86 protein-coding genes, 1 tRNA gene and 3 pseudogenes (1 of these 90 running past the window's edge) are annotated in these 115,343 nt (G+C 69.6%); 43 read left to right on the forward strand and 47 right to left on the reverse strand.

Annotated elements, in window-relative coordinates:
* Window positions 1-104 precede the first annotated feature (104 nt).
* The 4 genes and pseudogenes from CYJ26_RS10945 to CYJ26_RS02795 all read right to left on the reverse strand — a co-directional run.
* A pseudogene (locus tag CYJ26_RS10945) lies at window positions 105-1,214 on the reverse strand (glycoside hydrolase domain-containing protein); the annotation flags it as partial.
* A 148-nt stretch (window positions 1,215-1,362) separates the two neighbouring features.
* Window positions 1,363-2,661, reverse strand: a complete 1,299-nt coding sequence (locus CYJ26_RS02785; RefSeq protein WP_101637909.1) for a hypothetical protein — start codon at window positions 2,659-2,661, stop codon at window positions 1,363-1,365.
* 139 nt (window positions 2,662-2,800) lie between these two features.
* Complete coding sequence (locus tag CYJ26_RS02790) at window positions 2,801-4,972, reverse strand: ABC transporter ATP-binding protein (RefSeq protein ID WP_101637910.1); 2,172 nt, start codon at window positions 4,970-4,972, stop codon at window positions 2,801-2,803.
* Complete coding sequence (locus CYJ26_RS02795; protein ID WP_006549193.1) at window positions 4,969-6,702, reverse strand: ABC transporter ATP-binding protein; 1,734 nt, start codon at window positions 6,700-6,702, stop codon at window positions 4,969-4,971. The genes CYJ26_RS02790 and CYJ26_RS02795 overlap by 4 nt, the downstream gene beginning before the upstream one ends.
* 1,344 nt (window positions 6,703-8,046) lie before the next feature.
* Here CYJ26_RS02795 and CYJ26_RS02805 point away from each other — a divergent pair.
* Window positions 8,047-9,408 carry a chloride channel protein gene (locus CYJ26_RS02805; protein WP_391484532.1) on the forward strand — a complete coding sequence of 454 codons (1,362 nt, stop codon included), beginning with the start codon at window positions 8,047-8,049 and terminating at the stop codon, window positions 9,406-9,408.
* A gap of 739 nt (window positions 9,409-10,147) precedes the next feature.
* Here CYJ26_RS02805 and CYJ26_RS02810 read toward each other — a convergent pair.
* From CYJ26_RS02810 to CYJ26_RS02825, 4 genes are read right to left on the reverse strand one after another with little or no spacing between them, the layout of a single operon-like run.
* Window positions 10,148-12,004: an alpha-glucosidase gene (locus CYJ26_RS02810; protein WP_034236532.1), complete on the reverse strand. Its 1,857-nt coding sequence runs from the start codon at window positions 12,002-12,004 to the stop codon at window positions 10,148-10,150.
* Window positions 12,005-12,038: 34 nt separating this feature from the next.
* Window positions 12,039-12,908, reverse strand: coding sequence for a carbohydrate ABC transporter permease (locus CYJ26_RS02815; protein ID WP_101637911.1), 870 nt, complete (start codon window positions 12,906-12,908; stop codon window positions 12,039-12,041).
* A 33-nt stretch (window positions 12,909-12,941) separates the two neighbouring features.
* Window positions 12,942-13,877, reverse strand: coding sequence for a carbohydrate ABC transporter permease (locus CYJ26_RS02820; RefSeq protein WP_024036931.1), 936 nt, complete (start codon window positions 13,875-13,877; stop codon window positions 12,942-12,944).
* Between the two features lie 11 nt (window positions 13,878-13,888).
* Window positions 13,889-15,151 (reverse strand): ABC transporter substrate-binding protein, encoded by a 1,263-nt coding sequence (locus CYJ26_RS02825; protein ID WP_244901996.1) that lies wholly within the window; start codon window positions 15,149-15,151, stop codon window positions 13,889-13,891.
* Between the two features lie 134 nt (window positions 15,152-15,285).
* Between CYJ26_RS02825 and CYJ26_RS02830 the strand changes: the two genes are divergently transcribed.
* Entirely contained in the window at window positions 15,286-16,437 is a 1,152-nt protein-coding gene (locus CYJ26_RS02830; protein ID WP_101637913.1) for an ROK family protein, read from the forward strand.
* Between the two features lie 102 nt (window positions 16,438-16,539).
* Here the strand turns inward: CYJ26_RS02830 and CYJ26_RS02835 are convergent, their stop codons facing one another.
* On the reverse strand, window positions 16,540-17,571 hold the full coding sequence (locus CYJ26_RS02835) for a LacI family DNA-binding transcriptional regulator (protein ID WP_101637914.1): 1,032 nt from the start codon (window positions 17,569-17,571) through the stop codon (window positions 16,540-16,542).
* A gap of 111 nt (window positions 17,572-17,682) precedes the next feature.
* Between CYJ26_RS02835 and CYJ26_RS02840 the strand changes: the two genes are divergently transcribed.
* From CYJ26_RS02840 to CYJ26_RS02860, 5 genes are all read left to right on the forward strand, one after another.
* Window positions 17,683-19,086, forward strand: coding sequence for an ABC transporter substrate-binding protein (locus CYJ26_RS02840; protein WP_101637915.1), 1,404 nt, complete (start codon window positions 17,683-17,685; stop codon window positions 19,084-19,086).
* Window positions 19,087-19,165: 79 nt separating this feature from the next.
* On the forward strand, window positions 19,166-20,092 hold the full coding sequence (locus CYJ26_RS02845) for a carbohydrate ABC transporter permease (RefSeq protein ID WP_180950834.1): 927 nt from the start codon (window positions 19,166-19,168) through the stop codon (window positions 20,090-20,092).
* Window positions 20,089-20,910, forward strand: a complete 822-nt coding sequence (locus tag CYJ26_RS02850) for a carbohydrate ABC transporter permease (RefSeq protein WP_101637916.1) — start codon at window positions 20,089-20,091, stop codon at window positions 20,908-20,910. Before CYJ26_RS02845 ends, CYJ26_RS02850 begins: the two co-directional genes overlap by 4 nt.
* Before the next feature lie 2 nt (window positions 20,911-20,912).
* Entirely contained in the window at window positions 20,913-23,408 is a 2,496-nt protein-coding gene (locus CYJ26_RS02855; RefSeq protein WP_101637917.1) for a TIM-barrel domain-containing protein, read from the forward strand.
* A gap of 9 nt (window positions 23,409-23,417) precedes the next feature.
* Window positions 23,418-24,350: an SDR family oxidoreductase gene (locus tag CYJ26_RS02860; RefSeq protein WP_052039846.1), complete on the forward strand. Its 933-nt coding sequence runs from the start codon at window positions 23,418-23,420 to the stop codon at window positions 24,348-24,350.
* A gap of 6 nt (window positions 24,351-24,356) precedes the next feature.
* On the opposite strand, the gene CYJ26_RS02865 is transcribed toward CYJ26_RS02860, so the two are convergent.
* The 4 genes from CYJ26_RS02865 to CYJ26_RS02880 all read right to left on the reverse strand — a co-directional run bounded on the left by CYJ26_RS02865 (window position 24,357) and on the right by CYJ26_RS02880 (window position 28,867).
* Entirely contained in the window at window positions 24,357-25,367 is a 1,011-nt protein-coding gene (locus CYJ26_RS02865; protein WP_006549178.1) for a LacI family DNA-binding transcriptional regulator, read from the reverse strand.
* A gap of 99 nt (window positions 25,368-25,466) precedes the next feature.
* Entirely contained in the window at window positions 25,467-26,345 is an 879-nt protein-coding gene (locus CYJ26_RS02870) for a carbohydrate ABC transporter permease (RefSeq protein WP_006549177.1), read from the reverse strand.
* Window positions 26,342-27,391: a carbohydrate ABC transporter permease gene (locus CYJ26_RS02875; RefSeq protein WP_006549176.1), complete on the reverse strand. Its 1,050-nt coding sequence runs from the start codon at window positions 27,389-27,391 to the stop codon at window positions 26,342-26,344. Before CYJ26_RS02875 ends, CYJ26_RS02870 begins: the two co-directional genes overlap by 4 nt.
* A gap of 165 nt (window positions 27,392-27,556) precedes the next feature.
* Window positions 27,557-28,867, reverse strand: a complete 1,311-nt coding sequence (locus tag CYJ26_RS02880) for an ABC transporter substrate-binding protein (protein ID WP_006549175.1) — start codon at window positions 28,865-28,867, stop codon at window positions 27,557-27,559.
* A 230-nt stretch (window positions 28,868-29,097) separates the two neighbouring features.
* Between CYJ26_RS02880 and CYJ26_RS02885 the strand changes: the two genes are divergently transcribed.
* The 4 genes from CYJ26_RS02885 (at window position 29,098) to CYJ26_RS02900 (ending at window position 34,617) form a co-directional block, all read left to right on the forward strand.
* Window positions 29,098-30,702, forward strand: a complete 1,605-nt coding sequence (locus CYJ26_RS02885; RefSeq protein ID WP_006549174.1) for an MDR family MFS transporter — start codon at window positions 29,098-29,100, stop codon at window positions 30,700-30,702.
* A gap of 292 nt (window positions 30,703-30,994) precedes the next feature.
* The gene (locus tag CYJ26_RS02890) at window positions 30,995-31,555 is read left to right on the forward strand and encodes a sugar O-acetyltransferase (protein ID WP_006549173.1); all 561 of its coding nucleotides are present in this window, start codon (window positions 30,995-30,997) and stop codon (window positions 31,553-31,555) included.
* 129 nt (window positions 31,556-31,684) lie between these two features.
* A complete protein-coding gene (locus CYJ26_RS02895) occupies window positions 31,685-33,307 on the forward strand; it encodes a beta-N-acetylhexosaminidase (protein ID WP_101637918.1) in 1,623 nt (540 codons plus the stop codon).
* Window positions 33,308-33,345: 38 nt separating this feature from the next.
* Window positions 33,346-34,617 (forward strand): glycoside hydrolase family 125 protein, encoded by a 1,272-nt coding sequence (locus CYJ26_RS02900; RefSeq protein WP_006549171.1) that lies wholly within the window; start codon window positions 33,346-33,348, stop codon window positions 34,615-34,617.
* Between the two features lie 85 nt (window positions 34,618-34,702).
* Here the strand turns inward: CYJ26_RS02900 and CYJ26_RS02905 are convergent, their stop codons facing one another.
* The gene (locus tag CYJ26_RS02905; RefSeq protein ID WP_006549170.1) at window positions 34,703-36,115 is read right to left on the reverse strand and encodes a family 4 glycosyl hydrolase; all 1,413 of its coding nucleotides are present in this window, start codon (window positions 36,113-36,115) and stop codon (window positions 34,703-34,705) included.
* 187 nt (window positions 36,116-36,302) lie between these two features.
* Between CYJ26_RS02905 and CYJ26_RS02910 the strand changes: the two genes are divergently transcribed.
* Complete coding sequence (locus tag CYJ26_RS02910) at window positions 36,303-37,265, forward strand: carbohydrate kinase family protein (RefSeq protein ID WP_006549169.1); 963 nt, start codon at window positions 36,303-36,305, stop codon at window positions 37,263-37,265.
* 22 nt (window positions 37,266-37,287) lie between these two features.
* Here CYJ26_RS02910 and CYJ26_RS02915 read toward each other — a convergent pair whose 3' ends face one another.
* The 14 genes and pseudogenes from CYJ26_RS02915 to CYJ26_RS02985 form a co-directional block, all read right to left on the reverse strand.
* Entirely contained in the window at window positions 37,288-40,206 is a 2,919-nt protein-coding gene (locus CYJ26_RS02915) for a UvrD-helicase domain-containing protein (protein WP_101637919.1), read from the reverse strand.
* A gap of 209 nt (window positions 40,207-40,415) precedes the next feature.
* Entirely contained in the window at window positions 40,416-41,357 is a 942-nt protein-coding gene (locus tag CYJ26_RS02920) for a siderophore-interacting protein (protein ID WP_006549167.1), read from the reverse strand.
* Window positions 41,357-42,304, reverse strand: a complete 948-nt coding sequence (locus tag CYJ26_RS02925) for an ABC transporter ATP-binding protein (protein WP_101637920.1) — start codon at window positions 42,302-42,304, stop codon at window positions 41,357-41,359. The genes CYJ26_RS02920 and CYJ26_RS02925 overlap by 1 nt, the downstream gene beginning before the upstream one ends.
* A complete protein-coding gene (locus CYJ26_RS02930) occupies window positions 42,301-43,365 on the reverse strand; it encodes a FecCD family ABC transporter permease (protein ID WP_101637921.1) in 1,065 nt (354 codons plus the stop codon). The genes CYJ26_RS02925 and CYJ26_RS02930 overlap by 4 nt, the downstream gene beginning before the upstream one ends.
* A complete protein-coding gene (locus CYJ26_RS02935; RefSeq protein WP_231550236.1) occupies window positions 43,362-44,372 on the reverse strand; it encodes a FecCD family ABC transporter permease in 1,011 nt (336 codons plus the stop codon). Before CYJ26_RS02935 ends, CYJ26_RS02930 begins: the two co-directional genes overlap by 4 nt.
* Complete coding sequence (locus CYJ26_RS02940; protein ID WP_006549162.1) at window positions 44,369-45,415, reverse strand: iron-siderophore ABC transporter substrate-binding protein; 1,047 nt, start codon at window positions 45,413-45,415, stop codon at window positions 44,369-44,371. The genes CYJ26_RS02935 and CYJ26_RS02940 overlap by 4 nt, the downstream gene beginning before the upstream one ends.
* A 124-nt stretch (window positions 45,416-45,539) precedes the next feature.
* Window positions 45,540-46,211, reverse strand: a pseudogene (locus CYJ26_RS10950) (substrate-binding domain-containing protein).
* The gene (locus CYJ26_RS02955) at window positions 46,151-47,758 is read right to left on the reverse strand and encodes an ATP-binding cassette domain-containing protein (protein WP_244901997.1); all 1,608 of its coding nucleotides are present in this window, start codon (window positions 47,756-47,758) and stop codon (window positions 46,151-46,153) included. The pseudogene CYJ26_RS10950 and the gene CYJ26_RS02955 overlap by 61 nt, the downstream one beginning before the upstream one ends.
* Before the next feature lie 426 nt (window positions 47,759-48,184).
* A complete protein-coding gene (prmC, locus tag CYJ26_RS02960) occupies window positions 48,185-49,051 on the reverse strand; it encodes a peptide chain release factor N(5)-glutamine methyltransferase (protein ID WP_034236521.1) in 867 nt (288 codons plus the stop codon).
* Window positions 49,048-50,148 (reverse strand): peptide chain release factor 1, encoded by a 1,101-nt coding sequence (gene prfA, locus CYJ26_RS02965; RefSeq protein WP_006549154.1) that lies wholly within the window; start codon window positions 50,146-50,148, stop codon window positions 49,048-49,050. Before prfA ends, prmC begins: the two co-directional genes overlap by 4 nt.
* 93 nt (window positions 50,149-50,241) lie before the next feature.
* A complete protein-coding gene (rpmE, locus tag CYJ26_RS02970; protein ID WP_024034930.1) occupies window positions 50,242-50,454 on the reverse strand; it encodes a 50S ribosomal protein L31 in 213 nt (70 codons plus the stop codon).
* Between the two features lie 154 nt (window positions 50,455-50,608).
* Entirely contained in the window at window positions 50,609-52,576 is a 1,968-nt protein-coding gene (gene rho / locus CYJ26_RS02975; RefSeq protein WP_024034929.1) for a transcription termination factor Rho, read from the reverse strand.
* A 399-nt stretch (window positions 52,577-52,975) separates the two neighbouring features.
* On the reverse strand, window positions 52,976-53,539 hold the full coding sequence (locus CYJ26_RS02980; protein ID WP_420808677.1) for a CE1759 family FMN reductase: 564 nt from the start codon (window positions 53,537-53,539) through the stop codon (window positions 52,976-52,978).
* 41 nt (window positions 53,540-53,580) lie between these two features.
* Window positions 53,581-54,795, reverse strand: a pseudogene (locus CYJ26_RS02985) (CE1758 family FMN-dependent luciferase-like monooxygenase).
* Between the two features lie 230 nt (window positions 54,796-55,025).
* Here CYJ26_RS02985 and CYJ26_RS02990 point away from each other — a divergent pair.
* Complete coding sequence (locus CYJ26_RS02990; RefSeq protein WP_101637924.1) at window positions 55,026-56,390, forward strand: PAS domain-containing protein; 1,365 nt, start codon at window positions 55,026-55,028, stop codon at window positions 56,388-56,390.
* 22 nt (window positions 56,391-56,412) lie between these two features.
* Here the strand turns inward: CYJ26_RS02990 and thrB are convergent, their stop codons facing one another.
* The 5 genes from thrB to argS all read right to left on the reverse strand — a co-directional run bounded on the left by thrB (window position 56,413) and on the right by argS (window position 65,180).
* On the reverse strand, window positions 56,413-57,321 hold the full coding sequence (gene thrB, locus CYJ26_RS02995; RefSeq protein ID WP_006549147.1) for a homoserine kinase: 909 nt from the start codon (window positions 57,319-57,321) through the stop codon (window positions 56,413-56,415).
* Between the two features lies 1 nt (window position 57,322).
* A complete protein-coding gene (locus tag CYJ26_RS03000) occupies window positions 57,323-58,660 on the reverse strand; it encodes a homoserine dehydrogenase (RefSeq protein ID WP_034236519.1) in 1,338 nt (445 codons plus the stop codon).
* Window positions 58,661-58,886: 226 nt separating this feature from the next.
* On the reverse strand, window positions 58,887-61,916 hold the full coding sequence (locus tag CYJ26_RS03005) for a DUF5979 domain-containing protein (protein ID WP_145990753.1): 3,030 nt from the start codon (window positions 61,914-61,916) through the stop codon (window positions 58,887-58,889).
* A gap of 121 nt (window positions 61,917-62,037) precedes the next feature.
* On the reverse strand, window positions 62,038-63,501 hold the full coding sequence (gene lysA, locus CYJ26_RS03010) for a diaminopimelate decarboxylase (protein ID WP_034236515.1): 1,464 nt from the start codon (window positions 63,499-63,501) through the stop codon (window positions 62,038-62,040).
* Window positions 63,498-65,180 carry an arginine--tRNA ligase gene (gene argS, locus CYJ26_RS03015; protein ID WP_034236513.1) on the reverse strand — a complete coding sequence of 561 codons (1,683 nt, stop codon included), beginning with the start codon at window positions 65,178-65,180 and terminating at the stop codon, window positions 63,498-63,500. Before argS ends, lysA begins: the two co-directional genes overlap by 4 nt.
* Window positions 65,181-65,334: 154 nt before the next feature.
* Here argS and CYJ26_RS03020 point away from each other — a divergent pair, with 154 nt between their 5' ends.
* Window positions 65,335-66,618: an Nramp family divalent metal transporter gene (locus tag CYJ26_RS03020; protein ID WP_101637994.1), complete on the forward strand. Its 1,284-nt coding sequence runs from the start codon at window positions 65,335-65,337 to the stop codon at window positions 66,616-66,618.
* 67 nt (window positions 66,619-66,685) lie between these two features.
* Window positions 66,686-66,761 (forward strand) — tRNA-Arg (locus CYJ26_RS03025).
* 268 nt (window positions 66,762-67,029) lie between these two features.
* Here the strand turns inward: CYJ26_RS03025 and CYJ26_RS03030 are convergent.
* The 5 genes from CYJ26_RS03030 to CYJ26_RS03050 form a co-directional block, all read right to left on the reverse strand.
* Window positions 67,030-68,673, reverse strand: coding sequence for a carboxylesterase/lipase family protein (locus tag CYJ26_RS03030; RefSeq protein ID WP_101637926.1), 1,644 nt, complete (start codon window positions 68,671-68,673; stop codon window positions 67,030-67,032).
* 99 nt (window positions 68,674-68,772) lie between these two features.
* Window positions 68,773-69,519: a glycerophosphodiester phosphodiesterase family protein gene (locus CYJ26_RS03035; RefSeq protein WP_180950835.1), complete on the reverse strand. Its 747-nt coding sequence runs from the start codon at window positions 69,517-69,519 to the stop codon at window positions 68,773-68,775.
* A gap of 53 nt (window positions 69,520-69,572) precedes the next feature.
* Window positions 69,573-70,730, reverse strand: a complete 1,158-nt coding sequence (locus CYJ26_RS03040) for a M23 family metallopeptidase (RefSeq protein WP_231550233.1) — start codon at window positions 70,728-70,730, stop codon at window positions 69,573-69,575.
* A 156-nt stretch (window positions 70,731-70,886) separates the two neighbouring features.
* The gene (locus CYJ26_RS03045; protein ID WP_006549134.1) at window positions 70,887-71,960 is read right to left on the reverse strand and encodes a hemolysin family protein; all 1,074 of its coding nucleotides are present in this window, start codon (window positions 71,958-71,960) and stop codon (window positions 70,887-70,889) included.
* Window positions 71,957-73,285: a hemolysin family protein gene (locus CYJ26_RS03050; protein ID WP_024034706.1), complete on the reverse strand. Its 1,329-nt coding sequence runs from the start codon at window positions 73,283-73,285 to the stop codon at window positions 71,957-71,959. Before CYJ26_RS03050 ends, CYJ26_RS03045 begins: the two co-directional genes overlap by 4 nt.
* 368 nt (window positions 73,286-73,653) lie before the next feature.
* On the opposite strand from CYJ26_RS03050, the gene CYJ26_RS03055 reads away from it, so the two are divergent.
* Window positions 73,654-77,493 (forward strand): multifunctional oxoglutarate decarboxylase/oxoglutarate dehydrogenase thiamine pyrophosphate-binding subunit/dihydrolipoyllysine-residue succinyltransferase subunit, encoded by a 3,840-nt coding sequence (locus tag CYJ26_RS03055; RefSeq protein ID WP_229083163.1) that lies wholly within the window; start codon window positions 73,654-73,656, stop codon window positions 77,491-77,493.
* 202 nt (window positions 77,494-77,695) lie between these two features.
* The gene (locus CYJ26_RS03060) at window positions 77,696-78,286 is read left to right on the forward strand and encodes a GDSL-type esterase/lipase family protein (protein ID WP_006549131.1); all 591 of its coding nucleotides are present in this window, start codon (window positions 77,696-77,698) and stop codon (window positions 78,284-78,286) included.
* Window positions 78,287-78,422: 136 nt separating this feature from the next.
* On the opposite strand, the gene CYJ26_RS03065 is transcribed toward CYJ26_RS03060, so the two are convergent.
* Window positions 78,423-78,971: a hypothetical protein gene (locus CYJ26_RS03065; RefSeq protein ID WP_024035246.1), complete on the reverse strand. Its 549-nt coding sequence runs from the start codon at window positions 78,969-78,971 to the stop codon at window positions 78,423-78,425.
* Window positions 78,972-79,210: 239 nt separating this feature from the next.
* Here CYJ26_RS03065 and CYJ26_RS10550 point away from each other — a divergent pair, with 239 nt between their 5' ends.
* The 4 genes from CYJ26_RS10550 (at window position 79,211) to CYJ26_RS11235 (ending at window position 80,763) form a co-directional block, all read left to right on the forward strand.
* On the forward strand, window positions 79,211-79,612 hold the full coding sequence (locus tag CYJ26_RS10550) for an OmpA family protein (protein ID WP_145990754.1): 402 nt from the start codon (window positions 79,211-79,213) through the stop codon (window positions 79,610-79,612).
* Window positions 79,515-79,895 carry a transposase gene (locus CYJ26_RS11225; protein ID WP_101637928.1) on the forward strand — a complete coding sequence of 127 codons (381 nt, stop codon included), beginning with the start codon at window positions 79,515-79,517 and terminating at the stop codon, window positions 79,893-79,895. The genes CYJ26_RS10550 and CYJ26_RS11225 overlap by 98 nt, the downstream gene beginning before the upstream one ends.
* Window positions 79,896-79,967: 72 nt before the next feature.
* Entirely contained in the window at window positions 79,968-80,195 is a 228-nt protein-coding gene (locus tag CYJ26_RS11230; protein WP_101637929.1) for an IS3 family transposase, read from the forward strand.
* Window positions 80,196-80,529: 334 nt separating this feature from the next.
* On the forward strand, window positions 80,530-80,763 hold the full coding sequence (locus CYJ26_RS11235) for an integrase core domain-containing protein (protein ID WP_267472680.1): 234 nt from the start codon (window positions 80,530-80,532) through the stop codon (window positions 80,761-80,763).
* A 431-nt stretch (window positions 80,764-81,194) separates the two neighbouring features.
* Here the strand turns inward: CYJ26_RS11235 and CYJ26_RS11240 are convergent, their stop codons facing one another.
* From CYJ26_RS11240 to CYJ26_RS03095, 3 genes are all read right to left on the reverse strand, one after another.
* Window positions 81,195-81,269 carry a 50S ribosomal protein bL37 gene (locus CYJ26_RS11240; RefSeq protein ID WP_374044920.1) on the reverse strand — a complete coding sequence of 25 codons (75 nt, stop codon included), beginning with the start codon at window positions 81,267-81,269 and terminating at the stop codon, window positions 81,195-81,197.
* A 171-nt stretch (window positions 81,270-81,440) separates the two neighbouring features.
* Window positions 81,441-81,794: a mycothiol system anti-sigma-R factor gene (gene rsrA / locus CYJ26_RS03090; protein ID WP_006549124.1), complete on the reverse strand. Its 354-nt coding sequence runs from the start codon at window positions 81,792-81,794 to the stop codon at window positions 81,441-81,443.
* On the reverse strand, window positions 81,794-82,519 hold the full coding sequence (locus CYJ26_RS03095) for a sigma-70 family RNA polymerase sigma factor (protein WP_101637995.1): 726 nt from the start codon (window positions 82,517-82,519) through the stop codon (window positions 81,794-81,796). Before CYJ26_RS03095 ends, rsrA begins: the two co-directional genes overlap by 1 nt.
* Window positions 82,520-82,550: 31 nt before the next feature.
* Between CYJ26_RS03095 and CYJ26_RS03100 the strand changes: the two genes are divergently transcribed.
* From CYJ26_RS03100 to CYJ26_RS03125, 6 genes are all read left to right on the forward strand, one after another.
* A complete protein-coding gene (locus tag CYJ26_RS03100) occupies window positions 82,551-83,195 on the forward strand; it encodes a DoxX family membrane protein (RefSeq protein WP_006549122.1) in 645 nt (214 codons plus the stop codon).
* 173 nt (window positions 83,196-83,368) lie between these two features.
* The gene (locus tag CYJ26_RS03105) at window positions 83,369-85,600 is read left to right on the forward strand and encodes an NADP-dependent isocitrate dehydrogenase (RefSeq protein ID WP_101637930.1); all 2,232 of its coding nucleotides are present in this window, start codon (window positions 83,369-83,371) and stop codon (window positions 85,598-85,600) included.
* A 478-nt stretch (window positions 85,601-86,078) separates the two neighbouring features.
* Window positions 86,079-87,671: a 3-phosphoshikimate 1-carboxyvinyltransferase gene (locus CYJ26_RS03110; RefSeq protein ID WP_101637931.1), complete on the forward strand. Its 1,593-nt coding sequence runs from the start codon at window positions 86,079-86,081 to the stop codon at window positions 87,669-87,671.
* Window positions 87,671-88,756 carry a ribosome small subunit-dependent GTPase A gene (rsgA, locus tag CYJ26_RS03115; RefSeq protein ID WP_101637932.1) on the forward strand — a complete coding sequence of 362 codons (1,086 nt, stop codon included), beginning with the start codon at window positions 87,671-87,673 and terminating at the stop codon, window positions 88,754-88,756. Before CYJ26_RS03110 ends, rsgA begins: the two co-directional genes overlap by 1 nt.
* A gap of 9 nt (window positions 88,757-88,765) precedes the next feature.
* Complete coding sequence (locus CYJ26_RS03120) at window positions 88,766-89,446, forward strand: GNAT family N-acetyltransferase (RefSeq protein ID WP_006549117.1); 681 nt, start codon at window positions 88,766-88,768, stop codon at window positions 89,444-89,446.
* A 9-nt stretch (window positions 89,447-89,455) separates the two neighbouring features.
* The gene (locus CYJ26_RS03125) at window positions 89,456-90,184 is read left to right on the forward strand and encodes a helix-turn-helix transcriptional regulator (protein WP_040319758.1); all 729 of its coding nucleotides are present in this window, start codon (window positions 89,456-89,458) and stop codon (window positions 90,182-90,184) included.
* An 8-nt stretch (window positions 90,185-90,192) separates the two neighbouring features.
* On the opposite strand, the gene CYJ26_RS10955 is transcribed toward CYJ26_RS03125, so the two are convergent.
* From CYJ26_RS10955 to CYJ26_RS11170, 3 genes are read right to left on the reverse strand one after another with little or no spacing between them, the layout of a single operon-like run.
* The gene (locus CYJ26_RS10955; protein WP_244901998.1) at window positions 90,193-90,870 is read right to left on the reverse strand and encodes a multicopper oxidase domain-containing protein; all 678 of its coding nucleotides are present in this window, start codon (window positions 90,868-90,870) and stop codon (window positions 90,193-90,195) included.
* Window positions 90,867-91,727, reverse strand: a complete 861-nt coding sequence (locus CYJ26_RS10960) for a cupredoxin domain-containing protein (RefSeq protein ID WP_244901999.1) — start codon at window positions 91,725-91,727, stop codon at window positions 90,867-90,869. The genes CYJ26_RS10955 and CYJ26_RS10960 overlap by 4 nt, the downstream gene beginning before the upstream one ends.
* A complete protein-coding gene (locus CYJ26_RS11170; protein ID WP_052039854.1) occupies window positions 91,720-94,215 on the reverse strand; it encodes a hypothetical protein in 2,496 nt (831 codons plus the stop codon). Before CYJ26_RS11170 ends, CYJ26_RS10960 begins: the two co-directional genes overlap by 8 nt.
* A gap of 107 nt (window positions 94,216-94,322) precedes the next feature.
* Here CYJ26_RS11170 and CYJ26_RS03140 point away from each other — a divergent pair, with 107 nt between their 5' ends.
* From CYJ26_RS03140 to CYJ26_RS03150, 3 genes are all read left to right on the forward strand, one after another.
* The gene (locus tag CYJ26_RS03140) at window positions 94,323-94,637 is read left to right on the forward strand and encodes a DUF2249 domain-containing protein (protein WP_006549113.1); all 315 of its coding nucleotides are present in this window, start codon (window positions 94,323-94,325) and stop codon (window positions 94,635-94,637) included.
* A 26-nt stretch (window positions 94,638-94,663) separates the two neighbouring features.
* Entirely contained in the window at window positions 94,664-95,788 is a 1,125-nt protein-coding gene (moaA, locus tag CYJ26_RS03145) for a GTP 3',8-cyclase MoaA (RefSeq protein WP_006549112.1), read from the forward strand.
* 69 nt (window positions 95,789-95,857) lie between these two features.
* A complete protein-coding gene (locus tag CYJ26_RS03150; RefSeq protein ID WP_006549111.1) occupies window positions 95,858-96,133 on the forward strand; it encodes a MoaD/ThiS family protein in 276 nt (91 codons plus the stop codon).
* Between the two features lie 22 nt (window positions 96,134-96,155).
* Here CYJ26_RS03150 and CYJ26_RS03155 read toward each other — a convergent pair whose 3' ends face one another.
* Window positions 96,156-96,629, reverse strand: a complete 474-nt coding sequence (locus CYJ26_RS03155; protein ID WP_006549110.1) for a molybdenum cofactor biosynthesis protein MoaE — start codon at window positions 96,627-96,629, stop codon at window positions 96,156-96,158.
* Window positions 96,630-96,813: 184 nt separating this feature from the next.
* Between CYJ26_RS03155 and CYJ26_RS03160 the strand changes: the two genes are divergently transcribed.
* Genes CYJ26_RS03160 through mobA form a run of 3 tightly spaced genes read left to right on the forward strand, consistent with a single transcriptional unit; the run spans window position 96,814 to window position 99,509 of the window.
* Complete coding sequence (locus CYJ26_RS03160) at window positions 96,814-98,229, forward strand: molybdopterin molybdotransferase MoeA (RefSeq protein WP_048684916.1); 1,416 nt, start codon at window positions 96,814-96,816, stop codon at window positions 98,227-98,229.
* Window positions 98,230-98,277: 48 nt separating this feature from the next.
* Complete coding sequence (gene moaC, locus CYJ26_RS03165) at window positions 98,278-98,787, forward strand: cyclic pyranopterin monophosphate synthase MoaC (RefSeq protein WP_006549954.1); 510 nt, start codon at window positions 98,278-98,280, stop codon at window positions 98,785-98,787.
* A gap of 23 nt (window positions 98,788-98,810) precedes the next feature.
* A complete protein-coding gene (mobA, locus tag CYJ26_RS03170; RefSeq protein ID WP_034236623.1) occupies window positions 98,811-99,509 on the forward strand; it encodes a molybdenum cofactor guanylyltransferase in 699 nt (232 codons plus the stop codon).
* 28 nt (window positions 99,510-99,537) lie between these two features.
* Here the strand turns inward: mobA and CYJ26_RS03175 are convergent, their stop codons facing one another.
* Window positions 99,538-100,146: a MogA/MoaB family molybdenum cofactor biosynthesis protein gene (locus CYJ26_RS03175; RefSeq protein ID WP_034236621.1), complete on the reverse strand. Its 609-nt coding sequence runs from the start codon at window positions 100,144-100,146 to the stop codon at window positions 99,538-99,540.
* A gap of 209 nt (window positions 100,147-100,355) precedes the next feature.
* Here CYJ26_RS03175 and CYJ26_RS03180 point away from each other — a divergent pair, with 209 nt between their 5' ends.
* The 10 genes from CYJ26_RS03180 to CYJ26_RS03225 all read left to right on the forward strand — a co-directional run.
* The gene (locus CYJ26_RS03180) at window positions 100,356-101,738 is read left to right on the forward strand and encodes an MFS transporter (protein ID WP_006549107.1); all 1,383 of its coding nucleotides are present in this window, start codon (window positions 100,356-100,358) and stop codon (window positions 101,736-101,738) included.
* 60 nt (window positions 101,739-101,798) lie between these two features.
* Window positions 101,799-105,575 carry a nitrate reductase subunit alpha gene (locus CYJ26_RS03185; protein ID WP_048684863.1) on the forward strand — a complete coding sequence of 1,259 codons (3,777 nt, stop codon included), beginning with the start codon at window positions 101,799-101,801 and terminating at the stop codon, window positions 105,573-105,575.
* Complete coding sequence (gene narH / locus CYJ26_RS03190) at window positions 105,575-107,200, forward strand: nitrate reductase subunit beta (RefSeq protein WP_006549105.1); 1,626 nt, start codon at window positions 105,575-105,577, stop codon at window positions 107,198-107,200. The genes CYJ26_RS03185 and narH overlap by 1 nt, the downstream gene beginning before the upstream one ends.
* A gap of 44 nt (window positions 107,201-107,244) precedes the next feature.
* Window positions 107,245-107,913, forward strand: coding sequence for a nitrate reductase molybdenum cofactor assembly chaperone (gene narJ / locus CYJ26_RS03195; protein WP_024036647.1), 669 nt, complete (start codon window positions 107,245-107,247; stop codon window positions 107,911-107,913).
* Window positions 107,910-108,704, forward strand: a complete 795-nt coding sequence (gene narI / locus CYJ26_RS03200; protein ID WP_006549103.1) for a respiratory nitrate reductase subunit gamma — start codon at window positions 107,910-107,912, stop codon at window positions 108,702-108,704. Before narJ ends, narI begins: the two co-directional genes overlap by 4 nt.
* Before the next feature lie 156 nt (window positions 108,705-108,860).
* Window positions 108,861-109,679, forward strand: a complete 819-nt coding sequence (gene modA, locus CYJ26_RS03205) for a molybdate ABC transporter substrate-binding protein (protein WP_006549102.1) — start codon at window positions 108,861-108,863, stop codon at window positions 109,677-109,679.
* Window positions 109,676-111,652, forward strand: coding sequence for a molybdate ABC transporter permease subunit (gene modB, locus CYJ26_RS03210; RefSeq protein WP_081944970.1), 1,977 nt, complete (start codon window positions 109,676-109,678; stop codon window positions 111,650-111,652). The genes modA and modB overlap by 4 nt, the downstream gene beginning before the upstream one ends.
* Window positions 111,653-111,799: 147 nt before the next feature.
* A complete protein-coding gene (locus CYJ26_RS03215) occupies window positions 111,800-112,912 on the forward strand; it encodes a zinc-binding dehydrogenase (protein WP_316279363.1) in 1,113 nt (370 codons plus the stop codon).
* 103 nt (window positions 112,913-113,015) lie between these two features.
* Entirely contained in the window at window positions 113,016-114,737 is a 1,722-nt protein-coding gene (locus tag CYJ26_RS11115; RefSeq protein ID WP_101637934.1) for an N-6 DNA methylase, read from the forward strand.
* Window positions 114,734-115,343: the 5' portion of a hypothetical protein gene (locus CYJ26_RS03225; protein WP_006549097.1), read on the forward strand. Its footprint extends 359 nt past the window's final position; only the first 610 of its 969 coding nucleotides appear in the window; its start codon is at window positions 114,734-114,736; its stop codon lies beyond the right edge, outside the window. Before CYJ26_RS11115 ends, CYJ26_RS03225 begins: the two co-directional genes overlap by 4 nt.

The following is a 115,343-nucleotide window of genomic DNA, read 5'->3' on the forward strand; positions in this document are numbered from 1 at the left end:
AAGTAGGGTGGAGCACGTCGAGGTCTTTCGGGATGGCGAGCGTGAAGAACTTCCATCATCCGGGAGACCTCGACCCCTACCCGGCCACCGACGCGCTCAACCGACTACACCCTCGTTCGTGAAGAGCCGTCAAAGAGCCTGTCGACGCACTCGTGGAGGACCTCGCTCGTGCGCTCGGGGCGGTCAGAGAAGAGGTACATGAAGGGCACGTGGTGGGCCGGCTGGTTGGACAGGCCCAGCTGCCCCATACCAATCGCGCGGGCCTCGACCATCTCGTGGATGACCTCCCCGTAGGTCCTACTCAGCTCGGGGGCCGCCTTCTCCGGCTCGGCGAAGTAGCGGTCCAGACACTCGCCCAGGCCACGCGGGCCGCCGTGGACGGCAGCGAGGTAGTCGGCGTCGTGGACCGCGGAGAAGGCCATGCCCCAGGCATTGGTCTCGGTGTAGCTCCCGCCCCACACGCGCGGGTCCAGCTCACCCGGCTCAGCCTCCCAGGTCCCGGCCTCATCCCGTCCCACAAGGAAGCCCGAGGCCTGCTGGAACAGGTTGCGCCACACCAGGGCACGGTTGCGCAGGTAGTAGGCCTCGGCGCGCAGATCGCAGGCGGCCACCGGGACGGCTCAGGTACGGGCGCGCCGCGCCGCCCAGCGGGCCAGGCCGGCGTCATTGATCGCCCCCTCCAGGCACCAGGACAGGCCCTCGGGCACCGAGGTGTCCACCCAGTCGCGGAAGCGGAACCGACCCTGGCCCGCACGCCCCACTACCTCGCTGTCCGGCGGGGTCAGGACATTGCGCAGGCCGGAGCGGTACGCCGTCCCCTCGTCCAGCTCAACCCCGTGGGCGGCAGCGTCGGCGAACATGACGTCCGAGCTCGTGCCCACCATGCAGTTGACGAAGCCCGGCGCGCTCCAGCGCCCCATCCAGCCGCCGTCGCGGTAGAGCTGGAGCAGGCCCTGGAGCATCTGCCCTGAGCTCTCCGGCAGCAGGAGGTTGAAGGCCGGCCAACAGGTGCGGTAGGTGTCCCAGTAGCCGTTGTTGACGTACATGGTCCCCTCACGCACCGCGCAACCAGTCCGGGAGCTGGTGTGCTCGCGCTCCAGCGGCAGGCAGGGGCTGGCGTGGACGATCTGCGGGGCGACGGCGCTGCCCCGGTTCTCGTGGTGCTCGTTGGGATAGCACAGGAGCCGGTACAGGCTCGCGTAGGCGGTGGCACGGCGGGCCGGCGAGGCACCGGGACCTCTAGCCGCGCGAGCTCAGCCTCCCACTGCTCACGCGCAGCCGCCCTCAGCTCCTCAAAGCTCAGGCCCTGGCTCTCCAGCTCCAGGTTGTGCCAGGCCTGCTCGCAGGAGATGAAGGAGGTGGCTAGGCGGATCTCGTGGGTGCCGGCGGGCAGGAGCACGTCGGCGGCCTGGGGCGGGCGCTGCCGTCGGCCTCGCGCGCCGGGAGCCACCCGACGGCGCCCTCAACCTGCCCGACGACGAAGACACGCACCGGCGCCGGCTGGGAGGGCAGTCCTTCGTTGCCGCCGGCCCAGCCCTCGAAGCACAGCACGGACGCGGCGTCACCACTCTGACCGGCCCCAGTGCCGCTACCGGACTCACCACCGCTACCGGACTCAGCACCGCCGACGGCGTCGGTGGCGCTGCTCGGCCGGGCGCCTGCGAGCCCCCTGCTGAGCCGAAGCTCCCCGTGGGCTGGCTGGTCCAGCGTGATCCCGCCGTCAGCAGGCAGGTGGACACGCAGCGCTGCCGTGCGGGAGGTCGGCGTCATCTCCACGCGGATACCGCCGTCCAGGGCGACGGCGTAGTAGTCAGGGTGGGCGACCTCGTCGTCGTGGGAGAAACCCAGGGCGCGCTGCTCCGGGTCCAGCACGGGCTCGCCGGCAAAGGGCATGACCTGCAACGCCCCGCGCTCGCCGATCCAGGGACTCGGCTGGTGGGACAGCGCCACGCCCTGCAGGCGGGGGCGGGGGTCACCGTGCCAGCGATAGAGCCAGCCCAGGGTCCGGGCGTCAGTGAGCGGGGTCAGGAAGCTCATGCCGTGCGGCACGCAGGTGGCCGGGAAGGTGTTGCCGCGCGAGAAGCCGACCCCCGAGTGGCTCCCACGGCGGGTGTCCACCAGGTCCACCAGGCCGGCTGCGCCGTCGTCGCCCTGGGGCAGGAGCCGACGGCGCAGCTGGAGCCAGCCCGTGCCGTGGTCCGCCTGAGAGACCAGCGCCAGGCCGCCCAGGTCGCGGCCGGCCAGGGCCGCCAGGTCCACCCGCCACAGGTTCCACTGCTCGGGCACCAACGCCGTGGCCGCCAGGTGCGCGGCGAGGTCGCGCGCCGGCACGGTGAGGTCGTGCCCCTCCTGATCGAGCAGGACGGTGCCAGGCCGGCCGCGCTCGACCAGCCCCAGGCGGGTGGAGGCACGGTCCGGGACGCCGTCGTCATCCAGCGCCATCTCGGGGTAGACGGCGAGCTCCAGGACCTCACCCGTCTGGGCGGGCTCGAGGTCAAGGCCGAGGACGCCCAGCGCCAGCCCGCCCCGGGCCGACAGCTCATAGCGCCACACCTGCCCCTCAAACAACCCGGTCCTCGGGGTGGAGCTTGGTGGCTGGGTGGGGCCGGCGTCGGGCCGGACACGGATCGCCTGCGTGGCCGGGACGTCCTGTGGGTGCATCGTCGCCTCCTGCTGACTGGGCCCGGGAATCATACGTGCCCCTCCTGTACCTCCCTACCCGCTCATGCTGCGGGCCCCCGGCACCGAGGTACCGGGGGCCCGCAGCACGCGCTGGGCGCGCAGGTCTGAGGAGCGTGCGTCAGGCCGCGGTGCCCTCCGCGGCGCCGGCGAACTGGCTCTGGTAGAGCGCCCAGTAGGCGCCCCGACGCTCCAGCAGCTCCTCGTGGCTGCCCTGCTCCACGATGTCCCCGTGCTCCATGACCAGGATCGTGTCCGCGTCACGGATCGTGGACAGGCGGTGGGCGATGACGAAGCTCGTACGCCCCTGGCGCAGCGCCGCCATCGCGTGCTGGACCAGCAGCTCGGTGCGCGTGTCCACCGAGCTGGTCGCCTCGTCCAGGATGAGGACGGCCGGGTCGGCGATGAAGGCGCGGGCGATCGTGAGCAGCTGGCGCTCACCGGCCGAGACGTTCGCGGCGTCCTCGTCCAGGACCGTGTCATACCCCTCGGGCAGGGCCCGGATGATGTGGTCCACGTAGCAGGCGCGGGCGGCGGCCTCGACCTGCTCGTCGCTGGCGCCCGGGCGCCCGTAGCGGATGTTCTCCCGGATCGTGCCGGCGAACAGCCACGGGTCCTGCAGCACCATGCCCGTGCGCGCACGCACGTCCCGGCGCCGCATGGCGGAGATGTCCACCCCGTCCAGGGTGATCCGACCGCCGTCGATCTCGTAGAAGCGCATGAGCAGGTTGACCAGGGTGGTCTTGCCCGCGCCCGTGGGGCCGACGATCGCCACCGTCTGGCCGGGCTCGACCTTGAGGGACAGGTCCGTGATGAGCTCGGAGTCGGGGTCGTAGGAGAAGCGCACGTGCTCCATCTCGATGACCCCGGCGCCGGCCACACCGGTACCAGCCGCAGCACCGGCCCCGGCGCCGGCCGCGGCCGCACCAGGTCCCACCGGCGCGAGCGCCTCGGCGCCGGCCTCGTCCGCCCGCTCCTCCTCGGCGTCGAGCAGCTCGAAGATCCGCTCGGCGCTGGCCGTCCCGGACTGCACGGCCGTGGCCATGCCACCGAGCTGAGCCAGTGGCTGGGAGAACTGCTGGGAGTACTGGATGAAGGCCTGCACGTCTCCCAGGCGCAGCGAGCCGCCCGAGACCATGAGCCCACCGACCACCGTGATGGCCACGTACCCCAGGTTTCCCACCACCTGCATGATCGGCATCATGATGCCGGACAGGAACTGCGCCCGCAGACCCGCCGCGAAGAGCTCCTCGTTCTCCGCATCAAAGTCAGCGCGCGAGCCCTCGGTCCGCCCGTAGGTACGCACCAGGGCGTGCCCGGAGAAGGACTCCTCCACGCGCGCGTTGAGCCTGCCCGTGCGCGCCCACTGCAGGGTGAAGGCCTTCTGCGAGCGCGGCCCGATGATGCCAAAGAGCACGCCCATGAGCGGCAGGATGATGAGGGCCACCAGCGTCAGCTTCCAGGACACTGACAGCATCATCGCCAGCACGCCGATCACGGTGAGCACCGAGGTCACCGCGCTGGACAGCGACTGCTGGAGGGTGTTGGTGACGTTGTCAATGTCATTGGTGACGCGGCTGAGCAGCTCACCGCGCTGCACCTTGTCAAAGTAGGACAGCGGCAGGCGGTGGATCTTGTCCTCCACCTGCGCGCGCAGACCGAACATGGCCCGCACCATGACGCGGTTGAGGACCCAGCCCTCCAGCCAGCCCGCCAGCGCGGACAGCACGTAGAGGGCCAGGACCGCAAGCAGCACACGGGACAGAGCCTCGAAGTCGATCCCGGCTCCGGGCACGAGGTTCATCGCCTCGACCATCTGGGCCATCTTGTCCTGGCCCGCAGCCACCATGCCGTCCACAACCTGCTGCTTGGTCAGGTTCTCCGGCAGGCGCGAGCTGATCGCGCCCTCGAAGACGAGGTTCGTGGCCCGGCCCAGCACCTTGGGCGCCGCCACGGCCATGACCACCGAGGACACTGAGGCCACCGCGGCGATTGCCAGGTGCCCCTTGTAGGGCAGCAGCAGGCCGATCATGCGCTTGAAGGAGGGCCAGAAGGCGGTGGCCTTGCCCGGGGGCGGGCCAGCGCTCCAGTCGTCGGAGGAGGCTCCGGCCAGGGCCGCAGCCGCCAGGGCCTGGTCCTCCTCGGTGACCTCCAGGGCGGAGGCGGGCTTCGCCGTCGTCGCCTCGGGGGCCGACGACGCAGCCTCGCCTGAGGCTGCCAGCTCGCCGTCCGCCGTCCTCACCTGCGGCTCCTGGGGAACGTCCGCCGCGGACTGAGGGTTCTTCGTACTCATGCTGCGGCCTCGCTTCCAAGCTGGGAGGTAACGATCTCGCAGTAGGTCTCGCTGGAGGCGACGAGCTCGTCGTGGCGGCCGGCGCCCACCAGACGGCCCTCGTCCAGGACGAGGATGAGATCGGCGTCGATCACGGTGGACACGCGCTGGGCGACCACGAGCTTGGTCACCTGCGCGGTGGCCGGGGCGAGCGCCGCGCGCAGGCGGGCGTCGGTGGCCACGTCCAGAGCGGAGAAGGAGTCGTCCAGCAGCAGGAGCGCCGGACGGCGCACGATCGCGCGAGCGATGGACAGGCGCTGGCGCTGTCCGCCCGAGACGTTGGTGCCGCCCTGGGCGATCGGGGCCTGGAGGTGACCGTCCATCTGCCTGACGAAGTCCGCCGCCTGAGCGATCTCCAGAGCCTGCCACAGCTCCTCGTCAGTGGCGTGCTCGCGGCCCAGCCGCAGGTTGGAGGCCACTGTGCCGGCGAAGAGGAAGGGCTTTTGGGGGACCAGGCCGATCTGGGACCACAGGGCCTCGGGCTCGGCCTTCATGACGTCCACGCCGCCCACGAGCACCTGGCCGCGGGTGGGTTCAATGAGACGGGCCACGAGGTTGAGCAGCGTGGTCTTGCCCGAGCCTGTCGAGCCGACCACGGCCACGGTCTGGCCGGGCTCGGCGCTAAAGGTGATGTCCTCCAGCACGGCAGCGTCAGCGCCCGGGAAGGTAAAGGAGACCTCGCGCATCTCCAGGGCGCCGGGGGCCGGGAAGGCGGCGGTGGCGTCGTCGGCAACCTCGATCGAGGGGTCGGTGGCCAGCACCTCGCTGATGCGCTCGGCACACACCGTGGCGCGCGGGATCATGATGGTCATGAAGGAGGCCATGACGATGCCCATGAGGATCTGCATGAGGTAGGTCATGAAGGCCACCAGGGTGCCGACCTCCACCCGGCCGTCGCCGACCTGGTGACCGCCGAACCAGATGACGCCCACCATCGTCGCGTCAAGCACGAGCATGGTGATGGGGAAGAGGAAGACGAAGAGCTGACCGACCTTCTCCCCCACGCGGGTGATGTCCGCGTTGGCGTCACGGAAGCGCTCGGTCTCGGCGTCCTCGCGCACGAAAGCGCGGATGACGCGGATGCCGGTCAGCTGCTCGCGCATGGTGCGGTTGATGGCGTCGAGCTTGTCCTGGTAGACGCGGAAGAGCGGGACCATCTTGGCCACGGTCACGCCCACGATGACCAGCAGCACGGGCACGGCCACGGCGATGAGCCAGGACAGGCTGGGCGCGTGGGAGACCGCCATGACCACGCCGCCCACGGCGTACATCGGGGCGGTCACCAGCATGGTGCAGCCCATGAGGACCAGGGTCTGGACCTGCTGGACGTCGTTGGTGGTGCGGGTGATGAGGGAGCCGGCACCGAAGTGGGAAACCTCCTGCTCGGAGAAGTCACCGACCCGGCGGAAGAGCTGGCTGCGCAGGTCGCGGCCCATGGACATCGCGGCCTTGGCGGCGCACCAGGTGCCGCCGATCGCGCAGGTGCCCTGGATGACGGAGACCAGGAGCATGAAGGCGCCGGTGCGCCAGATGTAGGCGGTGTCGCCCTGGGCGACGCCGGTGTCGATGATGTCGGCGTTGAGGTTGGGCAGGTACAGCGAGGCCATCACCTGGGCGGCCTCCAGGAAGAGGACGCCGAGCAGGAGGGCTCGATACGGGCGCAGATATCTGCGCAACAGTGACAGGAGCATGGGTCCTTCCGTGGATCCAGAACTGACAAACAGAGACAAGACAGACAACGGAAACAACTGAGGCAGCTCAGACGGCTGAGCCCACTCAGACCGCTGAGCCAGCATGGCGCCGCGGTAGTGTGGTGCCGAGGCAGCGTTGAGGCGAGGCAACACCGTGCCGAGGCGGTGACGAGGGAGGAGATCCCAGGACAGGCACGCCGGCAAGCCGGCCACGTGGCGCGCCCCTGGGAGACAACCGGTGTGCGTCACCCACAGCCGTCCCTGGTAAACGGCCAGGTTACCGTGATGACACGTCGTCATGGAATGCACGAGCCGTGCGACATCGGCCACGACGTCACGTGAGGGTGAGGGTGATGCCCACAGGGGCAACAGCGCCTTTCAGCCAGCACACGCCCGGGGCCACGCCCGTCAACCAAGCCGACCGAGCCGACCGAGCCGACCGAGCCGACCGAGCCGACCGAGCCGACCGAGCCGACCGAGCCAGCCTCCGCCGATCACGCATGTTCCATCCGCCCACCTGCGCCACCGCCGACCACCGTTATCCGGCGCGGCCCCGCCCACCCAGGCCACGACCGACCACCTATCTGCCGACCGACCACTTGTTGCTCGCCCGACCACCGTTATCCGGCGCGGCCCCGCCCACCCAGGCCACGACCGACCACTTATGTGCGAGACGACCATTTGTTGCTCACCCGACCACGGCATTCGCGTGAATCTGGTGGTCGGAGGCCAAACACACGGTCGGTCGAGGATCTAGTGGTCGGTGAGCGTTTTCGTGGTCGGCCACGGGCCTCAATTCCGGGTCTTCCCCCGCCTGCACCGACCACCTGCGCCACCGCCAACCGCTCATGCCCCACCGACCACCGTTATTCGGCCAAGTCACGTCCATACCGTTCTCCACCGACCACTTATGTGCGAGACGACCATTTGTTGCTCACCCGACCACGGCATTCGCGTGAATCTGGTGGTCGAAGGAGCAACACGCGGTCGGTCAGCGTTTTGGTGGTCGGTGAGCGTTCTCGTGGTCGGCCACGGGCCTCAATTCCGGGTCTTCCCCCGCCTGCACCGACCACCTGCGCCACCGCCAACCGCTCATGCCCCACCGACCACCGGCGCCACCGCCGACCGCCCGTGGTGCGACCACTCATGCCCCAGCGACGATCTGCGCCAACCACTTGATGGCGCCGCCCGCTATCGTCGTGCGCGATGCCTGCCCCTTCTGCCAACGCCGCCGACCGCCCGTTCCCCGGCCGGGCCTCCTCCGCACACAGACCCCACCCCACTGCCCGCCTGGTCCTGGCGGCAGTGCTCGCCGGCCTGGCCGCGGGTTTCATCGGCATCGCGATGGCGTATCTCCTCGAAGCCTTCGAGTGGCTCTTCTACGGCGTCGCCCACGGCACGCTGCCCGAGCGCGTGGCCGCCGCACCTGCCTGGCGACGCGTCGCCGCCCCCGCCGCCGCAGGCCTGGTGGCCGGAGCCCTGTGGTGGTGGCAGCGAGCAACCGGCGCAGTGGTCAGCGTCGAGGCAGTCGTCGCCGAGGCCGGCGCCCCGCGCCCCGTGGGCCCACCCGCACCCGTCACACCGGCCACGCCCGCGACGCCAGCTGCCTCCACGCACGCCGCCGAGCCCGCGCAGGGGCCCACCTCCACGCCGACCTCGCCCACACCGACCACCCCTGCATCGGCTACGCCCCCGCCAACTTCACCCCCGCAAACCAACCCTGCTCAACCGGCCTCCCAGCGCATCGGCCTCCTGCGCCCCTTCGGCGACGCCGTCGTCCAGGTCCTCACCGTGGGCGGAGGCAACTCCGTGGGCCGTGAGGGCGCTCCGAGACTGGCCGCGGGCGCCGTCGCCGTCCGACTAGCGCGCTGGCTCGGGCTGGAGCCTCAGTGGATGGCGCTGCTTGCTGCCTCGGCCGCCGGCGCTGGGCTGGCCGCGATGTACAACGCGCCGCTCGGCGGGGCCGCCTACGCCGTCGAGATCATGATGCTGGCCGGCACCCGCCGCCGCGGGCTGGCACTGGCCGCGCCAGTCAGCGTCCTAGCCACCTGCGTGTCCTGGCTGCACTCCCACGCCGAGGCCTCGATCGCGATGCCGGCCTCGACTCTGACCTGGCCGACCCTGGCTGCGAGCCTGCTCGTGGTCGTCGCTGCCGGTCTGGCTGGGGTGGCCGCGCGGGCGCTGTGGGCGTGGGCGCGACGTCACCGGCTGCCCGACGGCTGGAGCCTGCCGCTGGCGATCGCCGGGGCCGGGACGCTGACGGGCCTGGCCTCGCTGTGGCTCACGGTCCTGCCGGGTAACGGCAAGGACGCGTTTCAGGCAGCCGTCTCCTCACCCGTGACAACGACGGCGGTGCTCTCCCTGGTCGGGGTGGTCATCCTCAAGCCGGTGCTCACCGCCGCCACGCTCGGGGCAGGCGCGACTGGCGGGCTGCTCGCTCCCTCCTTCAGCCTGGGGGCGAGCGTCGGAGCGGCGGTGGCCCTGGGTCTGATGTTTGCGGGAGTGACCGTGAGCGTGCCGGCGATGGCGCTGGTGGGAGCGGGGGTCACGCTCGCGGTGACGCAGCGTGCTCCGTGGTTTGCTGCCGTGTTCGTCTGGGAGCTGGCGCAGGGGCCGGTGTGGACGCTGGGCGTGCTCGTCGTCGGCTGCCTTGCGGCAGGTGAGGCCGAACGAGCCTGGGCACGACGTCAGACAGCTCGGCGTTGACGCAGGGCTCGGAGCCCGGAGCCCAGCCAACCACTCGGGCGCCAGCTCGGGTGCCGACCAGCCCCCCCTCAGGCGCTGGCCATGAATCTCTCGGCGACCACCTCAAGCACCGTACACGAGTCCCTCGGCCGACCGCCAAAACGCTGACCGACCGCCTGTTGCTGCTCCGACCACCAGGTTCACGCGAATGCCGCGGTCGGGCGAGCAACAAGTGGTCGGTGGGCACATAGGTGGTCAGTCGTGGCCGGGGTGGCCGGGGCTTGGCCGAACACTGGTGGTCGGTCGGCACATAGGCGGTCGGTGGCGGCATGAGTGGGCGTACCACGGGCGGTCGGCGGTGGCACCGGTGGTCGGTCGCAACACGCGTGGTCCGTCGCGGCGCAGGTGGTCAGCACAGGCGGTGGAAGACCGCAATCGGGTCCCGCGGCCGACCACAAAAACGCTCAACCGACCACTCAAGCCTCCACCGACCGTGTGTTTGGCTTCCGACCACCAGATTCACGCGAATGCCGCGGTCGGGCGAGCAACAAGTGGTCGGTCGGCATACAGGTGGTCGGTGGGGGCATGAGTGGTCGGTGGAGGCTCAGGCGGGCGGTCGGAGAGCAGGTTCCGCTGTCACCCGGCCTTGCCGCCCCCCCCAAACGCGAGTGTGCAGGTGCGCGGACGGTAGTGCACCCGCAGGATGCACACTCACCCACACACCTGCACACTCACAGAAGAAGAGGCGGCCTCAGACAGCTCAGCCGCGGCGGCGCAGGATCACCGAGTCCCAGCCCTCCAGGCGCTGCGGCGCACCATGCCCCGAGGCCGCCGCCTGCTCGGCCGGCAGCGACGCCAGGAGAACGCGCTCGGCGTCCTTCCACCCCTCCAGGTCCACGCCCTCACCAGCCAGGCGCTCACGCAACGCCGATCCAGCCCCGAGCTCCAGGCCCTCACGCGCGACGGAGGCCAGAAGCAGCAGCTGCTCACGGGCACCGTCGTCAGCGACGTACTCACGCAGGATGACCCAGCTGTCCGCACTGTCTGCGTCCAGTAGCCGGAAGGTGCCCAGCGCCAGAGTGCGGCAGCGGTGGCGCTCGCCCACCAGGGCGCGGTAGTGCTCGAAAATGCTGCCACTGGCACCTACCTGAGCGGCAGCGTTGATCTCAACGTAGTTCGGGGTGACGTCGATCCACGGCGTGCCGGTGGTGAAGCCGGCGCACTCACCGTCGTCCCACTGGACCGGGGTACGGGCGTTGTCACGCGAGACCGGAGCCAGGCCGGCCAGGACCTTGGCAGCGTCGTCGCCCAGACCGAGGCGCTCGTGGAAGTAATTGATCGACTCCAGGTCCCGGTAGTCCTCGATGCCGCGGAAGACCGTGTTGGTCTGCCCCAGCTCCTCGCCCTGGTAGATGTAGGGCGTGCCGCGGTGCATGTGCAGGATGGAGGCCAGCGTCTTGGCGCTGTTGACGCGGAAGGCCGGGTCGTCGTCACCGAAGCGAGAGACGGCGCGAGGCTGGTCATGGTTGTCCCAGAAGGAAGAGTTCCAGCCGCGCTCGGCGGTGATGACGCCAGCCTCGTCGGTCACAGGAGCCAGGCCCTCCTGCCACCGAGCCAGGTTAGCCTTGAGCGCCGCGACAGGCAGCGGCTGAGGGTCGAACTTGCCACCGGGGCCGGCGTCCAGGCTCACGTGCTCGAACTGGAAGACCATGTCCAGCTCGGGGCTATCGAGATTCGTGTAGCGCTGCGCCTCCTCCAGGGTCACGCCCGCGGTCTCGCCGACGGTGATGATGTGGCGGTGGCGCGGTGCGAAGACCGTCTGATTCATCTCATGAAGGAACTCGTGCACGCGCGGGCCGTTGGCGGTGGCGATGAAGCCGTCACCGTAGGGGGAGCCGGCCGCCTGCGGAGAGTCGGTGAGCGGGTAGGTCTTGGAGATCAGGGAGATGACGTCCATGCGGAAGCCATCCACCCCGCGGTCCAGCCACCAGCTCATCATGTCGTAGACGGCATGACGGACCGCGTCGTTCTCCCAGTTGAGGTCCGGCTGCTTGATGGAGAAGAGGTGGAGGTAGAACTCTTCCGTCTTCTCGTCCCACTGCCAGGCCGGGCCAGAGAAGGCCGACCCCCAGTTGGTAGGCTCGGTGCCAGGCTCGCCCGGCGCCTTGCCCTCAACCTCACGTGCCGGGCGCCAGATGTACCAGTCGCGCTTGGGGCTGTCCTTGGCGCTGCGGGAGGCCTCGAACCACGGGTGCTCGTCACTGGTGTGGTTGACCACGAGGTCCATCACCAGGCGCATGCCTCGCTCGTGGAGCCCGGCGACCAGGGCGTCGAAGTCCTCCAGGGTCCCGAACATCGGATCGATGTCCTGGTAGTCGGAGATGTCGTAGCCGTTGTCATCCTGCGGAGAACGGTAGATGGGGCTGAGCCACACCACGTCCACGCCCAGGGAGTCCAGGTAGTCCAGGCGCGAGATGATGCCCGGGATGTCCCCCAGGCCGTCGCCGTTGGAGTCCTGGAAGGAACGAGGGTAGATCTGGTAGACGACCGCCCGGCGCCACCAGTCGGCATCCTCGCCGACGTGCCGGGAGGTGACGATCAGGTGAGGAAAGGACATGCGTTCTCCTAGTTGAGGAAGGTAGGGATCGTTGCTACTTCTGCGAGCCGCGCATGACGCCGGAGACGACCCAGCGCTGAGCGAAGACATAAACGAGGAACATCGGCGCGATTGCCATGAGGTAGGAAGCGAAGGACACGGGGTAGTTCGTGTTGAACTGCCCCTGGAAGACATACTGGGCTAGGGGCAGTGTTGCCTTAGATTGGTCGGTGAGGATGACCAAGGGAAGCAGAAAGTCATTCCACGCCCACAGGCAGGTGAGGATCCCGACCGTCGCGTTCATCGGCGACAGCAGTGGGAAGATGACCGACCAGAAAATCTTCCAACGTGAGGCCCCGTCAATTGCTGCCGCCTCCTCCAGCTCCTCCGGGATCGACTTGATGAAGGAGGTGTACATGAGGATGTTGAAGGCTAGACCGTAGACCACGTAGAGCAGGATGAGTCCCGCCTCGTTGTCGAGTTGCAGCAATGCGGTCTCCTTGACCACCGGCAGCATGATAATCGGGAAGGGTACAAACAGTGCCGCTACGAAGTAGTAGTAGAGGCACTTGACCCACCGGCGGTGCATATTGCGTCCCAGCGCGTAGGCCACCATGGAATTGGTCAGGATGGTGAAGACGGTGGCACCTACGGTGATAATCGCAGAGGTCAGCAGCCTGCGCGGGTAGGAGGTCATCTCCCAGGCCGTGGAGAAGTTGTCCAGGCTCCACGACCTCGGCAGCCCCCAGCCGCTGGCGGCCAGTTCCTCGGGGGTCTTAAAGGCCGTGACCACGGTGAAGTACAGAGGGACGAGGATAGTCAGGCTCAGCACGATCGCCGCGGCGGTGGTCCACCAGTTAGTCCCACCGAAGGTCTGGCGGCGACGACGCGGCCGCTCGCCCGCGTCCGCATGGGAATCAGGCACGACAACAGAAGTGGCAGTAGTAGTCATCGTCGATCAGACCCTTTCCTGGCTCTGGGTGAACCGGAGCTGAGCGAAGGACAACAGCACCACGATCAGGAAATAGATGATGCCGTTAGCCGTCTGGTAGGCGTACTCCCCGCCCTGGAAACCGTTCTTGAAGATGAGGTAGGAGATGGACTGGGTGGCGGTTCCAGGTCCTCCGGACGTCAGCGCCACAATCTGGTCGAATACCCCAAGGAACCCCTTAAAGGACAGGACCATGTTGATACCGAGGTACGGGATGATCAGCGGCAAGGTCATGGACCACAGGCGCCGCGCCGGACCAGCGCCATCAAGCGCCGAAGCCTCGTAGATCTCCTCCGGAACCGTCTGGAGCCCGGCGAGGTAGATGATCGTGTTGTAGGCAACTGCCTGCCACACGCCCACCACCACGATAGCCAGCCACGCCAGATCCTCATTGGCCAGCAGGGAGGTCGACAGCCACTGCCAGCCTAGAGCCTGACCAATCTGAGGAAGGTTGTTGGTGAACAGGTAGCTGAAGATGTAGGAGACCACCAGCACCGGCAGGACGTAGGGGACAAAGAAGATGCCCCGGAAGAAGCTCCGGGCCTTTAGCCTGGAATTCAGGATGAGCGCCAGGCCTAGAGCGATGACATTGGTCAGCAGGGAGGCAACGATCGCATACTTAAAGGTAAAGAAGTATGAGCCCCAGATAATGTCATCAGCGAAGAGGTTCTTATAGTTCGTCAACCCCACGAAGTGCCAGTCGCCATAGCCCTGGTAGTTGGTGAAGGTGTAAAAGAAACCGGTCAGTAGCGGGATCGTGAGCAGCACCGTGAAGACGACGGCTGCAGGCAGGATCATCCACACGAAGGCGCGATCGATCGGCTTAGGCCGATTGGCTGGCCGGCGGGCGGGGACGGTACTGGCGTCCTGGGACCTGGCCAGGACAGTGGTGCGGGGTGTCATGAGCGGTCTCCTCACGCCGTCTCGTTGATGCGTTTGACGACCTTGTCCCACTGCATGTCCAGGGTCGCGATGAGCTGGTCCAGGTTCCCGTTGAAGAGGTACTGCTGGAGGTAAGCATTGAGTGTGATGGCCGGCGGGAAGTTGTGGTCGGAATAGGTTGCCAGCCGCTCGTTATCGAAGTAGGGCTGTAGTCCTTCGAGCGCCGGATCGTCGGCCTTGAGCGTGGTCAGGGTCGGGTAGGCGGTCTGCTCGGAGCAATAGGCGCTCATGTTCTCCTGGCTCATGAGGTAGTCAAAGAAGCGCATGCACTCGTCCGGGTGGGCTGGATCCTTCCCCATGGTGAGAGCCACGTCGACACCAGACACAACCTTCGTGTCAGCCGCATCGTCTGCCGGGGTAGCGAAGGTACCGAGATTGATATCAGGGTTGTAGGAACGGATGGCCGGGATGGCGTACGTGCCGTGCCAGTACATTGCCCCCTTGCCCTGGGCGAACCCCTGGTTGCCGTCGTTGTAACCCAGCGCCGCCTTGTCCTCGTTGCCGTACTGGTAGACCTGCCACATCTTCTCGAAAACGGGAGTGAGCTCGCGGAAGGAGGTCGTGCCGTCGATCATCCAGCGACGCTGGTACCAGGCCGACACACCATCGGTGAGGAAGGATCCGGACAGCGAGGAGAAAGCAGGAGCCCCAGTCCAGTTGTCCTTGGTCGCCCAGTAGAAAGGATTGATCCCCTGGGCCTTGAGCTCCTCACACACCTCGATCAGCTCAGTCCAGGTCCGTGGAGGCTCGACCCCCGCCCCCTCGAAGATGTCCTTGTTGTAGATAATGCCCGAGCCGTTGTCCGCGAAGGCGACACCGTTGGTCTGCCCATCTCCACCCGTTCCCAGGGTGTTGAGGATGGAGGCCATCGAGGGATTGAGACCGTCGAGAAGGGACGAGGAGGAGAAGTCATAGAAGACGCCCGTCCGAGCTAGAGCACCGTAGCTGTAGTCCCCGTTGATGGTCATCAGATCCGGCACATCACCCTTAACTAGACGCGCACGCAGCGAAGTGATGTTGTCTGCCTGAAAGTTCTGAGTGACAACGATCCCAGGATTCGCCTCATTGAACTCCTGGCAAATCTGAGAGAAAAGGTTGATGGCTTCGCTCTTGAACTGGAAGAGCTCGAGATGGACCGCCCCATCATCACTCGACGAGCATCCGGACAGCGATCCGCCGATCGCAGCAGCCACCCCCGCAGTAGCGAGAAAGGAACGCCTGGACAGGTACGTCATGGCGAGAGCCTCCATGCATCGTTGCTGAGCTTGTGCGCGGACAAGGACACCCGGTGAGATGTCGCCGCCTCTGATTATTTTGCCCCAAAAGAAACATGACCGCAAGACCCCCTGCATTCAGGCATGATGAGGCCATGACCCCACTCACCTCGCCTCAGCAATCCCCCTGGAGCAGCCTGAGTGACACCCAACGAGCCATCACGCTGGCGCTGCTCAGCCACGGGTGCCTGTCCCGCCCTGAACTGATGTCTATCGTTGGCATCTCATCAGGATCAGTCACACGCCTGACCGCTCCTATGGTTGAGGCTGGGCTACTGTCCACCTCCACCGAGCAGGTCGCCGGCACCGGCCGCCCTCAGTCACCCCTGGAGGTCCGCGCCGAGGCGGAATCCCTGGTCGGGGTCACGATCACGGGCGAAGACCTCACTGCCGTCCTCACTGACTTGCGTTTACAGGTCCTGGCTACGACCCGCCGCAGCCTGCCCTCACACAGTCCGAAGATCGTCGTGGCGCATCTGAGCGACGCGGTCAACGAGCTGAGCAGCCAGCATACGGGCGCTCAGCCAACAGCCCTGGCCGTCACTCTCGGTGGCACGAGCCGTGACGGCCGCATCGTCGACCAGGCGGTCTTCCTCGGGTGGCACGGCGTCCACCTTGCCGACATGATCGAGGCTGAGACCGGCCTGCCTACGACCGTGGGCAATGACGTCGCAGCCATGACCCAGCAGGAGGCATGGTTCGGCGCAGGACGCGAGGCCGATCGGTTCACGCTCGTCACAGTCGGCGGCGGCGTGGGACATGGGCTCGCTATCTCCCACGACGCGATCTCCACTGCCGACGCCGACCTCGGCCTCACCGGCCTCATGCCTATCCCGGACGACTCACACCCCCCACTCACCCACCCGGCGATGGACTGTCTGACCGACGGCGCACTCGAAGCAGAGTGGCTCAAGCTCGGACTGCCACCCACAGACGCCGCCTCCATCGTGAGTCTTGCACGTCACGGCGACCCGCATGCAGTCACCCTTTGCGCCGCCTTCGCACGCAGAATCGGACGCCTGATCGCCATGAGCGCCGCGTTCACCCTGCCGCAGGTCATCGTGGTCGCCGGAGAGAGAGCCTCGATCGCCTCGCTGTTCGAAGAGCAGGTCATGACCGGGATCGCACAACTACGTCACGCCGCGGCCGCCCCGATCCCCGTGATCGTGCGCGAGCACAACCGCTCTGATTGGGCACGAGGAGCCGCGGCACTGGCCGTGCGCGCGCGAGTGCAAGGAGAGCTCTGAAGCGAGATCGCGCTCACCCACCCTGCCTACGCAGCCTCACAAGGACTTCAATAGCGCCCACACCGACATGGCTGATTGCAGGGCACACCGTCTTCCCACGATCTAGTCCACACGCGCAGGCCCGAGCGTGCCTCCTTCGCGCCAGCTGACCGGCAGGACAATGTCCTCGACCCCACCCTCGCCACGCAGCTGGCTCACCAACTGCGCCACCGCCCGCCTTGCTTTCTCCTCCACCGGCTGAGCGATCGTCGTCAGAGGAGGATCGAGGTAGGTTGCCGCTTCGATCCCATCGAAGCCGACCACCGACACCTCCTGAGGGACCCGCACCCCTCCCTTGCGCAGACCGGCTATCACTCCGATCGCCAGAATGTCTCCTGAGGCGAAAACCGCCGTTGGCACCTGTCGCCCTCCAGACTCACGCAATTGGTTGGCCAGCCTGACCCCAACGGCGACACCATCCTCGAAGGTCACATCCGCCATCCCAAAACGGACCGTACCAGCCGCGCCATCGCCTTGACCGAAACCGGCTCGGAATCCCTCCAACCTCTCTCTCACCACGGCGGAGTCACTGGGACTGGGACCGACGAAGAGCGCACAGCGGTGCCCCGCTCGCGCCATCTGCTCCCCCGCCAGCCTCGCCCCCTGACGGTCGTCGATATTGACGGAGCTGCCGGCCAGGCCGTCACCGTAGACATCAATGAACACACTGGGTACACCAGCTCTCTCCATGAAGTCCACCGGCCGAATGCGAGTGGTCGCCATGACGATCGCACCGTCAACACGCCACGCCCGCAGTTGCGACACCATCTCCTGCGCATCGGAGGTCCCGCACAGCATCAAGACGTATCCCCCCGCACGAGCAGCCTTCTCGCAAGCCCCAACAAAGAGCGACTCATATGGGGCAGCCAGCGCCGCATGCTGAGGCACCGCTTGATAGACCAGTGCCAACACGCGCGACTCAGCCCTAGCCAGGGACCGAGCCTGAGCATTGGGGATGTAGCCAAGTTCCTCAATCGCCGCCCGCACTCGCGCCACCGTCGCCTCGGAGACCTTCCCGTCCCTGCCGTTGATGACATTCGAGACCGTCATCGTGCTCACACCGGCTCGCTGCGCCACCTCCCTGGCCGTAACCATGTGCTGCCCTCCCCTCTCCTACTGCCCTTGACAGCTGCGTACAACAAGGATAATCTCATTCCTGGTTTACCGGTATACCTCACACCGGCCCGTCCCGACAAAGGAGTCATTATGACCACCAAGCCCTCCGCCTTGACCCGGCGCCATTTCCTGGCCGCCGCCACTGGCACGGCGATCCTCGCCACGCTTGCCGCCTGCTCAGGCGGCAAGTCCAAGGACGCGACAGTTAAGGACACCCAAGCGGCCAAGGGTCTGGATATTCAGGGAGTGAACTTCACCTACGACCCCAACACCCTGGTCAACAAGGGCGAGCCCATCACTCTGGACTGGTGGCTGTGGGACGGCGACGCGAAGTTCAAGGCCTTCGCCGACGCCTACCAGAAGATCCACCCCAATGTGCAGATCAATATCGTCAACCAGGTCTGGGACGACTATTGGACCAAGCTGCCTCTCGCCCTCCAGGGTCAGGACGGCCCGGCGATCTTCAACATCCACAACTCCCACCATGACAATCTGCTGCCCTACTGCGAGGCCTACGACGTCGATGTCGAGGCCCTGTCTAAGGACTTCGTCGGCGTCGACGGACACCTCATTGACGGCAAGCTCTACTACATTGACTACGGCCTCATGACCGGCCTGATCTTCTACAACAAGAAGATGTGGAGCGAGGCTGGACTGAGCGACGCAGACATCCCCACCACCTGGGACGAGTTCCGCGAGGTCGCCAAGAAGCTGACCATCCGCGACGGCGATTCCTTCACCCAGGCCGGATTCAATTTCAATGACTCCCTTTACCTCATCCTGCTGGGCAAGCACTACCAGTCGGGATACAACCTTTTCGACGCCTCAGGTAAGAAGGCCCAGCTCGATACTGACGTCGTTGAGAAGGACTTCCAGTACTTCCGAGACCTGTACGAGGTCGACAAGGTCGGCTCCCCCGACTTCGGCCCCGTGGCCCAGGAGGCCTTCGGCCAGGGACTGTCAGCCATGCACTACTCCTGGGGCCACCTGTACGGGACGATGGCCAAGGACTACCCGGAGATCGAGTTCGGCACGTTCCAGACGCCGGTGAACGCTGCCGGGCAGACCCCCTACGCCTTCGACCGCTACAACGGCGAGTCAACCTTCGGGATCAACAAGAACGCTCCCGACGGTGCCCGCGAGGTAGCACAGGACTTCCTCAAGTTCTTCCTCACCGCCAACACAGAGCTGACCGAGCTCTGCCTCAACTACAGCCTCTTCCCCGCCTCCGTAGCGCTGGCAGACAACGCCAAGATCAAGGAGCACCCGGTCACCAGCGCCCTAGGCGAGATCGACCGCTACGTCTGGCCTGGTCCGATGCCCGCCACCGTCGAGGACAACATGAAGATTGCCGTCTCGGACACGCTGTACAACGGAGCAGACCCCAAGACCGCCCTGACCACGGCGAAGACGACCATCGACGCAGACATCGCCAAGACCGAGTTCGTCTCTGTCGAGAAGCTCTACGCCCACGCCGACGAGGCCAAGGGCTGAGACCACCGCGAGGACCACACTGCGAGTGCTGAAGGAGGAACGGCGGCCGTGAGCATCACGCTCACGGCCGCCACCACCCATGACCACTGATGTCACCACAGCCCCGGCGCGCGCCGCCACCAAGCGCTCGGCACGCCGCGCTTACAAGGGCGAGAGGACGCTGAGGCGCAGCGTCGTCGCGCTGATCGTCGTCTTCAACGCCGTCCTGCTGGTCTACCCGATCATCAAGGCTTTCCTCGGCTCCTTCCACCACTGGAACCCTCTCAACGGGACCTATCGGTGCATCGGGATGGAGAACTACGCCGAGCTGGTCCACGACGCCACCTTCTGGACGTCCTTGACCAACACCGTGTTCTTCTCAGTCGTGGTCATCACGCTCAGGGTGGTCCTCGGCCTCGCACTGGCTTACGCGATCTGGTCCAAGGTCACGCGGCACAAGACCCTCTTCCGGGCCATCTTCTACATGCCCACTGTCACCCCCATGGTGGCTATCGCCTACGTGTGGAAGATGATGTACAACCCGCAGATCGGCGTGTTCCACAGTCTACTCGGCATCGACCTGAACTGGCTGTATGACTCCACCTGGGCGCTGCCGGCGGTCATGATCATGACCGTATGGAAGGACTTCGGCTACGCCGTCATCCTCTTCCTCTCGGCCCTTCACTCCCTGCCCGAGGACGCGCTGGAGGCCGCCAGCGTCGACGGAGCTTCGTCCTGGCAGCGTTTCCGGCACATCATTAACCCGCTTCTACGCCCCATGACCATCTTCGTGGTCATCACCTCGCTCATCAGCTACGTCCAGGCCTACGTCCAGATCCTCATCATGACGCAGGGCGGTCCAGGTAAGTCCACCTACCTCATCTCCTACATCATCTTTGACGAGGCCTTCCAGCAATACGACTTCGGTTATGCCTCGGCGATCGCATTCGTCCTTCTTGTCATCACCGCCGCACTGACCGCGCTGTCCTTCACGGTCTCGGCACGTCGTTCGGGAGGCCGAGCATGAGCAAGCGTCTTCAGACCATCGTCCTCGAGGCCATTCTCCTCGTCATTGGCATCACGACCGTTTTCCCGTTCATCTGGATGGTGCTGTCCGCTTTCAAGCCGAATTCCGAGATCCGCGCTCTGGATCAGAGCCTTCTCCCCCAAGAGTGGACCCTCGACAACTTCCTGAGCCTGCAGGACAAGTTCGACTTCATCCGATTCTTCGCCAATTCACTGGGCATCGCGCTCGTTGTCACGGCGCTGACCATCTATACCAGCTGCCTGTGCGGATATGTCCTGGCCAAGTACCGCTTCCGCGGACGCAATGCCATCTTCGGCTTCATCCTGGGCACCATGATGATCCCCTGGGCAGTGACCATCATTCCCCGCTACACCATGTTCGAGGCCTGGGGACTGCGCGACAATTACCTGGCTCTGATCATCCCCGCGGCGATGAGCGGCTTTGGCATCTTCATGCTGCGCCAGTCAATGTCTGACATTCCCGACGCCGTCCTGGAGGCCGCCCGAATCGACGGCGCCAGCGAGATCTACATCTTCCACCGCATCGTCCTGCCGATGAGCCGCAACCCGATCTCGGCGCTGGCCATCTTCCAGTTCCTGTGGGCATGGGAGGACTACCTGTGGCCCTATCTGATGATGGACAGTGAGAAGAAACAGGTGCTCGCGGTGGGGCTGACCACCTTCAACGGCCGCTACGGTACCGACTACGGTGGCCTGTTCGCTGCCACGACCATCTCAGTCATCCCTGTGCTCGTCGTCTACCTCATCTTCCAGAAGCGCTTTATCGCAGGCGCAGCCTCCGCAGCAGTAAAGGGCTGATCATGACCTCTCCCCTGTCCTCCGCTTCTTCCGAGCTCGCCCTCGCACCCGCACGTCCCGAGGCCATCGTCCAGGTTGGTCAGGACACCCGGTTCACCGTCCTCACCGACCGCCTCATCCGCATGGAGCACAGCGCGAGCGGCCAGTTCGTCGATGCCGCTACCCAGCTCGTCGTCTCCCGGGACCTGGGCCCGGTCCCCGACTTCCAGGTCATCCGAGGAACGGACAAGATCGAGATCCTCACCGAGTACCTGCACCTGAGCTACCAGCCCTCCCGGGGCTTCTCCCGCTCCGGCCTCAGCGTCACCCTGCGCACCGCCGTCCTCAACCTCCACGGCGGCACGTGGCACCACGGGGACACCTGGGACCCCGAGGAGACCTTCCCCTCCAACCTCGGCGGCACCTGCCGTACCCTGGACGAGGTCAACGGCCGCGCCCGCCTGAACCCGGGCCTGCTGGCCATGCACGGCTACGCCCTCGTCGACGACTCCGGCTCCCTCCTGCTCCAGGAGGACCAGTGGGTGCGCCCGCGTCCGGGCACGAGCCCGATCGACGGCTCGACGGCGGACGAGGACCTCTACCTCTTCGGCTACGGGCAGGACTACCACGCCGCTCTGCGTGACTTCTTCCGCCTGACCGGCCCAACCCCGCTCGTACCGCGCACACTGCTGGGTAACTGGTGGAGCCGTTACCACAAGTACTCTGAGGAGGAGTACCTCACGCTGCTCGACCGCTTCGAGCACGACCAGCTACCTTTCTCCGTTGCCGTCATCGACATGGACTGGCACTGGGTGAACATCGATCCGGCCATCGGCAACGGCTGGACCGGATACACCTGGAACACAGACCTGTTCCCCGACCCCCAACGCTTCCTCGACGCGCTGCACGCACGCGGCATGGAGGTCACCCTCAACCTGCACCCGGCTGCCGGCATCCGCCGTCACGAGGACGCCTACGCGCCCATGGCCCGCCAGCTCGGCCTGGACCCGGCCAGCGGGGAGGAGATCGCCTTCAACATCGGGGACAAGGACTTCACCGCCGCCTACCTCACCCACGCCCACCACACCCTGGAGGACCAGGGCGTGGACTTCTGGTGGCTGGACTGGCAGCAGGGCGGCGTCACGGACATCCCGGGTCTGGACCCTCTGTGGATGCTCAACCACGTCCACTATCTCGACTCCGGCCGCGAGCGCACCCGCACCACCGCTGACGGCACAGCGGAGACCTACCGACGCCGTCCCATCACCTTCTCGCGCTTTGCTGACGCTTCTAGTCACCGCACTCCGATCGGCTTCTCCGGGGACACCGTCACCACCTGGGACTCATTGCGCTTCCAGCCCGAGTTCACCGCTACCGCCGCCAACATCGGCTACTACTGGTGGTCCAACGACATCGGCGGCCACATGTTCGGTGTCAAGGACTCGGAGATGATGGCCCGCTGGGTCCAGCTGGGCTGCTTCTCACCGATCAATCGCCTGCACTCCACAGACTCGGTCTTCAACTCCAAGGAGCCCTGGCGCTACTCCCGCGACGCCCGCGCCACCATGGAGGCGCACCTGCGCCTGCGTCACCGGCTGGTGCCCTACCTCTACACCTGGGCCCGGCTGGCCCACACCCAGGGCGTGGGTCCGGTGCGCCCGGTCTACCACGACTTCCCGTGCGAGATGGGCGCCTACGTCTCACGCAACGAGTTCCTCTTCGGTGACCTGCTGGTCGTGCCGGTGGTCCACCAGGCCGACGCCGCCACGCACCTGGCGCGTGAGAGCGCCTGGCTGCCGGAGGGCACCTGGTTCGACCTGCCGACCGGCCGACGCTACGAGGCCGGCGCCGGTGGGACGATGACGAGCCTGTCACGCACCCTGGACCAGATTCCGGTGCTCGCCCGCGCGGGCTCCCTGGTCACCGTGGCCGAGGACCTGAGCGAGCCGGCCGGCCAGAACCCGCGCCACCTGGGCGTCATCGTGGTGCCGGGGGCCGACGGCGAGTTCGTCCTGGAGGAGGACGACGCCTCTGCCGAGCCTGGCCAGGACGGCGTGGTGCGCACCCGCTTCGCGCTCACCTGGGACGAGGAGGCCGCCACCGCACGCCTGGAGGTCACCCAGGAGGGGGCCGACTCCGTCGCCCCGGCAGAGCGCGAGCTCACCCTCCACCTGCTCAGCGTGGGCGGCCAGGTCAGCGCGAGCGTGGCTGGCAGGCCCGTGGAGGTCACCGAGCGCGAAGCCGACGGCTTCACGCTGGCCGGGGGCCTGGACGTGCACGTGGGCACGGTGCGGCCGGGCGAGGGCGTCGTCGTCGAGCTTGCTGGTGTCCGCACCGAGCCGGCCTCGCTGGCTGGCGAGGTCTTCGCGATCCTGGAGCCGGCGGAGCTGGAGTACCAGGTCAAGGACCGCGCCTGGCAGATCGTGACCAGCGGGGCGCGTGGAGGCGCCCTGCTCTCGGGCCTGCGTGCCGTGGGGCTGCCGGAGGAGATCCTCACGGCGGTTGCTGAGGTCGCCTGACACAGTCCCATGACCGTCTCACCAGGCAGCCCCACCCTGCCCCGCACCGAGCCCTGTGCCCCTGGCTCCCTGCCCCTGGCCGGCAGGGTCGTCATGGTCACCGGGGTCTCGCGCCGCGCCGGGATCGGCTACGCCATCGCCTGCCGAGCCGCGCAGATGGGGGCGAGCCTGTTCCTGCAGCACTTCTCCCCGCACGACGCCGCCCAGCCCTGGGGCGCCGACGACGTGGCCTGCGTGGTCGAGGCCGTACGTGGCCACCTCGTGGGCCAGGCGCGTCTGGCACACGCCAGCGCCGACCTGGCCGATCCCGCGGCACCGGCGGCGCTGGTCGCTCAGGCCGTCAGTGAGCTGGGCGGGCTTGACGCCCTGGTGTGCAACCACGCCGCCTCCGGCCGCGACGGCACGCTGGCTGAGGTCACGGCCGCCGACCTCGACCACCACTGGCAGGTCAACGCCCGCTCCAGCCTCCTGCTGGTCCAGGCCCTGGCCGAGCACCAGCGGGGCGCGGGCAGCGGGCGGCCCCTGCCCGGCCCGCCCGGGCGCTCCCATCCGCTGGCCGGGCCGGACCTGGCGGAGGACCAGCCGGCACCGCGCCCGCAGCTGGCCACGGCCGTCGTCCTCATGACCTCAGGCCAGGGCGAAGGTCCGATGCCGAGCGAGATCGCCTACGCCACCTCCAAGGCGGCCCTGGCGGGTATCACGCCCTCGCTGGCAGCGGGGCTGGCGGAGGACGGGATCCGGCTCAACACGGTCAACCCCGGCCCCGTCGACACCGGCTACATGAGCCCCGAGCTCATCGCCGCGCTCACGCCCCGCTTCCCCGGCGGTCGGATGCCGGACCCGGTGGATCCGGCGCGGCTCATCACCTGGCTGCTGACCGACGACGCCGCCTGGGTCACCGGGCAGGTCATCGCCACCGAGGGCGGTTTCCGCCGCTCGTAGCCGCCCTTATCCTCGCGGCGCCGGCCCTGTGGTCCCCCGGTCAATGAGGGTGGCGGGCATGGACACGTGCTCATCCAGCCCCGGCTCCTTGATCAGGCGCACCAGCATGTCCCCGGCGCTGCGGCCCATCTCGTAGGCGTCAACGTCCGAGGCTGAGGCCAGCAGCTGGCCGGTGCCACCCGAGACGAGCGAGCCCATGGACATGGCGGACAGGTCGCGCGGGACCTCCAGCCCCAGCGCCTGCGCGGCAGCCAGGATGCCGGAGAGCACCGCGGGGTTGTTGCTCAGCACCGCGGTGCATCCCTCGACCAGGCCCGTGGGCCCCACCAGCTGGCCGCCGAAGATGACGTTGTCCGGCAGCGCGCGGTAGACGCCGGTCAGTCCTACGCGCACCGCGACCGAGCGCACAGCCTCGTGCTGGACCTGGTAGGCGCGTGCGGTCTCGATGTCCGGGCTGCGGGTGACCATGAGCACGCGCTCGTGCCCGAGGGCGGCCAGGTGCCGCATGGCCAGCTCCGCCATCTGGTCAAAGTCGGCGTCGATCGACGGCACTCCGCCGGGGCGTCCTGAGGTGCCGATGAGCACGGTGGGCACGCCCTCCTGGAGGAGGAAGGCCTCGCGCTCGTCGTCGATCGCCACGTCCATGAGGATGGCCGAGTCGATGGAGCGCGAGCGGATGAGGTCGTGGAGGTTGTCCTGAGGGCGCGAGCGCAGGCCCATCGGCACCACGACCTGGATGCCGGCGCCCTCCACGCCCGCGCGCACGCCGTCGATGTAGAGCAGGTCCCCCACCTCCACCGACTCCCGCTCCATGCGCAGCAGCACCCCCACGCTGCGCACCGAGCGCGAGGCGAGGAAGGAGGCCAGGAGGTTGGGCTGGTACCCGAGCTCCTCGATGGCCTGGCGTACGCGCTCACGGGTGGCCTGACTGGTCGAGCGCTGGCCGGTGAGCACGTAGGTGACGGTCGACGGCGAGACCCCAGCGCGGCGGGCGACATCAGCGCGGGTGGCTGCCATGTCTCCTCCTTGCTGGTCCTGGTGCGTGTCCGATGATCCTACGGCCGGTGCGGGCGGGTGCCTCCGGCTGGGGCAGACCCGCCCGCACCGCAAGCCGCTCTAGGACTTCAGGCCGCCGGCTGCCAGGCCGGCCACGATGCGGCGCTGGAAGAGCAGCACCATGATGACCAGCGGCAGGGTCATCACCACACCAGCGGCCATCTGCGAGCCGAAGGGCGTGTTGAACTGCGAGGCTCCGGTGAACTTGCTCAGCAGCACGGTGGCGGGCTGCATCTGCGGGTCATTGATCATCGTCACGGCCACGAGGAACTCGTTCCAGGCACCGATGAAGATGATGATCGCGGTGGTGAAGATGCCGGGGGCGGCCAGGGGCAGGATGATCTTGCGGAAGGCCTGTCCGGGTGTGCATCCGTCCACCATGGCGGACTGCTCCAGCTCCTGGGGCATCTGGCGGAAGAAGCTGGTCAGGTTCCACACGGCCAGCGGCAGGGAGAAGGACAGGTCCGGGATGATCATCGCCTGGTAGGTGTTGATCCAGCCCCAGTCGGAGAAGTTCTTCAGCAGGGGCACGATGATGGCTACCAGCGGGAACATCGAGGTGGCCAGGACCACCAGCAGCAGGAAGCCCTTGCCGCGGAAGTCCAGGCGCGCCAGCGCGTAGGAGGCGAAGGTCGCGATCGCCAGGGCGACGATCGTGACCACCACCGAGACGATGAGGGAGTTGACCAGGCCCTGGGCGAAGTTGTTCTTGGCCCCGAAGACGGCCTCGTAGTTCTCCAGCGAGGGGTGGGCCGGCCACCAGGAGTTGTCAAAGATCTCGGTGTCCGGGCGCAGCGAGGACACGAGCATCCAGTAGAAGGGCGCCAGGCAGTAGATGACGATAAGGACGATCCCGAAGGTCGAGGCCACCTGTCCCCAGGAGGCTCGCTTGGACGGCCGCTCGATGACGCGGCGCGCGGTAGCGGTTGCGGTGCTCATGCCCGGTTCTCCTTCCCGGCAGCCTCGGTGACGACTCCGGAGGCGGGCTTGGTCCCGCGCCGCCAGCCAGGCAGGAAGACGGAGGCGGACAGGCGCCCGCCCTTCCTGCGCTTCTTCTCGACGCTGGCGCCCAGGTCGGCGCGGGTGATCTTGACGAAGGCGAAGGCGAAGATGAAGACGTAGAGGAAGAGGATGAGCGCGTAGGCCGCTGCCGAGCCGTAGCGCAGGTTGGAGGCCTCGTCCTGGACGAGCATGGAGATGGTCTCCACGCTCGCCTTGCGCGGACCGATGAGGATGTAGGGAAGGTCGAACATGCGCAGGGCGTCCAGGGTCCTGAAGAGCACCGCGACCACGAGGGCAGGCTTGACCAGGGGCAAGGTGATGCGGGTAAAGCGTCTCCAGGCGTTGGCGCCGTCGATCTTGGCCGCCTCGTAGACCTCGTCCGGGATGACCTGCAGGCCAGCCAGGGTCAGCAGGCCGATGTAGGGGGCTGTCTTCCACACGTCGGCGATGATGATCGCCATCTTGGCGCTGAGGTCTCCTGAGGCCCACATGATGTGCTCGCCCAGGATCGCGTTGGCCACGCCGTTCTGGTTGAAGATCCAGCCCCACAGGATGCCGGAGACGGCCGTGGGGATGGCCCAGGGCACAAGGATGGCGGCGCGCACGAAGCCGCGTCCGCGCATGGCCTTATGCATGATGAGGGCCATGGACACCCCGAGCACGGTCTCCGCCACAACGGTGACCACGCCGAACAGGGTCGTGTTCCAGGCCGCGTTCCAGAAGCGCTCGCCGGCGTCGGAGAAGATGGCCGTGTAGTTCTCCAGCCCGATAAAGGGCTCGACGTCGGAGACGAAGCCGGTCTCCGGGTCCAGGCCGGCTTTGCCGAACAGTGACTGGTACAGGGACTGGAAGACGGGGATGATGATGACGATCATCAGGACGATGACCGTCGGGGTCATAAGGATCCAGGCGAGCCGGGACTGGGCCCGGGTCATCTTGGAGCGCCGACCGACCGAGGCGGGCGCGTACTTCGTTGTACTCATGGGTGTCCTTCGATAGCAGCGTGCGGACATGACGCGCCGGGGCCCGCGCCGCCTCGGGCGCGGGCTGCCCGGCGCGCGAGGTGAGGGTCAGGCCCTCACGTGAGCCAGGTCTGAGGTGGGCAGGGGTGGCTGGGCCGTCCACACGGGGCGGCCCAGCCACAGTGCTCAGCCCTCGATCGCTGCCTTGAGCGAGGTCTCCAGGGCAGCAATGGCCTCCTCGGCAGTGCTCTCCTGCTTGATGGCCGGGTAGAACGCGTCCTGGATCGCGGCGGTCACGTCTCCGTAGGCCACGGCCTTGGGGCGGCCCTTGGCGGCGTCGAGGGACTCACGCAGCGTGGGCAGGTAGGGGAACTTCGCCAGCATCTCGGAGTCCTCGTACAGGGAGGCCGTGATCGGGGCCAGTGTCTGGGTCTCCAGGGCGTACTTCTCGGACTCGGCGGAGGTGAACCACTTGACGAACTTCAGTGCCGTCGCCTTGTTCTTGGAGAAGGCGGAGATGCCGCAGTTGTGGCCGCCCAGGGTGGGCACGAAGGTGTTGCCGGACAGGCTCGGCAGCGCGGTGACGCCGAACTTCTCCTCGCCCAGGGCCTCCAGGTTGTTGGCGTACTGGTAGGGCCACTGACGGTAGAAGAGCAGGTTGCCGGCCTCGAAGGCGTTGCGGCCGTCCTCCTCCTTCCACTCCAGGGCCTCGGTGGGGATGTAGCCGTTCTTGAAGCCGTCCATGAGGAACTGCAGGCCCTCGATCGCCTCCGGGGAGTTGATCGTCACGGCACCGGAGTCGTCCACGAAGGAGCCACCGAAGGTGTTGATGAACTCGCTGGCGCAGCAGGTCAGGCCCTCGTACTTGGCGAACTGGCCGCCGAAGCCGCCGATGTTCTCGTGGCCGGCCACCTTGCGCACGGCGTCGATCGCGGCGGTGACCTCCTCCCAGGTCGTGGGAACCTCGACCCCGGCCTCAGCCAGGAAGTCCTTGCGGTAGTACATGATCGAGGAGTCGGTGGCGAAGGGCATGGCGTAGAGCTTGTCCATGTACAGGCCCGTGTTCCACACCGACTCGATGATGTCGGGGGCAGTCAGCTCGTCCTTGGGCAGCTCGACGATCCACTGGTTGGCGGCGAACTCGGCCACCCACACGTTGTCCACAGAGATGACGTCGTAGGCGTCGGACTTGGTCTGGGCGTTGTTGATGAAGGACTGGCGCTGCTGGTCCGCCTCGGCACTCAGCTCGATGAGGGTGACCTGCTCGTCAGGGTTCTCCTCGTTCCACTGGTCGATGCGCTTTTGGACCATGCCGCCGGAGTTGTCCTTGCCCTGGACCCAGGTGATCGGGCCGGTGCCCTCGAAGGTGCCCGAGGACGCGGCCGAGCCCGAGGAGCTGGAGCCCTTGTCCTTGGAACCGCAGGCGGCCGCCGCGGCAAGAGCCGCCGCTACGGCAGAACCCTGGATAAACCGGCGACGGGGAAGTGAGGTGGCCATGAGTCTTTCCTCCTTGAATGACGGCGCCGCAGGGCTGCCTCGGTGCATCCCTACCGCAATCGACGCGCGTCGACTCGCGTGACCACAGTAACCCCGAGCAGCACGGGTGTCAGAGATATGAGTCACCTTGTCACCATTTTGTTATCGACCAGGTGGTCATGCTCTCGCCCCTTGACGGCCCGCGTCAGCCCTGACGCTGACACAATGAGGAGGTTGCGACGAGGAGCACGATGAGCACGACACCCACCCCACCCCACCGCCCGGATGACCCCGCCGCCGAGGTCATGACATTCCGCCCCGACGCCCGGTTCTGGCTCGTCTACGCCTGCCTCATGACCGTGCAGTTCCTGGGCGCGCTCTACCACACCGTCGTCGCCACCGCCCTGCCCACCGTCATCGGCGAGCTGGGCGGGGTAGCGCACATGTCCTGGGCCATCACGGCCTACACCCTGGGCCAGACCCTGGCCATGCCCATCAACGGCAAGGTCGGCGACCTCGTGGGCCGCAAGCAGCTCTACCTGCTGGCCATCGCCCTGTTCGTAGGCGGGTCAGCGCTGTGCGGAGCCGCCCCGGACATGATGACCTTCACCATCTTCCGCTTTGTCCAGGGCCTGGGTGGCGGTGGGCTCATGATCTGCTCCCAGGCCATCACCGGTGACCTCATCCCGCCACGCGTGCGAGGCAAGTACATGGCCCCCATGGGCGCGATGTTCGGCATCGCCGCGATCCTGGGCCCCCTCCTGGGCGGTTGGCTCACCGACTGGCTGGGATGGCGAAGCATCTTCTGGTTCTTCCTGCCCTTTGGCCTGTTCGCGTGGATCGCCGTCGCCATCGCGCTGAAGATGCCGCGCCACCGCGTCCCGCTGGACATTGACTGGGCAGGACTGGCTCTGACCAGCGTGGGTGCCACCGGCATCGTGCTGCTGGCTACCTGGGGAGGCACCACCTACGCCTGGAACCACCCGCTCATCCTCGCGCTGCTCGTGGTCACCCTGGCGTGCTGGGCGGCCCTGGTTCCGGTGGAGAAGCGGGCAGCCAACCCCCTGATCCCGCTGCAGATCCTGACCAACCACACCTTCGTCGTCGCCACGGTCGTGGCCGTGCTCATGTGCGCCTGCATGTTCGGTATGAACGGCTACCTGCCCACCTACGTCCAGATGGTTCACGGCGTGTCCCCCACCACCTCCGGGCTCGTCCTCGTCCCTGGCGCGGTCGCGATGTTCCTGGGGTCGGTGACCTCCGGCTGGCTGGTCTCGCGCACCGGCCGCTACAAGGTCTACCCCGTGCTCGGCTCGCTCCTGGCTGCCTGCGGCATGGCTGTGCTCGGCCTCATCCCCTCTGACGCTGCCGTGTGGTGGTTCGGGGTCGGTGTGTTCATCCTGCAGCTGGGGGTAGGGATGTTCCTGCAGCTGTCCGTCCTCATCATCCAGAACGCCCTGCCGGCCAAGATGCTGGGCACAGCCACCTCAACCAACAACTTCTTCCGTGAGATCGGCGTGAGCGTGGGGAACACCGTGGTGGGCGTGCTCTTCACCTCTCGGCTCACGGCCAGCCTGCTGGCCCTGGGCTTCTCCTCCGACGACGCCGCCTCGATCACCCCAGCCACCATCTCCGCCCTGACGCCCCACACGCAGGCGGACGTGGCCGAGGCCTATCAGGAGGCGCTCGGCCCGGTCCTGCTGGGCCTGGCACCCGTGCTCGTGGTCGCAGCCGTGGTCGCGCTGGCCTTCCGGCCTGTTCCTCTGTCCGTCAAGACCGGCCTGGAGCAGGTGGCTGCCGAGGAGGCGCGCGAGGAAGCCGCAGGCGGGCAGGACCCTCTGCGCGAGGAGGACTGAGACCGCGTCTGCGTCCCAGCCCGCGGCCCGATCACGGGGCCACGGCGAGCGCCGGGGCAAGGGCGCGGGCGGCAGGGCCGGAGTTCCTGTCACCTCCTCCCGCTAGGCTCGTTCCATGAGCACTCACCTCTAGGGTGACGACGCCGTCACCTCCCCCACCTGCGCGCCCGCCCCCGCGGACGCGCCGCCACAGCCGGCACCGCTTTCGCCGGCCAACGGCGTCCAGAGCGCCGAGCGCTTCGGCGAGGCCTCGGACTTCTTCGCCGGGGACTCTCGCTCCAACCGCGAGCGCATGCTGGCCGGGGACTGGTACGTGGCGGATGATCCGGACTCCGCGCGCATCGCCGCCCACGCCCGGCGCGAGCTCTACCTCTACGAACGCGCCTTCTTCATGGGGGACCCGGGCGCGATCGAGCACCTGCGCTCGGCCGTCCCGCAGCTGGGGAAGGACTCGATCCTGCTGCCCCCGGTCCGTGTGGACTACGGCGACCGACTCTTTGTTGGTGAAGGCACCTTCGCCAACTACGGGCTCACGGCGCTGGACGTGGCTGAGATCCGCATCGGCGCCCACTGCCAGATCGGTCCGAACGTCCAGCTGCTCACCCCGGTCCACCCGCTGGAGCCCACTCCGCGGCGCGTGGGGCTGGAGTCAGCCGACCCGATCACCATCGAGGACAACGTGTGGTTGGGTGGCGGCGTCATCGTGTGCCCTGGAGTGCGTATCGGTGAGGGCTGCGTCGTGGGAGCCGGCAGCTTGGTCACCAAGGACCTGCCGCCCTACAGCCTGACGGTGGGGTCCCCCGCACGCGTCATCCGTACCCTGGACGACTCCACCTTCGCACCCCGTCACTAGGACCGCCTCCGCAGGCTTCCCCGGACGCCTGTGAGGGCGGCGCCTCCCCCGTTACTTAACCGATATAGTTCCGCCCGTGTCCGTCTCCGACGACCCGCTCGTCACCACCTGGAACCTGGAGCACCTGCCATGACCGCACCGTCGCGTACCACCGGCACCACCGCCCGCCCCCACCTGGTCCCCCGCCCTCGCGAGCTGAGCTGGCTGGACGGCGGGCTCGGCCTGGAGCACGGCCTCCACGTGGTCGGAGCCCAGGCTGCGCCCCAGGCCGTCGAGGTCCTCCTTGAGCGTCTGCGGCGCTCATGCGGCACCGGACGCTCCGAGGCCCCGGACGCGACCGAGCTGCGCCTGGTGACTGATTCCAGCCTCCCTGAGGAGGGCTATGAGCTCCTCGCCCAAGGCACCACGATCACCTTGTCAGCCAGCGCCCCGGCCGGCTTCGGCTGGGCGGTCCAGACCCTCCTGCAGCTTCTGCCTCCCCAGGTCCTGGGCCCTGGGCCGATGAACCCCGCGGACCTGGTCCTGCCCGCCGTGCGGGTCCAGGACGCTCCGGCCCATTCCTGGCGCGGCTCGCACATTGACGTCGCCCGCCACTTCCTGCCCCTGGACGGCCTGACGCGCCACCTGGAGATGATGGCGCTGCACAAGCTCAACGTCCTCCACCTCCACCTCACCGACGACCAGGGCTGGCGCCTGCCGGTGGAGGACTACCCGCTGCTGACCGAGGTCGGCGCCTGGCGCCCTGGGGACCTGCGCGGCCATCAGCCGCAGCCTCAGCCTGGCCAGAGCGACGACGTCGCCGAGCATGACGGGATCCGCCGGGGAGGCTCCTACTCCGTCCAGGAGATCCGCACCCTCGTGGAGCGAGCCAGCCAGCTGGGCATCACGATCATGCCCGAGGTGGACATGCCCGGGCACATGGAGGCAGCCATCGCCGCCTACCCCGAGCTCGGCTGCGGCCACCCGCGCCACCCGCGTACCTGCTGGGGAGTGTCCCGGCACGTCTTGTCACTTGCCGCACCCACGCTCGACTTCTGCCGCACGGTCCTGGACACCGCCATGGACCTCTTCCCGCACTCCCCCATCCACGTGGGCGGGGACGAGTGCCCGGGCGAGGAGATGCTGACCGACCCCGGCACGCGCGCCACGATGGCCGCCATCGGCGCCACCACGCGAGCACAGGCCCAGGCCTGGTTCGAGGCACAGGTGTGCGCCCACGTGCTCCAGGCTGGCCGCAAGGTCGTGGCCTGGGACGAGGTCATCGAGGCAGACATCGACCCGGCCGTGACCATCATGATGTGGCGCGACTGGGGCGACTACGCCACCCAGGCCCTGCGCCGCGGGCACGAGCTCATCGCCGCCCCCAACTCCCTGACCTACCTCGACCACGACCAGGTGACCGGACCCCACCGACCGGTCTCGATCGGCGGGGAGCTGCCCCTGTCCATGACCGCGGAGCTGAGCACCGTCCTGAGCTCCTGGTCCGCCCAGGGGCCCGGGCGCCTCATCGGCGGCCAGTTCCAGCTGTGGACGGAGTACGTGCGCACCTGGTCGCGGGCGGAGAACCTGCTGTGGCCGCGCGGGGCCTGCCTGGCCCAGCAGCTGTGGACCGGTAGCGCTGCCGGGGCCGCCAGCTACGCCGAGCTCGGTCAGCACCTGGAGCGCCTGAGCGCCTGCGAGGTGACCTGGTGCCGCGAGGAGGAGACCCTGCCAGCGTCGGCGAGCCCCGCCGTCGCCCCGCACGGCGCCTGATCCTGAGACCACGGCCCCGCCCCCCCTGAGAGGACCCCATGAGCACCACCCGCGAACGCACCAACCCGGCCGGAGCGCAGCTACGCCAGGCGCTGGAGGACTGGGGCGAACGAATCGCCCAGGCCTGTGGGAGGCAGGCCGGGGACCGCTTCACCCGGCTCATGCTGGACACGTGGGAGACCACCCTGACCTGGCACGGCGAGCGCGTCTTCGTCATCACCGGGGACATCCCCGCCATGTGGCTGCGCGACTCCTCAGCCCAGATCCAGCCCTTCATGCGCCTGCTGGAGGTCGAGGAGGTCGCCCGCACGGTACGCGGCCTGGTACGCGAGCAGTGGCGCTGCGTGTCCGTGGACCCTTACGCCAACGCCTTCAACGCCGGGCCCACCGGCGCCCACTACGATCCCGACGACCTCGACCTCAGCCCCGACCTGTGGGAGCGCAAGTACGAGATCGACTCCCTCACCTTCCCCGTGCGCCTGGCCCACCAGCTGTGGCGGCGCACCGACGAGGCCTCGCACCTGGACTCCGCCGTCCACGAGGGCTGCCGGCGCGTGGTCGCCCAGTGGCGCCTGGAGCAGGACCATGAGCGCTCTGACTACCGCCATGTGCGCCCGAGCCTGCCGGAGGACACCCTGCCGCGCGAGGGACGCGGGGCGCCGGTCGCCGTGACCGGCATGACCTGGAGCGGCTTCCGCCCGTCCGACGACGCCACGACCTACGGCTACAACATCCCGGCTCAGCTCATGGCGGTCAGCGCGCTGGGTGCCATCGCCGACTTCGCCACCGAGGTCTGGGATGACGCCGAGCTGACCGGCCAGGCCCAGGACCTGGGCGAGCAGATCATGGCCGGGGTCCAGCGCTTCGGCATGACCGAGGGCCGCTACCTCTACGAGGTCGACGGCCTGGGCGGGCAGCTAGCCATGGACGACGCCAACATGCCCTCACTCCTCTCACTGCCCCTGACCAGCGACGTCGCGGTGGAGGATCCGGCCTATCAGGCCACACGTGCCTGGGTGCTGTCTGAGGCCAACCCCTTCTTCTACCGCGGCACGTTCGCCGCCGGAGTGGGCTCACCGCACACGCCCGAGGGCTACATCTGGCACATCGCACTCGCGGTCCAGGGCCTGACCGGGGACGTGGAGGAGGCCCGGGCCTGCCTGGAGACGATCCTGGCCACGGACGCGGGTACGGGGATGACCCATGAGGGCTTTGACCCCGATGACCCCTCGCGCTTCACCAGGCCCTGGTTCTCCTGGTCAAACTCCATGGCCTGCGAGCTCATGATGGACCTGACCGAGCGGTCCTGAGCCGGTATGGCGACGCCCCTCCTGCACAGGCGCAGGAGGGGCGTCGTCGTCTCAGGTGCGTACCAGCCCGGCGGCGTCAGGACGCTCAGCGGTCAAAGGTCGCGGCCACCTGCGGGTTGCGCTGGATGTAGCCGTCCAGGACCCGCTTGGCCACACGTACCGAGTCGACCAGCGGGTGGGAGGCGAGCGCACGCCAGGCCAGGGTCTGGTCCCCAGCCAGAGCAGCCTCGATCACCAGCTCCTCGCAGCCCTTGACCGTGGTCACGAGCCCGAGCTCGGCTCCGGTCAGGGGCGCGACGCGCTGGGGGTGCACGCCCTCAGAGTCGACGACGCAGGGGACCTCGACGACGGCGTCCTCACGCAGCTGGGGCACGAGCAGGCCCGCGCCGTCGCGTGTATGGGCGTCAGCGTTGCCCACGTCCAGGATCATGCGTGCCGGCGCCCCGGTCGCCACCGCCGTCATGAGGTCGAGCGCCACCTGCTGGTAGCCGCCACCGGCGATGTCCTCCTCGCGCCGTCCGGCCCGCTCAGAGACATCACGCGCCTCGGCCATGTAGGTCGCCTCGCGCTCGTCGTGCGCCGCCGTCCACAACCGGCCCGCCTGCTCGGGGTGGGCAGCCACCGCCTCGTAGAAGGCGCTCTGCTGGCGGTGGAGAAACTGGCCACGGGTCTCGGCCTCGGAGCGGATCCGGGCCAGCGACTCCCGGCCCAGGTAGTAGTAGAAAAGGTACTCGTTGGGCAGCATCCCGAGCGCCCGCACCCAGTCCGCACCGATGGTGCGAGCCTCCTCCATGTGGTCCAGCGCGGCGTCGTCAGCCAGCAGACCGGGCAGACGGTCCGTGCCACCAACCTCCAGGCTGCGCAGCCAGCCCAGGTGGTTGAGCCCCACGTAGTCAAAGCTGACCCCGGTCTTCTCCCCCACCTGGGACACGCGGGTAGCGTCCCCGCCCACGGCCGCCGTCGCCCGGCGTACCAGGCCGATCGGAGTGTCGCAGATGCCGACGACGCACCCGCCCAGCACCTGGCGCATCACCTGGGTGATGATGCCCGCAGGGTTGGTGAAGCTGATGACCCAGGCCTCGGGTGCCAGGTCGCGCAGGGTGCGGGCCAGCTCCATGGCCACCGGCACGGTGCGCAAGGCGTAGGCGTATCCGCCCACCCCCACAGTCTCCTGGCCCAGCACGCCCTCCTCCAGCGCGACCAGCTCGTCAGTCACCCGGCCGCAGGTGCCTCCCTGGCGCATGGCGGAGAAGACGAAGTCCGCACCGGTCACGGCCTCACGCAGATCGGTGGTGGCCACGATCCTGGGCGAGCTGGGGTAGGCCAGGCAGGACAGGACCGCGGTCATGGCCTCCAGACGCGGGCGGTCGACGTCGTAGAGGCAGACCTCGTCCACCACGAGCCCGGGATAGGGGCCCGAGCCGGCGCGAGCGGCAGCCAGTACCTCGATGACCTGAGGAACCCGGAATCCTCCGCCTCCGACGATCAGCAGCTTCATATGACCTTCAGCCCCTTCGGCGTGACGTGACGAGGCGACGCTGGCAACGAGCACGGTGCCCGACAGCCGGCGCCGACGGCGGACCGGGGAACGTGTCCCAGGCCGCCGCCACTGTAACGACTTCCCGTTCCTGGCGCCCGCCCGTCCTGCCTGCGAGCCGGCCGCGCGGGCTCACTAGGATGCTCGTGTGGTTCTTCCCTTGAGCAACTGCGCCGAGCGCGGCCAGGTCCTTGTCGCCGGCTCGGTGTTCCTCGACGTCGTCATGGCCGGGCTCGCTCACGCCCCGCGCCCAGGCGAGGAGCAGTGGGTCTCTGACTGCTCGATCGTGCCGGGAGGCAGCGCCAACCAGGCGATCGCCTTGGCCCGGCTCGGGGTGGACACCGCGCTGCACTGCTACCTCGGCACCGACCGGGCCGGCCAGATGGTGCGCGAGGTCCTGCGCGAGGAGGCGGTCGGGATCGACTCGGCCTGCGCCGTCGAACGGCAGAACGTGACAGTCTCCTTGGCGCTGGACGGCGACCGCGCCATGACGACGGTCGGCACTGACGCCGTCCCGCCCCTGGCTCCCCTGCCGCACGCACCTCGAGGGCTTGTGGCCGACCTGCCGACCATCCAGGCCAACCTGGCCCAGGTGCGTACCTGGCAGGAGGCCGAGGCGCCCTGTACCGTCTTCGCTGACGCTCGCTGGGACCCCAGCGAGCAGTGGGACCACAGCGACCTGGAGCCGCTGGAGGTGGTGGACGTCTTCACCCCCAACGAGGGCGAGGCACTGCGTTACCTGCGCACCGACTCCGTGAGGCAGGCGGCCGCCGCGCTGGCCACGCGCGTGCCCCTGGCCGTCATCACCCGCGGCCCGCGCGGCGTCATCGCTGCCGACGGCGAGCAGCTCCTCGCCCTGCCCGCCCTCGACGTCCCGGTGGTGGACACCACCGGCGCCGGAGACGCCTTCGCCGCAGGACTGACCTGGGCGCTGCTGGAGGGCGCGGACCTGCGCACGGCACTGAGCGCCGGGCAGGTCACGGCCGCCTTCACCCTGACCCGCCCTGGTGGATCGCTCAGTGCTCCCCGCCCTGCTGACCTGCGTCGGATGGTCGAGGCCTACCAGGTGCCCGAGGGGTACAGCCTGGGGTTCCTCGACCTGGCCGGGTAGCCAGGTCCGTGCGCAGGCCGCCTCAGGCCTTGGCCAGGGGCGCCAGGCGCAGCATGAGGCGCTTGGTCGCCCGGGCGCCGTCGATGGTGAAGGCCACGTGCGCCACGGTTGAGCGTCCCGAGCCCTCGATCGCCGTCACCTCGCCCAGGCCGTAGGAGTCGTGACGGACCTGGTCGCCCACCTTGAGCCCCTGGACCGCTGCGGGAAGCTCGGAGGCATCAGCGGCCCCGCCGTCTGCGCAGGAGCCGTCCAGACGGGTGGGCTTGCCACGCTTGGCCAGCCGCTGCGCCCGACGCGCCTCGAAACGGTCCTTGGGCGTCTCCACCCGCCCCAGCTTGCCCGAGCGCTTGCCTGAGCCGAAGGCGGGGGCGAAGTCGTCGTCGTCCGAGTAGGAGCCAGCCCCGGAGCCGAAGCCGCCCTCACCCCAGCTGCTTCCCCAGCCGGTCCCGCCTCCGCGCAGGGCGTCCATGGAGGAGGCCAGACGCTTCCACTCCATCGTCTCGGTGGGGATGTCATCCAGGAAGCGCGAGGCGGGCATGGCCTGGGCACTGCCCCAGGCCGAGCGCACCGCCGCCCGGGTGACGTACAGGCGCTCGCGGGCACGGGTGAGAGCCACGTAGGCGAGCCGGCGCTCCTCGGCCAGCTCGGCGTCGTCAGCCAGGGAGCGCGAGTGCGGGAAGGTACCGTCCTCCATACCGGTGACGAAGACGACCGGGAACTCCAGGCCCTTGGCCGTGTGGACGGTCATGAGCGTGACCTGGCCGTCCTCGGCGGCCTTGCGCGCGGCCTCATCCCCAAGATCGGCCGAGTCCGGCAGCTGGTCCGCGTCCGCCACCAGGCTGACGCGCTCCAGGAAGTCGGCGAGCACCGCGTCGGGGTTGGCTGCCTGGAAGTCAGCCGCCACCGAGTGCAGCTCGGCCAGGTTCTCCACGCGGGTGGCGTCCTGGGGGTCATCGCTGGCTCGTAGCTCGGCCAGGTAGCCCGAGGCGTCGAGCACGGAGTCCAACAGGTCAGCCACGCCGTCGCCCGCGGCCAGCTGGTGGCGCAGGCCGGTGAGCAGCTCGTGGAACTTGGTGACCTGCGTGCGGGCGCGGGTCGCCAGGCCCTCAACCGCCGGGGCCTCGGTCCCGCCGGCGTCCAGGTCCCCGGCGCCCTCCCCCTGCTCCAGGGGACGCAGCGCGCCGGCCGCGTCCGCCACCGCGGTACCGAAGGAGACGCCATAGCGTGCGGCGTGCTCGGCGAGCACCGCCTCAGCCTTGTCCCCCAGTCCTCGCTTGGGCACGTTGAGGATGCGGCGGATGTTGACGTCGTCGTCCGGGTTGTCGACGGCCCGCAGGTAGGCGATGGCGTCCTTGATCTCGCGACGCTCGTAGAAGCGGGTACCACCCACCACCTTGTAGGGCTGGCCCGAGCGCAGGAAGGCCTCCTCCAGGGCGCGAGACTGGGCGTTGGTGCGGTAGAAGACGGCGACGTCGCGCGGGCGCACGCCCTCCTCGTCAGCCAGGCGATCGATCTCGGAGCTGATCCAGCGCGCCTCGTCATGCTCGGAGTCCGCGACGTAGCCGATCACCGGGGTGCCGGCTCCAGACTCGGTGAACAGGTTCTTCTTGCGTCGCCCGGAGTTGCGGGAGATGACGGCGTTGGCGGCGTCGAGGATGTTCTGGGTGGAGCGGTAGTTCTGCTCCAGCAGGATCGTGCGCGCGGCCGGGTAGTCCTGCTCGAACTCCTCGATGTTGCGGATCGTGGCGCCGCGGAAGGCGTAGATGGACTGGTCGGAGTCGCCCACCACCGTCAGCTCGGCCGCAGGCACGGCGCTGCCCTCCCCTGAGGTCCCGGGACCGCCGGTGAGCTCACGCACGAGCACGTACTGGGCGTGGTTGGTGTCCTGGTACTCGTCCACCAGGATGTGGCGGAAGCGCCGTCGGTACATCTCGGCGACCGCGGGCTTGGTCTGCAGGAGCTGGACGGTGCGCATGATGAGGTCGTCAAAGTCCAGTGCGTTGGCCGCCACCAGCCGCGCGGCGTAAGCGCGGTAGACCTCCACCAGGTGCCGCTCCAGGGGGTTGGAGGTCAGGGCTCGCTCGGCGTACTGAGCCGGCGTGATGAGCTCGTTCTTCAGGTCTGAGATCCGGTTCGCGAAGGTCTTGGGCGTAAAGCGCTTGGAGTCGATCCCCAGCTCCTTGACGATCAGCGTGATGAGGCGCTGGGAGTCAGCAGAGTCATAGATGGAGAAGGTCGAGCGCAGCCCGGCAGCCTCGTGCTCGCGGCGCAGGATGCGCACGCAGGCGGAGTGGAAGGTGGACACCCACATCCGCTCGCCGGCCGGACCCACCAGGCCGGCCACGCGCTCGCGCATCTCCGCGGCCGCCTTGTTGGTGAAGGTGATCGCCAGGATCTCGCCGGGACGGGCCCGGCCCGTGGCCAGCAGGTAGGCGATGCGGTGGGTGAGCACCCGGGTCTTGCCCGAGCCGGCGCCGGCGATGATGAGCAGGGGCGCGCCGGCGTGGGTCACGGCCTGTTCCTGCGCCGGGTTGAGGCCCTTGACCAGCTCGGTCGGGTCCGCGACCGTCACGCCCCAGGCGTAGCCCGGTGTCCCGCTGCCTCGCCCGGCCCCCAGGTCTGCGCTCTCGCCCTGGCCGGCGGCCCTGGCACGTGCCGCGGCGGCGTTGGCCTGAGCCCGGGCCACGAGGGCCGCGGTCTCAGCCTGCCTCTCCTCCCAGGACGAGGCGACGGCGGCCAGGTCCTCCGGTTCGGGCGCCTGGCCCTCGTCCTCCGGCGCGGGCGCCCACTCCTCAGCAGGCGCCTCCGCCTGGGCCAGGGAGTCCGCCCAGCCGTCGTCCCAGCCAGAGGCGGGAGCGAGCGAGGGCAGGACGGTCTCAGCCGGCGGCTTGCTGCTGCCAGGCATGGGGAGGGCGTCGAAGAGTGAGTTCATCGCGTTCATACTGAGGCCAAGACTAGGCCAGCCCACCGACACTCTTCGCCGCTGGCCCCGCTTCCCCGCCCCGGTCCACCCCGGCGCCTCAGGCAGGTGCGGTGAGCATAGGCATCGGAGTCTCCTTCAGGAGGTGCTGGAAGGTGCTGCCCTCAAAGCCTCGCGCCCCAGCCCGCCACCTGCCAGGTCCCGTCAGAGGGGGTCTGCCAGGGCCAGGATCAGCTCTCGGCCCGACCTGTTCTCCAGTAGCCCATGAAGGCCACTGAGCGTCGGTCGATTCCGCGTTCGGAGACCAGGTGACGGCGCATCGCCCGCACGGCCCCGGCCTCCCCGGCCAGCCAGGCGTACAGGCTCGTGCTCACCAGCGCCGCCCCTCCCTTGGCGTGACGCGGCACCTCCCACAGCAGCTCGGCGTCGACGTCGATCTCCTCAACCTCGCACGGGCACCCCACCGGCGCCAGCTCAGCAGCCGCCTGCGTGACCGCGTCCACCAGCAGGCTGCCGTGCGCCGCCCCCTGCCTGCCCAGCACGCGTACCTCGAACCCCGGGTGGCTGGGCAGGTACGCCTCGTCCTCCTGCCTGGGCATCTCAACCACGGCGATGCCTCGGGCCTGGCGCGGCAGGTCCTGCAGGATCCTGGCGATCGCCGGCGCCGCGGTCTCGTCCCCACCCAGCAGGTACTGCTTGGTCACCCGCGGCGGGACAAAGTCCACGCCGTTGGACCGGGCGGCCTTGGGCGGCTGGGTCGCCAGCCAGGCCCGTGAGGGCCCCAGCAGCACGGCAGGATCGCCGACGCCGCAGCCCGCCAGCCAGCGGGCGGCTGGTCCGCCCTCGGCCGGGTCGTGGAGCACCATGTCGATGTCGACCTCCGGCCAGCCGCCGTCGCGCCCGGCGCGCACAGCCCTGGTGGTGTAGGTACGGATAGGCGGCTTGTGCTCATCAGGCAGCGCCAGCCACTCCTGGTACCACTGGTCTCCTGCCTGTGGCAGGTGCTCGTAGCCTCCCTGGGCAGCGGGCAGGACGAGCTTGATGCGCTGGTCCCAGCCCGGGTCGGCGAAGTCGCTCAGGCTCACACCGGTGAAGGTGACTCGGCGCATGGAAGGAGTCAGGTCGCGGACTCCGGCCACCGTGACCGCGAAGAAGGGGAAGGGAGCCACCATCACCGCGCCTCCGTCGTCGTGGCAGCAGCCGTCTCAGTGCGTACCTGGCCGGTCCTCGCCTCCTGGCCCGCCGGGGCGGCGTGGTGGCGTCCTCGCGGCACGATGAGCGGGGTGAGCGAGACCGGGTCCTGCATGACCACGGCCTCCAGGCCGAAGACCTCACGCATGAGGCCGGCGCTCAGGACCTGCCCCGCAGGCCCGGATGCCACGACCCTGCCCTGGCGCATGGCCACGAGGTGGTCGGCGTAGCGGGCGGCCAGGTTGATGTCGTGCAGGACCATGACCACCGTGGTTCCTCGGTCTCGGTTGAGGTCGGTGAGCAGGTCGAGCACCTCCACCTGGTGCGCCAGGTCGAGGAAGGTAGTCGGCTCGTCCAGGAGGAGGACGTCGGTGCGCTGGGCCAGGGCCATGGCGATCCACACGCGCTGACGCTGGCCTCCTGACAGCTCGTCAACCGCCCGGTCCGCCAGCTCAGCCGTCCCCGTAGCCAGGAGCGAGTCCTCCACCACCTGGCGGTCCTGGCTGGTCCAGGAGGCAAAGAGCCCCTGGTGCGGGTGGCGTCCACGCCCCACGAGGTCGGCCACGGTGATGCCCTCAGGCGCGATCGGCTGCTGAGGCAGCAGACCGAGCCTGCGAGCCAGGGTGCGGGTCGGCACGGAGGTGATCGCCTCGCCGTCAAGCAGCACCACCCCCTCCACTGGGGTCAGGATGCGAGCCATGGTCTTGAGCAGCGTGGACTTGCCGCACGCGTTGGCTCCCACGATCACCGTGATCCTGCCGGTGGGCACGGCCAGGTTCACGCCGTCGACGACCACGCGTCCCTCATAGCCCGAGCGCAGCCCTCGCACGGCAAGCTCACGTGCCACCGCCACCTCGCCCTGGGGCCCGGCTCCAGCTGGCCGGTCCCCGCGCGTGCCTGCAACGGACTGGAGTGCGGTGGCGCTCATGCGCTGGCTCCTTGACGGTTGAGTCGGACAAGCTGGGCGAGCAGGTAGGGCGCGCCCACGATGCCGGTGACCACGCCCACGGGCAGTGCCGTGGGGAAGAGGTACTGACCTGCCAGGTCACCACCGAGCACGATCACAGCCCCCATCAGGGCCGAGGGCGCCAGCAGGACCCGGTCGCTGGGTCCGGCGAGCCGGGCCGTCACAGGCCCGGCCAGGAAGGAGACGAAGGCGATCGGTCCGCTGGCCGCCGTCGCGCAGGCGGACAGGACCACCAGCGCGAGCACGAGGGCGGCACGCGAACGCTCCACCTTCTCCCCCAGGCCTGTGGCTGCCTCCTCCCCCAGCGGCAGGACCCGCAGGCTACGCGCGATGGCAGCCAGCGCCGCCCCGCCCAGGACCACCGCGCCGGCCAGCAGGGGCACCTGCTCCCAGCGGGCCCCGCCCAGCGAGCCGGAGAGCCAGCGCATGGCGTCGGCGACGTCGTAGGCGTTGGCACGCAGCTGCAGGTAGGCAGTCAGCGAGGAGAACATCGCCGCCACGCCGATGCCGATGAGGATGAGCCGCCCGCCCTGGGACCTGCCGCGCCCGGACAGGGCGAAGATGACGGCGGCCGTGGCCACGCCGGCAGCCACCGCCATGAGGCTGAGCCGAGTCCCGGACCACCCCAGCACGAGGATGCCGAAGACGGCGGCCGTTGAGGCGCCGGAGGTGATGCCGATGATGTCCGGGCTGGCCAGCTCGTTGCGCAGCATCGTCTGGCTCGTGCGCCCAGCCATCCCGAAGGCCAGGCCCGCCAGCAGCCCAGTCACGGCCCGCGGCAGCCGTAGCTCACCGATGACGAAAGACGCCCCTGGCACCTCCTGACCCCTCATCACCGCCAGGACCTGCGAGGGTGGGTACCAGGTGTCGCCGGCGAGGACCTCGGCCCACCACAAGGCCAGGGCTGCCAGGGCAAGAAGGAGGGTGACCACCAGGTATCGCCGTGAGCGACGGCGTCGCCCGGCCACCGTGAAGCCGGCAGCCAGGGCCTGGGACGAGGAGGAGGAGGACGGCGCGCTCACAGCTGTCCCACCTTGGTCCCGCGGGCGATGAGGATGAGCACGGGGGCTCCGATGAAGGCGGTGACCACGCCCACGCTCACCTCTGCGGGTCTGGCGATGACTCGTCCGACCACGTCGGCCGCGGTCAGCAGCGCCGCCCCGCCCAGCGCCGAGGCCGGCAGGACCCAGCGGTTGTCGGCACCGATGACCATGCGTACGGCGTGAGGCACCATGAGCCCGACGAAGCCGATCGGGCCGGCCAGCGCCGTCGTCGCCGCCGCCAGGACAACGCCTCCGGCGGCCGCCAGCACGCGGGTGCGAGCCACGTGGACCCCCAGGCCCACGGCCATCTCATCCCCCAGGGCTAGCGAGTTCAGCGGTGAGGCAACCACGAGGGCGAGAAGGGCACCGACCAGGAGGAAGGGCGCCACGGTCGCCAGCGACTGCCAGGTCCCGCGCCCCAGGCTCCCCACCTGCCAGAAGCGGAAGTCCGTCAGCGCTGCCGCGCGCGGCAGCATGACGGCGCTGATGAGGCTGGACAGGGCCGCCGTGGCAGCAACCCCCGCCAGCGCCAGCTTGACCGGCGTCGCCCCGCCCGGTCCCAGCGAGCCCACCAGGTAGACGAACACAGCCGTCAGCCCCGCCCCGATCAGGGCGGTCCACAGATACTGAGGCAGGGTCGTGATGCCGGCGAAGGCGATCACGGTGACCATCGCGAGCGAGGCCCCGGTGTTGATCCCCAGGATCCCGGGGTCAGCGATGGGGTTACGGGTCAGGGCCTGCATGAGGGTGCCGGAGACCCCCAGCGCGGCCCCGGCCACGAGGGCGGTGGCCGTGCGCGGCAGGCGCTCGGCGACGGCGACAGCCCCCAGGCCCGCCCCGTCCCCGCCGTCGCGCAGCCCCTGGACGATCTCAGCCAGGCTCACTACCCGCGCCCCGAAGGCGATCGAGGCGCAGGCGGCCAGGACGACGGCGAGCAGGAGGACTCCCAGCGCCGCCATCCGGTGGTGGCGCAGCCAGGTGGTCACTGGACCTTGTCAGCCGCCGCAGCGATGAGGGCGAGGTAGTCCTTCAGTCCCCAGGGCAGGGACAGGGGCGTGGGGTTGGTAGCGGCAGACAGCGCAGTGCCGTTGCCGACGAAAGCGACCGCGCCGTTCTTGATGGCCGGGATCGCGCCGAAGAGCGCGTCACCCTGCAGAGCAGCCAGCTCAGAGTCCTCGCCGTACATGACCATGAGGTCGACGTCGGACAGAGTGTCGGCGTTCTCAGCCGAGATCGAGACGTAGAAGGTGTCCGGGTCGGCCTTGGCGGCCTTGGCCACGGACTCGGGCACGCTCAGGCCGAGGTCGGCCAGGAAACCGGTGCGCGGATCGGCCGGGATGTAGAAGCCGATGGAGGACATGTCCGAGGGGGTGGCGGAGAAGAAGGCGGCAGACTTGCCGGCGATCTGCGGGTAGTCGGCCAGCTGGGTGGAGATGAGCTCCTCCAGCTCGGTCACGAGCGCCTCGCCCTCGTCCTTCCTGCCCATACCGGCCGAGTCCATGCGGATCATGTCGCGCCAGGCGGTACCCCAGGCGATGTCCGGGTAGGCGATGGTGGGGGCGATCTTGCTCAGGGTCTCGTAGTCCTCCTGAGTCAGCCCGGAGTAGGCAGCCAGGATCACCTCCGGGCTCGTGGCGGCCACGGCCTCGAAGTCGATGGCGTCAGTCTCGTCAAACAGGGCCGGGACGCTCGCGCCGTCAGCCACGAGCTCATCCACCTTGGCCTTGGTCCACTCCAGCATCCCGGAGTCGTCGCTCACGCCCCAGGTCTGCTTGGCGATCCCCACCGGCATGACGCCCAGGGCCAGCGGCACGTCCTGGTTGCCCCAGGCAATGGTGGCCACGCGCTGGGGCGAGGCGGGGACCGTCGTCGTGCCGAAGGCGTGAGTCACGCTCAGGGCCTCGGAGGAGCCGGTGGCGCCAGCCGAGGCCGAGGAGCCTGCCTCCGTCTTGGTGCCGCAGGCAGCGAGCAGGGCGGCCAGTGGCAGGGCGGCTGTGGTCACGAGGAAGGTCTTGCGAGAGACGGTCACGAATACTCCAGGGATCGGCAGTGCGAATGAACAAGGACCTCGACCGTAATGCTACTTAGGCACACCTAACAAGTAGGGTGCCCGTGCGCTTGGTCACCCCCACTGCGCACGGGCACCCTCACGATCACTCGTAGACCGCCTTCTGGATGTCCTCGTCACCCAGGTTCTCGGCGTCGTACCAGGAGAAGCCAGAGTCAATGAAGCTCTCCACGCTCTGGCCCTTGAGGACCTTGACCGCCGCGACCACGGCCTGGTAGCCCATCTCGTAGGGGTTCTGCGTGATCGAGCCGGCAATGGTGCCGGCCGTGACCAGGTCCATCTGCGGCTTGCCCGAGTCGAAGCCGACGATGGTCACGGTGTCCGTCATCGCCGCCGTCTGCGCGGCCTGCGCTGCGGCGACGGCGCCGTCGTCCTCCGTGGCGAAGATGCCGGCCAGGTCCGGGTGCGCCTGCAGGATCGCCGCAGCCTGCTGCTGGGCAACCGCCTGGTCAGAGTTGTTTTACTGCACGTCCACGACCTGGATGTCCGGGGCGTTGTCCCCCAGCCAGCTGCGGAAGCCCTGCTCGCGGTCCTGCCCCGTCACCGAGGTCTGGGAGTTGCACACGATGGCGACCTTGCCCTTGCGGCCCAGCAGCTCGGACAGGTGCTCGGCCGCCTGCGCAGCCGCGGCCTTATTGTCCGTGGCCACCGTGGTCACCGGGATGTCAGAGCCCGGAACGCCGGAGTCGAAGGCGATCACCGGGATGGAGGCCTCAGCGAACTGCTGCAGGACGGTGGCCTGGGCCTGGGAGTCCAGCGAGGCGAAGACGAGCGCCGCGGGTGCTTGACCAGCGCCTGCTGGAGCTGGTCGTTTTGCCGAGGGACGTCGGTCTCAGAGTCGGGCCCGTTAAAGGAGACCTGGTAGCCCAGGTCCTTGCCGGCAGCCTCGGCCCCGGCCTTGACGGTCGCCCAGAAGGGGCTGGCGTAGCCCTTGGCGACGACGGCGATGGACTGGCCTGCGCCCTCACCGCCCTCGCCGGCTCGTGAGCCCGAGCAGGCCGCCAGGTCCTCCAGGAGCCGGTAGATCTCCTCCTTGGCCCCCACGTCGATTCCCCGTGTGGGCTCGTCGATGATGAGGACGTCGCAGTCCCGAGCCAGCCACTTGGCCAGGACCACCTTCTGCTGATTGCCTCCTGACAGGTACTGGACCTCCTGCCAGGGCGAGGGGGTCTTGATACGTAGCTGCTCAATGAAGCGTTCCGCGGTCTGCACCGCGGCATCGTCATTGACGACGATGCCGCGCGACCACCGTCCATAGGAGGGCAGGGCGATGTTCTCCACCAGGCTCTTGTCCAGCAGCAGCCCGTAGCGCTTGCGGTCCTCGGACAGGTAGGCGATGGAGTGACGCACGGCGTCGGCAGGCGAGGAGATCTCCACCGGCTGGCCGCCCACCTCAATGCGTCCCGCACTGCGTGGGTCGGCCCCGATGATGGCCCGGGCGGTCTCCGTGCGCCCCGCTCCTACCAGGCCGGCCAGCCCCAGGATCTCGCCGCAGCGCACCTCGAGGCTGACCTCGCGCAGCAGGTCCTCGGTGGCCAGGCCCTCGACCTTCAGGCGCACCGGGGCGCTGGCGTCGTGGGGCTCGGGCCGGGCGTCGGTCTCCAGGCTGCGTCCGACCATCTGCTCGATGACCTCAGCAACGCTGATCTGATCGGCAGGCGTGGTCGCGATCCACCGACCGTCGCGCAGGACGGTGACCGCGTCCGCCACCCGCTTGACCTCGTCCATGCGGTGGGAGATGTAGATGATGGCCGTGTGCGGGCTGATGAAGTCCGCCATCACCCGGAACAGGGCCTCGGTCTCGCGCTCGGTCAGCGCGGCGGTGGGCTCGTCCATGATGAGGACCCGAGCGTCAAAGGCGAGCGCCTTGGCGATCTCCACCATCTGCTGGGTGGCGATCGTCAGGTCCCCCACACGGTCACCGGGCCGTAGCGCCAGGCCCACGCGGTCCAGCAGCTCCTCGGTGCGCCGTCGCATCGCCCGCGGGGCGAGGTTGAACCGGGTGCCGGCGTAGGGCTCGCGCCCGAAGAAGACGTTCTGCTCCACCGTGAGGTCGGGCATAAGGCCCAGCTCCTGGTGGATGGTGGAGATGCCTAAGCGCTGGGCCTGCTGCGGGCTCGCGATCCTCACCGGCTCGCCACGCAGCCAGATCTGGCCGGCGTCCGGCCGGTAGATGCCGCTGAGGATCTTCATGAGCGTCGACTTGCCGGCGCCGTTCTCCCCGACCAGCGCGTGCACCTGACCGGGATGCACCGTGAGCCCCACCTCGTCCAAGGCCAGGACCCCGGGAAAGCGCTTGGTCACCGCGCGCGCCTGGAGCAGGGTTCTACCTCCTCCACGTGCTGGCTACCGCCTTGTTGGTCACCGCGCGCGCCTGGAGCAGGGGCTCTGGCGCTGCCTGGGCCCTCATGCCGCACTCACCGCAGCACCGTCCCAAAGCCTCCGGCTCACCAGGCCAGGCGGCACGAACAGCTGTCGGCGCTGGCTGCCAGGCATCGTCGTCAACTACATTCCGCACAGCACAGGAGACCCGCGACACGTCCCCTCTGGGCCCCATCGGGCTGCGCCCTCGCAGCAGGCCAGGGCGACGCGCGTCGACCACGAGTGCCCACCCGCTCCTCGACCGGGCTCTCCGAGCGAAGGATCGTCGAGTTTGAGCGGAGAACCGCACCTCAGATACCTATCAACTCCTATTAATCAAGTGATAGATACTTATGTGCCGAGAATCACTCAGGCTCGTGCGCTGAGATACCGGTCGCGCCCAGTCAGATCCACCCCGGTGGACACCTCAGTCAGGCCGGCCTCCACCGCCGCACGCCGCAGCGACTCGCCCTGCCCGGCGTCGTGCTCCATCACCAGCAGCCCACCGACGCCCAGCAGCCCCGCCGCCCGGCCGATCACGGCCCGCGGCACCGCGAGCCCGTCCACGCCGCCGCCGTACAGCGCCAGCCCCGGATCGTGCAGCGCCGTCTCCGGGTCCTCCACCCCACCGGCTGGGACATAGGGAGGGTTGGAGACGACGACGTCGACACTGCCGTCCATCTCGGCCAGCGTGGCGGCTGCCGTGGCGTCGGCCTGGACCACGCGGACCCGCCCCGGTACCACACGCTCGCAGTTCTCACGTGCCGCGGCCACTGCAGCGTCAGCGAGCTCAACGCCCGTCACCCGCGCCGTCGGCACCTCCGCGGCCACCGCAGCGGCGATAGCGCCCGACCCGGTGCACAGGTCGACGACGACGGGCGCCCGCCCGTACCGCTCGGCCACCCGGCCAGCCGCCTCGATCGCGGCCCCAGCCACCACCTCGGTCTCCGGACGCACGATGAACACTCCGGGCCTGGCCACCAACTCCAGACCTCGAAACCACATCCGGCCGGTCAGGTGCTGCAGCGGCTCACGCGCCGTCCGCCGTGCCACCAGGGCGCGGTAGGCCGCCAGGAATCCCTCGTCTGCGCCGTCGGAAAGCAGGATCTGACACCCAAGCAGGTGCTCAGCCAGCGCCCGGGCGTCCGCGTGCGGCGAGGCGACGCCCGCGCGCGCGAGCTCCTCCCCCGCCGCCCGGACCTCACGCCGTAGGGCGTAGCGGTCCAGAAAGCTCACTGCTCCCCGATCGCCGCCAGGCGCTCAGCCTCGTCCATGGCGATCGCCGAGTCGATGACGGGGCCGAGGTCGCCGTCCAGCACGGTGGACAGGTTGTAGGCCTTGTAGCCGGTGCGGTGGTCCGTGATGCGGTTTTCGGGGAAGTTGTAGGTCCGGATGCGCTCGGAACGGTCCACGGTGCGCACCTGGGAGCGGCGAGCCTCAGCCTCCTCGGCGGCCGCCTGTGCCGCACGCTCGGCCAGCAGCCGGGCACGCAGGACGCGCAGCGCCGCCTCCTTGTTCTGCAGCTGGGACTTCTCGTTCTGCATCGAGACCACGATCCCGGTAGGCAGGTGGGTGATGCGTACGGCCGAGTCCGTGGTGTTGACGGACTGACCTCCGGGTCCGGAGGAGCGGAAGACGTCAATGCGCAGGTCGTTCGGGTCGATCTCCAGCTCACCGGGGTCGTCGACCTCCGGCATCACCAGCACACCGGCGGCAGAGGTGTGGATGCGTCCCTGGCTCTCGGTGACGGGCACGCGCTGGACGCGGTGGACCCCGCCCTCGTACTTCAGGTGAGCCCAGACCCCGTCCTGCGGCTCCACGGCCGAGCGGGCCTTAACCGCCAGGCGGACGTCCTTGTAGCCGCCCAGGTCAGAGTCGGTGGCGTCCAGGACCTCCACCGCCCAGCCCATGCGCTCGGCGTAGCGGGTGTACATACGTGCCAGGTCCGAGGCGAAGAGGGCGGACTCCTCACCACCCTCGCCGGCCTTGACCTCGATGATGACGTCGCGGGCATCATCGGGGTCACGGGGCACGAGCACCTCGCGCAGGTGCTCGGTCGCCGTCTCGGCAGCCGCCTGGAGTCCGGGGACCTCAGCGGCGAAGTCGGGGTCACCCTCAGCCAGCTCGACGGCGTCGTCATAGTCAGCCTGCGCCGCCTGCCAAGCACGGTAGGCGCTCACGACCCGCCCGAGCTCGGCGTAGCGCCGTCCCAGCCGGCGCATCGCGCCCGGGTCGGAGCTGATGGCAGGGTCAGCCATCTCGCGCTCGATGCCGAAGTATTCCTCCAGCAGGGGCAACGCGGCTGAGAAGTCCTCGCGCTGGTCCTGGCTCATGCTCTTCTCCTGGGGTTAGTGGGCGGCAGCGTCTCTAGACGCGACGACGCCGACGGCGGCCCTGGGGCCATCCGTCGGCGTCGAGCAGGCTGCTTACTTGGTGCGCTTGCCGTAGCGAGCCTCGAAGCGGGCCACGCGGCCACCGGTGTCGAGGATCTTCTGCTTGCCCGTGTAGAACGGGTGGCAGGCCGAGCACACGTCGACGCGGATCTCACCGGAGGTGACGGTCGAGCGGGTCTCGAAGGTGTTGCCGCAAGTGCACGTGACCGTGGTGGCCACGTAGTCGGGGTGGATCCCCTGCTTCATGGTGTCTCCTAGCATTCAGAGGGCCCCGGGTCCCGCGCGCGGACCACGCAGGTGAACCGGAAACCAGTGGGTGATGATATCGGGCCCGGCAATGCCGGCACAACGCCTGGAAAAGGGTGCCCAGCGTGATCGTGGACACCGGGCGAGGCAGCCCTCAGGCGAGCGTGGCCTCGTCGTCGGCGTCGGCCAGCGAGGTGCCCTGCGGGGTCGTCTTGGAGATGACCATGAGGAACTCCGCGTTGGACTGGGTCTCCTTGAGCTTGCCGAGCACGAGCTCCAGGGCCTGCTGCTGCTCCAGGCCGGAGAACAGGCGGCGCAGGCGCCACATGATCTTCAGCTGGGCCGGGTCGATGAGCAGCTCCTCACGGCGCGTGGAGGAGGCAGCCACGTCCACGGCCGGGAAGATGCGCTTCTCCGCCAGCTGGCGGGACAGTCGCAGCTCCATGTTTCCGGTGCCCTTGAACTCCTCGAAGATGACCTCGTCCATCTTCGAGCCGGTCTCCACCAGGGCCGTGGCCAGGATGGTCAGCGACCCGCCGTTCTCGATGTTGCGGGCGGCGCCGAAGAAGCGCTTGGGCGGGTAGAGGGCGGAGGCGTCCACACCACCAGACAGGATCCGTCCGGAGGCCGGGGCGGCCAGGTTGTAGGCGCGGCCGAGCCTGGTGATGGAGTCCAGCAGCACCACCACGTCCTGGCCCAGCTCCACCAGGCGCTTGGCACGCTCGATAGCGAGCTCGGCGACGGTGGTGTGGTCCGAGGCCGGGCGGTCGAAGGTGGAGGCGATGACCTCACCCTTGACCGTGCGCTGCATATCCGTGACCTCCTCGGGGCGCTCGTCAACGAGCACGACCATGAGGTGGGCCTCGGGGTTGTTAACGGCGATCGCGTTGGCGATCTGCTGGAGCACGATCGTCTTACCGGCCTTGGGCGGAGAGACGATGAGTCCGCGTTGGCCCTTGCCGATCGGCGAGACCAGGTCGATCACACGCGGGGTCAGCGCCTTGGGGGTGGTCTCCAGGCGCAGCTGCTCCTGGGGGTAGAGCGGGACGAGCTTGGTGAACTCCGGGCGGCGCTTGGCCCGCTCAGGGTCCATGCCGTTGACGGTCTCGACGCTGACCAGCGGGTTGTACTTCTGCCGGTTGGCACGGTTGTTGCGACGATTGCCCCGCCCACCACCGGGGTTGGCGGTCTCGCCGCCCTCGCGAACCCAGCCGGTCACGGCGTCGCCCGCACGCAGACCGTTGTCCTTGATCTGCTGGCCTGAGACGTAGACGTCCTTGGCGCCCGGCAGGTAGCCGGAAGTGCGCAGGTAGGCGTGGTTGGCGTCGGCCACGTCCAGGATGCCGGCCACGGGCAGGAGGACCTCGTCCTCGCGCGGGGCGCGCTCGTTCTGGCCGCCCTGACGCTGCTCGTTCTGGCCACCCTCGCGCTCGCGACGCTTGCGTCCGCGACGGCGGCGGCCACCGCGTCCCTCCTCCTCGTCCCAGCCCTGGTTGCCCCGGGCCTCGTTCCCGTTCGTCCGACGGCGCTCGGCCGGCTCGACGGCGGCCGTGCCGGTGGCGTCAGCCAGGTCACGCATGAGCGCGGCCTTGGCGTCCAGGTGGTCCTCGGCGGAGTCGTTGACGGGGCCGCGCTGCTGGCGCTCAGGAGCCCCGGCAGCAGCCTGGGCACGACGACGCGAACGACGCGAGCCCTCACGGCCCGCTTCACGAGCCTCAAAGCCAGAGACGACCTCGTCGTGCGCAACGCGCTCGGCGCGCCCTCGGGCAGGAGCCTGCTCCTGGCTGCGCGCGGGCAGGTCAAGCTCCAGGGAAGCCAGGTCCTCATGCTTGGGGGCCGCAGCCGGGGCGGTCGCGCGCCGACGACGCGGACGGGGCTGCTCCTCGCCCTCGGCAGGCTGGGCGGAAGCGGTGGGCTGCGCAGGAGCCTTGGTCGCAGAGGCAGCCTTCCGGGCCGCGCGGGTCGGCGCGGCGGAGGCAGGCCCAGCCTCACGGATGGCGGCCACAAGCTCGCTCTTGCGCAGGCGTGAGGTGCCCTTGAGGCCCATGGAGGATGCAAGCTGCTGAAGCTCGGCCAGACGCATGGTCGTCAGCGATGGCTGAGCGCTGGAAGTCTCGGTCACGAGTGTCCTTACGGTGGAGGCGCCGCCGATCGCCTGATGGCGGGGGTGCGGCAGGTACGGGACTGACCCGGATCAATCACGGGACGAAGTCGTGTACCACGGGACCTCAGCGGCCGGACCTCAGGCCCGGGGGCGGGGCGTCCCAACTGGTACGTGACGGCGGTGCGGTGCAATCCGCAGGGCTGTCACCAGCCAATATAGCAGCCCCCGCCACCCGGTGGCGCGCCCGCCCCGGGCTCAGTGACGACGGCGCAACAAGGCGTCCATCGGCGTGAAGTCACTCATGGCGTCGACCGGAGCCTGGCGCGGGAAGCGGGCGATGAGCTGGGCGAGCTCGCCACCAGCGCGTTCGATGCGCTCCGGCAGCGGAGTCGTCCCGCCTCCCGCGCCGCCCTCCTCTCACGAGGCCCCGAAGTCCTCGCTGGCAGCGAAGACGACCAGCGTTGCCGTGACGGCCTTGAGGTCGGCGAACAGGGGACGCATCGCCATCTCGGTGACTAGCGAGTGGCGCGCCGTGCCCGCGGTGGCGCCCATGAGGACCGGCACCCCGCGCAGCGTGCCCTCGGGCAGGACGTCGATAAAGGACTTGAACAGCCCGGAGTAGGAGGACTGGAAGACGGGCGTCACGGCGATGACGCCGTCGGCCTGCGCGAGGGCGTCGACGGCGGCCTTGAGACCCTCACTCAGCGGACCACCGACGCTCGCCAGGGCGATGTCACTGACCAGCGGACGCAGGCTGATGACCTTGACGCTGGCCATCCGCGAGTCCGCCTCCAGCGCCAAGCGCGTGGACTCACCCAGGCGCTCGGCGAGCATCGCCGAGGACGAAGGCGTGGACACCCCGGCGTGGAAGGCGACGATCTTGGCGAAGCGCCCCATCTGGGTGTGGTCGTAGGCGTCTGTCACCTCGCCGTGCTCCCCGGCGGGCACCGCCTGGTCGGACTGGTTCATCTCGACAGTCATGGCGTTCTGCCTCTCCTTCAGGTCCTTGGTCCGCAGCACCCTCAGCGGGCGCGTCGTCCGGTCAGCGGGTCGTAGCCCTCGGCCAGGGCGAAGGGCTCCTCAGCCGGGGGCTCGGCACCAGTGAGGGCAGCCAGATGGCGAGGGTGGAGCGGCGCGTCCGGCACGCTCTGGGGACGTGCGGTCTCCAGCCCGGCGCGCAGGGCAGGGACCACGAGGGTGCCGAGCATCTCGATCTGCCGCATCACCTCGGCGTGCGGGACGCCTCCCATGTCCAGGACGAAGGCCTGGCGCTGATAGTCCCCGACGACGTCGCGGTAGCGCAGGTACTTCTCCACGACCTGCTCGGGCGTGCCCACCGCCAGCGGGGTGTGGGTGGTCATCTCCTCCAGCGAGGCACCCTGGTAGACGTAGGTGTTGCGGAAGTAGGGCTCGTAGCGGCGGAACGCCTCAGCCGGGCTGCCCGCCATGAAGACCTGGCCGCCCAGGCCCACATAGGCTTCCTCGGCGCGGCCGTGGCCGTAGTGCTCAAAGCGCTGGCGGTACAGGTCCGTCATCTTCTTCACGTGGTCAGAGGGCCAGAAGATGTTGTTATGAAAGAAGCCATCGCCATAGCAGGCGGCCTGCTCGGCGATCTGAGGGCTACGGATGGAGCCGTGCCAGACGAAGGGTGCCACGCCGTCCAGCGGACGGGGCGTCGAGGTGAAGTCAGTCAGGGGCGTGCGGAACTCTCCCTCCCAGTCCACGTTGGTCTGGGACCACAGCGTGCGCTACAGGTCATCGTTCTCCACGGCCAGCTGGATGCCCTTGCGGATGTCCTTGCCGAACCAGGGATAGACGGGCCCGGTGTTGCCGCGCCCCATCATGAGGTCGAGCCTGCCATCAGCCAGGTGCTGGAGGTAGACGTAGTCCTCTGCCAGGCGGACCGGGTCATTGGTGGTGATGAGCGTGGTGGCGGTGGACAGCAGGAGACGCGAGGTGCGAGCGGCGATATTGCCGAGGAGCGTCGTCGGGCTGGAAGGAGCAAAGGGAGGGTTGTGGTGCTCGCCGGTAGCAAAGAAGTCCAGGCCGGCCTGCTCAGCGGCCACCGCCATCTCGACGGTGTTCTTGATGCGCTCGTGCTCGCTGGGTGGGCGGCCGGTTGCCGGGTCGGTGGTGATGTCGCCGACGGTGAAGACGCCAAAGTGCATGCGGTGGCGGCCTGGGAGGCCGGCGTCGTGAGCCGGGGCGGCCGACGGCGTTGGGGCGGAGTGGTCCATGAGCGGATCCTTCCTCGGGTGACGGGGCTGAGATGCTGTACCCAGCAGCACTAGTTCAATGCTCAATCATTCCGAGAGGTGAGTCACTCGCCACCTCAGCCAGGCCATTGCTGTCGCATCACTTGATCTCATCAGCCCATGCAACCACGCACAGGCCTTAAGTCCTCTACGCCGCCACTATCCCTAGCCCGCCGCGGCGTTGCTCTCTCCCACTGCACAGGAACCTTCCCATGCCCGTCTGTCCTACTGGTGCCGTCCACGAGGTCGGTCTCGACGACCTGTTCTTCTCCACCACTGACGCCAAGGGCGTCATCACGAGCGCCAACGAGGTCTTTGTCCGCCTGTCACGCTTCTCGCAGGAGGTGCTGCTCCACGCGCCTCACAACATCATTCGCCACCCGGCCATGCCAGGCGGCGCCTTCCGCGCCATGTGGGACACCATCACCTCAGGGCAGGTCTTCGCCTGCTACGTGCGCAACCTCGCCGCCGACGGCTCGGAGTACAACGTCTTCGCCACCATCACCCCGCTCAGGGACGGCAGCTACCTGTCGGTGCGGACCCGCCCGGTGTGCGAGGAGCTCTTGTCCACCGCCCTGTCCGTCTATGGCGGCGCACGCAAGGTCGAGGACCGCGCCCTGACCCAAGGCTCGACCCGGCGCGAGGCAGCACAGCTGGGAGCCGCCCACATCGTGCGCACCGTCAAGGGCCTGGGGCTGGAGGACTACGAGGCCTTCCAGAACACCGCCCTGCCGGCCGAGGTCGCCCGCCGCGAGGAGCTCGGCGCCACCTGGCCTGAGCGCCCCTTCGCCTCCGGACCACTAGGAACCATGTTGCGCACGGTCACCGACCTCAACGAGGACCTCGGGGCCTGGACCAAGAGGCAGGACGAGCTGGCCGATCTGGCCGGGAGCCTGCGGGCGGCCAGCCACCGTCTCTCCCACGCCCTGGCCCCCGCCCGGCTCACCAACGAGTCGGTGTCCCTGCTCGCCCACGAAGGGCCACAGGTCAGCCGGCTCACTGAGCTGCTGCGGCTGTGGCTCCAGATGCAGGGCATCGTCAGTCAGCAGGTTGACCGGCTCGTCCGCGACCTCGCCCTCATGGAGCGCAGCGTCGGACGCATGCGCCTGCGCATCGCGCTGGCCCGCCTCCACGCCGCCGTCACCGACTCCTTCATCGTCGAGCGCATCGACTCCCAGGACGCTCCTGGCGTCCACAGCGCAGCCGAGCTGTCCCACGGCGCTATCGGCCAACTCACCCAGGCCCTGGAGGACGGCATCGCCGAGCTCGCCCGCCACAGCACGCAGCACGCAGCGTCTGGCGGCGCAGACCACCCAGGCGATTGCCCAGGCCCAGCGGGTCCTGACCATTCCTCGTCAGCTGTTGCTCATGTGGAGCTCCAGCCCTGCGGCCCAGGACCCGCGCCTGCCGCTGCTGACCCAGCAGCTGTCCCAGGGCATCACGCAGGCCACCCACAGCTCTGCCCAGGCCCTGGCCGAGCTCAGCGAGCTTGCGGCGCGGTGCCAGGCGCTCGCCGTCGTCGAGTCGACCGAGACCCTGTGCCAGCGCGTGGTCGAGGTCGGCCAGGACCTCACTGACTACGAGGAGCTCGCGTCCCGCTCAGGCCTGTGAGGTCAGGCGGGCACCGTCCATGTCGATCCCCGGGCGCAGGACCGTCCAGCCGTGGCGCTCCAGCGTGAAGCGCGTCTGCTGCGGCAGCTCCGCCAGGACCAGCACCGTCGGTCCCGCGCCGGAGATCACCGCGGGGTAGCCCTGCTCGCGCAGGGAGTCCATGACCGCCATCGAGTCAGGCAGGACGCTGCGCCGGTACTCCTGGTGGAGCCGGTCCTCGGTGCCCGCCATGAGCAGGTCCGGGCGACCGGCCAGCGCCAGCATGAGAACCGCGGCGCGCGAGGTGTTGAACAGGGCGTCAGCGCGCGGCACCGAGTCCGGTAGGACCTTGCGCGCCTGAGAGGTGGACAGCCGCGTGGTCTCCGGCGGCACGAGCAGACTGACGGGCAGGTGGGCGTCCACCGGCATCGGGGCGGCATGAGGAGTGCCGTCAGCATCGGTCCAGGCCACGGTGGCCCCGCCGAAGACCGCCGGAGCGACGTTATCCGGATGCCCCTCGAACTGGGTGGCGATGTCGAAGACCAGGTCATCACCCAGCGCCTGTGGCTCCGAGATGAGTCCGCGGGCCAGCATGAGGCCAGCCACGGCAGCCGAGGCAGACGAGCCCATACCACCGCCGTGCGGGATGCGGTTGACGCAGCGCATCTCGAAACCGGCCTGGGGAGCGCCCACGGCCTCCAGCCCGGCCCGCAGCGCCTGGACCACCAGGTTGCCGTCATCAGTGGGCACGCGGCCGGCGCCCACGCCCTCGACCGTGACCTGGGTCGGGCCGGCGACCGGACGCACACTGACCTCGTCGTAATAACGGAAGGCCATGCCGAAGGAGTCGAAGCCGGGGCCCATATTCGCCGTCGTCGCCGGCACCCGCACCGAGGCGGACTCGTGGGTCAGACGCATCTCACTCACCCTCCACTCGCTGGACCGAGACGACGTCGAGCACCCGGGCCTCGCTGCGTAGTCCAGCCACGGCGGCCTCCAGGTGGGCCACGGCGGCGCGGTGCGTCACGATCGTGACCACGGCCCGGCTCCCGCCAACGTAGGCGCTCTGACGCACCGAGTCGATGGAGACCTCGTGCTCGGCAAAGACCCCGGCCACGATCGCCAGCGAGCCGGGCTGGTCATCAACACGCAGCTGGACCTGGTAGCGCGTCAGGGCGGCCTCGGGCCCCAGGATCGGCAGGTCGGCGTAACTGGACTCACGCGGCGCCTGGCCGCCGTGGACCCGGTGCGCCGCCGCGGCGACGACGTCGGACAGGACCGCCGAGGCCGTCGGGGCGCCACCGGCGCCCTGTCCGTAGAACATGAGGCGCCCGGCCGACTGCGCCTCGATGAGGACGGCGTTGAAGGCGCCGTGGACGCTGGCCAGCGGGTGGTCGGCCGGCACGAGGGCCGGGTGGACACGCACGGAGATGCCGCGGGCGTGGTCGTCGTCGCGCCGCTGGGCGATGGCCAGCAGCTTGATCTCGCAGCCTGAGGCGTGGGCCTCGCGGATGTCCGCCGCGGTGACGGACCGGATGCCCTCGACCGTGACGTCATCGAGCCCGACTCGTGTATGGAAGGCGAGCGAGGCGATGATGGCAGCCTTGGCCGCGGCGTCCAGACCGTCGACGTCGGCGGTCGGGTCCGCCTCGGCGTAGCCCAGCTCCTGGGCCGTGGCCAGGGCCTGGTCGAAGCTGAGCCCCTTGGTGCTCATCTCGTCCAGGATGTAGTTGGTGGTGCCGTTGACGATGCCGAGGACGCTGGTGACCAGGTCGCCGGCCATGGACTCACGCAGTGCGTAGACCACGGGGATGGCTCCGGCTACGGCCGCCTCGTAGTAGAAGTCGACCTCCGCCGCCGCGGCCGCCGCGTAGAGCTCGGGACCGTGGGCGGCGATCAGGGCCTTGTTCCCCGTGATGACGGAGGCCCCGGCCCGGAAGGCCGCCAGGATGAGCGTGCGGGCCGGCTCGATGCCACCGATCAGCTCGATGACCAGGTCGTTGGAGGTGGCCACGCGCGTCGCGTCATCGGTCAGCAGCTCACGCGGGACCGCCTGGTCGCGTGGCGCGCTCGCGTCCCGCACGGCTACGCCCGTCACCTCCAGCCGGGCTCCCGCGCGGGCGGCGAACTCCTCGGACTGCTCCAGCAGGAGGCGGACCACCTGGGTGCCCACCGTGCCGCAACCGAGCACTCCCACGCGCAAGGTGGCGGTTCCTGCCGGCGAGGGCGAGGTGGGTGGGAGCGAGGAGTCAGTCATGGGAGCTACCAATCGTGTCAGTCAGGACCACGGCGGCGCACCCCCTCACCTCAGGTGGGCCCCGCCGTCGTGCACAACGGGACCAGCATAGGCGGCGCCGGGAGCGCCCTCGGAACGGTCTCACCGCCGCCTTGACGAGGCTGGGGCGCAGACCGTGATGGTCTGCGCCCCAGCCCGTTCATCCTGGCTCAGCCCCGGCAGGCCCTCTACCGGCGGCTAGCCCCCGTCACTGGTGACGACGGCGCACCAGGAGCGTTCCTGCCACCACGGCACCCGCGGCCAGGAGAACCGGCACGGCGATGACACCGCCAGTGCGAGCCAGCCCCTTGCCAGGGCGCGGCTTGGTCTCCTTGGGCGTGGGAGTGGAGGAAGGAACCGGCGTGTAGGTGTTGGTGAAGGAGGTCTCCACGACCTGGTTCTTCTCACTCACCGTCACGCTACGTGCCGCCGGCAGAGCCAGGTTGTAGCCCTCGACCTCGGCGGAGTCAGTCTTCTCCTGGATCGTACAGCTCGTGCCCGTGGGCACGGACGGACCGGTGACTGCCTTGCCGTCAGCCTTGGCGCGCAGGCTGCCCTGCGTGCCGTTGGTGCAGTCGTAAGAGAAGGTGAACTCCTTGTCCCCGACCTCGGCGCCGGTGACCGTCTTGAGGACGGAGAAGGTGCCCAGGTGGCGGGTGTAGGTGTTGACAAAGGACAGCGCTGCGGTGGTGTCCTTGTCCTTGATGGTCAGGGTCTGGGGCTCAGGCGTCTTGACGTCGTAGCCCTCAACCTGCGCGCTGGCAGCCTTCTCCTCCACGGTGCACCGGGCCCCCAGCGGCAGCTGGGCAGGAGCGGGCACGGCGGTGCCGTCACCCTTGACGCCAGTGATGTCACCAGAGACCGTGCCCTCCACGGAGGTGCAGGTGTAGTGGAAGTCGAAGGTGCGGTCCTTGAGCGTCTTGGCGTCGTCACCCTCAACCTTCTTGGCCACGGAGAAGCCGCCCTTGAGCGCAAGGTAGGTGTTGGTCACCGTGGTCTCCACGTCCTGGTCCTTGACGATCGTGACCGAGGAGGCCGAGACCTCCGTCGAGACCGAGTAGCCGTCACGCTCGGCCGAGCTCGGGTCCTCGCGGATCACGCAGGTGGTTCCTGCCGGGATTGCGGGGCTGTAGGTACCGCCGCCATACGGGCTCACGTCCAGCGTCCCGACCGAGCGCGCCGGGTCGTTGCAGGAGTAGTGCATGAGGAAGGTCTCGTAGAGGTAGTCGTCATCAGAGTCCTGACTCTCCTGCGCCTGGCCCTCCTGAGCCTCCTCACCCTCCTGGGTGAGCGCCGTCGGCATGGCGGTGTCCTGCGGCAGGTGCGGGTAGTCACCCTCGATGATCTTGCGGATCACGAAGCGGCCGACGTCGCGGGTGTAGGCGTTGGTGAAGGAAGCCGTCGCAAGCCCCTGGCCCTCGGGCGTGATGGTCACGGTCTGGGGCTGCGCAGCCGAGGCGTCCAGGGTGTGCCCCTCGACCTCGGCGGAGTCCGCGTCCTCCGTGACCGTGCAGGTTGACCCGACCACGATCGGCTGGCTGTTGCGTACCGGCTTGCCGTCGCCCTTGGCAGTGACCGTGCCCGTGGTGCCGTCAGAGCAGTCATAGGAGAAGGTGAAGGTCTTGTCCTGCACCTTGGCGCCGGTGACCTCCTTGCGCACCTGGAAGTAGCTGGGGACCACCTCAACCGTGTTGGTCAGATCCACGCCCACGGTGTTCTGGTCCGCGATGGCGAAGGTGTTGGTGGTCTTGCCGTCCACGACGAGCTCTGGCTCGCTCCAGGCATAGCCCGGGGGAAGCTCGATTCCCGAGGTGTCCTCGGACAGGGTGATCGTGGTGCCCTTGGGGAAGGTCACCGGAGGGGTCGGGCCGGTGAAGGTGTTCATCTGCCCCAGGACCGCGTCGAAGGTAGCGGTTCCTGTGCGCTGGTCAGCGTTGAGCGTGCCCGGCGGGTCCCATTCGGGATAGTCGGCGCGAGTGGCGCCCTTTGGCAGCTCGTAGCGCACCGTGAGCGGGAAGCTGGTCCCCGGCGCCACCTGTGAGGCGCCGCCACCGGCAATGTACTTGGAGACCTTGAAGGTGCCGTAGCCAAGCTTCATCTGGACCGAGATCCCGAAGGACCCCACGAAGGACTTGGAGGTCTGCGCGGAAAGGACCGTGCCCTTGAGGGCGACCGAGTTGTGGTAGACGAAGCCGGCCATCACCTTGCCCGTGGCGCTGTCCACGGGGGTGGGGTAGTTGATGTCGTAGTTGGTCCGCGGCGCGAAGGGACCCGAGACGGTAATCGTCATCGGCGTGCCCTGTGAGGTCGGCGTGCCGCACTCGATATTCATCGAGAAGGTGCCGGCCTCGGTGGTCATGGTGCTTCCGCCGTTGGTCAACGGCAAGGGCTTGCCGTCCGGGGCCGTGGCCGAGCGCGTGCGCACGAGGTTGGTGCGGGCCAGATGCTCTCCTGCCGGGCACGTCTGCCCCGGGCCGAGCTTGTCCTCAAAGACCAGGGTCTGGGAGGTGGCACCGTCGAACCTGACCTGCTTGCCCTGGGCGGCGAAGGCCTCCTGCGCCTGCTCGGTGCCGAAGCTCAGTCCCCAGGAGACCCGGGAGGAGTTCTCGTCAAGCCCGGTGGCGTACTTGATGATCGAGACCGGGGTGTAGGTGTCCGTGCCCTTGGTGATGCCGCCACCGGGAACCTGGACCTTGAGGGTCTGAGTGCCGTTGATGACGAAGGGCAGCTCGCTCTCGTCCGTGGCCTCGACGACGGACAGGTGGACCTTGCCGGACCCGAAGGCCGAGTGGTAGCCGGCCTGGACCCGTCGCTCCATCTCAGCGTTGAAGGTGCAGGTCATGGTCCGCGCCTCCATTGTGCAGCTGCCGACCTCGACCTGCTGACCGTCACCGAAGTCATAGGTGAAGGGCTTGGTGGACTGGACCTTGTACTCCAGCTGCTGGGGCAGGCCGACGGAGAAGGAGTCACCGTCCTTGATGGTGGCGTTGCGCCCGTCCCAGTCGAAGGTGAGCAGGGTGAGGCAGGAACCGACGCGAGGCTTGCCAGGCTGCTCATCCTCCGAGGCGTCAATGTGCTTCAGCGCCAGGTTGGTGACCTTGATGTCCTGGTTGACCTCCGCCGCCGCAGGGGCGGCGAGGGTGGGCAGGACGAGGACAAGGACCGCTAGTAGCGCCACGAGCGCGGACCTGCGTGGTGGGGACGAGTGCCGTAGACGGCGCGGCATCAGCCGCGTCATGAAGACTCCTTCTCTGGGATGCGGCACACAAAGCCGCACGACAGCCGGAGTCTTGCAATCGCGCCGTTAGAGGCACGTAAGTAAAAAAGAGTTAACGACTCTCACCGCGCCTCGGCTCCCGCTATCCCTCCAGGCGCAGGAGGTCCTCGACCGTCTCAGGCCGCAGCAGCCAGCCCTGTTCCCCCTCATGCACCCAGGCCACGCCGGGGCGGGTGAAGAGGTTGTAGTTCGAGGCCATGGAGCGTCCGTAGGCACCAGTGGCCGGAACCGCCAGCACGTCACCGACCGCCAGGTCCGCCGGCAGGTCCACGTCCCGCACGACGACGTCCCCGGACTCGCAGTGCTTGCCCACCACACGCGAGCGCACCAGGCCGGCCGCGGGGTCCGGAAGGCGGTTGGCCACGAGAGCCGTGTAGGCGGCGTCGTAGAGGGCGGGGCGGATGTTGTCACTCATCCCACCGTCCACGCTGACGTACAGGCGGCTGGCCCCCTCCCCCAGCTCCACACGCTTGAGGCCAGTGACGGCGTAGAGCGTGAGGGTGGAAGGCCCGACGACGCTGCGTCCGGGCTCGACTGACACGTGCGGGACGGAGTCGCCCAGCTCGGTGCACAGTGAGCGGACTGTATCTGCCAGGACCCGCGCCACCTGAGCCGGCGAGGGCGGGACGGGGTCCGCAACGGTGTAGGCGATGCCGTAGCCGCCGCCGAGGTCCACCTCCTCGGCCAGGATCCCGGTGTCACGGGCGACCTCATGGCGCAGGGTGAGCACCACGCGAGCCGCCTCGCGGAAGCCCGCCAGGTCCATGATCTGGGAACCGATGTGGGAGTGCAGGCCGTGCAGGCTGAGCTCAGGGGCGGCGATGATGGCGTCGATCGCCTCACGAGCCGCTCCAGTGGTCACGGAGAGGCCGAACTTCTGGTCCTCGTGGGCGGTGGCGATGTACTCATGCCCTCCGGCGTGCACGCCGGTGGTCAGGCGCACCATAACCGCTCCGGTCTCCTCGGGGCCGTAGGTGCCGGCCTCGCGCAGCCCGCGTACGGCCGCCGCAGCCAGGTCCACCTCCTCGCGCGAGTCGAGCACGAGGTGGCCTACCCGGTGGGCGAGGGCGACGGCGATCTCAGCCTGGGTCTTGGCGTTGCCGTGCAGCCCGAGCCGACCGGCGCGGTCAACAGCCTCGACGCCGTCGACCTCCTGCAGCGCTGACAGCCCGACGGCGAGCTCGATCCGGCTGGCCGTGTCAATCCCCATGCCTTCCTGGAGCACCATCTGGCCCACAGCCGTGGTGAGGAAGGCCTTGCCGGCGTAGAAGGCCGTGCCGCCGTTCATGCCGTAGGGGGGCCAGAACTCCTCAGCCATGGCGGCCGACCAGCTGGCGGCGCGCCCGCGCAGGTCCTCCTCGTCCAGGACGAAGACCGGCGTGGGTGCCTCGGCGAGCACCTGGGCCAGAGACCGCCCGCCGATGGTGAGGCCGCCGTCCGGGCCGCGCCGCACCGTCGTCGGCCACAGGTCCGGACGCTCATGCGGCTCCGGGGCCCGCAGGCTGCCCAGCGGGGCCTCGCCGGCCGGGACGACGGCGGCGGTCACATGCGCTCCGGGGCACTGACGCCCAGCAGGCCCAGGCCGTTGGCCAGGACCTGGGAGACGGCGTCGTTGAGCCACAGGCGGGCCACGTGCCCGGCGTCGACCGGGTCCTGGCCGCGCGGGGTGACGCGGGTGGCGGCGTACCAGGCGTGGTAGGCGCCCGCCAGCTCCTCCAGGTAGCGGGCCACGCGGTGCTGCTCGCGCAGGGAAGCTGCCTGTGCCACCACGGCCGGGTACTGGGCGAGCACGCCGAGCAGGGCGGAGTCAGCGGCGTCGTCCAGGGCGGCAGGGTCGAAGGCGATAGCGCCCTCGCGCTCCACACCGTGCTCGGCGGCGTTGCGGGCCACGTTGCGGGTACGGGCGTGGGCGTACTGGACGTAGTAGACCGGGTTCTCGTTGGAGGAGGAGGCCAGCAGGTCCAGGTCGATGTCGATCATCGAGTCCATGGAGGAGCGCGTGAGCGCGTAGCGCGCGGCGTCCACGCCCACAGCCGAGACCAGGTCCTCCAGGGTCACGATCGTGCCGGCGCGCTTGGACATGCGCACGGGCTGGCCGTTCTTAACCAGGTTGACCAGCTGGCCGATGAGGATCTGCATGTTGACGCCCGGGGTGTCACCGAAGGCGGCGCACATGGCCATCATGCGGCCGATGTAGCCGTGGTGGTCGGCACCCAGCAGGTAGATGGCACAGTCGGCGCCGCGCTGGCGCTTGTCCAGGTAGTAGGCGACGTCGCCGGCAAAGTAGGCCGCGTCGCCGTCGGACTTGATGAGCACGCGGTCCTTGTCATCACCGAAGTCGGTGGTGCGCAGCCAGGTGGCGCCGTCGTGCTCCTCGATGACCCCGCGCTCGCGCAGCCGCTCGATGGCGGCCGCCACGGCACCGGACTCGTGAAGGGAGTCCTCGTGGAAGAAGACGTCGAAGTCAGAGTGGAACTCGTGGAGCTCGGCCTTGATGGAGTCGAACATGAGGTCCACACCGCGAGCGCGGAAGACCTCGGTCGCCTCGGCGTCGGGCAGCGCGGCCGGGTCAGGGCGGCCGGCCTCCAGCTCGCCGGAGGTGACGGTCTGGGCGATCTCGCCGATGTAGGCGCCGCCGTAACCGTCCTCCGGGGTCTCCTGGCCGCGGGCGGCGGCGAGCAGGGAGCGGGCGAAGCGGTCGATCTGGGTGCCGTGGTCGTTGAAGTAGTACTCACGGGTCACCTGCGCGCCGCAGGCGGCCAGGATACGGGCCAGCGAGTCGCCGACGGCGGCCCAGCGGGCACCGCCCAGGTGCACCGGGCCGGTGGGGTTGGCGGAGACGTACTCCAGGTTGACGTGGGTGCCAGCCAGGGAGTCGTTGCGCCCGTAGGAGGCGCCGGCCCTCAGGATCGTGCGGGCCAGCTCTCCGGCGCTGGCGGCGTCCAGGCGGATGTTGAGGAAGCCCGGGCCAGCAACCTCGACCGAGGCGACACCGTCGACCTCGCCCAGGCGGGCAGCGAGCAGCTCGCCGAGCGCGCGCGGGTTGGTGCCCGCCTTCTTGGCCAGCTGCATGGCGACGTTGGTGGCCCAGTCTCCGTGCTCGCGGCTTCGCGGACGCTCGACCTTGGGCAGCGGGACCTCCTCCTGGGGCAGGTTGAGGTCGCCGTCGGCGACGGCTGCGAGGAGGACGGTGCGGATCGCTTCAGCAAGCTCTTCTGGGGTCACGGCTCCAGGGTAGCGGAGGAGCTCAGGGCTGCCATGACGCACAACTGCGCCTCACGTCACGGCAAGCCGCCCAGCCAGCGCCGCCGGTGCACGCTAACATTTCGGCTAGCCGAAACCTCCCAAGGAGCTTGCCGTGCCCGACGACGTCGAGACCATCGCACAGCGTCACCGTCCCCACCCCTCCCCCGCCCCACCGCGCCACCGTCTCCTGGCGCTGCTCGGACCGGCCTTCGTGGCCGCCGTGGCCTACGTAGACCCTGGGAACGTGGCCGCCAACGTCACCGCCGGCGCCCGCTACGGTTACCTGCTGGTGTGGGTGCTCGTCCTGGCCAACGCCATGGCCGTGCTCATCCAGTACCAGAGCGCCAAGCTCGGCATCGTCACCGGACGCTCTCTGCCCCAGGCTCTGCGGCCCCGGATGAGGCCGGCGAGCAGGATCGCCTTCTTCCTCCAGGCCGAGCTCGTCGCCATCGCGACCGACCTGGTCGAGGTGATCGGAGGGGCGATCGCCCTCCACCTGCTCTTCGGCCTGCCGCTGCTGGCCGGGGGCTGCATCGTCGGCGTCGTCTCGATCGGCCTGCTGCTTATCCAGGAGCGACGCTCCCAGCGCACCTTCGAGGGCATCGTCGTCGGCTTGCTGGTCATCATCACCATCGGCTTCGTGGGCGGTCTCTTCGTCTCCCCGCCCGACTGGGGGCAGACCGCCGCCGGCCTCATCCCGCGGCTGCGCGGCGCGGACTCCCTCCTTGTGGCCGCCTCGATGCTGGGCGCGACCGTCATGCCCCACGCCATCTACCTGCACTCCTCGCTGGTGCGCGACCACCACGACGAGATCGGCGAGGGCCGGGCGCACCGCGACGCCGCAGGAGCGAAGGGCTCACGCACCGGCCGGCTCATCCACGCCACACGGGTGGACGTCGTATGGGCGCTGGCCGTGGCCGGCTGCGTCAACATCGCGCTCCTTCTCCTCGCCGCCTCCGCGCTGGCCGGAGTGGAGGGGACGGACACGATCGAGGGGGCACACGCGGCCATCACGGAGTCGCTGGGCAGCGGCGTCGGGATCGTCTTCGCGGTCGGCCTGCTGGCCTCGGGGCTCGCCTCGACCTCGGTGGGGGCCTACGCGGGCTCGGAGATCATGCAGGGACTGCTGGACGTGCGCGTGCCGATCATCGTCCAGAGAGTCATCACCCTCATCCCGGCGCTGGTCATCATCGCCCTCGGGTCGGAGCCGACCTGGGCGTTGGTGGTGAGCCAGGTGGTGCTCTCCTTCGGCATCCCCTTCGCCATCGTGCCGCTCATGCGCCTGACCGGCTCGGAGCAGGTCATGGGCCGCTGGCGTGACGGCGTCCTGCTGCGCTGGGTGAGTCGGGTGGTGGCCGCCGTCATCATCGTGCTCAACATCGCCCTGCTGTGGCTGACGCTGAGCGGCCAGGGCTGAGGCACGCCTTCGGCTCGGCCTCCTCGTTTTCACTCCTGGCAGCGGCGCTGGTACAGTCTGCCAGCGGGCCCCGGTAGCTCAGTGGATAGAGCGTCTGCCTCCGGAGCAGAAGGTCGCAGGTTCGAATCCTGTCCGGGGCACCACCGAACCCTCGTCGCCACTGGCGGCGGGGGTTTTGTTCTGCCGGGCCGGTACGTGCCAACGCTCATTGCCGTACGCAGACGCGATTGGGGCGTGCCTCCCAGGCCCTGAGAGGTACGTCCCAATCGCATTGGCACGGTCGCATGGGCCAAGGCACGCCCGAATCAGCCCGCCGTGGCCCGACGGCGGTGCGCCGCCAGACCTGCGGCGCCAGGCTCACCGCGCCCGGTCCACCGCCTCCGGTCCACCCAGAGGCCACCCCGACCGGGACTACCTGCTCGCCGCCACAAGATCCCGGTCAGTATCGAAGAGCACGCGGTCCTCCTGCAGGCTCATCTCTCCTGCGCGGTTGTCCCCGAAACATCGTCCGACGCTGCGCTCGGTCCACGACTCCCAGCCCGGCTGGCCCTCACGGATGAAGCTCACCCAGACGCCGTGCATCGCGTCCGCCAGCTCCTGCGGTGCCCCACCGCCCAGCGTGTGCTCGCAGTAGGGATCAGCCAGGCAATCGAAGGTGAAGGGGATATCCATGCAGTGGGTTGCCATATGCAGGGGCCCAGCACAGTAGGCGAACTCGTAGGCGTAGGAGCCGGCCGACGTCGTCCCCTCCCCTGCAGCAGCCTCCTGGCGCGCCAGGAACCACTCGGCGACGACCTTGTGGAAGGTGGCGTCAGAGATCAGGTCACCGACCACCATGTGCGGGGCATCGGCGTGCTCAGGGTGCGCCGCGATGACACGCTCGGCGATCTCCTCGCTCAGCCCACCGGCCACCAGCACCTCACGCAGGTCTTTGCCCTTCATCGCCTCTGCCATGCCCAGGCCGGCAAAGGCGAAGTCGTGCATGGTCGAGCCGGCCAGGACCGGGACCTTCGCGCCCCAGCCGCTGCGCAGCGCCTCGACCTCATCCAGGGCGATCACCTCGCCGTCAACGGTAGGCAGGAAGGGGATGTCCGATCCGGACTGGCTGAGCACACCGCGCAGCGCCTCCACCGGGTCCGCCAGGCCCGCCAGCCCTGCGCCGTCGGGAGCAGTGACCTTGCGGGAGGCCTCGAAGACCTCGTCATAGGTGGCCGAGCGTATCCCCTCCAGGCTCAGCTCCACGCCCAGCACCTGGGCCAGCGTGCGGCTCATCTCCTGGGTGGTGCTCGCGCTGCGCTCAGGCAGGGCACCGGACTGGCTGATGATCCGGTGGAACAGGCCCTTGGCCCGAGGAACCGCCAGGAGCACCATCGAGTTGCCCCCTCCGGCGCTCTGGCCGGCCACCGTCACCTGCTCCGGGTCCCCACCGAAGCGCGCGATATTGTCACGCACCCACTCCAGCGCCATCACCTGGTCCAGGACCGCGCGGTTGTAGGGCGCGTCCGAGCCCGGCACCCAGCCGTAGCCGTCGTAGCCCAGCCGGTAGGCGACCGACACGGTGACAACACCGTCGCGGTTGAAGGCGGCGCCGTCGTACCACGGAGAGTTGTGGGAGCCGGAGGACCAGCCACCGCCGTGGATCCACACGAGCACCGGCAGCCTGGCGCCCTCGTCCCCTGGGGTCGGGGTGAAGACGTTGACGGTCAGGAAGTCCTCCCCCGGCACCGAGGGCTCGGGGATGGCGGGATCGTCAAAGATCGAGCCACGCTGCGGGGTGGCCGACGGCGTGAGCGCCGTACGCTCCTGCGTCCAGCCCGCCCGGCGTACCGGGGCCATGAAGCGCCGCTCGCCGAAAGGTACCTCGGCGTAGGGGATGCCGTAGAAGGCCGCCGAGCGAGTGAACAGCGGGGCCGGCCCCTGGCGGTCAGGGGCGGAGACGATCCTGCGCCACAGGCCTCGCACCGGCCCGGCGGTGGTCTCGACGCGAGGCCCTTCCTCCGTGGTGGGCACTGCGATCGGCGTGGAGGCGACGTGCTGACGGGTGAGCTCGCTCATAGTGATCCTCTCTGATCTGGACGCGATCGTCGGGATCACCTTACTGCCCTACCGGTCAATATGCGTCGGTTGCGCCCAGGCCCGGCCCAAGACCCCGACCTAGCCGCCCAGGACCTCCAGAGCACGCTGCGGGACGTCAGTGATGAGCGCGTCGACGTTGAGAGCCGCCAGGCGACGCATCTCGGCCGGCTCGTTGACGGTCCACACGTGGACCTCAAGGCCGTAGGAGTGCGCCTGCGCCACGAATCGTGGGGTCACCACGTTCACGCCACGGAAGGTCGTGGGAACCTGGACGGCGTCGGCCCTCCCGTTCGGCCATCCCCAGCGGCTATGAGGAAGCGAGACCGCTGCCTCGGCGCGCAGCACGATACCGGCCACGTCAACGGTTCCCAAGGAGGTCCGAGCCCGTGGCTCCTGCCGCCGCAGCACCGCCAGACGACGTGCGGAGAAGGAGGCGAAGCGCACCCGTTCCAGGGCTCCAGCCATCCTCACCACCTGCAGCGCGTCCTGGACCACCCCAGGCTCCTTGAGGTCGACGTTGATCCGCAGGTCCGGGAAGGCGTACAGCAGATCGTCCAGCCGCACCGGAGGACGCCCGTCACCGACGTCCAGACCTGAGAGCTCCTTCCAGGTCAAGGCCGAGATCGGCTCCGTCCTGCCGGCGCTGCGCCCCAGGTCAGGATCGTGGGACAGGACCACCACGCCGTCGGCGCTGCGGCGCAGGTCCGTCTCCATCCAGGGCAGGCCAAGCCCCGCGGTGTGCTCCGCCCCGGCCCAGGTGTTCTCGGGGACCTCACCAGCGCCACCGCGATGAGGGATCACCAGGCAACGTCGCGGTGCGCTCATACGCTCACCGTGCTGGCGCGCAAGCCCGTCGCGCGCTCCCACCTGCCCTTCGGTCACAGGCAGCTGGAGGTCAGCTCGGCAGCGCCGTGCTCGGCGAGCCAGGAGGTGGGGTCAACGGTGGTCTCATCGGCGCCGTCGTTGGCGGTGCGGACCTCGAAGTGCAGGTGCGCACCGGTCGAGCGCCCGGTCGAGCCGACCCCGGCAATGAGCTGGCCGGCACTGACCTCGTCACCTACGTGGACGTAGATGCCGTCCTCGTACATGTGCAGGTAGCTCGTGTACCAGGTCTCGCCGTCGAGCTCGTGCTCGATGACCACGGTGCCCGTGCCGTCGGAGGACATTCCGGCCGTGACCACCTTGCCGGCGGCCGCTGCGTAGATCGGGGTGCCGACGGCGGCCGCATAGTCCTGCCCAGCGTGCAGCTTGAGGTAGCCGAGCGTGGGGTGGATGCGGTAGCCGTAGGGCGAGGAGATCGTGTAGGTGCCGGCCACCATCGGGTTGACGACCTCGGGGGCCTGGGTGAAGGCGGCGGTGTCACCCGAGGCGCCTGCCGGCTGGACCGTACAGGTCTGGGCGTTGACGTAGGCCTCGCGAATACGTGCCAGGGTTGCGGCGTCCGGGACGTTGGACAGGGCAGCATCGGTCGACTCGTCCAGGTCGGCGTCCGATCCCAGGACCGCGGCTGCCACGGAGGAGGCAGCCGCCGTCGCGGCGCTGGTCGCCGCCGCCTGGGCCTGGACCACCGAGGCGCTGGCCTGGCTGGACAGGCTGATGCGCGAGCTGAGCGGAGCCAGCACGGTGACCGAGGCCAGGACCACCAGGACGCCGATGCGCCCGGCCGTGCCGAGTGAGGTGCCGCTGCCGGCCCACGAACCTGAGGCGGGTACGGGGCGGGTCGAGCCGCGTACGCCAGTCTCCTGGCGGTCGCGGCCAGAGGGACGACGGCGGGACCGCTCGATCGCACGCCGCTGCGTGCGGGACAGGGTCGTCGGCCACGGGTCCTGGGCGAGCTCCTGCTCCAGGTGCTCAGCCACCGCCGTCGGCGGGACCTGTCCGGGCTCAGCCTGCGGAACCGGCGGGATGCCCTCGGTATCCGCCGAGGAGAAGTCCTCGGGCTCCTGCCCGTTGACCGCGAGCGGGGCCTGCGCCGCAGCCTGCGCCGCGCGCTCGGCGTCGCGTCGCTGACGGCGCGTCATCGGCTGGGAACTCACGCCACGGGCCTCCACAAGCTGCTGGTCACCGTGCTGCCGGAGCCGGTCGCACGGTCGGGCGGCGGCTCGTCAAGAGGAACCGCCACAGGGGACGATAACGATCACATGACGAACACGCCAGGGCTAGGCCCACAACTGTGGACAGCACCACGGTCCTTATGAGCGATCGCGACGCTGGTACTCCTCGCGCTGCATCGCGTCATTCACCTCACCGACCAGCTCCTCCAGGATGTCCTCCAGGAAGAGCACGCCGAGCATCCGCCCGTCGGAGTCCTCCACCCGCCCCAGGTGCGCACCGGTGCGCTGCATCGAGGCCAGCGCGTCCTCGATCTCAGCCTCGGCACGCACCGGCACCAGCGCCCGGGCCCGCCAGGCCGGCACAGGCTGGCTGCGTTCGGCGGCGTCGGCGTACAGGACGTCCTTGAGGTGGAGGTAGCCGGTGACCTGCGGACGCTCCTGCGTGCCCGGACGCACCAGCGGGAAGCGCGAGTAGCCGGTCTCGGTGACGGCGCGCTCGACCTCCTCGGGCGTGCACCCCTGCGGCAGGGTCACCAGGTCCTCCAGAGCCACCATGGCCGATCCCGCGGTCTCCTCGGAGAACTCCAGGGCCCCGGTCAGCAGGCCTGAGTCATCCTCCAGCACCCCCTCGGCGGTCGAGCGCTCGACGATCGAGGCGACCTCGGCGGCGTTGAAGGTGGCTGAGACCTCGTCCCGGGTCTCGATCCCCATCCGGTGCAGCACCCAGTTGGCGAAGCCGTTGAGGGCCGTGATCACCGGGCCGAAGACCCGCGAGATCCACACCAGCGGCGGAGCCAGCCATCGCACCGCGGTCTCGGGCGCGGAGATGGAGATGTTCTTGGGCACCATCTCACCGGCGACGACGTGGAGGTAGACCACGATCACCAGCGCGATGACGACGGCCACCGCATGGGCGCCGGTCGCCCCCACACCGATCTTCTCCAGCAGCGGGGTCAGCATGTGGGCGATCGCCGGCTCGGCCACCACCCCCAGCCCCGTCGAGCACAGGGTCACGCCCAGCTGGGCCGTGGCCAGCATGCGCGAGACGTGCTCCAGCGCCCACAACGCCGTCGCCGCCTTGGAGTCACCCGCCTCAGCCAGGGGCTCAAGCTGGGAGCGGCGCGAGGAGGTGACCGCGAACTCCGCGCCGACGAAGAAAGCGTTGCCTAGCAGGAGGAGAACCGTGACGGTCAGGGCGGCGGGGGTGCTCATCGCTCCTCCTTCACGGCGTCCTCGCCCAGGTCGAGGCCACGGGCACGCAGGCGCGTGACGCGCCGCCCCTCCATCGCCTCCACGGTCAGCTGGGCGCGCGCGGTGGTGACGACGTCGCCGATCTGCGGGATGCGTCCCAGCTCCGCCATGACCAGACCGCCGAGGGTCTCGTACGGGCCGTCGTCGGGCACGTGGATGTCAGCGCGCGCCGCCAGCTCGTCCGGACGCATCCAGCCCGGCACGATCCAGTTGCCGTCAGTGTCCATGTGGACCCCGCCGCGGCGCCTGTCGTGCTCGTCGGCGACGTCGCCCACGATCTCCTCGACGGCGTCCTCCAGCGTCACGACCCCAGCCGTCCCCCCGTACTCGTCCACGACGAGGGCCATCTGGCTGCCCGTCGCCCGCAGCTCAACCAGGAGCGAGGCCAGCGGCATCGTCTCGGGCACGCGCGGCGCCGGGGTCATGAGCGAGGAGGAGGCCACGGACACCGAGGAACGGCGCTCGAAGGGCACGGCGATGGCCCGGCGCAGGTGGACCACCCCGAGCACGTCGTCGACGTCCTCGCCGATGACCGGGAAGCGCGAGTGCCCGGTGGCCCGGGCCAGCTCCACCACGGCGTCCGCCGTCGCGTCCGCCTCCAGGGTGTGCAGACGTCCTCGGTCTGTCATGACGTCGACGGCGGTCAGACGCCCCACGCCGATCGAGCGGGTGAGCAGGGTGGCAGTGGAGAGGTCGAGCGTGCCCTCCTCGGCGCTGTGACGCACCAGCGCCGCCAGCTCACCAGCCGACCGTGTCCCACTGATCTCCTCCGCCGGCTCGATGCCCAGCCGGTGCAGGACCAGGTTCGCGGTGTCGTTGAGGACGATGATGACGGGCTTGAGGAGCGTCGTGAAGGCCATGAGCGCCGGTGCCACCATGCCGGCGGCGCGCAGCGGGTCCGCCAGGGTCGCGTTCTTCGGGATGAGCTCGCCGAGCACCATGGAAAAGGCGTTGACGAAGACCAGTGCCGTCACGGCCGCGACGCCGGCGGCCACGGACTGCGCCACCCAGCCCGTCATGACCTCCTCCAGCAGCGTGGCCAGCGCGTCCTGCATCGTGTAGCCCAGCAGGATCGTGGTCAGCGTGATGCCTACCTGCGCCCCTGACAGGAGCGTGGACAGGCGTCCCAGGGCCTTGCGCACGGTCACCGCACGGCGGTCCCCCTGAACCGCCCGTGTCTCCACGGTCGAGGGGTCCAGGGCCACCAGCGAGAACTCTCCGGCCACAAAGACGGCCGTGCCTGCGGTCAGGACCACGCCCAGGGCGATCATGAGCCAGTGGATCATGCGGCCCACCCGTCAGGAGCCGAGCACGAGCCGCTCACACTGGCGGTCTCAGGGTGCGGATGGTCAGGTTCGGTCAGCTGGCCGGTGGCGCGAGAGCGCGGTCGGCGGGCATGTCGTCGCATAGTGATGAGCACGGTATCACCGACACCACCGCGTGCCGCCAAGGAGTCAACCAGTCCAGTGTCTTTAGTCCCGCGTTTTGCTCACACCATCACCCCCTCCCCCCTAGGATGGTCTAGGACACAGCGCCGAGACCCGCCCCACCCACCCGGGCACGCCTGCGCAGCGCTGCAACGAGGCACCAACGAGGAGAGACCACAGTGTCGAGCCACAACAGCACCACCCCGGACTTCGGAGCCAATGAGTGGATGGTGGAGGAGATGCGGGACGCCTGGCTGAAGGACCCCACCTCAGTCTCACCTCAGTGGCGCTCCCTGTTTGAGTCTGGCCGCCTTCCTGGCCCGAGCAGCCAGCCCGCCCCCGCCCAGCCTGCGACCAAGGTCCCACAGCCTGACGCCCCCTCCCCCGCCCCCGCAGCGACGCCGTCGTCGCCCGTCCCCCAGCCCAGCCAGTCCCCGCAGGCCGAGGACGCCCTGCCCGAGACCGGAGCCGGCGCCGCACCACACCGCCAGGCCTCCCCTGCCCAGGACGTCACGCGCTCCGACCTTCCCCCAGCCCCCACCTCTGACGCCGCTCCGCCCACCTCCCCCTACGCCCACCAGCGTGCCCTGCTGCGCGCGCTTGACCTAGCCGGCCAGGTCCGCGAGGAGGACGCCGAGGTCCGGATGAAGGGCGCCGCGGCACGTACCGCCAAGAACATGGAGGAGTCCCTGTCGATCCCGACGGCGACCTCCGCTCGCGCGGTGCCAGCCAAGGTCCTCATCGAGAACCGGGCCATCATCAACCAGCACCTGTCCCGCACCCGTGGCGGCAAGGTCTCCTTCACCCACCTCATCGGCTGGGCCGTGGTCGAGGCCATGGCCGAGATGCCGGGGATGAATGTCTCGTACTCCGTGGATGGCGCCGGCAAGCCGGTCCTGCGCGAGCCTGCCCACGTGGGATTCGGCCTGGCCGTTGACGTCCCCGCCGCCAACGGGGAGCGCCGCCTGCTGGTTCCCTCCATCAAGCGCGCCGACGAGCTGGACCTGGCCGGATTCGTCGCCGCCTACGAGGCCCTGGTCCGCAAGGCGCGCGACGGCAAGCTGGAGGTCGAGGACTTCCGGGGCACGACCGTGACCCTGACCAACCCCGGCATGATCGGGACCCTGCACTCGGTGCCCCGGCTCATGCCCGGGCAGGGCGCGATCATCGGCGTGGGCTCGATGACCTACCCTGCCGCCTTCGCCGGGGCCAGCGAGGAGACGCTGGCACGCCAGGGCGTGGGCAAGACGGTGACACTGACCTCCACCTATGACCACCGCGTCATCCAGGGAGCGCTCTCCGGAGAGTTCCTGCGGCTGGTCGAACGCAAGCTCCTGGGACTGGACGGGTTCTGGGACCGCTGCTTCTCCTCGATGCGTGTGCCTCACGAGCCCATCCGCTGGGAGCGTGACACCACCTACGACCCGGAGCTGGAAACCGGCAAGCCCGCGCGCGTGGCCGAGCTCATCCACGCCTTCCGCCAGCGCGGCCACCTGGCCGCGGACACGGACCCGCTGACCTTCCGGCTGCGCCGTCACCCCGACCTGTCCCTGTCCAGCTACGGCCTGAGCCTGTGGGACCTGGACCGCACCTTCCCCACCGGCGGGCTCGGCGGTACCGAGCGCGCCACGCTGCGCCAGATCCTGGAGCGCCTGCGCGAGGCCTACTGCCGCACGGTGGGCGTGGAGTACATGCACATCCAGGACCCCGCCCAGCGCCGCTGGTGGCAGGAGCGCCTGGAGGCGGAGTGGGAGGTCACCACCAGCGCCGAGCGGCGCCGGATCCTCACCAAGCTCGCCCAGGCAGAGGCCTTCGAGACCTTCCTGCAGACCAAGTACGTCGGCCAAAAGCGCTTCAGCCTGGAGGGCGGGGAGTCCCTCATCGTGCTGCTGGACCGGCTGCTGGACGAGGCGGCCCACGACGGCCTGGACGAGGTGGTCATCGGTATGGCCCACCGTGGCCGCCTCAACGTGCTGACCAATATCGCCGGCAAGTCCTACGGCCAGGTCTTTGACGAGTTCGACGGTAACGGCGTCATCGTCGGCGCGGGCACCGGAGACGTGAAGTACCACCTGGGCACTGAGGGTGTCTACACCGGCACCGAGGGCGTGACCACCCGAGTGTCCCTGGCCGCCAACCCCTCCCACCTGGAGACGGTCGACGGCGTGGTCGAGGGCATCGTACGCGCCAAGCAGGACCGTATCGGCCTGGGAGACAAGGGCTACACCGTCATGCCGGTACTCGTGCACGGCGATGCCGCCTTCGCCGGCCAGGGCGTGGTCTACGAGACCCTCAACATGAGCCAGCTGCGCGCCTACCGCACGGGCGGGACCGTGCACGTCGTCGTCAACAACCAGATCGGCTTCACCACCGGCTCGGCCTCGGGACGCTCGACCACCTACGCCACGGACCTGGCCAAGGGCTTGCAGGTGCCGATCTTCCACGTCAACGCTGACGACCCTGAGACCGTGGCCCGCGCGGCGCGCCACGCCTACGAGTACCGCGCGACCTTCCACAAGGACGTCATCATCGACCTCATCTGCTACCGCCGCCGCGGGCACAACGAGGGCGACGACCCGTCAATGACCCAGCCGGTCATGTACCACCTCATCGACTCCCTGCCCTCAACCCGCGAGGTCTACACCCGCGACCTGGTGGGCCGCGGTGACATCACGGCCGAGGACGCCAAGGCGATCGAGGACGCCTTCCACGACGAGCTGGAGCGAATCTTCGCCGAGACCCGCGCCGCTCACCAGGGCGAGGCCACCGGTGCCGGCGAGCGCGCGCAGGACGAGGCCGAGGGTCAGTCACAGGCCGATCCCACCCAGGTTGGGCTGGCCCGCACGAGCCTGGAGGTCCCGGCCTCCCAGGAGGCGGGCGCCGGCATGATGATCGGGTGGACCAGCGCGGTCGGCCGCGACGTCGTCGAGCGCATCGGCGACTCCCAGGTCGCCTACCCCGAAGGTTTCAAGATCCACCCCAAGCTCGCCACAATGCTGGCCAAGCGCCAGCAGGCCACGCGTGAGGGCGGCATCGACTGGGGGCTGGGCGAGCTCATCGCCCTGGGCTCCCTCCTCATGGAGGGCGTGCCCGTGCGCCTGGCAGGTGAGGACGCACGCCGTGCCACCTTCGCCCAGCGCCACGCGGTCCTGCACGACAACGCCAACGGCCAGGAGTGGACGCCGCTGGACTTCCTGACTCCGGACCAGGCTCCGCTGGAGATCTACGACTCCCTGCTCAGCGAGTACGCGGCGATGGCCTTCGAGTACGGCTACTCGGTGGAGCGTCCGGAGGCGCTGACCATATGGGAGGCCCAGTTCGGCGACTTCGCCAACGGCGCGCAGTCCGTGATCGATGAGTACGTCACCTCCGCCACCCAGAAGTGGGGTCAGCGCTCCGGGCTCGTCCTCCTGCTCCCCCACGGCCAGGAGGGCCAGGGGCCGGACCACTCCTCGGCACGCATCGAGCGCTACCTGCAGATGTGCGCCCAGGACAATATGTGGCTGGTCATGCCCTCGACTCCGGCCAACCACTTCCACATGCTGCGCGAGCAGGCCTACCGCCGTCCGCGCCGCCCGCTGGTGGTCTTCACCCCCAAGCAGCTGCTGCGTCTGAAGGCCGCCTCCAGCTCGGTGGAGGAGTTCACCACGGGCTCCTTCAAGCCGGTGATCGGCGAGGTGGACCCGGCGATCGCCTCAGGATCCGGCGTGACCCGCGTGCTCGTGTGCTCGGGCCGTGTCTACTACGACCTCCTGGCCGAGCGTTCCAAGCGCGGCGACTCCTCGGTGGCGATCGTGCGCCTGGAGCAGCCCTACCCGCTGCCCGAGGCCGAGCTGGCCCAGGCACTGGCGCCCTTCGCCGGCGCCCAGGTGTGCTGGGTCCAGGACGAGGCCGCCAACCAGGGCGTGTGGCCCTACCTCGGTCTGCACCTGCCGGAGGCGATGACCTCCGCCGGCGCGGTCCGGCTTGTCTCGCGTCCCGAGGCGGCTGCTCCCGCCGTCGGCACGGCCGGAGCCTACAAGCGCACCCAGGCCGAGCTCGTGGCCCGGGCCTTCGCTCGGGACTGAGCCTCCTGCCACCACGAGTGTGCAGGTGCGGGGGTGGGTGTGCAGCCCAGAGCTACACACCCACCCCCGCACCTGCACACTCGCGCACCAACTGGCGCCTGTCCGCCGTGTGATCGGGCGGACTGCGCCCTGTCGTTACCGCACCGCACACGCGCCAGGCGGTAGCGTCAGGCGCACAGGCAGGCGACAAGGAAGGACTCCCGTGGAGCAGACGCGGATCCACTTCATCGGCGACGAGCTCGTAGCCGGCTACGGCGACGCCCGTGCGCTGGGCTGGACCGGCCGCGTCATGGCTCGCACGCGCGGAGTTGACGCCACAGCCTTCACACTCGCCGTCCCCTCGGAGACGACGGCGCAGCTTGCCCACCGCTGGCACGAGGAGGTCGCCCGCCGCACGATCCACGGCGGGGTCAACCGCCTGGTCATCGGCGTGGGTGTGGCCGACGTCGTCGCTGGGGTCTCTCCGGCTCGTAGCCGCCTGGCACTGGCCAATATCCTGGACGCCGCCTCCAGCGAGCACCGGCCGTGCCTCGTGGTGGGTCCGCCGCCGCTGCCCGCCGTGGACCCGGACGCCACGGCCAAGCTCTCCCACGCGGTCAGCGAGGTCTGCAGCCGTCGCGGTATCCCCTTCGTCGAGACCTTCAACGCCCTGCGCAACCACGACCAGTGGGAGACGGACACGGCCAGCGCCGGCGGCACGCACCCCGGGCAGGCCGGCTACGGGCTCATGGCCTGGCTCGTGCTGCACCGTGGCTGGTACGAGTGGATGGGCGTGGCCGAGCCGACCGCCTAGGCCCTCCCCCTCCCACTCCCCCCCCCGGCGAGTGTGCAGGTAGGGGCGTGAGTGTGCACCTCTGGCCTGCACACTCACGCCCCTACCTGCACACTCGCGTGAGAGAGGTTCTCCCCACCTGCACACTCGCGCTCGGCTAGAGCCAGAGCTCCGCCGCGCTGGTCCCTAGCTCGAAGCCCGACGTCGTCCACAGCCTCTGCGCTCGCCTGACCAGCCGCGTGGCATCCCACAGCTCCTCCCACCCGAAACGATCGATGGCCCAGCCCTCACGTGCCAACCGCAGCTCACGCCGTTTCTCCTCTCGGAGGTCCTGCGGCGCGGTGATCTTGCCCAGCTCGTCAAACTCCCAGCCTCGCCGTGCCTGTTCATAACCAAGATCGAGGAAGTACTCGTGTCCGTCGACCTCCACCCGGCGTTGGCTGACCGGCGCCGGAAGCCCGGCGGCGCCAGCCGCCCATCTCAGCACGCTCTCACCCGGTGACTCGGCGAGAGGATCAGCCAGCGCGACCGCGGCCCTGGCCCGCCGGGTACCTCGCCGTCGTCCCTGACGCGCCACCATGCGCTCCAGCTCCTGGCGAGCCTCCTCGATCGACATCTCGCCGAAGGCGTAGCGACTGCGCCGGTCGGGGCGGCACACCACCCGCAGCGCAGAGTCAATGATCGGAAGCGCCCACCGCACCGTCATCAGTGGCGACGGCTCCGTGGTCAGGGACGACGGCGACTCCCAGTTCGTCAATGACGGGCAGGGGCGACCGTCTACTCCGAGGGGGCGGTCTCGATCGTCAACAACGGTGACGGGTCGGGGACCTACAGTGACGGCCGCCTGAGCGTTGACGTTGACGGGCAGGGGCTGGTACCTCGACCGACGGGACGACCTCCATCGAGCTTGACGGTGACGGATCGGGCACCTACACCGATGCGACGGTGTCGATCGTCAACAACGGCGACGGCTCCGCCACCTACTCCAACCTCGGCACGGGCCTGACGATCGTCAACGACGGTCAGGGCACCGCCCTGGTCTCCTCCGGGCAGCAGGGGTGGACCGTCCAGGCCGATCCGGTGCCGCCGGCGGCCTCGGCCGGACGCTTCCCCTCCATTGACGCAGCGCGTCCGGTGGAGTCTTGCGGCACGCTCATCTCCCTGTCGGACTCGGTGCTCTTCGACTTCGGGTCCCACCGGCTGCGCGGCGACGTCCAGGAGGTGCTCACCAGCCTGGCTGAGGTCCTTAATGGGCCTATTCTCTGTTTGTTGGCACTTTGTCTTGTGGGCCTGTGGGTCTGTAGGAGGGAAGTGCCTGGTGGGGCAGAGGAGAGGGTTTACCTCTGAGTATCGGCGTGATGTTGCGGGTCAGGTGATTGGTACTGGTTGCACGATTGCTTCGGTGGCTCGTGACCTGGGGCTGGGTGAGCAGATGGTGGGCCGGTGGGTCAAGGCGGAGCGTGAGCGTCGTGAGGCTGGGGCTGCTGGTGTGCCTGGTCCGAGGGAGCTTGCTGCTGAGAACGTCAGGTTACGCAGGCGGGTGCGTGAGCTGGAGATGGAGAACGAGTTCCTGGGGAAAGCCAGCGCCCTCGATGCTTCCAGGCGCCAGCAGCTTGGCGGTTCGATCTGATGGAGGCGGAGAAGGCCGGTTATCCGATTGCCTTGATGGCCAGGGTTCTTGGGGTCACTCGTGCTGGTTTCTATGCGTGGGGGGCTCGTGGTGCTCGTAGGCGGGCGCGGGCGGCAGGTCGTCGGGAGCTGGATCGGCTGGTGGCGTGGGAGCTTACTCGTTTCCAACCAGGCTTACGGTGCTGGCAGGATCACTGTCGCGCTGCGTCGCTCAGGGGCGCGGGTAGGGGTCAAGGCTGTGGCGGCCTCGATGAGGCGTCAGGGTTTGTCGGCGGCGAGCCCGTCAGCTCTGCCGGCCTGAGGGTGCGGAGCGGGAGATTGATGATCATGAGGACCGCTGTCGGCGTCAGTGGGACACGGGCGAGGTTGACAAGGTGTGGGTCACGGGCTTCACCTATCTGCGTTGCGGTCAGGGGTGGGTGTACCTGTGTACCGTGCGGGACGCTCACTCGCGGCGTGTGCTGGGGTGGGCGATGAGCAGTCGCGGGACACCGGCACGCTCGTCGCGGCCCTTGAGATGGCAAGGACGCGTCGAGGGCGCGTGCCTGGGGTCTGGTGCTGCATGCTGATCGTGGAGCCCAGCTCACTTCCCGAGAGCTCGCGGCCTATATGAGGGCCGCTGGTGCCACGTGTCGATGGGACGGACCGGGGTGTGCTGGGACAATGCCATGGCTGAGTCGTTCTGGGCGACCCTCAAGGTTGGGTACTTCTGCCGGCGTTCCTTCGCGACCCGCAGCCAGGTCTACCAAGGCGTGGGAGAGTGGATCGAGCGGTTCTACAACCGCCAGCGCATCCACACCGCACTCGGCGGCTACAGCCCTGTCGAGTACGAGCTGAAACAACAATCAACCTGGGCCGAAGCCGCCTAGGAAACCGTCAACAACGTGCGAACAAGCCCATACTTCCCTGCCCGGGCCCCAGCCCCGTTGAAACGCGCATCCCCCGATGAGTGCGTGCACACGCGATTGGTGAGTGCCCTAGCGCTCCCCTAGGGACCGTTCCAATCACCCAACCCACGCACCACCCCCCCACCGCATTTCCATCGCTTCAGGCCCGGAACAGTCGGTCCCCATCCCCGCCACACCCGAACCGACTGTCCAGCGCCTAAACCGACATCTCTAGGCGTCTCACCGGCCCCGGCCCACCGGTCCAAGGCCTCAAGCGACACTGCCAGGAAACCCACCAGCCCCCGCCCAGTCACCCTTGCCCTGCTGGGGGCGCGCCCGGCACAACGATGGCGGCCGGTCACCTTCTCGGTGACCGGCCGCCATCGTTGTTCTGGGTGCCGCAGCTACCCGGCTCAGGCGTTGGGACGCTTGCCGTGGTTCGCGCTGGACTTCGCACGGGAACGACGCTTACGACCGCGCTTGCTCATAGTGGCCTCCTCAAGTCTGGACTGCCCAACCGGGCACTAACCACGGACCATCCTCGCACACAGCGCGATACCGCCACCACCGCAGACCTCATGAGCCCGGTCACGCCCACGCCCACCGGGCGGCGCCGCGCGCGCCGGCCACCGGAGGGAGCCAGGCCCGCCGCAGCCGCCTCAGTCCTGGCTGTAGCGCACCGTGCTCCGATAGGTCGTCACCGTCCGCCCCTCGTGCGTGACCTGCTCGTAGCTCGTCGCCCGCATGACGGACAGGCGTCCCAGCACCCGGGCCCGCAGCTCAGCAGGCGCCTGCTCGGCGCAGCGCGACCGCAGAATCTCACGCAGGTGGACCTCGGCGTCAGCCACCCGCGAGCAGTGCTCGCAGGTCGCCACGTGCTCAGCCAGCCGGCTGCTCAGGTCCCCGTCGCACTCGTGGTCAAGGAAGGCCTCCAGGTGGGCACGAGCCTCGGAGCAGGAGCACCCTGGCTCCCCCGTTCCCTCAGGCGTCCCCGGCTTCATCGCGTTCGACATCAGCGCGCCCCCTCCGCGTCCGCAGCCTCATCCCGCAGGTACCCCAGCTCGCGGGCGTGGTCCGCCAGCAGGTCACGCAGCTGCCGGCGCCCGCGGTGCAGGCGGGACATGACGGTTCCGATTGGGGTGTCCATGATCTCGGCGATCTCCTTGTACGAGAAGCCCTCCACGTCCGCGAGGTAGACGGCCAGGCGCCGGTCCTCGCTCAGCTCCTGGAGCGCGGCCTTGATGTCGTCGTCAGGCAGGTCGTCCAGCGCGAGGTTCTCGGCGCTGGGCAGACCGACTGAGTCGTGGGAGGCGGCGCGGTGCAGCTGCCAGTCCTCCACGGCGTCGGCGTCCGACTGCAGCGGCTCACGCTGCTTCTTGCGGTAGGAGTTGATGAAGGTGTTGGTCAGGATTCGGTAGAGCCAGGCCTTGAGGTTGGTGCCCGGGCGGTACTGGTGGAAGGCCGCGAAGGCCTTGGCGTAGACGTCCTGGACCAGATCCTCAGCATCGGCGCCGTTGCGGGTCATCCGCAGGGCCGCGCCGTAGAGCTGGTCCAGATAGGGCAGCGCATCCGCCTCAAAGCGGGCGGCGCGCTCGGCCTCGGTCTCCGTGCTCGGGGCACGGTCGATCTGCTCACCCGGCTCGCCGTCGGGATCAATCAGCTCGTCCAGGTCGCGCTTGTCCAGGGACGCGGGCACGTCATCCGCCCCGGCGGCCTGGATCGTCTCGATCTCCCTCATCGCCCACGAGCCTAGCCCGCCGCCTGCCAGGATGCTGGCACGCGGCTGCCCGGCGGGTGCGATCGCGGTGGTACTGCTCATCGCTGCTCATAACGACGGCGGGGCCCACCTTGTTCCCATCCCCTCCTGGGTCGGCACGAGCCTGCGAAGGCTGGCACAGGCCGGCCAGGTGCGCGAGGATGAGCACATGGATCTTCTGCGTGCCTTCGCCCGCCCCATGCTCGCCGCCTCCTTCGTCATCGACGGCGTCGACGCCATCGCGCGCCCGCAGCGTCACGTCGAGAAGCTGGAGAAGGTCATGCCAACCTTCGAGAAGGCCGGCCTGCCGCCGTTGCTGACCTCGGACGCCACCATGCTCACGCGCGTGAGCGGCGCCGTCAGCGTCGTCGCCGGCCTCGGCCTGGCCACCGGCACCGCGCCACGCTCCTGCGCCGCGGTGCTCGCCGCCTTGAACCTTCCCCTCACCCTGGTCAACAACCCGGTGTGGACCGTGCGGAACAAGGCCCAGCGCAAGGAGACCCTGTCCGGGCTCATGCGCGGCGGCGCGGTGGGGGCCGGACTGCTGCTGGCCGCCGTCGACCGTGAGGGCAAGCCCTCCCTGGCCTGGCGCCGAGCCAACGCCCGCGCCCAGCGCGAGGCCATGGAGGCCGCCTACCTCTCCGCCGCCCAAGCCTGAGCGCCCCGGGCCACCCGCCCGGTCCCCAGCACCTGACGGCGAGGGCTGCCGGTTGAGGCAACCGGCAGCCCTCGCCGTGTCTGGGCCGTGTCACAAGCAGATGAACAACTAGGACCCAGGTCACACGCTAGGCTGACGGCGAGCGACACGACAACCAGCCGTCAGGAGATGCCATGAGTGAGCTGTCCGGCACCGAGGCCGACGTCATCTACACCTGGACCGACGAGGCGCCGATGCTGGCGACCCACTCCTTCCTTCCCATCGTGCGGGCCTTCGCGGGCTCGGCTGGCGTCAGCGTGGCCACCGCCGATATCTCCCTGGCCGGCCGGATCCTGGCCGCCTTCAACCTGGCCGACGACGACCTGGCCACCCTCGGAGCGCTGACCGCCTCCCCGTCAGCCACGATCGTCAAGCTGCCCAACATCTCGGCCTCCCTGCCCCAGCTCAAGGCCGCCATCGCCGAGCTCCAGGCTCAGGGCGTTGACCTGCCCGACTACCCGGACTCCCCCTCGACACCCGCCGAGCACGAGGCCCGCGAGCGCTACGACGCGGTCAAGGGGTCCGCCGTCAACCCGGTGCTGCGCGAGGGCAACTCCGACCGTCGGGCTCCGGCCGCGGTCAAGGCCTACGCCCGTTCCCACCCGCACTCGATGGGCGAGTGGAACCCCGGCTCGCGCACCCGCGTGGCCACCATGAGCTCGGGCGACTTCCGGCACAACGAGCGCTCCGTGGTCATTCCTGAGGCCGGGACCCTCCAGATCCGGCTGGTGCCTGCCGACGGCGCAGCCCCCCTCACGCTGCGCGAGTCACTTCCGGTCACGGCCGGGGAGATTGTGGACGCCACCTCGATGTCCGCCCGGGCCCTGGACACCTTCCTGGCCGAGCAGGTCCAGCAGGCCAAGTCCGAGGACGTGCTGCTCTCGGTGCACCTCAAGGCCACGATGATGAAGGTCTCCGACCCGCTCATCTTCGCTCATGCGGTGCGCGCCTGCCTGCCCGGGGTCTTCGCAACCTACGGCGAGGTCCTGGCCGAGGCAGGGCTTCGGGCGGAGGACGGGCTCGCCTCGATCCTGGCAGGACTGGAGAACCTGCCCCAGGGCGAGCAGATTCGCGCGGCCATCCAGGACGAGCTCGCATCCGGCCCGGCGCTGGCGATGGTGGACTCAGACCGCGGGGTGACGAACCTGCACGTGCCCAGCGACGTCATCATTGACGCCTCGATGCCGGCGATGATCCGGGCCGGCGGCAAGATGTGGAACGCCCAGGGCCGCACGCAGGACACCCTGGCCGTCATCCCCGACTCCTCCTACGCCGGCGTCTACCAGGCTGTCATCGAGGACTGCAAGGCCAACGGGGCGCTGGACCCCACGACCATGGGCTCGGTGCCCAACGTCGGGCTCATGGCGCGCAAGGCCGAGGAGTACGGCTCGCATGACAAGACCTTCCTCATTCCGGCTGCGGGCCGGGTCGAGGTCGTGGTCACCGACGGCGCCGGCGCACCGGCTGGCACCGTGCTGCTGTCCCACGACGTCGAGGCCGGAGACATCTGGCGGGCGTGCCAGACGCAGGACGCGCCGGTGCGCGACTGGGTCTCCCTGGCGGTGCGCCGGGCACGGGCCACAGGCGCCCCAGCCGTGTTCTGGCTGGATCCGCAGCGCGGTCACGACCGCGTGATCCAGGAGCTCGTGGAGCGCTACCTGGCGAAGGAGAACACCGAGGGCCTGGACATCCGGATCATGGATCCGGTGGCGGCCACGAGGCTGTCCTTGGAGCGGGCCCGCCGCGGTCTGGACACGATCTCGGTGACGGGAAACGTGCTACGTGACTACAACACCGATCTCTTTCCGATCCTGGAGGTGGGTACGAGCGCCAAGATGCTCTCTGTGGTGCCGCTGATGAACGGCGGTGGCCTGTATGAGACGGGCGCGGGCGGCTCAGCCCCCAAGCACGTGCGTCAGCTGCTGGAGGAGGACTACCTGCGGTGGGACTCCCTGGGGGAGTTCCTGGCGCTGGCCGAGGCGCTGCGGCACGTGGCCGAGGTGCGCGGCAACGCGCGGGCCACGGTGCTTGCTGACGCCCTGGACGCTGCGACGACGCGGCTGCTGGAGGAGGACCGCTCGCCGGCCCGCCGCCTGGGCCGCGTGGACAACCGCGGCTCGCACGCCTGGCTGGCGCTGTACTGGGCTGCCGAGCTGGCCGCCCAGACCGCGGACGCAGGCTTGGCTGAGCGATGGGCCCCGGTGTCCGAGCGCCTGGCGGCCGCCAACGAGGCGGTTCAGGCCGAGCTGGTGACGGTGCAGGGGCGGCCGGTGGAGATCGGCGGCTACTACCGACCGGACCAGGCCCTCACAGACGCCGCCATGCGCCCGAGTGCCACGCTCAACGCCATCATCGACGCGATCTAGGCGGCGCAAGGACATCCGCCCGCTACCCCTCCTCCTCTGCCGCTACCCTTCCACGCTGACCGCTACCCCGTCAGCACGCGCTACCGGGTGCGGGCGAGCCGGAGGGGTAGCGGATCTGCGTCAGGGGCAGCCAGGGCGTGGCAAGGGTGGCGAGCACACCTCCGATGACACACCTCATCACGACAAACAACACCACATCAGCTCAACCAGCACTGAAGAACCACAAGAACGCCCCCATTTCGCTGCCCACAGATCCCACACGGCCCACTAACAGCCCTCCCCTCCCGCGTCCTGCCTCGCCACCTCACCAGCCACAGCCTGGTCCGCCCCGCAGCAGCTCCCGCAAATCAGGACCTTTGTCCTTACATCACGTCGGCGATGATCCACGGGGGTCAAAGCATGTCGTTGATACCCTTTTCTTGTGCCTCAGTGTTTGAGGAACCGCGATCCGCAAGCCTGCCGTCCATCGCCTGCGACAATGCTCCTTGTGAACGACCCTGCCCGCACCTCCGTCGACGCTCCACCCAGGACCGCCAGCGCGCCAGGCGCCCCCTGGCCCGCGCCAGGCGCCCCAGGGCCGCTGGACGCCGTCGTGCCCCTACCCGGTTCCAAGTCGCTCACGGTCCGCGCCCTCCTGCTCGCCGCCCTGGCCAGCGAGCCGACCATCCTGACCGGTGTCCTGCGTTCACGGGACACCGACCTCATGCGCACCGCCCTGGAAGCTTTCGGCGCCCGCTTCGATCCCGTGGACGCCGACGCCACGACCCTGCACGTCATCCCCGCACCCGCGCCCCTGCGCGTGCGCAGACCCGCCACCGCGCCCGGCCAGGCCGCCGGGTCTGCGGCCACCTCGCCCTCCGGCGACCTTCCGGCCCCCGTCGCGCGCATCGACTGTGGCCTGGCCGGCACCGTCATGCGTTTTGTCCCGCCGCTGGCAGCCCTGGCGGATGCTCCCGTCCTCTTCGACGGCGACGACGGCGCCCGGCTGCGCCCGCTCAGTCCGCTGCTGGACTCACTGACCCAGCTCGGTGCCAGCCTGACCTACCTCGGCCGGGAAGGACACCTGCCCGTGGTCGTCTCCCCGGCCCCCGTCCGCCCGCATCCGGCGGCAACCGCACCCTTGGGGCAGGGACCGGCGGAGTCGAGTCCAGGAGTCCCCACCACATGCGTGAGCGTGGACGCCTCAGGCTCCTCCCAGTTCCTCTCGGCCCTCCTCCTGGTCGGCTCGCTGCTGCCCGGCGGCCTGAGCGTGACCCCCACCGGGGCGGTCCCCTCCCTGCCGCACGTGGCCATGACGGTGGCCAGCCTGCGGGAGCGCGGCCTCGCCGTCGTCGAGCCAGAGCCAGCAGCCGCCGAGGGCGAGCGAACCTGGCTGGTGCCGGCAGGCCGGCCCGCAGGCGGCCGGGTCGCTATCGAACCGGACCTGTCCAACGCCGGGCCTTTCCTTGCTGCCGCCCTGGTGGCCGGGGGGCGCGTGCGCGTTCCCGACTGGCCTGCTGAGACCACACAGGCCGGCGACGCCTGGCGGTCCCTGCTGCCGCGCCTGGGCGGCCAGGTCAGTGCCGAGCCTCAGCCCAACGGCTCCCTGGTGCTCACCGCCAGCGGCACGGGACGGCTGTGCGGGATCGACGCGGACCTGTCAGCCGTGGGAGAGCTCGCTCCGAGTGTGGCGGCCCTCGCGCTGCTGGCCAGTGCCCAGGGCCACGCCAGCCGCCTGCGAGGGATCGCGCACCTGCGGGGCCACGAGACCAACCGTTTGGAGGCACTCGTGACCGAGATGAGACGGGTGGAGGGCCGTGCTCGCCAGACCGAGGACGGTATCGAAATTGAGGCGCTGCCTGCCGGAGCCAGTCTGCACCCCGCCGAGCTGCATGCCTACGCCGACCACCGCATGGCGACCTTCGCCGCGCTCGTAGGCCTGGGGGTGCCGGGCACCACGCTGGATGACGTGGCCTGCACCTCCAAGACCCTGCCTGACTTCCCCGCGATGTGGTCCCGCCTGCTGACCGTGGGAGCAGGAACCTCACGCTTAGGCACCGGATCTCCCACGTCCCCGAGAGGAGAGGCCTGATGGCTCGCCGCGACATCGGCACCGACGACCCCCGCGTGCGCGTACGCCCTGGCAAGGGATCGCGTCCGCGCACCAAGCAGCGTCCCAACTATGACGACGCCGTGCGTGGCATGGTCACGCGTATCGACCGCGGCCACTACCGCATTCGCCTCACCGACCCCTCACTCACCCAGGACGGGTCGGGAGACATCACGGCGATGAAGGCCCGTGAGCTGGGCCGCGGCAAGGTGGTGGTCGGCGACGAGGTCTCCGTGGTCGGCGACGTCAGCGGCCGCAAGGACACCCTGGCCCGTATGGTGCGGGTCGAGGAGCGCGCCAGCCTGCTGCGCCGCAGCGCCGAGGACGGCGACGCAGCCGGGACGGAGAAGCCAGTCGTGGCCAATGCCGAGGTGCTCGTCATCGTCACGGCCGTGGCCGATCCCGAGCCGCGACCGCGCATGATCGACCGCTACCTCGTGGCCGCCTACGACGCCGGCATGGAGCCGCTGCTCGTGCTCACCAAGTCCGACCTGGCCGACGCCGGCCCGCTCCTGGCCCTGTACGAGCCACTGGGCGTGCGTACCTTCCCGACGTACCTGGATCCCTCCAGCCGCGCTGAGGCCACACGCGCTGCCGGTGACGGCGTGGCCGCGGTGCGCGAGGCGATCGCCGGGCGCACGGCGGTGTTCGTGGGGCACTCGGGGGTCGGCAAGTCCACACTCATCAACGCCCTGGTCCCCGGCGCCGACCGTGTCACCGGCCACGTCAACGAGGTCACTGGGCGGGGCCGCCACACCTCCACCAGCCTGCAGGCCCTGGAGCTTCCGGGCGGCGGCTGGGTCATTGACACGCCCGGTGTACGCTCCTTCGGCGTCTCACACGTCTCCAGCGCCGACGTTCTGCGTGGCTTCCCGGACCTGGCCGAGGTGGCCGCGGACTGCCCTCGCGGCTGCACCCACGCCGAGGGAGTGATCGACTGCGCCCTGGACGCGTGGGCCGCAGTGGGACCCGAGGGGATCAGACGCGCCCGCCTGGACTCCTTCCGCCGCCTCCTTGCCCCTTCCCTGGAGGCCGAGGACCCGGTCCCCACCACCCATCGCCACTGAAGGAGAGACATGCATCTTCGCCCCGCTACCCCGACCGACCTAGACGCGGTGGCTGGCCTGCTGACCTCGGTGTTCATCCAGGACCCGCTCATGAGCGCGATCGTGGCTCCTGCCCCCGATCCACGCGCGGCCCTGGACCACCTCCACCGCGTGGAGCTGGCCGATCACTACCTGTCCCCCGATCCGGATCGGTGCCTGGGCGCCCGGGTCGACCTCGCTGTCCAGGGCGAGGCCGGCAGCGAACGCGTCCTGGGCGCCATGCTGTGGGACCCGCCAGCCGACGGCGATCCTGCCGGACCGCTGGGACCTGGCGACGCCCTTCCTGAGGGTCTGGACCTGGACCTGCTGGGTGGGGCCTGGGACCTGGTCCTGCTCGACGGCGCCCAGTGCGATGCCCAGCGCCCCACCGAGCCGCACTGGTACGCCTACATGATCGCCGTCGCGCCCGAGGCTCGCGGCACCGGAACGGGTACCGCCCTGTTCCGTCACGGTCTGGAGCGAGTAGACGCTGACGGCCTGCCCGCCCACCTGGAGTCCACCACGCCAGCCTCCAAGCGCCTGTACCAGCGCCTGGGCTACCGCGAGGTCGCCGAGCTCTCCAGCCCGCCGCTGCCGACCTACTGGGCGATGACCCGTCCCGCCCACGGCGCCGGGCTGCATGACCACTCTTTTTCCCGTCCGCGGGCATAAAGTTTTCGCGTGCCTGTCCGTCAGCATTCTCGCCTGCCTCGCCCGTCCTGGGACGACCTGTCAACGAGGGCTGAACTGTCCACCGCTCATCTGCGTGTGCTGGAGACGGTCGAGACCGCTCACCGGCCCCTGCGCGCCGCCGAGGTCGCACAGATGCTGGGTCTGCACCACAACACCGTGCGAGAGCACCTCGAGGCCCTGGTCAGCGCCGGATTCGTCTCGGCTGCCGCCCAGCCCACCGGCCGGCGGGGCCGCCCCGCGCTGGCCTACACCGCCGTCGCCCCGGATCCAGGCGAGGTCCTGGACTCCTACCTCGCCCTCCTTGACGCCATCGCCCAGACCCTGGGAAGCGGCGAGGATGCCAGGCGCCTGGCCCACGAGATCGGGCGCCGCTGGGCCCACGAGGCCGCACTCGACGACGCCGCGAGCACCACGACCGACTCCGACTCCGCCCAGGCGGATCCCACTCAGCTCCTGCGCCGCCTGCTGCCGGCGCTCAGCCGCATGGGCTTTGCCCCCGACCCCAGCAAGGACACGCTCGTCCTGCGCGCCTGCCCCCTGGTGACGGGCACGAGGGTCCCCCACGAGATGGTCTGCCACATGCACGAGGGCTTCCTCAACGAGGCCCTGGCCGGCGTCGCGTCGCGCGATGAGCCGCAGGAGCCTGGCGAGCGCCCTCACCTGGAGCTCACTCCCCTGCTGCCTGACGGCTGCCACCTGCGCTGGCAGCGGGGGTAGGGCCTGCCCTAGACGGCCTCCAGGATCCCCTTGGCGCCCTTGTCCATGTCAGCGAAGACGTGGGTCACCATCGCATAGTGCCCAGCCGCAGGCACCACGGCCTCGACGAAGCCTCCCTGGGCGGGCTGCAGGGCCAGGGCCTGCGACCCGCCGTGCCAAGCGCGTCCGATCTCCTGCGGCCCGCCCAGGAGGTAGGTGCCCTCCGCAAAGACCGTGTCGAACTGCAGACCGACGACGTGGAAGGAGGTGGGCAGGCTGGGACCGGCGTCGAGCACCCACAGCCGTATGCGCTCTCCCGCACGAGCCTGCAAGGGCGCCAGGGCGTACTGGAAGGCCACCCCGTTGAAGCACACGAGGTCCGGCGTCTTGGCAGCGATCTTGTCCGTCATCGCCGTCGAGGTCGCGGTCTGTTCCTCCTGCTGGCCGCTGTCCAGACCGAGATAGGTCTCGGCCTGGATGAGCAGGTACTCGCGGTCTACCTCGGCCAAGCCATCGGGGTCGATGATGACGGCACCGTACATTCCCGAGGCCAGGTGCAGGCTCATGGGGGCGGTTGAGCAGTGGTAGAGCCAGATCCCTGAGTGCTGTGCCGTGAAGGTGTAGACCAGCGACTCTCCTGGTCCGATCGAGCGCATGGGCTTGTCCGGGGAGACGATCCCGGCGTGGAAGTCGATGGAGTGGCTCATGGTGCCCCGTTGACGAGCGTGACCTCGAAGGTGTCGCCCACCTTGCCGCGCAGGATGGGGCCCGGCGCGGTGCCGTTGTAGGTCCAGCGCGTCTGGTAGACCCCTGCTCCCACGTAGGCCTGCTCGACCTCAGTGACGGTGAAGGTCACGCGGTGCACGCTGTCGTGAGAAGACGGGACCAGGGCAGCCTCGTAGGGAGCAAAGCCCTCGGGAAGCGGTGCCTGGAGGTCGACGGTGGGGCTCACCTGCGCGCCGTGGTCCTCGTGGTCCGCGGGCGCGTCCGTCCCGGAGGCAGCGGCCCCGACAACCACCTGCATCACCATGCCCTGGGCGCGGTGCCCGGCGATCGAGCACCAGCCCTGGAGGGGGCCGGTGACGAGGCCGACCTCCAGCCGGGCGCTGCCCCCGGCTGAGACCCGACCGGTGGTGGCGCCGGTGTCCAGGACCAGGTCGTGGACCTGGTCGGAGGTGTTGTCCAGGGTGATCACGAGCCGGTCTCCGGCCTGGACCTGGACGGTGTCCGGGACGAATCGCATGCCCTCCACCCGCAGCGTGGTCTCAACGGTCCGGCCAGTAGCGGCGACGACGTCGCGGGTCCCGCGGTCCCCTGACCACTGACGCCAGGTGGACGCGGCGGCGCCTGCCACGACGGCAGCCCCGGTGCTGACCAGACCGAGCAGCACCCCGCGCCGGCCCGCTCCAACGCCAGTCTGCCCTCCTGCCGCACGCTCATCACGTGCGCTCCCCTTGCCTCTGGCCACGGCCGGGGCGGTTCCCGCGGTGACCTCGCGGCGAGAGGTAGCAGCAACAGGGCCGGTGGCGTCCTGCGAATCAGACGGACTGGTGGTCTCAGGCACGGCGAGGCTCCTTTTCACGTGGGGACAGGGCACCAACGGGTAGATGGGCGGCGCCTGGGGCGAGCGCCGGCGGGCCGACGGTGAGGCTGGTGGCTACGACGTCGTCGTCCCCGCGGCGGGTGCGGCGGACCAGCTCCCGCGCGCTCAGCCCCATCCCCACCACGACGTAGGCCGCCACCGCGCCGGCGAGCAGGGCGCCCGCCATACGGACGGTCCAGGGCAAGGGCGTGGCCACCGCGAGCGCGAGACCCGCGTTGGTCGCCGTGACCCGGTAGGCGGCGGCGCGGTCCATGACACGGTTGGTCAACCGGGTCGTCGCCGGTCCTCCACCCAGCATGACGGGGGTGAGATAGCTCAACGCCGCTCCCAGGACCTGGAGGGCGAATCCTGCTGCCAGCGGCACGCGCAGGAGGTGGATGACCTCGCGGGCCTGGTCCAGGTTCGGCGCCGTGGTCACGCCCAGGCCCATCCACACCACGCAGCCCAGGAACCAGGCGACTGCGGCCGCGGATGAGGCAGTGGAGAAGGAGGTGGGTGGCACGCGACGGGCCGTGCGCCAGGCTGGCACGAGGACGCCGCCGGCCCCGGCCAGGTAGACCAGGGTCCCGAGCCCAGCAGCCGGCTGCCACAGGCCCGAGCAGGCGACCATCACGGTCCCGCCGACCAGCGCCGGCAGGCCTCGGCTCGTCCAGGTGGGGGCACAGGGCTCCATCTTGGTGCGCAGCATGGTGGGCCACAGCACGGTGAGGGTGCCCAGCACCGTGGTTCCCACAAAGCCGAGCAGCATGGTGGTGGTGTGGGCCAGGTAGAAGACGTCAGACAAGCGTGCCCAGCCACGCTCCGCGGCCCAGCTGGTGAGGTAGCCGAGCACCGCCCCGATGGCAAGCAGGATCAGGGCCAGGGCGTAGTGGACCGCCAGCCCTGCCAGGCGCGGGGCGACGGCGCGGTGGTACTGGACCGCGATCGCGACCGCTCCGGCTAGGGCCGCGGCTGTCACGAGGCTCATCCCGGCCATCGCGAGCACCTGGTGGTGGGAGGTGATGCCGACCAGGACCGCGAGCGTTCCCAGGCCGTGTACCGCCAGACGCAGGTCCACCAGCGCCGCGCCTCCCAGCGCCGGGCGGTGCAGGAGGGTGTCAGCGAAGTGGGCCGACCACACGGTGATGGCTGAGCCGATCCCGCCCAGCAGCAGGGTGTGCAGCGCTATCCACTGTCCCCAGGCTGCCAGCGGGCCGGCCAGGATGAGGACGGCGAGCACTCCGGCCACGATCACCCAGGCCAGGACGACTCCGTTGCGCCGCACCTGTTCGCGGCGCCGGTGCCCACGGCGGCCACGTGCCGCCTGGAGCGGTGAGAGCGTCACCCTGCCCGCCGTGGCGCCCCCGCCCTGGGACGAGGATCCGACGCCGAGCGGTCCGGCCCTCAGCGCGATCAGGGCCGAGGTGACCAGGAAGACGAGGACAGCCAGGACCCCCATGATCCCCCCGGCCTGCCAGGCGCGGACCTGCTCGCTGACCAGTCCGGCTACACGGACCACCAGGCTCAGGTGCAGCAGGACAAGGGGGAGCCACATGATCCTGCGGTAGGGCAGCTGCCGGTGCAGGAGAGCCGGCAGGATCGTGGGAGCGTGGGCGAGGACCATCGAGAAGGCGAAGCCGAGCGAGAGGGCGTGGATGATGATCTCGTAGGCAGCCCCGCTTCCCTGGGTCCAGGCGGTCAGCGTCCAGGCGAGACCGCCCACGGCGAGCCAGAGGTATCCGGCCATCATGCAGGCGGCCGCCAGACGCACTCCCCCGGTTGCGCGGACGGTGCGTCGGGCGACGTCGTACCAGGCCATGACGACGCCGAGCCCCAGCAGCGCGGGGCCGCTGGCGAGCCTGCCCGTCCCGGTGACAGGCAGCGCGCACGCCCCTAGCAGCGCGATCACGGCCAGAGCGCGCACGACGGCCTCAACCACAGGACCGAGAAAGGCGACCCGCGCCAGCTCCAGACGCTCACCGACCACGGTCAGGACCGGGAAGAGCAGCCACAGCGGGACTGCGGCCACGACGTCGTGGCCTGCGAGCCAGGTGAGGTTGCCCAGGACCAGCGCCACCGCGCCCAGGGACTCCACGTCCAGGGCGACTGAGACGGCTCGGCGGTAGACGCAGGCGTAGACCGTGAGCAGGACGAGGCCGGAGACAAGGACCATGCCCTGTCCCAGGACCTGTGGCGCCCCGGCGACCAGCGCCAGACAGCCGCCGGCGCTCAGCGCCGGTGCGGCCAGGGCCCAGCGCGCACGTGCGGCCACCGCGCGTTCCAGGCTGATGAGCGTGCCGAGAAAGCCCACTTCCATGAGCGGGCCGTGCAGCGCAGCCAGGCGTGCGGTCAACGTCCCAGCCACAGGTGCCCCTGTCCCCAGGCGCAGCAGCGCAGCGTCCAGGCCGCTGAGCACGCACGCCGCAGCCAGGACGAGCAGCGCGAGTCGCGGCAGCACCTTGTTTTTCACAAGGCAAACCGTAATAAAATCAGTTCCGTGCGGCAACGACGCACGGCTCACAGCTGCCGTATGCCGCTGTGAGCCGCAACCTACCCAGACAGGAAGAGGGAAGCAGCATGAGCGACGCTCCCACAACCATCCCGGTCCAGGACGTCTCCCCCTCGCAGGCCCACGGCGGGTGCGGCTGCGGATGCGGCCACGAGTCCGAGCGGCTCACGCTGGACGCACGTGCGATTCCTCACCGGCTGCGGCACGCCGCCGTCATCGGAGCCGCCTCCAGCCTCACGGTGGGCGAAGGCTTCGACCTCGTCGCCCCGCACGTACCAACCCCACTGCTCAACCAGATCGACCAGCTCCCCTTCACCTTCCGTCACAGCGTGATCGAGACCTCAGAGGGCTTCGCGCGGGTCGAGATCCTGCGCACCGCCTGAGCCTTAAGGCCCGCTACCATCGATCTATGACCTGCTTGGCCGACCTGACGTCTGTGTCCGGTGCGCCCGTGGCGGTCCCCGACGTGCTCGTGGACCGCCACGGGCGCACCGTGCGTGATCTGCGACTGTCGGTAACCGACCGCTGCAACCTGCGCTGCACCTACTGCATGCCCGCCGAGGGCCTGGAATGGCTGCCCACGCCGTCCCTACTCACTACCCAGGAGATTGCGCGCCTGGCCCGGATCGGGGTGGAGCGCCTGGGGATCGAGCGCATCCGGCTGACCGGAGGCGAGCCGCTGATGCGCAAGGACCTGGAGGAGATCGTCGCCTCAGTCTCCACGCTGCGCTCGGCTCGCACCGGGACCAAGCCGGACATCGGGATCACCACCAACGGTCTCGGCCTGGACAAGCGGGCCGCCCGCCTGCGTGCGGCCGGCCTGGACCGGGTCAACGTCTCCATCGACACCCTGGACCCCCGGGAGTACAGCCTGGCCACGCGCCGCGACCGCCTGGAGGACGTCCTGCGCGGAGTGGCCGGTGCCGAGGCCGCCGGCCTGGCACCCATCAAGGTCAACGCCGTGGCCATGCCGGGCACGCTGGACCGCAGGGCCGCCCGCCTGCTGGCCGAGTGCCTGCGCCGGGGCTGGCAGCTGCGCTTCATCGAGCACATGCCACTGGGGCCGCGTGAGTCCTGGCGCCCCGAGCAGGTCGTGGGGCAGGAGGAGATCCTCCAGGTCCTCACCCAGGCAGGCTTCACCCTGCGCCAGGCCGGGCGCGCCGACCGCCGCCCCGCCGCCCTGTGGCACGTCAAGGCCGGCCGCCTGGACCCTCGGGCGCTGTCCTCCCACGAGGGGGCGGGCGCCTACCCGGCAGGAAGCGTCGGGATCATCTCCTCAGTCACCGCCCCCTTCTGCCACGACTGCGACCGCACCAGGGTCACGGCCGACGGCCGGCTCATGACCTGCCTGTTCTCCTCCACCGAGACGGACCTGCGCACGCCGATGCGCCAGGGCGCCACGGACGAGGACCTCATTCGTCTCTGGGCCGGGGCGACCTGGGCCAAGCCGCTGGCTCACGGCAGTGACGAGCCCTGGGCGGTTCCGGACGGCTTCACCAGGCCCGCCCGCACCATGTCCGCCATCGGCGGCTGAGGGCGCCTGCGCCACTCCCGCACCGCCAGTCCCGTCGACACCACGCCATCCCGAGGAGGTCACCCGCCTATGAGCGATCCCGTCCACGACACCATCAGCCTGGAGGTCCACTACTTCGCCGCCGCGACCGAGGCAGCCGGCCGCGCCCAGGAGCGGATCGAGGTGCCCAGCGGCACCACTCTCGCCGCGCTACGCGAGCAGCTGGCCGGACGAGGCCTGGCCATGGCCAAGGTCATCGCCGTCTCCAGCTACCTCGTCAACTCCCTGTCCACGCCCGCGGACTCGCTCACGGCGCTCGCCGACGGCGACCGCATTGACGTCCTGCCGCCCTTTGCCGGCGGCTGAGGTGCCTGGCCGGCCACCGCGCTCAGGCGATATTGGACCATTCCCGTGTGCCGTCATCGAAGAGCTGGTGCTTCCACACCGGCATACGCTTCTTGACCTCCTCCACCAGGTCACGCACGGCGTCGAAGGCCGGCGCGCGGTGGTCCGCGCTCACCGCCACCCCCAGCGCCGTCTGGCCGATCTCCAGGTCCCCGACCCGGTGGACGACGGCGATCGCCCGCAGGCCCGGGCGGCAGGCGACCTCGGCAGCGATCTGGGCGACCACGTTGCCAGCGGTGGGGTGGGCGGAGTAGGCGATCCCACGCACCCCACGTCCGCCGTCGTGGTCTCGCACCATCCCGTCAAAGGTGACGACGGCTCCCGCACCGCGGTCCTCGACGCTGGCGGCGAGCTGCGCCACGCTCACCGGGGCCTCGGTCACCTCAGCGCGCACCACGCGCGCCGCCTGGCCCGCAGCCCCGGCTCCGCCCGCCTGCGCAGCTGGCATGCTCTCCATCGATCCTCCGTAGGTCCTCGGTCCTGGGCGCAGGCTGGGTGCCCGTCGCGGCGACGACGGTACACGGGATCCGTCCTCCCCGCTCACCCCCCCACCGCACGCCCGCCTCGGCTCGGCGATCCGCCCGCCCGCGCGGCATGATGGACCTCAGTCCCACACCACCACAGGAGGAGCCGTGCCACAGATGATTCCCGTCGAGGACTACGTCGCCAAGGTCCTGGCTCCTCTACGCCCCCTGGCCAGCGTGGAGCTACCCCTGGCGCAGGCCCACGGCCTGGTCCTGGCTGAGGACGTCACCGCGGCCCTGCCCGTCCCTCCCTGGACGAATTCGGCCATGGACGGCTACGCGCTGCGGGCCGCGGACACAGCCGGTGCCACCACGAGCACGCCCGTCATGCTGGCGGTGACCGGAGACGTCCCGGCCGGCGCGGTCCCACCCGCCCTCCAGGCAGGCACCGCCATGCGCATCATGACCGGCGCCATGCTGCCCGAGGGCGCCGATGCCGTGGTCAAGGTGGAGGACACCGATCAGCAGGCCGGTCACCACCCGCTTCCCTCCCAGGTCGCGATCAGGGCCGAGGCCTGCGTAGGGCTGTCCGTCCGCACGGCCGGTGAGGACGTCGCCGTCGGCGACCCGGTCCTTGGCGCCGGCACTCTCCTGTCAGCCACGGCGATCTCGGCCCTGGCCTCGGTGGGGCGCTCCCGGGTGCGGGTCCTGCCCCGGGTGAGGGTCGCCGTCGTCTCCACCGGCTCCGAGCTCGTCGAGCCCGAGGACACGCTGCGCCCCGGCACCATCCCGGACTCCAACAGCCTGCTGCTGGCCGGGCTGGTGGAGGAGGCCGGAGGCCGGGTCACCTTCACCGCTCGCGCCGCAGACACGGTGGAGTCCTTGGAGACGGTGCTGGCTGAGGCGGCCGGCCAGGCGGACCTCGTGCTGACCTCCGGGGGCGTGTCCGCCGGCGCCTTCGACCCCCTCAAGATGCTCGGCCAGGCAGACCCGGGCCGGCTGCGCGCCCTGGCCGGCGCGGAGCTGTCCTTCGCCAAGGTCGCCATGCAGCCGGGCAAGCCGCAGGGTCACGGCACCCTGCACACCCGGCAGGACGCGCAGGCAGGCCCGGGCCGCGAGGTGCCGATCCTCATGCTCCCGGGCAACCCGGTCAGCGTCCTGGTCTCCTTCACCCTCATCGTCGTCCCGGCGCTGGCTCGCCTGGGCGGCTTCGACGGCGTCGCCACCAGCTGCGACGCCGACCCCGCCACCCGCCCGGTCACGCCTGCGCTCGCCCGGGCAGCCACCGCCTGGCGCAGCCCTGCCGGACGCCGCCAGCACCTGGCTGTGCGTGCCGTGAGCGCCCCGCAGGCCGCTGCGGGCCAGGAGGCCAGCCCGGTTTCCTGCGACCCCACGAGCCAGCCGCTGTGGGTCGCTCCGGCCCACCACCTCGGCTCAGGCTCACACCTCGTGGCCTCCCTGGCCCGCGCCGAGGCCCTGGCCGTGGTCCCGGCCGAGGCCGAGGGCGTGAGCCAGGGTGATCAGGTCCGTCTCCTCGCCCTGTCAGCCCCGCCCGTGCCCGGCGCAGGCCGTCTGCCGTCCTGCGGCCAGTAGCAGCCGCCGTCTCCATCTGTCAGCCCTCACTCGATCCAAGGAGTACCCTTGTCCCCCTCTCCGATCCGCCTGACCCACCTGGACCACGCCGGAGCCGCCTACATGGTGGACGTCACCGCCAAGCAGCCCACCGTGCGCACCGCCAGCGCGAGCGCCTTCGTCAGCTGCTCGCCCGCGATCGTGGCCGCGCTGCGGGACGGAACCGTGCCCAAGGGGGACGTACTTGCCGTCGCCAGGGTCTCCGGCATCGCCGCGGCGAAGAAGGTCCCTGACCTGCTCCCCCTGGCGCACGTCATCGGCGTCCACGGCTGTCAGGTGGACCTGGAGATTGAGGACGAGGGCGTGCGTATCGAGACCACCGTGCGCACTGCTGACCGCACAGGTGTGGAGATGGAGGCCCTGACCGCTGCGACCGTGGCGGGGCTGGCCATCGTGGACATGGTCAAGGGCGTGGACCGGGCCGTGGCGCTGCGCGAGGCCAAGGTGACGGCGAAGTCCGGCGGGCGCTCGGGCGACTGGGTGCGCCCGGCCGACGGCGAGGATCCCGCAGGCCTCTAGCGAGCCGCATCCCGAGGAGCACCATGAGCCACCAGGCCCCTCCGCCCACACCCTGTCCCGTCTTCGACGTCGTCGTCCTGGCAGGCGGCACCGGTCGCCGGCTGGGCGGGGTCTCCAAGCCCGACGTCCTCGCCCGCGGCCGCCGCCTGCTCGACCACGTCCTGGACGGGCTAGGCCAGCTTCGCGCCCAGGGTCCTGGCGGGCCTGGGCGGGTGGTCGTCGTCGCGCCGGAGCAGGTGAGCCTGCCGGCCGGCGTGCTGCGCGCGCTGGAGGACCCGCCACTGGGCGGACCGGTGGCCGGCATCGCTGCCGGCGTGCTGACCCTGGCGACCGATGCCGAGGCTGGTGAGGGCCAGCCGGCCGAGGCCACGGCGCTGCTGGCCTGCGACGCTCCGCAGGCCTGGCGTGCGCTGCCCGTCCTGGCAGCACGGTTGAAGGCGGCCCTGGCGGAGGGCCGGGCCTGTGACGGCGTGGTCGGCGTGCAGCCGCAGGACGACTCAGGCCGTCACGTCCAGCACCTGGTTGGCATCTACCGCACAGAGGCCTTGCGCGCGCTCGTGGCGCCGGGCGGAGTGGGCCTGAGGGACGTCTCGGTGCACCGGACCTTGGGACGCCTGAACCTGGGCTACGTGGACCTGGCCCAGGAAGCGGGCCTGGACCAGGCGGCGCAGGACCTGGACACCTGGGAGCAGGTGCGCCAGTGGGAGCGCGAGGGGCGGTAGGGCCCGGCGCCCACGGCGCCGAGGCTTCTTAGTGGTCCCCGCCGCCTAGCTGCTCCAGCACGTGGGGCACCAGAGGACCGATCACGGTGACCGCGTCCTTGACGCCGCCTCGCGAGCCCGGGGCGTTGACCACGAGCGCGCCGTCCGCGCCCCGTCCTGTGACCCCGATGAGCCCACGCGACAGCCCCGCCAGAGGGGTCTTGCTCAGCCCGTAGTCACGCACCTGCGCCTCCAGGCCCTCCAGGCGGGTCTGAAGCAGAGGCGCCGTCGCCTCGGGAGTCAGGTCCATGGGGGTCACGCCCGTGCCACCGGTGGTGAGCACCACCCGCGCCCCCTCAGCCACGGCCTCGCTCACGGCTCGGCGGATGGCGGCGACGTCGTCGGGCACCACGCGCACCCGCTCAACCTGGACCCCGTAGCCAGCCAGCAGCCGCTGCGCCAGCGGTCCGGACAGGTCCTCACGGCGACCCGCAGCGCAGCGGTCCGACACCGTGATGACGGCTCCACGCACCGGGGTGTCCAGCGTCTTGAGCGCCTTCTGGACAACCTCCGCCGCCTCGGGCTGCTCCTCCCCCGCGGCAGCAGCCTGCCGTGGCAGACGAGGCTCGTGAGCAGTCGGTGGGGCAGCGTGCGTCATGGCCCCACCGTAGCGACCCTGACCGGGTTTGCCCAGACGATTTATTTAGAGCATTCGATCATTACTATTTTGGGGATGACCGTAAAAAATACGGGCGCCTCCATCCTTGCAATCCCAAGGCTCTTCCGCATCTGTCGCGGGGTGCGCCGTCTCCACCGATCATGGTAGGTGACCGCTGCCGCCCCGCCGGATCCCGAGATAGGACCACCATGAGCAACGCCGCCTCCCGGCCCTCACCGGCCCCAGATGCCGCCTCCCACCCGACCGCCCTGGGCACCAGTGGACGTGTCCTGGCGGGCTGGGACCCTGAGGACCCGGCTCACTGGGACAAGGCCATTGCCTGGCGCACCCTGGCGATCTCCACCTTCTCCATGGTCATCGCCTTCTGCGTCTTCTTCCTTGTCTCAGCCATCGCACCCAAGCTGCGCCTCATCGGCTTCGACCTGACCCCGGGCCAGCTCTACTGGCTCACCGCCATGCCAGGCCTGTCTGGCGGGCTCATCCGTCTGGTCTACATGTTCCTGCCTCCGATCTTGGGCACACGCAAGCTGGTGGGCATCTCCTCACTGCTCTACGTCATCCCCATGCTCGGCTGGTTCTTCGCCGTCCAGGACACCTCCACCCCCTACGCTGTCCTGCTGGTGCTGTCCTTCATGTGCGGCATCGGCGGCGGCACCTTCTCCGGCTACATGCCCTCCACCGGCTACTTCTTCCCCAAGCGCCTGTCCGGCACCGCCCTCAACCTCCAAGCCGGCATCGGCAACCTCGGCATGTCCCTCATCCAGCTCGCCGGCCCCTGGCTCATGGGCTTCGGGCTGCTGGGCATCACCTTCATCGCCCCACAGCGTCAGGCCGACGACACCGCGATCTTCGTCCACAACGCCGCGATCTTCTTTGTCCCCTGGGCGCTGGCCGCCGCGGCGCTCGCCTTCACCCTGCTCAAGGACGTCCCCGTCACGGCCAACATCCGCGCCCAGCTGTCCTTTTTCTCCAACCCGAACACGTGGTACATGACGATGCTCTACGTCCTGACCTTCGGGCTCTTCTCCGGCTTCGCCGCGCAGTTCGGCCTGCTGGTCAACAACACCTTCGGAGCCTCCTCGCCCTTGGCCGAGCAGGGCTTTGACAACCTGCCGCTAGGCGCCACCTACGCCTTCCTCGGCCCACTGATCGGCTCAGTGGTACGCATGGCCTGGGGCCCGCTGTGCGACCGCTTCTCCGGAGGGCTGTGGACCTTCATCTCCGCGCTCGGCATGGCGGTCACGCTGGCCTGGGCCTCGCTCTACATGCACCCTGACTCCCCCGCGGAGTTCACACCCTTCCTGTGGGCCATGCTGGCCATGTTCTTCTTCGCCGGCATCGGCAACGCCGGCACCTTCAAGCAGATGCCCATGATCATGCCCCGCCTCCAGGCCGGCGGCGCAATCGGCTTCACCGCAGCAATCGCCTGCTTCGGCCCCTTCTTCGTCGGCGTGGCGCTGTCCGCCCTGGACGCCGGAACCTGGCTGGCCCTCTGCGCCGCCTACTCCGCCGTGTGCGCCGTCGTGTGCTGGATCCGCTACGCCCGCCCCGGCGCCCCCTTCCGCGGCTGAGGCCCAGCGCCGAGCCTCAGCCGCCCACCGACCTCACCGTCCCCGCCTCAAGGAGCAGCGATGACCGACTCCCCCTCCTCCCAGCCCGTGGTCCCCGGACCTGAGACCCCCGTGCAGTCCGTGCCCGGGCTGTTCGCGCTCGGTTCCTATCTGCGCCGAGGCAAGCCCTCAAAGGACGCACGCCGCCTGTTCCTGGAGGGCGGCCGCGAGGCGGACACCTTCTACCGCCGGCGCTGGAGCCACGACAAGATGGTCCACTCCACCCACGGGGTCAACTGCACCGGCTCATGCGCCTGGGAGGTCTACGTGACCGACGGCGTCATCACCTGGGAGAAGCAGGTCACCGACTACCCCACCACCGGACCGGACATGCCCGAGTACGAGCCCCGTGGCTGCCCGCGCGGGGCGTCCTTCTCCTGGTACACCTACTCCCCCACGCGCATCCGCTACCCCTACGTCCGCTCGGTGCTGCTGGACGCCTTCCGCGCCGCGCGCCAGCGTCTGGGCGGCGACGCCGTGGCCGCCTGGGCCGAGGTCACCAGTGACCCGGTCACCTCCCGCGCCTACAAGTCCGCCCGCGGCAAGGGAGGGATGGTGCGCGTGGGTTGGGACGAGGCCATGGACATCATCGCCGCGGCCTACGTCCACACCATTCGCACCTGGGGCCCGGACCGCTGCGCCGGCTTCTCCGTCATCCCAGCCATGTCCATGCTCTCCTACGGTGCCGGCGCGCGCTTCCACGAGCTCATCGGCGCCACCATGCTCTCCTTCTACGACTGGTACGCCGACCTGCCCCCTGCCTCCCCGCAGGTCTTCGGGGACCAGACCGACGTGCCCGAGGCCGGGGACTGGTACAACTCCCAGTACCTCATCATGTGGGGCTCCAACCTGCCGCTCACCCGTACCCCCGACGCCCACTTCATGACCGAGGCGCGCTACCACGGCCAGAAGGTCGTCGCGGTCTCCCCCGACTACGCCGACAACACTAAGTTCGCCGACCAGTGGCTGCGAGTGGCGCCGGGCACCGACGGGGCACTGGGCATGGCCATGGGCCACGTCATCCTCTCCGAGTTCCACGTCGGCCAGGGCGAGCCCTTCTTCCTGGACTACATGCGCCGTCACACCGACTCCCCCTTCCTCATCGACCTGGAGGCCCGCGACGACGGCGCTTACGTCCCTGGCCGATTCCTCACCGCCGACTGCGTGCCCGGCTCAGCAGCCGAGGACGCCACCCGCAACGAGTTCCGCCCGCTGGTGTGGGACCGCGAGCGCGGACCGGCTGATCCCGGTGGAACCCTGGCCGACCGCTTCACCCCGCAGGGCGAGGGCCGGTGGAACCTCCTCATGGAGGGCGTGGATCCGGTCATGAGCATGATGGAGCTGTCCGAGCCCGGCGCGGCCGACGGCGTCGTCGAGGCCGTCGAGGTGCTGCTGCCGCGCTTTGACCTGCCCAGCTCAGCCACCCCCACCGGGAGCGTGGGCGGCGGCATCCTGCGCCGCGGCGTACCGGCCACACGCCTGGCTGACGGGCGAATGGTGACCACCGTCTACGACCTCCTGCTGGCCAACTACGCCGTCAAGCGGGAGGGCCTGCCGGGCCAGTGGCCTGCGGACTACCAGGACGCCACGGTGCCAGGCACCCCGGCCTGGGCGAGCGAGCTGACGGGCGTGTCCGGACCGGCCATGATCCGAGTGGCCCGGGAGTTCGCGCGCAACTCCATCGAGTCCGGCGGCCGCTCCCAGATCGTCATGGGCGCGGGGATCAACCACTACTACCACGCCGATGAGATCTACCGCACGATCCTGGCGCTGACCTCGATGTGCGCCACCCAGGGGGTCAACGGCGGCGGCTGGGCCCACTACGTGGGTCAGGAGAAGGTCCGTCCCATCGCCGGCTGGTCCCAGTTCGCCTTCGCCCTGGACTGGGTGCGCCCGGCCCGGCAGATGATCTCCACGGGCTTCTGGTACCTGACCACCGACCAGTGGCGCTATGACGCCACCCCGGCCGAGCGCCTGGCCTCACCACTGGGGGCCGGGAGCCTGGCCGGCAAGACCACCGCGGACACGATGGTGGAGTCCATGAAGCGCGGGTGGACCCCCTCCTACCCCACCTTCAACCGCAGTCCTCTGCTCCTGGGCCAGCAGGCCAGGCAGGCCGGGATGGACCCGGCGGACTACGTCGTCGACCAGCTTGAGCGCGGCGAGCTGCGCTTTGCCTGCGAGGACCCGGACGCCGAGGAGAACTTCCCGCGGATCCTGGCCTCGTGGCGCACCAACCTGCTGGGGTCCTCGGCCAAGGGCACGGAGTTCTTCCTGCGTCACATGGTGGGCGCTGACAATGACGTCCAGGCCACCGAGACCCCGCAGGGCAGGCGTCCGGTCTCCATGACCTGGCGGGACCAGGCCCCGCAGGGCAAGCTCGACCTCATGTGGACCGCGGACTTCCGCACAACCTCCACCACCCTGCACTCCGACGTCGTCCTGCCGGCGGCGACCTGGTACGAGAAGTACGACCTGTCCACCACGGACATGCACCCCTTCATCCACTCCTTCAACGAGGCGATCACCCCGCCGTGGCAGGCGCGTACCGACTTCGCGATCTACCAGCAGCTGGCAGGCATGATCGCCCAGTGGGCACCGAAGTACCTGGGCACGCAGACCGACGTCGTCGCCGCCCCGCTGACCCACGACACCCCGGACGCGATGACCATGGCCCACGGGGACGTGTCCCACCTGCCCCACCAGTGGGTGCCCGGGGTGACCATGCCCAAGCTCATCGCGGTCGAGCGTGACTACACCCAGCTGCTCAACAAGTTCAACACGATCGGGCCGCTGGTGGAGTCCCCCGGCATCCCCACCAAGGGGATCATGCTGGTGCCGGACAAGGAGATCGAGGCGCTGCGCCGCGCCCACGGCACGGGCGAGGGCGCTGGGAAGGCACGTCCGCTCATTGACACCCCGATCAAGGCCGGCGACGCCGTCATGCACATGTCCGGAGCCACCAACGGGCGCCTGGCCACACAGGGATGGCAGACCCTCTCCCGCCGCACGGGCACGCAGCTGGCGAGCCTGAGCCAGGAGGAGGCCGGCAAGCAGGTCACCTTCGCCCAGACGCAGAGCCGCCCCCAGCCCGTCATCACCACACCCGAGTGGTCAGGCTCGGAGCACGGCGGACGGCGTTACAGCGCCTTCGTGGTCAACGTCGAGCACGCCAAGCCCTGGCACACGCTGACCGGGCGGATGCACTACTACCTCGATCACGACTGGATGCGGGACATGGGCGAGGCCCTGCCCACCTTCCGCCCACCGTTGGACTTCACCACCCTCTACGGAGAGCAGTCGCCGGGCACGGTCAGCTCCGCACAGTCGGGCCAGGCGCAGGTGGCCGTGCGGTACATCACTGCACACAACAAGTGGGCCATCCACTCCCAGTACTACGACAACCTCCACATGCTCACCCTGGGGCGTGGGGGCCAGACGATCTGGATGAGCCCGCAGGACGCCGAGACCATCGGCGTCAGGGACAACGAGTGGGTCGAGGCCTACAACCGCAACGGCGTCGTCGCCGCGCGTGCCATCGTCTCCCATCGCATCCCGCAAGGCACGGTCTTCATGTACCACGCCCAGGAACGCACGATGAACACGCCGCTGACCGAGTCCACCGGTAAACGCGGAGGCACGCACAACTCGCTCACGCGCATCGTCCTCAAGCCCTCGCACTTCGCCGGCGGCTACGCCCAGCTGTCCTACGCCTTCAACTACATCGGCCCCACCGGCAACAACCGTGACGAGGTCACGGTCATCCGCCGCCGCTCCAACCAGGAGGTGACCTTCTGATGAAGGTGATGGCTCAGATCGGCATGATCATGAACCTCGACAAGTGCATCGGGTGCCACACCTGCTCGGTCACCTGCAAGCAGGCGTGGACCAACCGCGAGGGCACGGAGTACATGTGGTTCAACAACGTCGAGACCCGTCCGGGCGTGGGCTACCCGCGCTCCTGGGAGGACCAGGAGCGGTGGAAGGGTGGCTGGGTCCGCACGGCCAACGGGCGGCTGGTCCCACGTGGAGGCGGGCGGCTGCGCAAGCTGGCCACGATCTTCGCCAACCCGCAGATGCCTGGGGTCGAGGACTACTACGAGCCGTGGACGTATGAGTACGACAAGCTGCTCTCAGCCCCTCAGAACAGCGCCACGCTGCCGGTCGCACGGGCCAAGAGCCAGCTGACGGGCCAGTACATGCCCACGATCTCCTGGGGCCCGAACTGGGACGACGACCTGGGCGGCTCGATGGAGACCCTGGCCGAGGACCCGGTCCTGGCCGGGATGAACGAGAAGGTCCGCACCGAGATCGACCAGGCCTTCATGTTCTACCTGCCGCGCATCTGCGAGCACTGCCTCAACCCCACCTGCGTGGCGGCCTGCCCGAGCGGTGCGATGTACAAGCGCAGCGAGGACGGGATCGTGCTGGTGGACCAGGACGCCTGCCGTGGCTGGCGCATGTGCGTGTCCGCCTGCCCTTACAAGAAGGTCTACTTCAACCACGCCACCGGCAAGGCGGAGAAGTGCACGCTGTGCTACCCCCGGCTGGAGGTGGGCGAGCCCACCGTGTGCTCGGAGACCTGCGTGGGGCGCCTGCGCTACCTCGGCGTGCTGCTCTACGACGCCGATCGGGTCTCCCAGGCCGCGGCCGTGGCCGACCCGCAGGACCTGTACATGGCCCAGCGGGAGATCCTGCTCGACCCTCATGATCCCGCCGTCGTCGAGGCTGCGCGGGCCGAGGGCGTGCCGGCCAGCTGGATCGAGGCCGCCCAGGCCTCCCCGTTGTGGGACCTCATCCAGACCTACGAGGTCGCCCTGCCTCTGCACCCGGAGTACCGCACCATGCCGATGGTCTGGTACATCCCGCCGCTGTCCCCCGTGGTGGACGAGGTCGCCTCCACCGGCATGGACGCCGAGGACCACCGCGTGCTGCTGGCGGCGGTAGCGGATATGCGCATCCCGTTGGAGTACCTGGCCGGGTTGCTGACCGCCGGGGACACCAACCCCGTCGAGCTCTCGCTGCGCAGGCTCGCCGCCATGCGCTGTCATATGCGCGAGGTGACGCTGGGACGTACCCCTGACCCGGCGATCGCCGCAGCGGTAGGAGTCACGGGCGAGCACCTGGAGGCGATGTACCGGCTGCTGGCCATCGCCAAGTACGACGACCGCTACGTCATCCCCACCACCTCCCCCGAGGTGCCCCGCGGTATGGCGGCGATGGGACCGGACGTGCGCACGCTGCTGGGCCAGGGAGCCCCGGCCGGCTGCCACACGGTGGCCTCCTTCCACGGCCAGGCCGGCCCTGAGGCGGACTCACCGCTGACGACGCCGGTCATGCTGCCCGTCCCGGTGGTGCGCCGTGAGCCGGTGCCTGCTCCTTCCGGCCCCGCAGCCGGTACCGGCTACCGGCAGGAGCAGTGAGAGCCGTGCTGCCCCTGACCGAGCACCAGCGCGCCACCGTGCACATGGCCGCCTCACTGCTGCTGGACTACCCGGGTGAGGAGTCCTTCACCGCTCGCCTGGACGCCGTCGAGCAGGCTCTGGGCGCGCCCGGCAGCCTCCCCGCCACGGTGCGTGAGCCCCTGGAAACCTTTGTCCGCGGTGCCCGCGAGCGCGGCCAGCGCGCCATGGCCGAGCACTACGTGGCGACCTTTGACCAGCGCCGGCGCTGCTGCCTGTACCTGAGCTACTACGCGGTGGGCGACACCCGGCACCGTGGTGCCGCGATCCTGGCCTTCAAGGAGGCCCTGGCGGCAACCGGCTACGAGATGGACCGTGACGAGCTGCCGGACTACCTGCCGGTGGTGCTGGAGCTGTCAGCCCGCTGCGGTGGTGACGAGGTAGCCCAGGTGCTGCTCTCCTCCCACCGCGAGGGCCTGGAGGTGCTGCGCACGGCCCTGACCCAGGCGACCAGCCCCTATGCCGGCCTCGTGGAGGCGGTGTGCCTGACCCTGCCCGAGATCGACCAGGCCACCGCCCAGCGCGTGCGCGCGCTGGTGTCTGCCGGGCCGCCTACCGAGACCGTCGGGGTCACCGACCTCCTGCCCTTCCCCACCACTCCCGTCCGTTACCCCACCGCGCCAGCCCGAGGGGCTGGCCAACCCGCTGCTCGTCGGCAGGAGGAACGCGCATGAGCACCTTCGAGTCCGCCGTCGTCTGGACGGCACTGCCTTATGTCTGCCTCGTCCTGCTCGTGGTGGGGCTGGTGTGGCGCTACCGCACCGACCAGTTCGGCTGGACCAGCCGCTCCTCGCAGTGGAACGAGTCGGCGATCCTGCGTTGGGCCTCACCGCTGTTCCACGTCGGCATCCTGCTGGTGGGGGCGGGCCACGTCATGGGCCTGCTTCTGCCCAAGAGCTGGACCGAGGCGGCAGGGATACCGGAGCACGTGTACCACCTGGCCGCCGTGATCCCGGGCACGATCGCCGGGATCATGACGGTGGTGGGCCTGGTGGGGCTGCTCTATCGTCGCGTGGTCGTGAAGTCGGTGCGCCTGGCCACGACCACCAATGACACGATCATGTACGTCCTGCTGGCGGTCCCGATCCTCCTGGGAGCCTGGGCAACGGCCTCCACCCAGCTCCTGGGCGGCCTGGACGGGGGCTACGACTACCGTGAGTCCATCAGCCCCTGGCTGCGCTCGATCCTCACCCTCCAGCCTGACGCCTCGCTCATGGCCGAGGTCCCGCTGGTCTTCAAGGCTCATATCGTGGCGGGGCTGCTCCTGTTCGCGATCTGGCCCTTCACTCGGCTGGTCCATGTGGTCTCGGCACCGGTGGGCTACGTGACGCGGCCCTACGTGGTCTACCGCTCCCGTCCTGCGGGACCGACCTCCTCGGTCTACCGGCCGGGCTGGAGGCCGGTGCGTACCCAGGGCACCGGCAACCAGGGGGACGACGACCTCGCCCCGTCCCAGGGGGCGTGAGCGCAGCTGGCGGCGCAGGCTGACTTCTATACTGGCGGCGGCGCCATCGTCCCTGCCAGCCAGGCAGGCCCATGACGGCGCCCGGGGGGAGCGGGACCGGGGCGGGAGCCTGGCGGGCCGTTCCTCGCAATCCTCCTCATCCCCGAAAGGAACGCCATGCGCAGCTCACGCCGCACCGTAGTGACCACCTTGTCCGCCCTGACCCTGGCCGCCGCTGCGCTGGCCGGATGCGGGTCCGGCGCCACCTCCTCCCAGGCCTCCGCCACCGCCGACGACCAGGCCTCCGCCACCTCGCTGTCCGGTGAGCTGACGGTCTTCGCCGCCGCCTCCCTGCAGGACGCCTTCGAGGAGCTGGCCGACGACTTCACGGCACAGCACCCGGACCTCTCCGTCACCTTCGACTTCCAGGGCTCCCAGGACCTGGTCTCCGCCCTGGCCGAGGGCAGCACCGCGGACGTCCTGGCCACTGCCAACACCTCGACGATGAAGGACGCCACCGAGCAGGACCTGGTGGGCCAGTCCACCGAGTTCGCCACCAACGTGCTCACCCTGATCGTGCCCGCGGGCAACCCGGCTGGCGTCACCGGCCTGGACTCCTCCCTGGAGGGGGCTGACCTGGTCATCTGCGCCCCGGCCGTGCCCTGTGGTGAGGCGACGGCAAAGCTCGCCGACGAGCTCGGCGTCACCCTCAGCCCGGTCTCCGAGGAGCAGAAGGTCACGGACGTGCGAGGCAAGGTCGAGTCCGGCGAGGCGGACGCCGGCATCGTCTACACCACCGACGCCGCGGACGCCGGGGACAAGGTGGAGTCCATCGCCCTGCCCGATAACTCCGTGGTCAACCACTACCCCATCGCCGTGACCAAGAACGCGGCCCAGGCCGAGGCCGCCCAGGCCTTCGTCGACTTCATCCTGTCCGAGGCGGGCCAGAAGGTCCTCCAGGACACCTACGGCTTCGGCGCGCCGGCGTCCAAGTGAGGCAGCTGCCCCGCCTCGTCCTGGTCCTCGCCCTGCTGGGCGGGGCCGTGATCGTGCTGCCGCTGGCCGGACTGGGCACACGCGTGGCCTGGACCGAGCTGCCCGTGCTGCTGGGCTCTGACTCGGCCCAGGCGGCTCTGGGGCTGTCCTTGCGCACCTGCCTGGTCTCCACGCTCATCAGCGTGGCGCTCGGGGTTCCCAGCGCCCTGGTGCTCTCACGGTCCTGGCCCGGGGTGCGCCTGGCTCGGGTGCTCGCGGTGCTGCCCATGACCATGCCGCCGGTCGTGGCTGGTATCGCGCTGCTGGCGACGCTGGGCAAGCGTGGCGTGCTCGGCCCCGTCCTGGACGAGCTCGGCCTCCAGGTCTCCTTCACCACCGCCGCGGTGGTCATCGCGCAGGTCTTCGTCTCCATGCCCTACCTCGTGGTGACCCTGGAGGCGGCGCTGCGCTCACGCGACACCCACGCCGAGACCATCGCCCGCACCCTGGGGGCTGGTCCCTGGACGCTCCTGGGCCGGATCACGCTGCCGCTGGTGGCCCCGGCACTGGCACGCGGCACGGCCCTCGCCCTGGGGCGCAGCCTCGGGGAGTTCGGGGCGACGATCGCCTTCGCTGGTTCCAAGGAGGGGGTGACCCGCACGATGCCGCTGGCGATCTACCTGGAGCGCGAGAACGACACCGCCACCTCCCTGGCCCTGGCGGTGGTGCTGATCGCTCTGTCCTTCGTCGTCGTGGGCGCCACCAACGTCCCCTGGCCGCAGCTGGTCCTGCGCCTGAGGCCGCCTCGCCCGGAGCCCACCACGGTCACCAGCCAGGCGGGTGCAGGGCGGCGAGAGGTGAGCGAGGCCGTGCCACGGGGCCGCCAGGTCCGCCTGGCCTTCTCCTCGCGCGAGCGCGGCGTCGCCGTCGACCTCACGGTGCCAGCCGGTGGGGCGACGGCGCTCATCGGCCCCAACGGGTCCGGCAAGTCCACCGCCTGCGCGGTGCTGGCCGGCCTGCTTGAGGCTGAGGGCGGCGAGGTCACCGTGGGCGACCGGCTGGCGGACGCACCGGGGGTCTTTGTCCCGGCCGGGCGCCGCGACGTCGCGCTGCTGGCCCAGGCGCCCGGCGTCTTTGGCCACATGTCCGTACTGGAGAACGTGGCCTTCGGGCCACGCTGCCAGGGCATGCCTCGTGCCCGAGCCCGCGCCCTGGCCATGGCTGAGCTGGAGGCCGTGGGCGCCGCACACCTGGCTGGCCGCGGGGGCAGCGAGCTGTCGGGAGGCCAGGCGGCGCGCGTGGCTCTGGCCCGGGCGCTGGCCACACGGCCCGCCGTCCTGGTCCTCGACGAGCCCATGGCCGCCCTGGACGTGGACGCTCGCGCCCAGATGCGCGCCCTGGTGAGCCAACGTGTGGCTGAGGAAGGGCTGACCCTGCTCCTGGTGACCCATGACGTCGTGGACCTGACCTCGCTGGCCAGCGACGTCGTCGTCCTGGAGGAGGGGCACGTCGCCCAGCAGGGGCCGGTGGCACGCGTGCTGGCAGCCCCCGTGTCCGACTTTGCCGCCCAGCTGACCGGCACCGCGGTACTCGCCGGCACTCTTGACGGCGACGCCGACGCCCCGGCCCTCGTGCTCGGAGCCGGGTTGCGCCTGGTCGGCCGCCCGCAGGAGGACTGGGAGGGCGCGGCCGGAGGCGAGGGCGTCGCGCTCGTCCCGCCCGACGCCGTCGGCCTCTACCCGCTCAGCCAGAACGATCCGGGTGGGTCACCACGCAACCACCTGCCGGTGCGGGTCACTGGGCTGGAGAAGGCGGGGGCGATGGTCACCGTGCGCCTGGCCGTGGCCGGCCCGCAAGGCACGGACCAGCATCTGTCCGCCGTCGTGACCGCGGGGGCCGTGGCCGATCTTGGCATCGAGGTCGGTGCCTGCCTGAGCGCCGTGGTCAAGGCCGTCCAGGTCCGAATCCTCCCCGCGCCTGTCCCCTCCCCGTAGGCGCCTGCGCCAGCGCGCGGCAACGGTGGCCCCCGCAGTACCTGGTTCGCGCGATAAGCCCGCCATAGCCTGGAGGCGAGTCAGAACACGCCCCAATCTGAGGAGAACACGGTGACTGCGCAGTCTGCACCCACCATTCCCGACACCATGAAGGCCGTCATCATGCGCGCCCCCGGCGACATCGTCGTCGAGGAGGTCCCGGTCCCCCACGTCGCAGCGCCCGGCGACGCCGTCATCAAGCTGGCTGCCGCCTGCATCTGTGGCTCGGACCTGTGGCCCTTCCGTGGTCTGCAGCCGGTGGAGAACCAGCGCATGGGGCATGAGTACGTGGGCACCGTCGTCGAGGTCGGTGAGGAGGTCTCCACCCTCAAGGTCGGCGACTTCGTCATCGGCTCCTTCATGGTCTCTGACTCCACCTGTGAGATCTGCCAGGCAGGCTTCCCCTCGCACTGCGCCAACGCCGGTTCCTACACCGGCAGCCAAGCCGACTACATGCGTATCGAGCAGGCGGACGGCACGCTCGTCGTCGTGCCCGGTGGGGCGCCGCAGGACCCCGAGCGCCTGGCCGACTACCTGGCCGCCTCCGACGTGCTGGGCACCGGCTGGTTCTCCGCCGTCGCCGCGCAGGCTGGCCCGGGCAAGACCATCGCGGTCGTAGGCGACGGCGCCGTGGGGCTGTCCGCGGTCCTGGCTGCCAAGACCCTGGGCGCGGAGAAGGTCATTGCCTTCTCCCGTCACGAGGACCGCGCCCAGCTCGCTCGCGAGTTCGGGGCCGACGTCGTCATCGCCGAGCGAGGCGAGGAGGGCGCGGCCAAGGTCAAGGAGCTGACCGGCGGCCTGGGCACGCACGGCGTGTGCGAGGCCGTGGGAACCCAGGAGTCCATGGACCAGGCCCTGGCCTCCTGCCGCCCAGGCGGTTACGTCGGCTTCGTGGGCGTCTCCCACGACCAGAAGATCGACGGACAGGACCTGTTCTTCCGTCAGGTCCACCTGCTGGGCGGGCCGGCTCCGGTGCGCCGCTTCCTGCCTGATCTCATCCAGCGGATCCAGGCTGGCCAGATCCACCCCGGCAAGGTCTTCACCTCCCGCATTCCGCTGGAGCAGGCGGCCGAGGGCTACAAGGCCATGGACGAGCGCCGCGAGATCAAGGTGATGCTTGAGGTGTGCCCCCTCCCGGTACACCTAGCGGTTATCCCCCCAACGGGTGGGCCGACGGCGCAGCGCAAGCGGCGGCGTCGGCCCACCTGCGTGCCTGGCTGACTGGCGGCGGGCGATGCTACGGCAGCGTCCTCTACGATGAGCCGGGCGCCAGGACACAGGTGGCGCAGGAGTTCGTGTCGGTGGCAGGCGGGAGGATCGGGCCATGAGCTACGTCGACCCCCGCGCAGTGCGCAAGGAACGCGGTGCCTTCTTCACGCCCGAGCCGATCGCCTCCTTCATCGCACGGTGGGCGCTGCGCGAGGGCAGCGATCGGGTGCTGGAGCCCTCGTGCGGGGAGGCTGTCTTCCTGCGCGCCGCAGCCGCACGCCTGAGCGAGCTGGGAGGCGGCGGCCAGGAGTCCCAGCTGGTCGGGGTGGACCTGGACGCGGCCTCGGTTGACCGCGCACGGCGGCTCCTGGAGGCCGATGGCACCCAGGCACGTCTGAGCGTCGGGGACTTCTTTGACTTCCTCGCCCCCGCGCCGGTCCAGGCGGTCATCGGTAACCCGCCTTATATCCGCTACCAGGACTTTCGCGGACCTAGCCGTCTCAAGGCGCAGCGGGCGGCGCTCGCCCAAGGAGTCCGCCTGACCAACCTGGCCTCGTCCTGGGCCGCCTTCACCGTGCACGCCACCAGCTTCCTGGCCGAGGGTGGCCGGCTGGGACTCGTGCTTCCGGCCGAGCTGCTCAGCGTCAACTATGCCGCCGAGGTCCGCGAGTACCTGCTGCGCTCCTTCACGGCGGTGCGCCTGGTGCTGTTCACGCAGCGCGTCTTCCCCGACGTCCAGGAGGAGGTGGTCCTCCTCCTGGCTGAGGGCTTCTCCCACCACGGCCCCGGGGTCGATCACTTTGAGCTGGTCCAGCTGGCGAACCTGGCGGCCCTGGAGCGCAGCAGCGAGCCCAGCACCTGGCGCCCTCAGCGCCGCGGAGACCGCTGGACCCCGGCCCTGGCCTCCTCACCGGCCTACGCCCTGCTCACCGGCGGTCAGGCCAGCACGCTGCCTGCCGCGCAACCGGCCCAGGCGCGCCAGGTGCCGGTGATGACGCCTGAGGGCCCAGATGCCACCCCGCTCTTTGGCGAGCTGTCCACCTGGGGCAGGATCGCGCTGGGCGGGGTCAGCGGCGCCAACCACTTCTTTGCTCTCAGCCCGCAGCGTGCCAAGCAGGAGGGGCTGCGCAAGCAGGACCTTCTGCCGCTGAGCCCTCCGGGATCAACCCACCTGCGCTCCCTCGTTCTCGATGATCACGCCCTGGCCGCGCTGGGACGCTCAGGCGCGCGCACGCTCCTGTTCTCTCCCGCAGGCAGGCCCTCAGCGGCGGGACGGCGCTACATCGTCGCGGGCGAGGCCACCGGCGTCCACCAAGCCTACAAGTGCCGCGTGCGCTCACCGTGGTGGAGGGTCCCGCTGCCTGAGGTGGCGGACCTGTTCGTCACCTACATGAACAATGAGGCCGTGGCGCTGTGCGCCAATGAGGCCAGGGTCCACCACCTCAACTCCGTCCACGGCCTGTACCTCACTGAGGAGGCCAAGGGCATCGGGGCGCCGGTGCTGGCCCTCGCCGCCTCCAGCTCCGTGACGGCCCTGAGCGCGGAGCTGGTGGGCCGTTCCTACGGAGGAGGCCTGCTCAAGCTGGAGCCGCGAGAGGCCGCCCGGTTGGCCGTGCCCGCCCTGGCGTTGGTGCGTCGCCATCGCGAGGAGCTGGCGGCCTTCCTGCCCCAGGCGCGTCGCCTCCTGGCGCAGGCACAGCACGGCCAGGTACGCGAGCAGGTGGACGCCATCCTGGGCCTGGCGGACGTCGTCGGCGCCCAGGGCCTGGAGGAGCTGCGCTCCGCCCACCACCAGCTCGCCACCCGCCGTCGTTCACGAGCGAAGGGACCCCAGTGACTCAAGCACCCAGCACCGCCGCAGGCATCACGGTCCCGCCACGTGGCATCGCTCAGTATGACGCGCTTGTGGCCCAGGCACGCGCGCAGTCCCCGTGGCAGCTCAGTGGCCAGGCAGCGGCCGTCCCTGATCATCAGGCGTCCTCCACGCCGTTGGCGGGCCCGGCCATGCAGGACGCACGGCCCCGGGCACGCTACCTGCCTGACCTGGACCTGCTGGCCCGGATCCTGTCCGTCCCTGTCCGCGCCCAGGCCACGACCCAGAGCGGATTGCTCGGCAAAGGGCTGGACGCGTGGTTCGCGCACGAGTTCCGCCGCGCCGGCTTTGACCCGGACGCGGTCTGGCCCCGCGCCCAGGACCCGCGTGTGCTTCCCACCGACCTCACTGCGTTGCTGGAGGGGCTGCCCGCACCGCTGCGCCGCGAGCTAGAGCGACGCCTGGGCCGCATGCGCAGCGTCGCTCCCCAGGACGCTCGGATCCTCGGCCGTGCTTACACCAAGCAGGTCGACGTCGTCATGTCCTCCTGGCAGACCGGCCCCGAGCTCCTTCTGTCCACCAAGTCCCAGAGCGGTTCCTTTGGCAACAACCTCGCCAACCGTTTCGAGG

Origin of the sequence: Actinomyces urogenitalis (assembly GCF_002861525.1) — a bacterium.
GTDB lineage: Bacteria > Actinomycetota > Actinomycetes > Actinomycetales > Actinomycetaceae > Actinomyces > Actinomyces urogenitalis.

What these genes read in the sequence shown, in the direction of transcription:
- CYJ26_RS03000 (WP_034236519.1), bottom strand. Translation starts at nt 58,660, where the DNA reads ATGACTGACTCCTCGCTCCCACCCACCTCGCCCTCGCCGGCAGGAACC.
- CYJ26_RS03175 (WP_034236621.1), bottom strand. Translation starts at nt 100,146, where the DNA reads ATGACGCACGCTGCCCCACCGACTGCTCACGAGCCTCGTCTGCCACGG.
- thrB (WP_006549147.1), bottom strand. Translation starts at nt 57,321, where the DNA reads ATGCGTCTGACCCACGAGTCCGCCTCGGTGCGGGTGCCGGCGACGACG.
- CYJ26_RS02885 (WP_006549174.1), top strand. Translation starts at nt 29,098, where the DNA reads ATGAGCACGACACCCACCCCACCCCACCGCCCGGATGACCCCGCCGCC.
- rsgA (WP_101637932.1), top strand. Translation starts at nt 87,671, where the DNA reads ATGGCTCGCCGCGACATCGGCACCGACGACCCCCGCGTGCGCGTACGC.
- CYJ26_RS02840 (WP_101637915.1), top strand. Translation starts at nt 17,683, where the DNA reads ATGACCACCAAGCCCTCCGCCTTGACCCGGCGCCATTTCCTGGCCGCC.
- CYJ26_RS03180 (WP_006549107.1), top strand. Translation starts at nt 100,356, where the DNA reads ATGAGCAACGCCGCCTCCCGGCCCTCACCGGCCCCAGATGCCGCCTCC.
- CYJ26_RS03035 (WP_180950835.1), bottom strand. Translation starts at nt 69,519, where the DNA reads ATGAGCGCACCGCGACGTTGCCTGGTGATCCCTCATCGCGGTGGCGCT.
- modA (WP_006549102.1), top strand. Translation starts at nt 108,861, where the DNA reads ATGCGCAGCTCACGCCGCACCGTAGTGACCACCTTGTCCGCCCTGACC.
- CYJ26_RS02810 (WP_034236532.1), bottom strand. Translation starts at nt 12,004, where the DNA reads ATGTCCTTTCCTCACCTGATCGTCACCTCCCGGCACGTCGGCGAGGAT.
- CYJ26_RS02980 (WP_420808677.1), bottom strand. Translation starts at nt 53,539, where the DNA reads ATGACTGTCGAGATGAACCAGTCCGACCAGGCGGTGCCCGCCGGGGAG.
- CYJ26_RS03100 (WP_006549122.1), top strand. Translation starts at nt 82,551, where the DNA reads ATGCTGGCACGCGGCTGCCCGGCGGGTGCGATCGCGGTGGTACTGCTC.
- CYJ26_RS02845 (WP_180950834.1), top strand. Translation starts at nt 19,166, where the DNA reads ATGACCACTGATGTCACCACAGCCCCGGCGCGCGCCGCCACCAAGCGC.
- CYJ26_RS03055 (WP_229083163.1), top strand. Translation starts at nt 73,654, where the DNA reads ATGGTGGAGGAGATGCGGGACGCCTGGCTGAAGGACCCCACCTCAGTC.
- CYJ26_RS03030 (WP_101637926.1), bottom strand. Translation starts at nt 68,673, where the DNA reads ATGAGCGAGCTCACCCGTCAGCACGTCGCCTCCACGCCGATCGCAGTG.
- CYJ26_RS02865 (WP_006549178.1), bottom strand. Translation starts at nt 25,367, where the DNA reads ATGGCAGCCACCCGCGCTGATGTCGCCCGCCGCGCTGGGGTCTCGCCG.
- CYJ26_RS11230 (WP_101637929.1), top strand. Translation starts at nt 79,968, where the DNA reads ATGCGTGGGGGGCTCGTGGTGCTCGTAGGCGGGCGCGGGCGGCAGGTC.
- CYJ26_RS02855 (WP_101637917.1), top strand. Translation starts at nt 20,913, where the DNA reads ATGACCTCTCCCCTGTCCTCCGCTTCTTCCGAGCTCGCCCTCGCACCC.
- CYJ26_RS03050 (WP_024034706.1), bottom strand. Translation starts at nt 73,285, where the DNA reads ATGATCCACTGGCTCATGATCGCCCTGGGCGTGGTCCTGACCGCAGGC.
- rsrA (WP_006549124.1), bottom strand. Translation starts at nt 81,794, where the DNA reads ATGTCGAACGCGATGAAGCCGGGGACGCCTGAGGGAACGGGGGAGCCA.
- CYJ26_RS03155 (WP_006549110.1), bottom strand. Translation starts at nt 96,629, where the DNA reads ATGGAGAGCATGCCAGCTGCGCAGGCGGGCGGAGCCGGGGCTGCGGGC.
- CYJ26_RS11235 (WP_267472680.1), top strand. Translation starts at nt 80,530, where the DNA reads ATGGGACGGACCGGGGTGTGCTGGGACAATGCCATGGCTGAGTCGTTC.
- CYJ26_RS02895 (WP_101637918.1), top strand. Translation starts at nt 31,685, where the DNA reads ATGACCGCACCGTCGCGTACCACCGGCACCACCGCCCGCCCCCACCTG.
- rpmE (WP_024034930.1), bottom strand. Translation starts at nt 50,454, where the DNA reads ATGAAGCAGGGGATCCACCCCGACTACGTGGCCACCACGGTCACGTGC.
- CYJ26_RS03065 (WP_024035246.1), bottom strand. Translation starts at nt 78,971, where the DNA reads ATGACGGTGCGGTGGGCGCTTCCGATCATTGACTCTGCGCTGCGGGTG.
- CYJ26_RS03185 (WP_048684863.1), top strand. Translation starts at nt 101,799, where the DNA reads ATGACCGACTCCCCCTCCTCCCAGCCCGTGGTCCCCGGACCTGAGACC.
- CYJ26_RS02900 (WP_006549171.1), top strand. Translation starts at nt 33,346, where the DNA reads ATGAGCACCACCCGCGAACGCACCAACCCGGCCGGAGCGCAGCTACGC.
- CYJ26_RS02795 (WP_006549193.1), bottom strand. Translation starts at nt 6,702, where the DNA reads ATGCTCCTGTCACTGTTGCGCAGATATCTGCGCCCGTATCGAGCCCTC.
- CYJ26_RS03215 (WP_316279363.1), top strand. Translation starts at nt 111,800, where the DNA reads ATGAAGGCCGTCATCATGCGCGCCCCCGGCGACATCGTCGTCGAGGAG.
- CYJ26_RS02860 (WP_052039846.1), top strand. Translation starts at nt 23,418, where the DNA reads ATGACCGTCTCACCAGGCAGCCCCACCCTGCCCCGCACCGAGCCCTGT.
- CYJ26_RS02850 (WP_101637916.1), top strand. Translation starts at nt 20,089, where the DNA reads ATGAGCAAGCGTCTTCAGACCATCGTCCTCGAGGCCATTCTCCTCGTC.
- CYJ26_RS02990 (WP_101637924.1), top strand. Translation starts at nt 55,026, where the DNA reads ATGCCCGTCTGTCCTACTGGTGCCGTCCACGAGGTCGGTCTCGACGAC.
- mobA (WP_034236623.1), top strand. Translation starts at nt 98,811, where the DNA reads ATGAGCCACCAGGCCCCTCCGCCCACACCCTGTCCCGTCTTCGACGTC.
- CYJ26_RS02870 (WP_006549177.1), bottom strand. Translation starts at nt 26,345, where the DNA reads ATGAGCACCGCAACCGCTACCGCGCGCCGCGTCATCGAGCGGCCGTCC.
- CYJ26_RS03005 (WP_145990753.1), bottom strand. Translation starts at nt 61,916, where the DNA reads ATGACGCGGCTGATGCCGCGCCGTCTACGGCACTCGTCCCCACCACGC.
- CYJ26_RS03150 (WP_006549111.1), top strand. Translation starts at nt 95,858, where the DNA reads ATGAGCGATCCCGTCCACGACACCATCAGCCTGGAGGTCCACTACTTC.
- narI (WP_006549103.1), top strand. Translation starts at nt 107,910, where the DNA reads ATGAGCACCTTCGAGTCCGCCGTCGTCTGGACGGCACTGCCTTATGTC.
- CYJ26_RS02915 (WP_101637919.1), bottom strand. Translation starts at nt 40,206, where the DNA reads ATGAACGCGATGAACTCACTCTTCGACGCCCTCCCCATGCCTGGCAGC.
- CYJ26_RS03120 (WP_006549117.1), top strand. Translation starts at nt 88,766, where the DNA reads ATGCATCTTCGCCCCGCTACCCCGACCGACCTAGACGCGGTGGCTGGC.
- narH (WP_006549105.1), top strand. Translation starts at nt 105,575, where the DNA reads ATGAAGGTGATGGCTCAGATCGGCATGATCATGAACCTCGACAAGTGC.
- CYJ26_RS02820 (WP_024036931.1), bottom strand. Translation starts at nt 13,877, where the DNA reads ATGACACCCCGCACCACTGTCCTGGCCAGGTCCCAGGACGCCAGTACC.
- CYJ26_RS02835 (WP_101637914.1), bottom strand. Translation starts at nt 17,571, where the DNA reads ATGGTTACGGCCAGGGAGGTGGCGCAGCGAGCCGGTGTGAGCACGATG.
- prfA (WP_006549154.1), bottom strand. Translation starts at nt 50,148, where the DNA reads ATGAGCCAGGACCAGCGCGAGGACTTCTCAGCCGCGTTGCCCCTGCTG.
- CYJ26_RS02825 (WP_244901996.1), bottom strand. Translation starts at nt 15,151, where the DNA reads ATGACGTACCTGTCCAGGCGTTCCTTTCTCGCTACTGCGGGGGTGGCT.
- CYJ26_RS02785 (WP_101637909.1), bottom strand. Translation starts at nt 2,661, where the DNA reads ATGCACCCACAGGACGTCCCGGCCACGCAGGCGATCCGTGTCCGGCCC.
- CYJ26_RS02790 (WP_101637910.1), bottom strand. Translation starts at nt 4,972, where the DNA reads ATGAGTACGAAGAACCCTCAGTCCGCGGCGGACGTTCCCCAGGAGCCG.
- CYJ26_RS02925 (WP_101637920.1), bottom strand. Translation starts at nt 42,304, where the DNA reads ATGAGCGCCACCGCACTCCAGTCCGTTGCAGGCACGCGCGGGGACCGG.
- CYJ26_RS03045 (WP_006549134.1), bottom strand. Translation starts at nt 71,960, where the DNA reads ATGAGCACCCCCGCCGCCCTGACCGTCACGGTTCTCCTCCTGCTAGGC.
- CYJ26_RS02905 (WP_006549170.1), bottom strand. Translation starts at nt 36,115, where the DNA reads ATGAAGCTGCTGATCGTCGGAGGCGGAGGATTCCGGGTTCCTCAGGTC.
- CYJ26_RS03140 (WP_006549113.1), top strand. Translation starts at nt 94,323, where the DNA reads ATGAGCGACGCTCCCACAACCATCCCGGTCCAGGACGTCTCCCCCTCG.
- CYJ26_RS02805 (WP_391484532.1), top strand. Translation starts at nt 8,047, where the DNA reads ATGGCGTATCTCCTCGAAGCCTTCGAGTGGCTCTTCTACGGCGTCGCC.
- CYJ26_RS02875 (WP_006549176.1), bottom strand. Translation starts at nt 27,391, where the DNA reads ATGAGTACAACGAAGTACGCGCCCGCCTCGGTCGGTCGGCGCTCCAAG.
- CYJ26_RS02920 (WP_006549167.1), bottom strand. Translation starts at nt 41,357, where the DNA reads ATGGTGGCTCCCTTCCCCTTCTTCGCGGTCACGGTGGCCGGAGTCCGC.
- narJ (WP_024036647.1), top strand. Translation starts at nt 107,245, where the DNA reads ATGGCCGCCTCACTGCTGCTGGACTACCCGGGTGAGGAGTCCTTCACC.
- CYJ26_RS02830 (WP_101637913.1), top strand. Translation starts at nt 15,286, where the DNA reads ATGACCCCACTCACCTCGCCTCAGCAATCCCCCTGGAGCAGCCTGAGT.
- CYJ26_RS03160 (WP_048684916.1), top strand. Translation starts at nt 96,814, where the DNA reads ATGATTCCCGTCGAGGACTACGTCGCCAAGGTCCTGGCTCCTCTACGC.
- CYJ26_RS03095 (WP_101637995.1), bottom strand. Translation starts at nt 82,519, where the DNA reads ATGAGGGAGATCGAGACGATCCAGGCCGCCGGGGCGGATGACGTGCCC.
- CYJ26_RS11115 (WP_101637934.1), top strand. Translation starts at nt 113,016, where the DNA reads ATGAGCTACGTCGACCCCCGCGCAGTGCGCAAGGAACGCGGTGCCTTC.
- CYJ26_RS10955 (WP_244901998.1), bottom strand. Translation starts at nt 90,870, where the DNA reads ATGAGCCACTCCATCGACTTCCACGCCGGGATCGTCTCCCCGGACAAG.
- CYJ26_RS03110 (WP_101637931.1), top strand. Translation starts at nt 86,079, where the DNA reads ATGCTCCTTGTGAACGACCCTGCCCGCACCTCCGTCGACGCTCCACCC.
- CYJ26_RS11225 (WP_101637928.1), top strand. Translation starts at nt 79,515, where the DNA reads ATGGGCCTATTCTCTGTTTGTTGGCACTTTGTCTTGTGGGCCTGTGGG.
- CYJ26_RS02880 (WP_006549175.1), bottom strand. Translation starts at nt 28,867, where the DNA reads ATGGCCACCTCACTTCCCCGTCGCCGGTTTATCCAGGGTTCTGCCGTA.
- CYJ26_RS03105 (WP_101637930.1), top strand. Translation starts at nt 83,369, where the DNA reads ATGAGTGAGCTGTCCGGCACCGAGGCCGACGTCATCTACACCTGGACC.
- CYJ26_RS02890 (WP_006549173.1), top strand. Translation starts at nt 30,995, where the DNA reads ATGCTGGCCGGGGACTGGTACGTGGCGGATGATCCGGACTCCGCGCGC.
- moaA (WP_006549112.1), top strand. Translation starts at nt 94,664, where the DNA reads ATGACCTGCTTGGCCGACCTGACGTCTGTGTCCGGTGCGCCCGTGGCG.